The following is a 109,071-nucleotide window of genomic DNA, read 5'->3' on the forward strand; positions in this document are numbered from 1 at the left end:
CCGCAATGAAATTAGAGCAAGAACGCGTTGCTGCTGAAAAGGCGCAGCGTGAAGCTGAGCAAGCTGCTGCAGAAAAGGCAGAGGCTGAACGTTTAGAACAAGAGCGCATTGCAGCAGAAAAGGCAGAAGCAGAGCGTTTAGCTCAAGAGCAGCAAGCGGCAGAGCAAGAGCGCCGTGAACAACAAGCTCGTCTTGCTGAGCAAGAAGCCGCAATGAAATTAGAGCAAGAACGCGTTGCTGCTGAAAAGGCGCAGCGTGAAGCAGAGCAGGCAGAAGCAGAGCGTTTAGAACAAGAACGTATTGCGGCAGAAAAGGCAGAGGCTGAGCGTTTAGAGCAAGAGCGTATTGCTGCAGAAAAGGCAGAAGCTGAGCGTCTAGAACAAGAGCGCATTGCTGCAGAAAAGGCTGAAGCTGAACGTTTAGATCAAGAACGGATCGCAGCTGATGAGGCTGAGCGTGTAGAGCAAGAGAAAGCTGCACAAGCCGCAGCTGAAAAACCAAAGAAAGAAGGTTTCTTCGCACGCCTTAAAAAAGGTCTATTAAAAACTCGCGTTAATATTGGCTCTGGCTTTGCCTCTATTTTTAGCGGTAAGAAAATAGACGATGAGTTATTCGAAGAACTAGAAACACAGCTATTAACAGCAGATTTAGGTGTTGATACAACAATGAAGTTGATTGATAACCTAACTGATGCAGCGGATCGTAAGCAGTTAAAAGATGGTGATGCTCTTTATGAGTTAATGAAGCAAGAAATGGCTGATATGCTTAAAACTGCTGAGCAACCGTTGGTTGTATCAGGTGATAAAAAGCCATTTGTGATCTTAATGGTGGGTGTCAATGGCGTTGGTAAAACAACGACTATCGGTAAACTTGCGAAGCAATTCCAAAATGAAGGTAAGTCGGTCATGTTAGCCGCAGGTGATACCTTCCGTGCTGCTGCTGTTGAGCAGCTACAAGTATGGGGTGAGCGTAACAGCATTCCGGTCATTGCTCAGCACACTGGCGCAGACAGTGCCTCAGTTGTATTTGATGCTTTTCAAGCGGCAAAAGCACGTAATGTAGATGTGTTAATCGCTGATACAGCAGGGCGTTTGCAAAATAAAGATAACCTTATGCAAGAGCTTGAAAAAATAGCCCGCGTAATGAAAAAAATAGACCCTGATGCACCGCATGAAGTAATGTTAACAATTGATGCGGGTACGGGTCAGAATGCGATTAGCCAAGTAAAACTTTTTAATGAATGCGTTGGTTTAACCGGTATCACATTATCTAAGTTAGATGGTACGGCAAAAGGTGGAGTCATCTTTGCTGTAGCAGATAAGTTTAATATTCCAATTCGTTACATAGGTGTTGGTGAAGGAATTGACGACCTTCGCACCTTTAACAGTAATGACTTCATTGATGCGCTGTTTAGCCAAGATGAGGATGATGCATAACTAATTAAAAAGGGAGTTAACTCCCTTTTTAGCTGTAAGATGATTGATAAATTAAAATGATAAATTTTCAGCAAGTCAGTAAAACCTATCCGGGGGGCCATCGTGCCCTTGAAAAAGTCAGCTTTCATATTAAGCCCGGCGAGCTTGCTTTTTTAACAGGCCATAGTGGTGCTGGTAAAAGTACTTTGTTAAAGCTCATTAGCCTCATGGAGCGCCCATCAGCAGGGCAGGTACTAATAAATGGTGTGGATTTAAATGCCGTTAAATCACGCCAGGTCCCGTATATTCGTCGTGATATTGGTATTATTTTTCAGAACCATCGCCTTTTAGAGCGTTATTCTGTATTTGATAACGTTGCCTTACCGCTTGTGATTGAAGGAACGCACCACAAGCAAATTGCTAAACGTGTTCATGGTGCACTGGATAAGGTTGGCTTGCTCGATAAGGCTAAATGTAGTCCTGCTACTTTATCTGGTGGTGAGCAACAGCGTGTAGGGATCGCCAGAGCGATTGTTAATTCGCCACCAATTTTATTAGCTGATGAACCAACAGGTAATTTAGATCCTGAGCTTTCAATGGATATCCTGCGCTTATTCGAGGATTTTAACCACCATGGTACAACGGTATTAATTGCAACTCATGATATTGGCTTGATTGCGCGTATGCGCTACCGCAGCCTCACGTTAAAGGATGGTCGAATGATTCAAGATCCGTTAGCGGAGGAAACACTATGAGTTTATTATTCAAAAGTCGCTCAAGCCAAACAGAGGGACAACAAAAATCATTTTTTGCTTCGCCTTACTTTTTTATAATGAACCTTATTCGACAAGGTGTGCATAGTTTAGGTGAAATGTGGCGAACACCTCTTGCATCACTGATGACGATTGCTGTTTTAGGCTTGAGTTTAACTTTACCTGCCACTTTGTATTTAGTGGTTAAAAATGTATCTCAAGTGAGTAGTGGCTTTGAAGAAGCGGCAGAAATTTCGTTGTTTGTTAAAGAAAGTATGACTCAGCAACAAACGCAGACCCTAGTGAAACGTTTAGCTCTTTATCCTGAGATCGATAAAGTGGAGTTTATTTCAAAAGGGGATGCACTTACTGAGTTTAAACAGGTATCTGGTTTTGGCCAAGCACTGGAATACCTTGATGCAAATCCACTGCCTGATGTTGTTATCGTTACGCCTACCATTCGTCACCGTCAACCCAATGCAGCAGAGCAATTACTTAAAAAACTAGAGGCTGAGCGTGAGGTTGATTTTGGTAAGCTTGATATCGCGTGGCTCGAGCGTTTGAATGCGCTATTAAGTTTATTAAAAGAGAGTGTAATCACTATTGCCCTACTATTATTAACCTCTGTTACTTTAATCATTGGTAATACTATCCGCTTATCAATAATGGACAAAAAAGAAGAAATTCAAGTGATGAAGCTAGTCGGTGCGACAAATACCTTTATTCATGCGCCATTTTTATGGACAGGGGTTTGGTACGGTATTATTGGTGGTTTGTTCTCTTTTATTTGTGTTGCTTTAATGATGTGGTGGCTAGGCAGTGCGGTTAGTGAAGTGGCGGGCGTCTATGAAACCAGCTTTGATTTAATCGGTCTGACAATGTCGGAATTCGGCGTTTTAGTTGCACTTGCAACAGCCCTCGGCTTTGTCGGGTCTTACTTATCAGTTAGCCGCTATATAAAAGAAATAGAACCCGATAAAGTATAACAATAAAGTGTAACAATTCGTTGTTACACTGCTCTAATAGCGCTAAATAAAAGCAGTAATAAATTTATCGCTCTTTCAATCAAAACTAGAATTCACCGCATATTCAGCGTGTTAGCGTAGACTAAAAATAGATAAAAAAACCACTTGATCTGAGGTTCAAAAAAGTTTTTAATTGAAATTAGCACTCTCGCTTAAAGAGTGCTAAGATGGTTTTAAAATGTTTATCACTGAGGTGAAAAATGAGTAAAGATTTATACGCAATGGCACTTACTGTAGGTCAACAAAGCGCAAGTATGGATGGCTATCTTCAAGCTGTTAGCACGATTCCTATGCTTGATGCTGAGAAAGAAAAACAGTTAGCGACACGTCTTCAGGAAGAAGGTGATCTTGATGCTGCAAAGCAACTCATTATGTCACATCTTCGCTTTGTTGCTCACATTGCAAAAAGCTATTCGGGCTATGGTCTACCGCAAGCTGATTTGATTCAAGAAGGTAATATCGGTCTGATGAAAGCGGTAAAACGCTTTGACCCAAGTGTCGGTGTTCGTTTGGTCTCATTCGCAGTACACTGGATCAAAGCAGAAATTCACGAATACGTATTAAAAAACTGGCGTATCGTGAAAGTTGCAACAACAAAAGCGCAACGCAAATTATTCTTCAATCTACGTAAAAACAAAAAACGTTTAGGTTGGTTCAACCAAGCTGAGGTTAGTACCGTTGCTAACGAGCTGGGTGTTAGTGAAAAAGAAGTACGTGAGATGGAATCACGTATGAGCGGCCAAGATATGGGCTTTGATTTAACGGGCGACGATAATGATGACGCACCGACAAGCACATATTCGCCAGTACAGTATTTAACAGATGGCAGTGCTGACCTTGCTGATGATATTGAAGAGCAGCAATGGCAAGAGCAATCTCATGCACGTTTATTCAGCGCATTAAAAACCCTTGATGAGCGCTCGCAAGATATCGTTAGTGCGCGCTGGTTAGCAGATGATAAAGCAACACTGCAAGAGCTTGCTGAAAAATACAATGTTTCAGCAGAGCGTGTTCGTCAGCTAGAGAAAACAGCGATGAAAAAATTGCAAATAGCAATGAGTTAATTTAAGAGTAAAACTGAACCATCTCTAGTAGACTACAGAGCCTCGCAAACGCGGGGCTTTTTGTTTTAAGGACGCGGTATGTCACAGATTGATTATCAACATGTATTAGATGAAATAACCAAAGAAGTTCAGCCATTACTGAACCAAGGTAAGGTTGCTGACTATATTCCTGCGCTAGCAGAGGTTGAGCCAAATCAGTTCGCTATAGCGATTCATACCGTAGACGGTCAAACTTACTGCGGTGGTGACTGTAGTGCGCGTTTTACTATTCAATCAGTTTCTAAAGTAATGACCCTGACTTTGGCGCTTCAGCGTTATGGGGATGAGCTGTGGCAGCGAGTAGGTAAAGAGCCTTCTGGTACAGCGTTTAACTCACTGACCCAACTTGAGTTTGAACACGGCATCCCACGTAACCCATTTATTAATGCTGGTGCCATTGTGACATGTGATGCGCTTTACAGTCGACTGTCTGCACCGATGCATTCTATGCTTGAATCATTTCGGCAGTTATCAGGGAATCCAAGCGTCATAATCGACAAAAAAGTGGCTAACTCTGAATATGAATTTCGTCATCGCAATGCGGCCATGGCACATTTAATGAAATCATTTGGTAATTTTAATAACGAAGTAGATGATGTCTTATGGGCCTATTTTAATTTCTGTGCCATCGAATTGAACTGCGTTGAATTAGCAAAAGCTTACAATTACCTCGCTAATCAGGGCAAAGATGCCAACGGTAATAAAGTACTGAGTGCAAGGCAAAATAAACAACTTAATTCGTTACTGTTTACCAGTGGTTTATACGATGCTGCGGGGGATTTCGGTTACCGTGTAGGTATGCCCGGAAAATCAGGGGTATCCGGAACAATCTTAGCAGTGCTACCTAATCAGTTTACGATTGCGGTATGGGCACCACGCTTAAATTCATATGGTAACTCAGTGGCTGGGATAGCGGCTCTTGAGCGCTTATCCCAGAAACTGGATATTTCGATTTTTTAGTCGCGGTTACTGATCCCAGTAAACTTGCTCTAAGCAATCTTCGCGTTCAGGTAAACCACGCGATAAACGTGGCGAGTGCTGAACAAGCACTTCATAGCTTGCACGGTTAGCGTATTTACTAATTTGTGCAAGCGATGAGTAAGTCATAGCAGGTTGCTGATGCTTTGCTGAGTTTGCCACATTAAGTTTGTGGTACACATTCGCTGATAAGTCATGAAGTACCGCAGCCAACGCGCAATCGCCTGCGCCGTTTGTGTTTTTGATGCTATCAGGACCACCCATAAATGGTGCGGTGTGACTATATGCACGAATAGGGTTTTGGCAGTCCTCTTTACGCATTGCGCGCGAAAACTCGTAACGATTAAAATCTGCGATTGCACCTGGTAGAAGTGGGTATTCTGTTTCACGCTTGAATGAATCATCGACATAACCGGCCATAAATAAACCTTTTTCGCCGGCTGTGCATATCACTAAGTCAGTCCAATCAAGGGCTTTATCTGCTGCAAGAAGCGGATCTTCAAAACCTGTAATGGCTAGACCTTCTTCCTCGTTCATCGCAAGAATATCAACATGTTCCTTAACAAATTCAGCCCACCAAGTAGGGTCTTGTTCAATTAAGAACTTAGTGCCGAGTGTTAATACCACGGGGACACCTGCATCATTGGCATACTTCACAGCCTGCATTGTTGCGTCAGTCATGGTTTCATCGCCTTGTGTACGCATTAAGTAGGCGCTGATCACCAATGCTGATGAGTTCTCTATGAGTTCTTTATCAATTGATTCAGGGCGAAGGTGGTTCATAAGACCTGCACTGATGGCAAAAGTACGCTCACCCGTTTCGTCAATCAAGGTAAAGCAGCGCCCAATAGGCCCATCAACAGGTTGTAAATAATCAAGATCTACGCGGCTAGAGGTATTACATAAAAAGCGGTATGCATAACTACCAATTTTGATATTCTCACTCATAACACCCAGCAATACTGAGCGGTCATCAGCAAGCGTCGAATAATTGTGCATTGTGTTGCCAATAGTGCCACCAGCAAACTCATAATCGACCATGTTATTGAGCTTTAAACGGTCGTATAAGGCATTGGTTATATCGTTATCAATGACTTGCGACATACCGCGGCGCAATTGAAATTCATCAAGGAAAGCTTGATCAACTTTAGCTTCAATGTCGACCACAATTTGGTCGATACCGGTTATGTAACTACGTTGTAGTCGTTCCGTTGAGTTGAGTTGATTAGTAAGTGGATCTTTAGCTTCCACTGGAAAATAATGTTTATGCCTGCGGCGTCCAGGAAATTTCATTTGCTACCCGTGTATTGATATCAATTGCAAATTGTAAATCAACAAATTTACCTAGTTGAATTGCTATTAGCGAAATAAAAAAAGCGCGAGATTATAGCGCAATATAGGTCCATTGAGCCATGGAAAAGCCACTAAAATTTGCGTTAATTTTTTAGTGTAGCAGTATTTATTGCCCTTTTTATTGACTAACTAGGTATAATTACTCACAGTTTTACAAGTTTTGTGTGATTTATGAGCGAACAATATAGTGATGAGTATTGGATGGAAAAAGCCCTCACTTTTGCAAGTAAAGCAGAAGCGATTGATGAAATTCCTGTTGGTGCAGTTCTGGTAAAGGATAATCAACTCATAGCTTCTGGTTATAACCGCTCAATTACTGATAATGACCCTTCAGCCCATGCTGAAATGATAGCTATACGTGAAGGGGGTAAAGTACTTAATAACTATCGTTTGGTTGATTGTACTTTATACGTGACCTTAGAACCTTGCTCTATGTGTGCAGGATTATTGGTGCATAGCCGTATCAAACGTTTAGTATTTGGTGCTAAAGATGCAAAAACAGGATCTGCAGGGTCAATTATGAACCTATTACAAGAACCAAGACTAAATCATCAAGTTGAAGTAACCAGTGATGTAATGGGTGAACAGTGTGGGGCGGTAATTTCAGCGTTTTTTAAACGCCGTAGAGAAGAGAAAAAAGCGGCAAAGCTTGCTGCTCGCAACGCCTAGTTAAACAACCGGCGTTGCTGGGGTTTCTTGTGCTTCCATTAATTGCATTGCAAATAAACGGCGGCGCCAAATAACTTTTTTGTGTGTATTACGTAGCATGATTCGACGGCGTGTTGCTGTAGAGTAAATCACATTACGCTTAAATTTATGTGTGGTACGTCTTCTTTTTAACATGTGAGCTCCTAAAGTGAGAGAAAGCATGGCATGAATTATGACATTGTCCTAGAAGATAATGATCATTTGATGACAAGTAAACTGATTTCTGCAGTATCGGTTAGTTATTGTTTAACTTGTTTTGTTCAGTATTAGCTGCTTGTTGCTCATTGTCAGGTTTACCCTGTTTGTTGTTATTATCTGGTAAGTTAGGGGCTTCTTGTTGCGTTATAGCTTCTTCATCACTCGGGTTTGAAATAGCGTCGTTTTCATCAAGCCAAACCAAAGCGTCATAGTAACGACGAATATTATCAACATATTTCACTGCAACATCGCCTCGTGCATAGCCATATTTAGTTTTACGGTAATAGCGTTTTTTAATTAAAAGCGGTAAACGTTTTTTCACATCAGCCCATTTATCAGGGCTGGCACCTTCTTGCTCGGTAATAATACGCGCATCATTTACATGCCCCCAACCTACATTATATGAAGCGAGTGCAAACCATGTACGGTCAGGTTGTGGAATTCGCTCAGGGATCCAAGAGATTAGTTGGGCTAAATATTCAGCGCCACCTTTGATATTTTGCTCAGGTGCTAAACGGTTGGTTACGCCAACTTGTTTGGCTGTAGCTTGAGTTAACATCATGATACCACGAACCCCAGTAGGCGATTTAGCCTTGGGATTCCACATTGATTCTTGATAGCTCAGTGCAGCAAGTAAGCGCCAGTCAATATTACCCGCGTATTGTTCAAACCAAGGCTGATATTTAGGTAATGTTTCTTTAATCGCTTCGATATAGGCAAGGGTATTTACATAGTTAAATTGGCGCACATGGCCAAAGTACTTTTCTTCAAGCACGTAAAGCTGGTTCGTTTGTTTTATATCGCCGAAAAAAGGCACCATTAAAGCATATAAAGAGTCATCACCATCTTTTCTTAAAACCCATGCAATTGGATCGTTTCGGGTGACCGAAAAGCCAATGCTTAAATTAGGATGGTAACGGCGAAACAATGACAATGTATGCGAGTCAGCGAGGGTGTAGTCAATCTCACCATCAATCACAGCTTGCAATAACTCTTCTTCATCCATGTCCTCTGTTTCATTCCAGCTCAAAGTCGGGTGAAGTTGTTTTAATTGCTGTAAAGCAAGTGAGTGACTGCTTTTTGCAAGCACGGTTAAGTTGCCAGTCAAATCGTCGAATTCGCGGGGGCGAACACGGCCTTGTTTGTAAACTAGTTTTTGACTAATGGTGCGATAAGTTGGACCGAAGCGATAATGCTTAGCGCGAATCGTATTGTACGTAAGTCCTGAAGCTATTACGTCTAAGTCGCCATTTTCTAGGCGGGAGAACATATCTGATAAGTTAAAAAAGGGTACCATTTCAAGCTCAACACCAACATAGTCAGCAAACTCTTGAGCAAGCTCATACTCGAAGCCTTGCACACCTTGTGGTGCTTGATAGTAGTTACTCGCGCCAGCTAAAGTGCCAACTCTGATTTTATTCTGCGTTTTAATATGAGCTAGTTGCGAAGGCGGTTGTTGCATATCGCATGCACATAACATGAGCACTAAACTAAAAATAGCGAGTAACTTTTGCATAGATTATAAATGCCCCTTAAACCATTACCTTACCGTTATAGCAAAACTTCAAAGCTGCGTCACTTGGCGAATAGTTTTATATATCTATTTTAAATTAATAAAGGCATCAAGGTTGCAAATAGATAAGTCATACAGAACAAGAACCTGCGAAAAAATAACGCGTATTAAGGTACTTGATTGTTGCAAACATAAAAGCGGTTATGAAGATTATTTAAATAAAAGCGCAATTTTGAGTTAAATCTAGGCGTTATTTGCACTATAATACGCGCCTAAAATATCGTTCAATCCCTAACCCCGGATGAAAATACCTATGTTGATCCTTCGTGGTGCACCAGCACTTTCCGATTTTAGAGTTCAGAAAATTTTAGCGCGTTGCCAACAGGCACAACTTCCAGTCACTGACGTTTATGCCGAGTTTATGCATTTTGCTGATCTTACTGCTGAGCTTTCAGCCGATGAGCAAACAAAGCTAGAAAAGCTGCTTACTTATGGTCCAACGATCGCCGAGCATACCCCTGCTGGCACGTTAATTCTTGTAACGCCGCGCCCAGGTACTATCTCGCCTTGGGCATCAAAAGCAACTGATATCGCACATAACTGTGGTTTAAGCCAAGTTCACCGTGTTGAGCGTGGTATTGCATACTACGTTGAAGGTCAGCTGTCAGCTGAGCAAACAGCTGAAGTTGCAGCGTTATTACATGACCGTATGACTGAAGCTACGCACGCGGATATGGCTGATGCAGCTAAATTATTCCGCCATGATGAGCCGCGTCCAATGTCATCAGTTGACATTTTAGGTGGTGGCCGTGAAGCACTTGCTAAAGCAAACGTTGAGCAAGGTTTTGCGCTTGCAGATGACGAAATTGATTACTTGGTAGAAAACTTCCAAAAGTTAGGGCGTAACCCGAACGACATCGAATTATTCATGTTTGCACAAGCAAACTCTGAGCATTGTCGTCACAAAATCTTTAACGCTGATTGGACAATTGATGGCATCGAACAGCCAAAATCATTGTTCAAAATGATCAAAAACACCTACGAGCAAAATCCTGAAAACGTGTTATCTGCCTATAAAGATAATGCAGCGGTAATGAAGGGTTCAGTAGCGGGTCGTTTCTTCCCAAACAATGAAGGCGAGTATGCATACCATCAAGAAAACATCGAAATCTTGATGAAAGTTGAAACGCACAACCACCCAACAGCGATTGCGCCATTCTCAGGTGCATCGACAGGTTCGGGTGGTGAGATTCGTGATGAAGGTGCTACAGGCCGTGGTTCTAAGCCTAAAGCGGGTTTAGTTGGCTTCACTGTATCTAACCTACGTATTCCAGGTTACGAGCAGCCATGGGAAACAGACTTCGGTAAACCTGGTCGTATCGTTAATGCACTGGATATCATGACTGAAGGTCCATTAGGTGGCGCGGCATTCAATAACGAATTTGGTCGTCCTAACTTACTTGGTTACTTCCGTACATACGAAGAGAAAGTATCAAGCCATAACGGTATCGAGGTACGTGGTTACCACAAGCCAATCATGCTTGCAGGTGGTTTAGGTAACATTCGTTCTGAGCATGTTCAAAAAGGTGAAATCCCTGTAGGTGCAAAACTTATCGCACTAGGTGGTCCGGCGATGAACATCGGTCTTGGTGGTGGTGCTGCGTCTAGTATGACTTCAGGTCAATCAAACGAAGATTTAGACTTTGCATCTGTGCAGCGTGAAAACCCAGAAATGGAACGTCGTTGTCAGGAAGTTATCGATAAATGTTGGCAGCTAGGTGATGCAAACCCAATCGCTTTCATCCACGATGTGGGTGCAGGTGGTCTTTCTAACGCATTCCCTGAGCTTGTAGACGACGGTGGTCGTGGTGGTAAATTCCAACTTCGTGACATTCCAAACGATGAGCCGGGTATGGCACCACACGAAATTTGGTGTAACGAATCTCAAGAGCGTTACGTATTAGCAGTTGCAGCAGAAGACTTCGCGCGCTTTGAAGCAATCTGTAAACGTGAGCGAGCAGAATACGCTGTTATTGGTGAAGCGACAGAAGAGCGTCACTTAACAGTTGAAGATAGCCACTTTGGTAACAACCCTGTTGATCTTCCGCTTGATGTTTTACTTGGTAAAGCACCAAAAATGCACCGCGAAGTTGAATCGAAAAAAGCGCAATCGCAACCATTAGACGTTGCTAACATTGATGCTGCAGACGCTGCACAGCGTTTATTACGCCTACCAACGATTGCTGAGAAAACATTCTTAATCACCATTGGTGACCGTACGGTAACGGGTTTAGTTGCGCGTGACCAAATGGTAGGTCCTTGGCAGGTGCCAGTAGCAAACTGTGCGGTAACAGCCGCTGCGTTTGATACTTACCACGGTGAAGCAATGTCACTAGGTGAACGTACACCAGCTGCACTTTTAAACTACGGTGCTTCTGCTCGTTTAGCTGTGGCTGAGTCACTAACGAACATCGCGTGTGCTAACATCGGTGGCCTTGAAAATATCAAGCTATCTGCAAACTGGATGGCTGCAGCAGGCCACCCAGGCGAAGATGCAGGTCTTTACGAAGCTGTAAAAGCGGTAGGTGAAGAGCTTTGTCCGGCACTTGGTTTAACAATCCCTGTTGGTAAAGACTCAATGTCGATGAAAACTCAATGGGATGAAAACGGTGAGCAAAAATCAGTTACTGCACCATTATCACTGATCATTACTGCTTTTGGTCGTGTTGAAGATGTGCGTAAAACAGTGACACCAGAACTTCGTACTGATAAAGGTGAGTCATCACTACTATTAGTTGATTTAGGTGCGGGTCAAAACCGTATGGGCGCATCAAGCCTTGCACAGGTTTATAAGCAACTAGGGGATGTAACGCCTGATGTTGATAACCCAGCACTATTAAAAGGCTTCTATGAAGCAATGCAAGCGCTTGTTGCTGATAACAAGTTACTTGCTTACCATGACCGTTCAGACGGTGGTTTATTCACGACTATCGCTGAAATGGCATTTGCTGGTCACACGGGTGTAACTGTTGACCTTGCTGGCTTAACAGGTTCAGACATCGAAGCGCTTTATAATGAAGAGCTAGGTGCGGTGATTCAAGTGGCAAACGCTGACTTAGACGCAGTGAAAGCAGTTCTTGCAGATCACGGCTTAGCAGCTATTAGCCATGAAATTGGTGCACTAAACGCTGATGACCGCGTGCTATTCACTCGTGGTGATGATGTGGTTCTTAACCATACGCGTACTGAGCTTCGTACTATTTGGGCAGAAACAACTTACCAAATGCAAGCACGTCGCGATAACCCTGAGTGTGCTAAGCAAGAGTTTGACGCTAAGTTTGACGCAAAAGACCCTGGTCTTAATGTAAAATTAAACTTTGACTTAAACGAAGATGTTGCAGCGCCTTACATTGCAACAGGTGCGAAGCCGAAAATGGCGATTCTACGTGAGCAAGGTGTTAACTCTCACTTAGAAATGGCGGCGGCATTTAACCGTGCAGGCTTTGCAGCGGTTGACGTGCACATGAGCGACATCCTTGAAGGTCGTTTAACACTTGAGCAATTTAAAGGCTTAGTGGCATGTGGTGGCTTCTCTTACGGTGACGTACTAGGTGCAGGTGAAGGCTGGGCTAAGTCAATCTTATTTAATGAGATGGCACGTGAGCAGTTCCAAAGCTTCTTCCATCGCGAAGATACATTCAGCTTAGGTGTGTGTAATGGCTGTCAAATGCTTTCAACATTGAAAGAATTGATCCCAGGCACTGAGCACTGGCCACGTTTCGTAACGAATAAGTCAGAGCGTTTTGAAGCTCGCTTTAGCCTTGTAGAAGTACAAGAAAACCCATCGGTATTCTTTAATGGTATGGCAGGTTCACGTATGCCTATCGCTGTTTCTCACGGTGAAGGCCATGCCGAGTTCGCAAACGCTGATGCGGTTAAAGCTGCGCTTGAGTCAGGTACTGTGGCAGTGAAGTTTGTTGATAACTACGGTAACCCAACAACGCAATACCCTGCTAACCCGAATGGCTCGCCAGAAGGTATCACAGGTATTACTTCTACTGATGGTCGTGCAACGGTTATGATGCCGCACCCAGAGCGTGTATTCCGTACTGTAGCTAACTCATGGCACCCAGATGAGTGGACAGAGGATAGCCCATGGATGCGTATGTTCCGCAACGCACGTAAAAACGTTGGCTAGAACGTAGCTATACAAGCTAGGTTCATACAAACCGTTTAAACTAAAAAGGCTGCACTATTAAGTGCAGCCTTTTTGTTTATAATAGTGCTAGTAAGTGTAAGTTCAAAGGCAAGGAGAGTTTTTTGAGTTTTAAGCGAGCATGTGTTGGTCTGCTAGGAGTCATGCTAAGCGTGGCGCTGTTGGCGTATCTGTTCAGGTTACCACTGACATCGTGGTACTTACCACCTTTGCTTGGTAAAAGTGGCGTTGAGCTTCACTGTATTGACTGGTCATTAACTCGCAAGCTTGATTTAAGTATCGAGAAATTATGTTTAACCTATCAAGGACAGCAAATTGAGTTAGCTGGCATTATTGCGAATAAGCAGCAGGTGACAATTTCCCGAGCTAATTTGACGGTCAGTAACTTGGCAGACAAACAAGCATCAAACTCAACGCAAACCGAATTTAAAAAGCTTGCTCTAACACTGCCTGTACAAAGACCGCTAATAAGCATTCAGCAGCTTGATGTCGTCTCACCGTTTACCGATAACCCCATTAGGTTGGCAATACATGAAAAACGCCTAAACCATTTTACAGTTTCACGTGACCTTAACGCAGACGTTGCAATAGCTAATTATGAAGTCAAAGCCAGTATTGCCCTTGATGATAAAATAGCTGAGCGATTCATTGAGTTACCAAAAGATAGCCATTTTACCAGCGAGTCACAGCTTAGGTTTGATGGCATTACGGTTGCGATTGAAAGCGTAATTAATGCAAATTATCAGCACGCTTTCGAGCAATGTGAGTTAAGTTTTACTACTCACGGACAAGCAAGTGCTAAGTACCAATTAAATCAACAGCATCTATACGCGGATTTATCCGCTTTACAAAATCAACTTAGTGCAAACCGAGACTGCTTAAACACCATCGCAGACCAACAACACCAATCATTTATTGAAGCGCAGTTTCCGCTTAATTGGCAGTTACAAATTGAACAGCCTGTAACTGTTGAAGGTGAGCGACTATCAGTCCCAATTGTAAAACTGCTAACAACTGAAGGGCAAAGTGAGGTGACAGTCAGTAATACGACCCTTTCTTTACAGGATCCGCTGGCATCACTTAATAGCCAAGTTAGCATTGATTTTATTAGTAGAGATATTGATGAATTTAAGCTCAATGCGCATTTGAATGAAAAAAACGTAACTGCAGATTTTCAGCTGTCATTGGGTTCACACCCTGCATTTTTAGATTTTCAGGCTGATGGTTTTCAGGTTAGTGGCAAGTTGAGTGTTAATGAATTGCTCTCTAAGCCTATAGTTGGAAAACTCACCGCAGATGTAAGAGCTAAAAATGCGCTTTTAGCAGACCTAAAAATAACTGAGTTTACTAGCCATATTGATACTCAACTAAGTGATGAGCAACACTTAAGTGCTAAAGTAAGTAGTCAAGCTAAGTCTATAAATTACAATGAGATTCAAGTTTTGAAAATCAATAATGAGCTCAGTGTAAATAGTGACTTAAGTGTGGGTGAATTATTTGCCGATATTGATGCAAAAACCACAGCAGCTAAATTAATAACTCCAAAAATTACCTTAAATAAGCTCTCAATAGTAACTAACGCTTTGCAAAGCAGAGCCTTACAAGCAACGCATCATGTGTTTGCAGATGGCTTGGAGGCGCTTGTCAGCCATCATATGTCCAAGGTTGCGCATCCATTTGAGTTAGTGATACCAGAACAAGCTATATCAAAGTTCAACCCTATCATTTCCCAATTCGAACCGCTCGTGACAATTACTGATGGTGTTGTTTCAGGGATTATAAAAGGCGATGTAAATTTACAGCAGGCAAAGGGTGATATTCGGATCGCAAAATTAGCAGCGCTATATAATGATTACCTTGCTAATGACTTTAATGTAGATATTGAAGGTGCGTTTAATTCAGGGCAGCTTAATATTGTGCCAACTAAATTTACACTCAATGAACTGCGAGCGGGTGCCGTTGTAAAAAAAGTACAAGGCCGATTAAATCTTGATAATAATAAGCCTTGTGTATCAAAGGTGACAGGGCATGTGTTAGGCGGAGCGTTTGTTGTCAATCAATTTTGTCCATTGCTTGATAGTCAAACTGTCACGGCTAAGTTTGAGAATATAGATGCTAGTAAGCTCGTCACCCTAGATGCAGAGTCAGGTATTAGTTTATCAGGACGACTGGCAGGGACACTGCCTATTACGATAAATAAGCAAGGTATTGCAGTAAAGCAAGGGCAGTTAGTGAACCAAGGAGAAGGTAAACTGCTGATCATTAATAACGCTGGCTTCGAAGCGGTAAAAGCGCAGCAACAAGAGTTGAGTACGACACTGAGTTTGTTAGAAAACTTAGCTATTAAACAGCTAAAAAGTAGCGTAGATTTAAAACCAGATGGTTGGTTGCACTTAGGTGTAAACTTACAAGGCTATAATGAACAACAGCAACAAGCGGTTAATTTTAATTATAACCATGAAGAGAACGTGTTCACCTTATTAAGGGCGTTGCGCTTAAGTGACGAAATTACTCAAAGAGTTGAAAAAGAGTATGCAAAAAAAGGAAGCGATAATGGCTAAATGGTTAGTAATGCTAACAGCTTTAGGGCTTTTAAGTGCCTGTACTCACCGTGTTGAGGTGGCAGCTAAAGAACCAATTACAATCAACTTAAACGTAAAAGTTGACCATGAGATCCGCGTTAAAGTGGATAAAGAACTTGATACCCTGTTCAGTGATGATAGTGAATTATTCTAAGGAGCAAACATGCGTAAATTACAACTTAAAAAATTGAATGTGATCACTTTAATTAGTGCTGTTTGTTTATCATTTTCTGCTTGGGCAATTAGCCTGGATGATGCAAAAAACCAAGGATTAGTAGGTGAAGATAGCTCGGGTTATTTAGGCTTAGTGGTAAATAATAGTGAAGCGAAAGCGCTCATTAACGATATAAATGCCAAGCGTAAAGAACAGTATTTAAAGCTTGCGAAAAAGAATAATTTGTCTTTGTCGCAAGTGGAAGCCCTTGCAGCAGCAAAAACCATCGAGAAAACAAAGTCTGGCCATTATATTGAAGTTAATGGTGAGTGGGTTAAAAAATAGTCTTTGAACTAACTAAAAAGCCAGCAATGCTGGCTTTATTTTTTATCGATGCAGTTTTGCAGCAGCTGCTGCCAAAAGTCGATGCCTTTGCGCCTTGCTAGTTTAATGTTGTGCTCTGGGATAGATTCGGGTTCATCGTAGCTGTCTAACGCTTCGCTCATACTGGCTTCGCGGATCAAATGCAGTGTTGGGTAAGGTGCACGATTCGTATAGTTTGCAGCATCGCTGTCATCGCTATCAGCAAACACATAGTCAGGATGAAAGTTGGCTATTTGATATTTACCTTCATACCCTTGCGCAGCTAAAAGTGCATTGGCTAAATCGACTAAATCTAAGAACTCTTCAAAATCCTTAAAGCCTTGCTCAAACATCAAAAGGGTTGTTTCGCGCTGTGCTTGCTGGTCTAGCTCGTTACACTCGTGAAGCATATCCATTACCGCATCATCAATCGTTACTGACTGACTGATTTGATAATGAATGCAATTGCTTTCAACTTCTTTACGGGCAAAGGGGCAAAAATTGTATTTTACAATTACGCTGGATACCCATTCGCGCATTTGTTTTTCTGGGCGATTCATAGTGTACTTTGAACTCACGTTATTTCTCTATTTATCTATTCTAACTTTCTAAGTAAAGCTCAATTAAATTGACAGTTTTACTGATGGCGCCTTGATTGTTAGCAACGCATTTCGCAGCTTGTTGACCGAGCTTAATCGTCTTTTGTACATCAGTACTCAAAGCGATAAGCGTATCAGCAAGGTGATTTTCATCGGTAACGGTTTTAGCTCCTAAAGCACTAATCAGCTCAGGATAAATATGGTCAAAGTTATAAGTATGAGGGCCTGCTAATACGCCAACAGAAAACGCAGCTGACTCTAATGGGTTATGGCCGCCTCGTTCTATTAAACTACCGCCAACATAGCTGATGTTTGCCACACCATATAAGCATTGTAACTCACCTAACGTGTCTGCTAGCACAACTTGTTGGTTGTTATAGTTATCTTCACTGCGACGACTAAAGCTCAAATTTGAACTTTTTAATATTTCCGCAACTTTATCAAACTGCTCTGGGTGTCGCGGAGCAATAATCAAAAGAGCGTTGGGTAACGTTTTTAACAGCTTCTCATGAGCAGTTAAAATTAGCTCATGCTCAACGGGGTGAGTAGAGCCTGCAACCCAAATAAATCGCTCGTTGTTATATTGACTTTTAAGTGCAGCGACTTTAATTAATTGTTCATTTGTTGGCGTGATATCAAACTTAATAGAGCCAAATACTTGCACCTTTTCAGGCTTTAAACCAAGCTCAATGAAACGGTTCGCATCTTCTTGGTTATGACTTGCAAGAGCGCTTATTGAATTCATAATCACTTTTGTTAGTGGCATCACCTTTTGATAACCCTGCTGTGATTTAACAGAAAGGCGCGCGTTTAAAATAAGCACTTTAATCCCACGTTTATTGCTTTGCGCCATTAAATTAGGCCACAGCTCTGTTTCCAAAATACACAGTACTTGAGGTTTAACTCGTTTTAAAAAGCGGTGAGTAGCGCCAGGAAAATCAATAGGTAAATAACAGCAATTAACAGAGTCTTGGAAGTTGTTTTTTATTTGCTCACGGCCCGTCGGGGTATTGCATGTTACTAAAATACTTAAATTGGGATTGTGTTGTTTGATAGCTTTTATGAGCGGCGTTGCTGCAAGCACCTCACCAACCGATGCGCAATGAATAACAATATCTTGCTTTTTAGTTGCTAAAAAACCAAAGCGCTCCGCAAAATGATGACGATAACCGCCATTTTTTTTACCTCTTAGCACGTATAGATAGAAGATAATAAGCGGGCTAAGTATATATAAAATTAAGGAGTATAAAATACGCGCCATCACTGTGCCTACAACATAGATAAAACGCTATGATAACGTGGAACATAGCTCAGCTGAATATAAAATGTTAAAAACAGTTATCTTTAAGAGTTTTAAGTGTGTCGACGCGTCGAATTTGGTAATATTTCAAATACTTTGTATAGGGACTATGTAGTTATGAAATTAAAAATGATAAAAGCCTCAATTGTAGGTGTGTTACTTAGTTGTTCCTCCCCACTATTTGCAACGCCCACAGCCTACTTACCTATAGGCATGGACGCACAGCTTGATCATCAATTAGATACACTATTTGCACTTACCTCTGGAACACCGATGGCTAAACCTTATCGGTTGGCTGAAGTCGAGACAGCACTCACTAAGCTAGAAAGCTCTGAGCCTGCATTGGTCGCAGCTATTCGCGCTAAGATTAAACCTTATCAAAGTGATGATGCTATAACTCGCGTAGGCGTGAAATTTCAGGTTGACTCTGATACCAGCAAACAAATAGCGAATCAGCGAGGTTTGAGTTCTGATGAGTGGGGGCAAGGCTTTTTTGAGGGCATATGGCGTGCTAACGATTACACATTAGTGCAAGTTGGTCTTGATTATCGTGCTAAAGCTAATAAGTTTGTAAATTACAACACATTCGTTAGTTTTGCTGGTGAAGATCTTCAATTAAATATTGGTTATAAAGAGCATTGGTTCTCACCATTTAAACACTCTGCACAAGTGATTTCTACAAACGCAAAAACAGCGCCATCGGTATCGATAGGCATGGTTCAGCCAGCACATAATTGGTGGAATTTCGACTTTGAGCTGTACTATTCAGAATTAGAGCATGTTGATAACGGCATCCTTTATCAAAATGAGCTTCATAGTGGTACACCTAAGCTTGCAGGTACGCATTTTAGTATTGAGCCAATCAATGGTTGGAAAATTGGCATCAACCGTATGATGCAATTTGGTGGTGGTCCTCGCAAGGTTGATGCAGGTGATGTGTTTGATGCATTTTTTGACCCTGCTGGAAACGACAACTCTGGCCTTACAGGGAGTAAAGATAACGAACTAGGCGATCAATACGCGACGATTACCAGTACCGTAAACTTTAATTGGGGCATGCCCATTGAACTTTATTTTGAGTATGGCGGTGAGGACACTAAAAACCATAAAAACTATCAATTTGGCAACACAGTAAGCAATGTCGGCTTTTTCTTACCGAAAATGACAGATGCCATGTCATTAAGGTATGAATATACCAATATGCATAGCCTATGGTATGTAAACGAAATTTATCCAGTTAACGGCAATACGGTGGGTGGATTTGTTACAGGTCACTATGCAGCTGATCAGCGTTATAGTGATTTTCATGCAGATGGCGTTGCGAAGGTTTATGCAGATGCGCCACCTACTCAAGTACATAGTATGGAACTTACTTACAATGAGAGCCTTAGTTCTTTATGGCGTGGTAAGTTAACCTTAATTGAAAACAAAAGTAATTATTTAAATGAATTTGGGCAAACAAGCGCAGACTATGAAAAAGCAATTGAACTTCAATTGAGTAATACACGTCAATGGAATGAACACACACTCGAGACAACACTGACCTATGGTGAAGATGTGTTTGGAGAGAACTATACTTGGTTATCCGTTGCATTATTTTGGTAAGCGAAGCCGTTATTTATTTTTGAGGAATATCTATGTCTAATCTTGATTCTGTAGCGGCAAGCTACCTAGAGAGTTTAAACCGTCATCAAATGTTGTTTGAAACGATGGAAACCTATCACCCAGAAGTGATGCAGCTTCTTGAAGCATGCCATAGTACATTACAAGCTGGCGGAAAAGTGATTTGGTTTGGTAATGGTGGTAGTGCAGCCGATGCACAACATCTTGCTGCAGAGTTTGTCGTTCGCTATAAATTAGAGCGAGGCCCACTTGCTTCTATTGCGCTTACAACAGACACCTCTATTCTGACAGCACACAGTAATGACTACCACTTTGACACGGTATTTGAACGCCAAGTTCAAGCGCTATGTAAGGCTGATGACTTAGTGATTGGCTTAACGACTTCAGGCACGAGCCCTAATATTAATCTTGCGCTGGCTGCTGCAAATGAAATTGGTGCGTATACTGTGGCTTTAACAGGCCGCGATGGCGGTAAAGTGAAAGATATCGCGAAGTTACCGATTATTATTAAAAATGACGAAACAGCACGTATTCAAGAAGCGCACATGTTTATTGGTCATTGGTTGTGTGAAGCCATCGATATGGTTGTAGCGGAGCAAAAGTAATGGATTTAGCGTTACTAAAAAACCTTTCTAAAGCACGTATTTTGGTTGTTGGTGATGTCATGCTAGATAGATACTGGCATGGCGATTCAGGGCGTATTTCCCCAGAAGCGCCGGTACCTATCGTTAAAGTAAGTAAGTTTGAAGACAAGGCGGGTGGCGCGGCAAATGTTGCAAAGAATATAGCCCGTTTAGATGGCAAAGTTGGGTTGCTAGGTCTAGTTGGCGAAGATGAAAGTGGGCAGATCCTTGAAACAATTTTAAGCTCGGAAAAAATAGATTCTCAGCTAGTCAGTGTTTGTGAGCTTCCTACAATTTCTAAAATGCGTGTCATAAGCCGACATCAACAAGTTGTTCGCCTTGATTTAGAAGAAACCTTTACTGAACAGCACAGCCAATTATTACTCAACCGCTTAGAGTTAGTGCTTGATGATTACGATTTCGTATTGTTTTCAGATTACAATAAAGGTTCACTTAGCTTGATTCAGGCGATGATTCAGGTTGCTAAAAAAGCCGGAAAAACAGTACTTATCGATCCAAAATCATCGGATCTTAATTTATATCGTGGTGCAGACTACATAACGCCTAATTTAAACGAGTTTAAACTTGCTGGTGGACAAACAGGTTCAGAGCAAAGCTTAACAGACAGCGCACGCATGCTTATTAGTGAAGCAGGTATTGCGGCTATGTTATTAACACGTTCAGAACAAGGCATGTCCTTGATAAGCGAAGCTGAAAAGTTTGATTTTGCAGCTCAAGAGCTTGAAGTGAGTGATGTAACAGGAGCGGGAGATACGGTTATCGCGACCTTAGCGGTCATGTTAGGCGCTGGAATGACGCCTAAGGATGCTGTTGAAATTGCCAACCTTGCGGCGGGGATTGCTGTTAGTAAACTTGGTGCCGCAACCGTGTCTCCTGAAGAGCTTAGCCGTAAACTTGGTCAATACTTAAAGCAAACAGGTGAGCACTATCAAACGCCATTTGACGATGTTTTACAACATATTGAGTTTGCAAAGCAAAATGGTGAGAGAATAGTCTTCACAAACGGTTGCTTTGATATCCTTCATGCAGGGCATGTGCGTTATTTAGCGCAAGCAAAGGCAAGAGGCGATCGCTTAGTTGTGGGCTTGAATAACGATGAGTCTATTTCACGATTAAAAGGCCCTGAACGGCCAATTAACCCATTACAAGAGCGTGCAATGGTATTAAGTGCACTTGCTTCTGTCGATTGGGTGATCCCATTTGGTAGCGTAGAAGAAAATGATACACCAGCCAAACTCATTGAAACGATCAGCCCTGATGTACTCGTCAAAGGAGGCGATTACACTGTTGAGCAAATTGCAGGTGCAGAGCATGTTTTGCGTCATGGTGGCAAAGTTGAAGTGCTTGAGTTTCTTGACGGGTGCTCAACCTCTAACGTGATTAGTAAAATTAAACAACCCTAACCCTAAAGTGGTGGGGTTTTCTCAATCCTTTACGAAGCAGCCAGCCTGTAGCTGATTTTTATAAAGGCTTTTACTTATTAATTAATAAGTAAAAGCCTGATTTAGATCAAGCAAGGGGTCAATTCAAGCCGAAAAATATGACTGCTATGATTAGTCTTTATAGTCATATTTTAATCTTATCTTTAAAGTAAGTTCTTACTTCCTAGTAAATTACAGCTAACTATAGAACTAAAGTTCTGTTTTTTGCTGCCTGTTTATCTTCATATTTAAAAGTCGCCTTTAACTTGCTGATATTGTGTTCTATTTATTTTTCCTTTATGAATTTTTTTAATTTTTGAAATTTAAAAATCAAAATTTTTATCGTTATTTTTTACTATTTATCTATTTTTAAAATTTTATACTCTGCTTTAGTTTCTAGTTGTTTATCATTATTTAATCAAGAAAATAAATTAATATAATCTATAAAAACGATTTTATTTAAACGTATTTTGCATCTAATGTATCTAAAAAAGGTCTGTCGTTGGTTAGGTTTTAGTACGTTGTTAATAATGAGGTTCTTTCATTTGTGCGACATAAAAACTCATGCACGGTATTGCATCGTGTAAGCAAATTTTGAGTTGCAGTAACTAACCACTTTCAGGGCTTTGCACAGCTTAAAACGTACCTACCACAAGTTACACATTAGCAGGTTAGAAGGGGTGGTAGGTCGTTTTATATCGTTTTTTCGATATGATGGAGGTTGGTTTTCATATTAGTTTATTTTTGTGAGTTTGAATTCTGTTGAGCTTAATTTCTCTAAATTTCTAATGTTTTAGTTTTAGATTATTTAGGTGTTTGGCTTGATTTTAAATAGGTAGTTTAAAAATTATATTAGTTTGAGGATTATGTTATGAATAACCGTATTGTTAGCAAGTACACCTTAATAGCCAGTGCGCTGGCTATTATTATTAATTTTGAGGGGATTGCGGCTGAAGCTCAAATGAGCAAGCCTAAAGGCGCTGTTGGTAGCGGCCATGTTGCTCAAAATCAGGCAAAATCAAACCTATTTTGGTGGCCAAATCAGGTTGACCTAGCTCCGCTGCGTGATCATGACTCTCGCTCTAACCCGCTAGGAGAAAACTTTGATTATAAAAAAGCATTTTCTAAGCTCGATATGAATGCATTGAAAAGCGATATTAATAAAACACTCACAGACTCTCAGGACTGGTGGCCCGCAGACTGGGGAAATTATGGTCCTTTCTTTATACGTATGACATGGCATGCCGCAGGAACTTATCGAACGCTTGATGGCAGAGGCGGAGCCGGTGGAGGCCAACAAAGATTTGATCCCCTAAATAGCTGGCCAGATAACGCAAGTTTAGACAAGGCGCGTCGACTACTTTGGCCAGTTAAACAAAAATACGGTGAACTTATTTCTTGGGGTGACCTTATAGTACTTGCAGGCAATGTGTCTCTTGAGAATATGGGCTTTAAAACATATGGTTTTGCCGCAGGCCGCCAAGACGATTGGGAGCCTGATATGGTTTATTGGGGCCCAGAAGTTGAAATGTTAGCAAGTGACCGACGCGAGGCTGATGGTAAATTAAAAAGACCACTTGCAGCTGTTCATATGGGGTTGATTTATGTGAACCCTGAAGGGCCAAATGGTGTTCCTGATCCTGTTGGTTCAGCGGCTAACATCAGAGAGTCTTTTGCCCGTATGGCGATGAATGACGAAGAAACGTTAGCACTTATTGCCGGTGGTCACACATTTGGAAAAATGCACGGTGCGCATAAAGCGGCAAAATGTATTGGCCCTGAGCCAGGTGCTGCCGGACTTGAAGAGCAAGGGTTAGGCTGGAAAAATAAGTGTGGTAAAGGCCACTCTGAAGACACTGTTACAAGTGGTCTTGAGGGAGCGTGGACGCAATCACCAACTCGCTGGACATCGCTTTACTTATCTAACCTTTTAAACTTTGAGTGGAAAAAAACAAAAAGTCCTGGTGGTGCGATTATTTGGGTACCGACGAATGAGTCTTTACATAAAGTGGTTCCAGATGCGCATATTAAAGGAAAGTTCAATCCGCCAGTTATGACAACAGCTGATTTGGCATTGAAGTTTGACCCTGCGTATCGAAAAATTGCGGAAAGATTCTTAGCCGAACCAGAAGAATACCGCTTAGCATTCGCAAAAGCGTGGTACAAACTGACTCACCGTGATATGGGGCCTCGAGATAACTATTTAGGTGATGCGTTTCCAAAAGAGAAGCTAATTTGGCAAGACCCAATAGACAAGCCAAGTTACAAACTGGTTAACGCAAAAGACATTAAAACTCTGAAAAGTAATATTTTAAATTCAGGTTTAACCGTTTCCGAGTTAGTCAGAGTTGCGTGGACATCGGCTGCTTCTTATCGAAATTCAGATATGCGAGGAGGCGCTAATGGAGCACGCATTGCGTTACAGCCTCAAAAAGACTGGGCTGTGAATGCACCAAAAGACACTGCAAAAGTGATTGCTAAGCTGAAAAAAGTGAAAGATGACTTTAACAAAAAGTCGCGAGGAGGCCGTAAGATTTCTCTCGCAGATACAATTGTACTTGCAGGAGCTACAGGCATTGAAAAAGCAGCTAAAGAGGCTGGATTTAAGGTAACAGTGCCATTTTCACCAGGTCGAGGTGATGCAACCCAAGCGCAAACAGATATCAACTCGTTTTCTTTGTTAGAGCCTAAAGCAGATGGATTTCAAAATTATTATCAAAAAGGCTATTACAAATCTCCTACTGAGGCACTTGTTGATAAAGCTGACCAACTAGCGTTAACGGTACCTGAGATGACAGTGTTAGTGGGTGGAATGCGTGTACTTGGTGCGAATAATTCCAGCAAGCATGGTGTCTTTACTGATAAACCTGGTGTACTAAGCAATGACTTTTTCGTTAACTTATTAGATATGTCTACCAAGTGGAAGCGAAATGGTGATATCTATGAAGGGGTAGATAGAAAAACTGATAAGCTTAAATACACAGCCACACCGGTTGATTTAATCTTTGGCTCATCAGCTGAGCTTAGAGCCGTTGCAGAGGTTTATGCTTTCGATACATCAAAAGAACGTTTTGTTAATGATTTTATCAAAGCATGGGTCAAAGTTATGCAGGCTGATCGTTTCGATCTCAAATAATTAAGTAATGCAACAAAGCGGTTTTATTTAAAGCCGCTTTTTTATTTAACTTGCAGCGATATGAATATTAACCAGTTGATTGTAGTCTTATTTAAGAAGCTAACACTTTTTATTGTGTTATCAGCTTCTTTAACTTTAAATACACTTGCAAAGCAAACCGATATAGAGGACAAAGCACTTCGTCAGAATGCATTATCTGTGTTTGGTGTTATTCCTGAAAAAATGCCACGCAGTGATGCAGACACGCCCGCATTAATTCAGTTAGGTAAAAAGCTTTATTTTGAAACACGTTTATCTAGCAACAATAGCCAATCCTGCAATTCATGTCACAACTTACTAAATGCAGGGCAAGGTCATGATGCTAAGGTTGTTTCAGTAGGTGCCTTAGGCATAAAAGGGCGCAGGAATGCCCCATCTACATGGAATGCTGGTTTTCAATTTGCCCAAAACTGGGATGCAAGGGCTGAAAATCTAGAGCAGCAAGCCAGCGAACCATTATTAAGTGAACATGAAATGGCGTTAGCTAGTAAGCAAGAGGCTGTTGATAAACTTAATGTTTTATACAGCAAAGAGTTTGAGCATGCCTTTGCTCGTTCAAGCCCTGCGCTCACTTTTGAAAATATAACCAAAGCGTTAGCAGCCTTTCAAAGAACATTGATCACAAAAGACCGATTTGACCGCTACCTGAATGGTGATAATGAGGCATTGACAGCGCAGGAGAAGCGAGGTCTTTTAAAGTTTCAACAGAATAGTTGTGCAAGTTGTCATAGTGGTCGTCTTTTAGGTGGGCAGTTTGCAATGAAAATGGGGATCGTAAATCCATACCCTAATCGAGATGATAGGGGAATGGGGGAGGTGACCAATAGAAAAGATCATGATTATTTATTTAAGGTACCAAGTTTGCGAAATGTGGCAAACACAGCACCGTATTTTCATGACGGAGCTGCAGCAACGTTACAAGAAGCTATTCGTTTAACTGGTTGGCACCAATTAGGTAAAAAGCTCACTGAAGAAGAGGTTGAAAATATTGCTGCTTTTTTAGAAACTTTAAACAATGAAAATACTGTGAGCTTCCCATAAAAAGTGCACATATTTAGTTAATGTTTTAGTTGTGCTTGGTACTCACAAATGAGTAACTGCCAATCGCTTTGCTGCCAATGCATAACTTCGTTACGGCCTTGTTCTTTTGCAAATGAACGTGCCAAGCGTTTCATATTTTCTTGTTGCCAACTTGCTTCTGGTTGCTTGATTTCACCACGGTCAAAGTCAATAATGAAGACGTTACCGCTATCGTCAAATAAGATGTTATTGATGTTTAAATCTGCGTGATATACCCCGTGGTTATGAAATTCACTGAGTGTTGTCGCTACTTTTTTTAATTCATCCTGATTCAGGGCTCGTGTAATAAGTATATCGAGTAAGCTTTGTGCGCCTTTCACTGCTTGGGTAATTATATCGCCACGATAAATCAAGCCATGAGTTGTGACTTTCGCTGCTATTGGAGTGGGTACATTTAAACCCAATTCAGATAAGCGCATCATTAGCGAAAATTCTTTATACACACGCGTCTTTTCTAAACCTAAGTAAAGATACTGATCAGTTAAAAGTTTACCAACAAGGCCACCACGCCAGTAGTGCCTTAACACAGCGGTTAATTGATCATGTTTAAAAAACCAGGCTGTTGCACGGCCTTTTTTAGTACCCACAATTTTATTTTGTTGTTGCCAAAAGTCAGCATCAAACCACTCGCGCGTTAGTAACTGTGTATAAGCGGGGTGACAAAGTAGCGTGGTATTTTCTTGATGCAGAGTCTCAAACATAACAACTTAACGTATTAACGATCAATGCTTATTATAGTACCGCATTTTTGGCATTTCGTATAAGTACTTGCAATAGCACAAAGTTAATTTAAGATCGCATTTTATTTGCTGTTGCTAAGGGCACGTGTGACTCATTCAACCTCGTATTTAGAAATATGTATATTAAGGCTTTCGGCTATTGGTGATGTTTGCCATGCAGTATCGGCTGTGCAAGCTATTCAAAAAGCGCATCCTAAGGCAAAAATTACTTGGGTGATTGGTAAAATCGAAGCGATGTTACTGGCTGACTTACCAGGTGTTGAATTTGTGGTGTTCGATAAAAAACAAGGTAAGCAAGCTTACAAACAGCTTAAACAGGTTTTTAAAGGTCGACAATTTGATGTGTTACTACATATGCAAGTAGCACTGAGAGCGAACCTTGCAGCACGTTGTATTCCTGCCAAAATAAAAGTTGGCTTTGATTGGGCGCGAGCAAAAGAGTTACATAGCTTGTTTATTAATAAGCGCATTGCACCACAAGCCGAGGCTCATGTGTTGGAAGGTTTTAAAGGGTTTGCGAGCGCCATTGGTGTGCCTGACTATCAACCAAGCTGGCAGATGCCAATTACTGAGCAGCACCAGCAAGCTGCTGATACGTTACTAGGTGAAGAGCGTTTAGCAGGGCGTATTTTTGTGATTTCACCTGCGGCAAGCAAAAAAGAGCGAAATTGGTTGCCTGAGCGTTATGCAGCACTTGCTGACTATGCTCACCATCAAGGTTTCTCGGTAGTGATTACGGGTGGCCCAACGCCGCTCGAAGAAACGCTTGCAGAGCAAATCATTAGTCACAGTAAGACGCCTATTTTGAATCTTGTCGGTAAAACTCAGCTTAAAGAGCTGTTATGTGTGTTAAAGCGCGCGTCTTTAGTGCTTGCTCCTGATACAGGACCTGCCCATATGGCGGTTACGGTTGGCACGCCTGTGATAGGGTTATACGCTCATTCAAACCCAAAACGAACAGGTCCTTATTTGTACCAAGATTACGTGGTTGAGGTTTATCATCAAAACCTTGTTAAGCAAACGGGTAAAACAGCTGAACAATTACCATGGGGGACGCGTGTTAAAGGGGCAGATCTAATGACACAGATTAGTGTAGAAGATGTCACTTTAATGTTTGACCTTGTCGTATTGAAAGAGCAACTGAAATGAAGAAAGTATTATTTTTAGACCGTGATGGTGTGGTCAATATTGATCACGGTTATGTGTATAAACCACAAGAGTTTGAATTTGTTGCCGGTGTGTTTGATGCCTGCAAAAAGTTTACTGATGATGGCTACGAGATTGTGGTGGTTACTAATCAATCGGGAATTGGTCGGGGCTACTATTCAGAGCAGGATTTTCATAATCTAACAGCTTGGATGAAAGACGAGTTTAAACGTCATGGCGTGCCTATTCTCGCGGTTTACTTTTGTCCACATCATCCAACAAAAGCACAAGCGAGTTATTTGCAAGAGTGTGACTGTCGTAAACCTGCGCCAGGAATGCTTTTACAGGCTATTACTGAGCATGATATTGACCCTAAAAAAAGTATCATGGTTGGTGATAAGCTGGGAGATTTAATTGCAGCTGAAAGGGCAAGTATTGCCACGCGTGTATTGGTGCGTTCAGGGCAAAGTTACGCAGAGTCAACAGAACAACATGCTGATATCGTTTGTGAGTCATTAGCCGACTTACCTGCTCTGGTTTTACACTCATAGCAGGTAAGACCAGTTTTATTTCGCAAATCCGCACCCATTCAAGGCGTGCGACGAACTACAAACAGTGCAATTGTTCGCCTAAGCTTTTACAATAGGCGCAAATTTCACAGTCACAGCTAATCGGCTCTGATTACTTAAAAGATTATTTGGAGATTTCAGATGAGAGCATCTGCGTTTTTTAATCAGCTTCAGCAACAAATAGACGAAGTAAAAGCTGAAGGTCTATACAAAAGCGAACGTGTTATTACCTCACAACAACAGGCTCAAATTGAAGTTGCATCGGGTGATAAAGTTATCAACTTTTGTGCAAATAACTACTTAGGTCTAGCAAATAGCCCAGAGCTAATTAAAGCTGCGCAACAAGGTCTTGATGATCACGGTTTTGGTGTTGCATCAGTCCGTTTTATTTGTGGTACGCAAGATATTCATAAAACATTAGAAGAAAAGATTTCTGCGTTTTTAGAAACAGAAGATACCATTCTTTACTCATCATGTTTTGATGCAAACGCAGGTTTATTCGAAACTATCCTAGGCCCAGATGATGCAATTATCTCTGACGCTTTAAACCATGCTTCGATCATTGATGGTGTACGTCTTTGTAAAGCTAAGCGTTTCCGCTATGCCAATAACGACATGAGCGACCTTGAAAAGCAACTTATTGCTGCTGATGAAGCGGGTGCTAAAACAAAACTCATCGCAACAGACGGCGTTTTCTCAATGGACGGCGTAATTTGTAATCTTGAAGCGGTGTGTGACCTAGCTGATAAATATGATGCGTTAGTGATGGTGGATGACTCTCACGCGGTTGGTTTTGTAGGTGAAAATGGTAAAGGCACACCTGAGTACTGTGGTGTACTTGACCGTGTTGATATCATCACAGGTACCTTGGGTAAAGCACTGGGCGGCGCATCAGGTGGTTACACATCAGGTAAGAAAGAAATCGTTGAATGGTTACGTCAACGCTCGCGCCCGTATCTTTTCTCAAACTCACTTGCGCCATCAATTGTTACAGCATCAATTAAAGTACTTGAAATGCTGAGCAACGGCGGCGAGTTACGCGCTAAGCTTTGGGACAACGCAAAATATTTCCGTGAACAAATGGAAGCGGCTGGCTTTACCTGTGCAGGTAAAGATCATGCGATCATTCCTGTGATGTTAGGCGATGCTAAAGTTGCCTCAGCCATGGCAGACAAATTACTTGCTGAGGGTATTTACGTAACGGGTTTCTCATTCCCTGTGGTACCTAAAGGTCAAGCACGTATTCGTACGCAAATTTCAGCGGCGCATACAAAAGAGCAATTAGACACTGCAATAGCTGCCTTTACCCGTATTGGTAAAGAAATGGGTGTTATCTAATTTTATTTCCTAAACCGAAGCCTTTGCTTCGGTTTTGTTTAATTGAGTGTGAATCATGAAAGCATTATCTAAATTAAAAGCAGAACCAGGAATTTGGATGACTGATGCGCCAAAGCCTGAAGTTGGTCATAACGATCTGCTTATTAAAATCCGCAAAACAGCAATTTGTGGAACAGATGTCCATATTTATAAATGGGATGAGTGGGCACAAAATACAATTCCTACGCCAATGGTCGTTGGCCACGAATATGTAGGTGAAGTGGTTGATATGGGCCAAGAAGTACGTGGTTTCCAAGTAGGTGACCGTGTATCGGGCGAAGGGCATATTACCTGTGGTCACTGCCGTAACTGTCGTGCTGGCCGTGTACATTTATGTCGTAACACCACAGGTGTTGGTGTTAATCGCGAAGGTGCATTTGCTGAATACCTTGTGATCCCAGCTTTCAACGCATTTAAAATTCCAGATAACATTCCTGATGAGTTAGCATCAATCTTTGACCCATTCGGTAATGCTGTACACACAGCGTTGTCGTTTGATTTAGTCGGTGAAGACGTGTTAATCACGGGGGCTGGCCCAATTGGTATCATGGCAGCAGCGGTTGCTAAACACGTTGGTGCACGTCATGTGGTTATTACTGACGTAAACGAATACCGCTTAGATTTAGCGCGTAAAATGGGCGCTACTCGTGCAGTAAACGTAGCAACTGAAAAGCTTGAAGATGTAATGAAAGAGCTTGGCATGACAGAAGGCTTTGATATTGGCCTTGAAATGTCGGGTGTGCCAGTTGCATTTAACAGCATGCTTAATAACATGAATCACGGTGGCAAAATCGCTATGCTAGGTATTCCACCTTCAGATATGGCGGTTGATTGGAACCAAGTTATTTTCAAAGGCTTAATTATCAAAGGTATTTATGGCCGTGAAATGTTTGAAACTTGGTATAAAATGGCCAGCTTAATTCAATCAGGCCTTGACCTGAAACCAATTATTACTCACCAGTTCTCTGTGGATGATTTCCAAGAGGGCTTTGATACCATGATTTCAGGCCAATCTGGTAAAGTAATCCTTAACTGGGATTAGTGCCGTTTATAGTGATAAGGCGGCAGATTGCCGCCTTTTTAGTTTAGAGAGTATTATGTCATATAAACATATTTCAGTAAGCGACACGTTTGCGCTTTTAGATAAAGAAGACGTTGTGATTGCCGATATTCGTGACCCAAACTCGTTTCAAACGGGTCACATTCCAGGCTCTGAGCATTTATCAAATGCTAATATTAGCGAATTTATGATGAACAAAGAGTTCGATCAGCCAATCATTATTGTTTGCTATCATGGTGTGAGTTCTCAAGGTGCTGCGAGCTACTTAGTTGAGCAGGGCTTTGAAGATGTTTACAGTATGGATGGAGGCTTTACAGCTTGGCAAACACAACTTCCGGAGCATATTGAACGATGATTGAACTGGGCAGCATAAATAATCCTCGCGCAGCGCAGGGGTTTATTGACTATATTAAAAGCAAAGGCTTACAAGGTGAGCTTCGCTCTGAAGACGGTGAAACTGTCATTATTTGTGTTGCTCCAGAGCATTTCCATCAAGCCCAACCATTATGGCAAGAGTTTGCTGCAAATCCACATGATGAAAAGTATCTGCAAGCCTCTTGGCAAGTAGGAAGCACACAATCATCACTTTCTTACCAAGGTCAGTCGCTCAACCTAAAAACGCGTTTTAAAGCATTAAGCTGGCTCAATCGCACAGTCACGTTAGTATCAATAGCGATTTTTGTGGCTTTTTTACTCGGTGGTTTTGATACCATTTATCGGATGCTACAGTTTAATCCTGCGCAACCGCTTAGTTGGTTTACACCAGCAATCGTGCATTTTAATGCTATCCATTTAATTTTTAATTTAATTTGGTGGATGACACTAGGTAATGACATTGAAAAGCGCAGTGGAAAGTTAACCTTAGTCGGCTTATTTTTAGTGACCGCATTTATCAGTAACTGGGCACAGTTTTTATTGGTTGGGCCTAATTTTGGTGGCTTGAGTGGCGTGGTCTACGGCTTGCTAGGCTTTTGTTGGATATACAGTGCAATGAGACCAACAGAGCCGCCTTTAGTCAGCAAGAGTATTGTTGGTTTTATGCTTGTTTGGCTAATTTTAGGCTTTGTTGAAATGTTACCTGTCAATATGGCTAACTGGGCGCATCTTGCGGGGCTTTTATCAGGTATGGCTTATGCAGTATCAGATAAGTTACTTTCGCGCCGTTAAAGTAATCTGTGACGGCGTTTGCCGTCACTTATTATGGCTAGTGATATAAGTATTTAGTGAACAATACTTCACGCACTATTTCTTGCCCAGTTTCTTGTTTTAAAAGTGTTTTTAACTTTTCAGTACAGCGCTTTCTTATTTCTTCTCGACCGGTAAGCGACTTGATGTTCTCTTCAGGCTCTTTAGAAAGAATTTCAACAATCGCATCACGCAGCAAAGGGGTATGATGTTCTACGACACGGATATCCGACATGTCATTGAGCATAAGATCGACCGTAATACGCACATAACCAAGCTTTTTGTTACCTTGGCCAATATAGTTGGTAATTATGTCTGGTTCAAAACCAAAATAACCGACTTTTGACTCGGCATGTGCCGAAAAACTAAGTGTTGCATTAACTGCTAATAGGCATATCAAATAAATTGATAATAACGATTTTTTCATAGTTAAAAATAGTCCACCCTTTCAATGGTTTTTAGTCTATACCCAAACTCACTAGAGATACAGGTTGTTGTAAGAATTTTAACTGTTGTTGAGATTAAATGATGGCTTTTGCCAAACGTTTTGCAGTGATATCATTTGCGCGGTTTCTTAAAATACTGAGTTGTTGTGACTAAATTCCCAATATCATTAGTTGCCGATTGGCAATCGGCATCAACCTACCCACATTTAACGCAGCAGCAACAAAGCTGGTTGCTAGAAGCGGGCTCATTGACCGCTAAGCTCAAAAGTCATTGCCAACGGTTTTCTGTTCATGTGCTCAATGAAACACCTTTTGACTTAACCTCAGAGCAGCAAGCACTATTAAATACATCTTTAAGTCACGCATTAAACCGCGAAGTATTATTGCTTTGTGATAATAAGCCTATGGTATATGCGCAAAGTTGGTTGCCAGCAGATGATACCCTAAAAAAGCAACAGTTGTTAAGTATGGGTACAAGGCCTTTAGGCGATGTTATTTTCCAAGATCCCAGTCTTTTACGCACCGAAATTGAAGTGGCTGAATTTTCAGAGCAACACCAACTAGGTTCTCTTATAAATGAGTTAGGTTTAGAACCGCAGATGTTATGGGGTAGACGCAGTGTGTTTTCGCTATCTCGTGCGCACTTTTTAGTTGCTGAAGTCTTCTTACCTGGAGCCTATATTTACTTATGAAATTAGCTGCATTACACATCGCACATATCCCTTACTATAAGCAATTGATGCGTACCGATAAACCAATAGGGACTTTGTTATTGCTTTGGCCAACATATTGGGCACTTTGGCTTGCGAATCAAGGCGCGCCTAGCGTGCTAAATTTTGTCGTATTTAGCCTAGGGGTCTTTGTAATGCGTAGTGCCGGTTGTGTGATTAATGATTACGCAGATCGTAAAATTGATGGCTCAGTAAAACGCACAGCACAGCGCCCATTGGCTGCGGGGGTAGTTTCAAGTGGTGAGGCTTTGAGTTTATTTGTGCTGCTTATTGCAGTGGCATTTGGCTTAGTGTTAATGCTCGGATGGTCAACGATATTGCTGTCGTTTGGCGCACTCGCGCTGGCATTTTGTTATCCGTTTATGAAGCGCTATACTCAGTTACCCCAAGTCGTGCTTGGGGCAGCATTTAGTTGGGCTATCCCAATGGCTTATATGGCCTCGATTGGTTCAGTACCTGTAGAAGCATGGCTTTTATTTATTGCTAACCTTGTTTGGACTGTGGCTTATGACACCATGTATGCCATGGTTGATAGAGATGATGATTTGAAAATAGGTGTTAAATCAACAGCTATTTTGTTTGCGAGTTATGATAGGCACATTATCTTTTTACTCAATGCCTTGTTTGTAGCGATTCTTGCTTATATAGGCCTTAGTAACCAACTCGGTCTTTATTATTGGCTTGGATTAGCTGCTGGAGTTGGCTTTTTACTTTATCAACAAAAACTCATTCATGGCCGCGAGCGGGATCCTTGTTTTAAAGCTTTTTTAAATAATCACTATGTGGGTTTAGTGATATTTATAGGTTTAGCAGCTTCCTTGCCATTGCCATTTTAACGGGGTCATTATCTCGGCGGGTCTATAATTCCGCTGATCGAGGCATTTTTTCTAAACCAGCCTGCAATCGAGTAGCGAACATCTTCTGCTGGTAATACTTCGTGCATGAAGCGTTCGCTTTCAAACATCACAAGTGTACCCGCTTGAGGTTTTACAATGACCTCAATATCTTTGCTTTTTGGCTTATATATGACCAGTTCACCACCTGAATCAGGTGTATTTAAATAACAGACAGTTGTAAAAATACGGTTTGAACGACCCTTGAAGGCATCATAGTGTTTTTTATAAAAGTCGCCTTGTTGATACTTTGCATAATGGCATTCATAGTCAAACAGCCCTAAGAAAAAACTGCGGTTTAACTGTGTCTTTATCGCTTCCATGGTCGCAAGATAAGTAATTTGTGCTTGGCTTGAACTATCAAACCAAAAGGTCTTATCTTTACGGATGGTTTTATCAATTTGTTGGTCGTTCAAACGACCAATTCCCGCAGTATGAAAATGCGGATTAATACGATAACAATCTGCAATTAAATCAGTTAGTAAGTTTTCATCAATTGCGTTTTCAACAATGGCATAGCCGGTTTGTTCTATTGCGTCTAAATAGGTGTTGGAAACAAGTTGCGCGGTCATTCATGTGCACAATCAAAAAAAGGTGCGTAAGTGTAGCTGAAAAAAAGAATCATGCACGCTTTTTATGCAATATCTTGATGATTAAGTGAAGAAGGGAGCTAGCCTTTGTTTGCAAGGCTAGCTTAAATGCACGCGTTAGTTGTGACTAGATAACGCTGTCTTTTCAATTAAATCTAATAAATGGCTAATATGCGAGTTTTCATTAACCTGCTCATTAGTTTGAATAACTAACTGTTCATGAGCGATCCCTTTATTTGTTTTCAATAAAAGTAGCTCAGAATCAGAAGAAACACTGTTAGCGTGCTCAATGCTTGCAATTGCAATATGATCTGACTTTTTAAGGCCATCCATCACTTGTTCAATACTACCAACTTTAATGCTTGATGATTTATTGAATGAGTCAACGGCTTCGTTAAGCATAGTTTGAACTTGCTTCGACTGTGCAAAACAACTGTACATTGGGTAGTCAGCCAGATCACGTTTACTAATATCGCTCTTGTTAGCAAGCGGGTGATCTTTAGAAACAAATAAGATAAGTTGGTCTGGTAAGTGGATGTCGCTGCCAATACTATTCATTGCCTGCGAGCACACGCTTATGTCTATTTCACCCAGTTGCAATTTACGAATAAGTTCGCTTTGCTCTTGTAGTTGCATTTCAATTTTTACGTGTGGGTACTGAGCTAAAAATTGCCCACAAGAAACAGGCACAACAGTACTTGCTTTAGTTGTGTAACCAATGACAAGCTTTTCGTTAACGCAGCCATTTAATGATTCAAATAAACGTTTTTTCGTTTCTTCTAAATTATTAAGGGTTTGTTTTGCGTATTCTAAGAAAAGTTCACCCTCTTTGGTTAGTTTTACCGAGCGGGTAGAGCGGGTGACAAGCTCATAACCAATTTCATCCTCGAGCGTTTGAATACTGCGAGTTAATGCTGAAGTACTAATTTGAGTTTTTTCTGCAGCTTGGCGAAAATGCCTGAGCACGCCTAGTGCAACGAATTGTTCAAGTTGTTCAAATCTCACTTTAAATAGTCCCTTGTTATAAGTAAGCCCTTACATCCAGGCAAAATAATTATACTTTACGATGGCATAGTAAATTATAGTACCTATTTTGGAAAGTGTTGTTTACCGAAAAGTTACACTAATCAGGGTATCGGTCTTTAATCTCTAGGAAAAGTGTTAAATTTTCAAGTAATATATCGACTAAAGTTGGATCAAAATGTTTCCCTCGTTGCTCTTTTATTAATGTTAATGCGTCTTCTAATGGCCATGCTTTTTTATAACAGCGGTCGCTACACAGTGCATCAAATACATCGGCAATAGCGGTAATACGGCCGACAATATGAATATTACTTCCTGATAAACCTTGAGGGTAACCTGTACCGTCCCACTTTTCATGATGTTGGTGAGAGATTGTTGCACCACAACTTAAAATCTCGTTACTTGAATTTTTTAGAATTTCATAGCCGATTTGAGCGTGGTTTTTCATTATTTCCCACTCGTGTTCATCTAATTTGCCTGGTTTATTTAAGATATTGTCAGGAATACTTATTTTTCCTATGTCGTGCAATGGGGAGGCAAGTTTAATAATTTCGCACTGGAATGGATCTAACAGGGAGAGTTTTGCTAGGAGTTCACTATAAAGTGCGACACGCTTTACGTGTGAGCCTGTTTCTTTTGAGCGTTTTTCAACAGCTTCCCCCAAAATATACGATAACTCTTTTTGTGAATCTTTAACCATCTCTCGTAGCTTTAGGTTGTCATAAGCCAGTGCTATATTGTTTGCATAAAACTCCAGTAGTTGATGATCTGTTGATTGAAGTTTTGTGCCTTTGTGCACGTATAACATGGTTTCAAGGCCAGCTTTAGTTGGAAAGTAACCTATATAGTCAGTACTTGTTTTTAGCGAAGACTTACGCTCATGAGCATCTATAAATAAGCTTTTTACTTCATTTGGGATAGTGCTTTGCTTTGGTGTTGGACCTACGCCAGATGCGGCGAGTAACTGAAAATCAGTGGCGGGGGATGATTGTAAGTTGACGGCGGCGGCGCAATATATTTGGGCATCATTTATACCCATCACGTTGGTGACATGGCTTAAAATTGTTGATGCAAACTCATGGACACTGTCGCATTTTAAAAAATTTGCCGATGCATTAATGATTTGCTCAAGACCGTGTTTATGACGGTCAATAATCTGAATATCGCGATGCGCTCTCAGTGCAGAATAAAGCAGTGTTTTGATTTTAATTGCTGTGAGTTCTGTTTTATTTTTATAGTCGTTTATGTCGTAATCACGAATAATAGATTCTTCAGGTGCTTCACCTGGTTGCCCTGTTCTTAATATTAGGCGAATATCGTGATTATCGATGTCATCACGTATATATTGAATTAAATCAAGACCTGCGTGATTGGTTTCCATAACAACATCAACCAAGGCCACTGAGAAGGGGATGTCTTTTTTTAAAAACTCTTTGGCTTCGGCTGCCGAATAGGCATCGTAAAAGCGCAACTCTTTACCTTCAAAGGTGAAACCTGCAAGCACAAGCTTAGTAACCTGATGGATATCTTCTTCGTCGTCAACAACAAGAATGTGCCAATATTCAGGCTCTTCAGTTTGTATATTACTCTCTTCTAATCGTTCATCAGAAAACAAAAAGTCATCCACGCACGCACCACTTATTGTCATTTCTCGTAACAATAAGTATAGAGGCAGAAATTTACTCTGCCTTATCTGAAAGTGGTTTTTTTTCGATATTCTGAAGTTCGATTTCGATTGCATCGCACGAAATGTGGATTTCATACAACGAGGTTAATAAGGATAAAGCGAGGCTAGCAAGGCTTATCCCAAATAGCACAATGCCTGTGGTATTAAATTCAATAAATAAAGCAAACATAGAAAGTGTGCACATAAAAAATGAAGCGACACCATATACTTGCATCACTCTTATTAATTTAATTCGTTTTCTAAGGTTTTCGATTTGTGCAACAACTAAAGGGCGAATACTGTCACCTTCACGTGCGTTAAGCTCACGAATTAACTGAGCAAGTACTAAAAAGCGATTCGTATACGCTAGCAACAAAAGAGAAATTGCAGGGAAGAGTAGTCCTGGGGTCGTAAGTGTCATTAAGCTGCCTTTAAATATGGGTTGCACAAAGGTCAATAGCTAGAGTAGCTTAGGTTTAAAGTCGTGCAAAGTAAAAGAGAATCAATTTGCAAAAAAATAATTTAAATCAAGATAATACTGGTGATTCATTTACCTGGGTGGGGATTTTTAGGGCTGAGAATGCCTTGCAAGCTAACATAATTAAAGGACTGTTAGAAAGCGCTGGAATTCAATGTGAGCTGCAAGGTGAAATGTTGCAAGGCGCTCTCGGCGAGATCCCATTTGAGCAAACGGGAGTCGAAGTACGAGTTTATGCGATAAAAGAGCGCCAGGCGCGCGAAATATTGATAAACTACCAGCAAGTGAAACAATCTGCTCCTGACTGGGTTTGCCCAACATGTAGCGAGCTTAATGGGTCAACGTTTGAAATATGTTGGTCTTGTGGGACTGTAAAGAATGACGAAAGCGAATAATTTTCAACGTATTAGAGAGTTAAACTATTTACAAAAAGCGGTTTTGGGTGGTGCATTGCTTGAGCGTATGTTGCCTAACTATGCCCTATTTAGCGAAGCCACAGGGTTTGGTGACGGAACCGTGTTTCGTAGTGCATTAAGTGTGTGTTGGGAGAAAATTTTACTACCCAAAAGTAAAATTAGTCTTGAGAAGCAAATTGAAAAAATTGAGCCTAATGTACCTGAATTAAATGATTTTGATATGTTTGGTGTATACCCTGCGATTGATACGGCAACGGCATTGCTTGGCATGCTGCATGGTTTAATGGCAAAAGATGAACAAGAATTTCTAAACATCAGTAAAATTTCTCAGGCCTCAGTCGCACGTTATATTGAGTATCAACTGACTGTTGATGGTGAGTTGGCTGATAACAAGGCCGTACGTGAGCACCCTTTAATGCAATATGAAATTGATGTGCTTGCTGAACTTATTGATTTTGTAGAGCAAATGGGCCGAATTACTTCCCAGAACGTAAAAGAGCTTAAGCAGCTTGCGGTATCTGACGGTCAAACCAACATTGGTATTGCAATTTAATGTTCAGTAATGCGTATTTTCGCTGTAAAATGCGCGTTTGTTTTTTATTGGCGGAGTAATTGATGCGAATTTTAGGTATTGAATCATCATGTGATGAAACAGGTATTGCCATTTATGATGATGAACAAGGCTTATTAGCACATCAACTATACAGCCAAGTTAAAGTACATGCAGACTACGGCGGTGTAGTGCCAGAACTTGCATCACGGGACCATGTACGCAAAACCTTACCGTTAATTGATGCGGCGTTTGCACAAGCGGGTTGTGGCCCTGAAGACTTAGATGGCATTGCTTATACGGCAGGCCCAGGCCTCGTGGGAGCTTTACTTGTGGGCACCTCGATTGGCCGTTCACTAGCCTATGGCTGGAACATCCCCGCTGTGGCTGTTCACCATATGGAGGGTCATTTACTTGCCCCTATGCTGGAAGAAGAACAGCCAGAATTTCCGTTTATTGCGCTGCTTGTCTCGGGCGGCCATACCATGATGGTTAAAGTGTCAGGTATTGGTGAGTACGAAGTATTAGGTGAGTCGGTGGATGATGCGGCGGGTGAAGCGTTTGATAAAACTGCTAAATTACTAGGTCTTGACTACCCCGGTGGCCCTCGCCTAGCAAAACTTGCGGAGCAAGGTACGCCAGAGCGATTTGTATTCCCACGCCCGATGACAGATAAACCAGGTTTAGACTTTAGCTTTAGTGGTTTGAAAACCGCAGCATCAATTGCGATTCGTGATAACGATGATGACGAGCAAACTAAAGCTGACATCGCACATGCATTCCAAACAGCCGTTATTGATACGCTTATCATTAAATGTAAACGTGCATTAAAACAAACAGGCATTAAACGTTTAGTGATTGCAGGTGGTGTAAGTGCCAATGTTCAATTACGTTCGCAGCTAGAACGTGTAATGCAAGGCATGAAAGGGCGCGTGTATTACCCGCGTACTGAGTTTTGCACAGATAATGGCGCAATGATCGCTTATGCTGGTATGCAGCGTTTAAAAGCAGGGCAATTTGCAAGTCTTGATATGAAAACTAAGCCGCGCTGGCCAATCGATTCTCTTGAGCCGTTATAAGCGCTATTCATTTTCTGGGGCTTTTTTCTTAGCCCCAACCTTTGGCTCATCGCCACACATCAAACGTGTCATATTCGCTCTATGGCGAAAAATAATTAATACCGTTAAAAATGTTACCGGCAAAGTATAAAGTGGCTTTATCCACCATGTGTAAAGCGGTGCAAGAGATACTGTCACTAATGCAGCGAGTGATGAATAACGTGTAATTGCAATAATTAGCAGCCAAGTTGTGATTAGCATCCCACCTAGAGATAAACCAATAGGTAGCAAGGTACCAAAAGCAGTGGCAACGGCTTTTCCGCCTTTAAAGCCAAAAAATAATGGATACATATGGCCTAGACATGCTGCAACACCGATAAGACCGAGCATCAGAGGCTCTATGTTTAAAAAGTAAGCGCCCCAAACAGGGATCGTTCCTTTTAATATGTCAAACACAAGCACTAATACAGCGGGTAACTTTCCACCGAGGCGGTAAACGTTGGTGGCTCCAGGGTTATTCGATCCATGACTGCGTGGGTCTGGTAGTCTAAATAGCCTCGAAACAAGGATAGCGGACGAAACCGATCCTAGTAAATAGGCTAAAACTAACATTAAAACTGCTAACACGCGCTTCCTTATTTTTTAATCGGCACTTTTGGGCTATCATTGGCGGCAAAACCGTTTGCCGCTATTTTTTCGATTAGATTGTTACAAAAAAATACTAACAATCTATCCGTTATTGTAGGGGTAATTTTAATATATTAAAACATTATGACAGCTTATAAAGCGTATTATTAAGATCAATAAGCGCATAAGGTTGTTTTACCTTACATATTTATGTCATTTGGAGTCTTAATGGACAAGGTATATATATCACAACTGCACGTAGACACCATCATCGGTGTATATGATTTTGAAAAAGAAAGTAAACAAAGCTTATATTTTGACATTGAAATGCTTTGTGATATCTCAGCCGCTGCAGCAACCGATGATATAAACCTTGCGCTTGATTATGCAAAAGTGAGTGAGCGTGTCATTGAACATACAACGGCGAAGCCTGTTGAGTTGCTTGAAACCTTAGTTGAGCAATTGGCTGCACTTATTCTTACTGAATTTGCTACCAACCAAGTGACCATTCGTGTCAGTAAACCAGCCGCTGTGCCACAAGCGCAAACGGTGGGCGTTGAGATAACCCGCCGTAAGGTAAGCTAATAATGGCGCAAATTTTTATTAGTCTAGGTTCTAATGTCAACAAAGAGCATTATCTTCACCAAGCGCTTATAGCCTTGAAATCTTACTTCCCCGATTTTGTACACTCATCAGTTTATGAGAGTGAAGCGGTTGGTTTTGCTGGAAATAATTTTTATAACTCAGTGGTTGCGGCCAAGACGGATATGCCTCTTGAGAAGTTGTGCAAATTATTGAAACAAATTGAGCTTGATAATGGTCGTACTCGTGCAGATAAAAAGTTTAGCCCGCGTACACTCGATTTAGACTTACTTTTTTATGATGATGTTATATGCGATTATCCCGCACAATTACCGCGAGATGAAATTACAAAAAATGCTTTTGTGCTTCAGCCTTTAGCAGAAATAGCTCCCGATTTTTTTCACCCCGTAGCGAAGCTAACCCTTGCTCAGCTATGGGATAATTATGATAACCCGCAACAAAAACTATGGAAGGTGGAGTTTACTAACCCATGAGTATTATTGAGATAATTGTTTTAGCTTTAATTCAAGGACTGACTGAATTTTTACCTATTTCTAGCTCAGCGCATTTAATTCTTCCGTCGCAGATTCTCGGGTGGCAAGACCAAGGTTTAGCATTTGATGTGGCTGTTCACGTTGGAACCTTAGGTGCAGTTGTTCTGTACTTTAGAAAAGAAGTGGTCGATATTCTTGGCGCTTGGTTTAAATCGTTTGGCTCACAAGGTGCAACTGATGATAGTAAGCTAGGCTGGTGGATCATAGTAGGCACGATACCTGCGGCTATTCTTGGGCTTATTTTTAAAGATTTAATAGAGCTTTACCTACGTAGTGCATGGGTGATCGCGGTAACGACTATTTTGTTTGGCTTATTACTTTGGTATGCCGATGCAAAAGGTAAGCAGACCAAAACGATTTACCAACTGAACTGGAAATCCGCACTTATGATTGGGATGGCACAGGCGATGGCTATGATCCCAGGCACATCACGGTCAGGTATTACTATGACCGCAGGTTTAATGCTGGGTATGAATAAGCAAAGTGCCGCACGCTTTTCATTTTTATTGGCCATTCCTGTTATTTTAATGATGGGACTATATTACACAATAGAGTTGGCTCTTGGCGATCATATCGTTGAGTGGAATACCTTGATGCTTGGCGCTGGCTTATCTTTTATATCTGCATATGCCTGTATTTTCTTTTTCTTAAAAGTGATTGAGCGTATGGGGATGATGCCATTTGTTATCTATCGCTTACTACTTGGTGTCGGTTTGTTTGCATTTTTAATGCTGTAAGTAGAGATTTAGCTTGATTAGAAAAGCACCTCAAATTGAGGTGTTTTTTTATGTTGGTTATTTGGCAAAAGTCTATTGCCGTGTAGTAATGGTAAGTAAAGCTTATATTTGGCATTATAACGGCTTATTTTATATATCATACATTTTGCTCAGGACAGTAGATGCATATTCATATTCTTGGAATTTGTGGCACCTTTATGGGTGGTATCGCCGCAATCGCTAAATCGTTAGGTCATACAGTGACAGGCTCTGATCAAAATGTGTACCCGCCGATGAGCACACAATTAGAAGAGCTGGGTATCACACTAACTCAAGGTTATGACGTTGCACAACTTGAGCCTGCCCCTGATATGGTGGTGATTGGTAATGCGATGAGTCGTGGCAATCCCTGTGTTGAATATGTGCTTGATAAGGGCCTACCTTATACCTCGGGCCCAGAATGGTTAAAACATAATTTATTGCAAAATTCGTGGGTTTTAGCTGTTGCGGGTACGCATGGCAAAACAACCACAGCCAGTATGCTGGCATGGTTATTAGAGTATGCCGGTATGAAACCTGGGTTCTTAATTGGTGGCATTGTGCAAAATTTTGGTGTGTCTGCACGTGTTGGCGAAACCCCGTTTTTTGTAATTGAAGCCGACGAATACGATACCGCTTTTTTTGATAAACGCAGTAAGTTTGTACATTACTTACCACGCACTTTAATCCTAAATAATCTTGAATTTGATCATGCGGATATTTTTGAAGATTTAAACGCCATAAAGAAACAATTTCACCACCTGATGCGTACACTACCTGGTAGTGGCAAAGTCATTTGGCCAAGCCAAGATGAAGCACTACAAGATGTGATTGAACGAGGCCTTTGGAGCGAGAGCGAAACACTGTCGGGAGACTGGGATTACCGCTTGCTTAAAGCTGATGGCAGTGAATTTGAAGTATTATTAGCAGGGGAAGTGCAGGGCGTTGTGTCGTGGCAAGCGATGGGCGAGCACAATGTCAAAAATGCCATTATGGCTATTGCAGCCGCTCGTCATGTCGGGATTGCTGTGTCAGTGAGTATTGCTGGTTTAGCAGAGTTTATTTCTCCTAAGCGCCGCATGGAGCTAAAAGCCGATGTGAATGGCATTAAAGTGTATGACGATTTTGCACATCACCCAACGGCAATTAAAACGACCTTAGCAGGGCTACGTGCAAAAGTGGGCGATGAGAAGATTATTGCCATTTTAGAGCCGCGTTCAAACACCATGAAAATGGGGGTGCATCAACAAACCTTGATTGATTCTCTAAGAGCTGCCGATGACGTGTATTTATTTGAACCTGAAAACTTAAGCTGGTCATTAAAAGAATACGCAGATAAAGCAGGTATGCATTGTATGCCAAGCACTGAGGAAATCATTGCAGCAGTTGCTGAAGGAAGTGCGCCGTCACAACATATTTTAATAATGAGTAATGGTGGCTTTGAAGGTATTCATCAGCGTTTAATCAGCACACTTGAACAAAACTAACCAGTATACGGAGCATAACTGTATGCAATTTAAAGATAAAATAACCTTAGCTTTTAGCGGTGCCTCAGGTGCCCCTTATGGCTTACGGTTACTAGAGGTATTACTTGAGCAGCAGTTTCAGGTGTATGTACTGATCTCAAGTGCGGCAAGAGTGGTGCTTGATACCGAATCGAATATAAAACTGTCGGGCAACGAAGATAAAGCAACTGAACAGCTCAGTACGCTCTTTAATGCCGCACCAGAGCAACTAAAAGTATTTGGTAAAGATAACTGGTTTAGTCCTGTTGCATCTGGCTCAGCCGCGCCGAAGAAAATGGTGGTTTGCCCATGTAGTGCGGGCTCAGTGTCTGCCATTGCTGTTGGGGCATCAGATAACTTACTTGAGCGCGCCGCTGACGTGGTTATAAAAGAACGTGGGCAGCTGATTTTAGTCCCGCGTGAGACCCCTTTTAGCGAAATTCATCTTGAAAACATGCTGAAACTAGCAAAGCTTGGCGTAACCATTATGCCTGCGGCACCCGGGTTTTATCACCAGCCTGAGCAGATTTCAGATCTGGTTGATTTTATGGTGGCGCGAATTTTAGATCATTTAAACATTGAACATACTTTGACGAAACGTTGGGGTTATGGAGAGGGCAAACAGTGAGCGAAAAAACGATCGCATTAAATATTGAAGGCCTAAAAAAGGTTTATAAAAATGGTGTTGAAGCTGTAAAAGGCATTGATTTACAAGTTCAGCAAGGCGATTTCTTTGCTTTGCTTGGCCCAAATGGGGCTGGTAAATCAACCACCATTGGTGTTATCTCATCGTTAGTGAACAAAAGCGCTGGTCGCGTAGAGGTATTTGGTCACGACATTGATACTCACCTTGAAGCCGCTAAATCTGAACTCGGTTTAGTGCCGCAAGAATTTAATTTCAGTCAGTTTGAAACGCTTAACCAAATTTTGGTTAACCAAGCGGGTTATTATGGTGTACCAAGAAAGCTGGCGCATGAACGCGCAGAAAAGTATTTAAAGCAGCTCGGTTTATTTGAGAAAAAAGATAAGCAAGCGCGCACTCTTTCAGGTGGTATGAAACGCCGTTTAATGATTGCTCGTGCGCTGATGCATGAACCTAAATTACTTATTTTAGATGAGCCAACTGCGGGTGTGGATATTGAGCTACGCCGCTCAATGTGGGACTTTCTTCGTGAGATAAATAAACAAGGTGTCACCATTATCTTGACTACTCACTACCTCGAAGAAGCTGAGCTGTTATGTAAAAACATCGCAATTATCGACAGCGGCGTGATTGTTGAAAACACCACTATTAAAGCGTTACTTGCCAAGCTTGATAAAGAAACCTTTGTACTTGATTTAAAGCAGCCTGTGCAGCCAATTAGCATTGAAGGCTACAACTACACACAGACTGATGATCATACTTTAGAAGTTGAAGTGGCAAAGTCTCAGGGCTTAAATCAGGTATTTAGTGCGCTAACCGAGCAAGGTAACACTGTGCTTAGTATGCGAAATAAAGCAAACCGTTTAGAAGAGCTGTTTGTTGGATTATTAGAACAGGGGCGAGGCGAATAATGTTTAAATATGGTGTAGCGCTAAAAAGTATTTGGATCAAAGAGTGTATTCGCTTTTTACGTATTTGGGTGCAAACATTAGTACCGCCTGCAATCACGATGAGCTTATATTTTGTGATTTTTGGTAATCTGATCGGTTCTCGTATCGGTGATATGGGTGGCTTTACTTATATGGAGTTTATTGTACCGGGCCTGATTATGATGTCGGTGATCACCAACTCTTACTCGAATGTTGCTTCGAGCTTTTATTCGACTAAATTTCAAAAAAGTATTGAAGAGCTCTTAGTAGCGCCAGTGCCAAATTACATCATTGTACTTGGCTACATGGGTGGTGGTATGACGCGCGGTATGTTAGTTGGTTTGATTGTTACCTGTGTCTCTTTGTTGTTTGTAGATATTCAAATTCACAATATTTTTGTGATCATGGCAACGGTTATTTTAACGTCGGCAGTGTTTGCGTTAGGCGGACTTATCAACGCAATTTATGCTAATAGCTTTGATGATATTAGTATTATCCCGACCTTTATTTTAACACCGCTGACTTATCTTGGTGGGGTGTTTTACTCTATCACTTTATTGCCAGAATTTTGGCAAGGCGTATCGCAAGTAAATCCAATTATTTATATGGTAAATGCATTTCGGTATGGGTTCTTAGGTGTGTCAGATGTCGACTTATCGGTGGCATTTGGTGTACTTGGTTTATTTATTGTGGGGTTATTTACGTTAGCATTAACCCTTATTAAACGTGGTGTGGGGCTTAGACACTAATGACGGATGCAAATTCGAGAAGTATTGTCTCGAATCAACCTAGCTTACATGAAAAGCTAGACGAAATTGTTTTAAAACACTTAAGTGCCGAATTTAAAAAGCCGATTGCAGAGCACACGCAAGCGGCTTTTGATCAGGTAAATGAAAAGGTGCAGGCGTTTGCTGGGCCACTTATTCTTGATTCATGCTGTGGTGTGGGTGAAAGTACCGCTAACTTAGCAAAGCATCACCCAGATGCGTTAGTGATTGGCATTGATAAATCATCTCATCGTTTAGATAAGCATGATATAGAGTACAAGCAAACCGATGCAGGCCAGTACATTTTAGTGCAAGCTGATTTAAACGACTTTTGGCGTTTAGCGGTGGCTGCTAACTGGCAGCCCACGCACCATTACTTGCTGTATCCAAACCCTTGGCCAAAAGCCAAACACCTACAAAGGCGCTGGCACGGTGCTGCTATATTTCCATTTATTATTAAATTAGGTGGGCGTTTAGAGCTTAGAAGCAACTGGGATATTTACGTAAAGGAATTTGCTCGCTCGCTTGAGCTTGCAGGGCATAAGTGCGATGTTGAGTTGTATGAAAGCGATACCGCTATTACACCATTTGAGCGTAAATATTGGGCTAGTGGCCAACAGAGTCATCGCTTAGTTATAAACCTATAACACGCACTGTGGCCTTGGTATTATGACTGAGGCACATAAGGCGTGGGTGGCGCGAAGTGGTTTCCTTGCATTAGTGTAATACCTGCTTTGGAAAGTGCTTCAGCCACTTGCTCGCTCTCGACTTGTTCGGCAACGACATCAAGGTTAAGTTGTTTGGCGTACTTCACTAAATGTTCAATAAACATATAGCTGTCATCATTGGTGTGTGCTTGGCTAACTAAGCCACGGTCTAGCTTTAGGCCATCAACTTCAAGCTTTAAGATATTTGAGAGGTTTGAATATCCTGCCCCAAATTCGTTAATCATAACCTGCGCACCTTTATTTTTAAGTAAGCTAATAAATGCCTTTACTTCACTAAAGTAGGCAATTGCTTCTGTTTCATGAAACTCAAAAATAATATTGTTGGGTTGTGGGTAGCGTCTTAACTGCTGTTCTAAAAACTCACTTAAGCTGGGATCCAGAATATCTTGCGCTGTAATATTAATGCTCCAGCTAATTGAAGTTTTTCGAAATTGCTCAATACAGCGAGTAAACATGGTACGTGTTAGTAATCCGTCCATTCGAGAGCGTTTCAAAACAGTTAGAAAGTAATCTGGTGTATAGATGCGCCCTTGTGCTGATGCCATTCTTGCTAAGCTTTCGTAATGAGTCACCTGTTGTGTTTGCGTATCATAAATGGGTTGGAAATAGGGGACGATACGATTGTTATCAAACGCTTCTTTTACTTTTTTAGCCAGCTTTACATTGTACCTAAACTGTTCTTCTACTTGTTTAAAGACATTCTCGTAACGAATAATACGTTGATTGTTTAATTTTGCTTGTTGAAGAGCAATATGTGCGTTTTCAATCAGCATTAGCTTATTACCTGAGGCAATGCCTGCATGCAAACTAACATAAATAAACGGCTCGTTAAGTACAGGGATTGATTGATTAAAGGCGTTAATAGTGTCATCAAAATCTTGCTCTGCACCGCGTGTATGTAACAGCGCTATTTTATTGGTAGCAAGACGAAATACCAGCGCTTCGTTGGGTAGGCGAGATTGAAAATAGCTCAATAAACTGGCCATTACCTTGTCGCTTACTTCTGTACCATAAAAGCTACTAATATCCTCGACTTCATTAATCGTAACAACTGCAAGCTCCATACGGTGTTTGGTGCTTTTTTTAATGTAATATTCCAGCGCTACGTGATTAGCAAAGCCTGTACGGGCATCCGTAGAAAGAGAACGCTTAAGTTGTAAAAAATAAAGCCCTGCAATTAAGGCTGCAATAAAAAAGAAGAAGCACCCAGTGATAGTCGCGCGTGTTACGCTTTGTTGTAACTGTTGGTTTAGATCAGTAATTGTAATGTCGGCGCCAGTAAGATAAGTATGGCCATTTTCATCGATGAAAGTAACAAAAATACTTTTAAAGTGCCCCCATTGATCTTTTGAAACTTCGAATACAGGCTCTGTAGAAAAAAAAGCGTCTTTATTTATCTTGGTTGCTTCGGTGTAGGGATCCATAAACTGCGTGATGCGGCCGCCGTTTTGATCTTTTTGGGTATAACTCGATGCGCTAAAAAAAACGGTATCGTCACGTAGTACCATAGAATAAACATACGCTAAGTCCATTTGCTTGGCGTATTCTGAGAGCGCTCTCATTTTTTGCTTATAAACAGCCGAAGAAATCGGTATGCCGGCGTTGACTTGATTGTGATAATCCTTGCCTAAAATATGGTTAACACTTACAGCCGCATTGAGAAGCTTTGAATCAATACCAGCCATTATTTCACTACGAGCGGTTTCATAGGTGTAGTAGATGTAACCAAATAAGCTGATAAAAAAAGTGGCAAATCCATAAAGCAGCCAACCGGTCTTTTGCATTCCTTTGGACATAATTATTCCTTTATCAGTGGTGTAATGATTATACTTAAAAAACAACTGGCTGATAGTAGAAAATTAGCGCAAATTTCATTGATACATCATTTTTTTGTCATCGAATCTGTGGCTTTTTAGCTTTAAACGAGACATTTTTGTGATATTCCAGTAAAGTTAGCCAATTTCGTAGCAACAGTGCCGCTAAAACTCAGACCTTGATGTTCCTGCATTGGGTTCATTTTAGCTGCTTATAATGGGTATTAAGATGGATCAAAAGCGTTGTGCCGTCGCCTCTAAAGAAAGTTTGATTCGTATTTTTACGGTGCCTGAAGCACCGGACTCAACGTTGAGTAGAATAGAATCAGAGATTTCAAGCAATCTTGCAGGATTCTTAAATGAGAATATTGCGGCAATTGAAAAGCCATTGCATGAGATAGAAAAAGATTTTCAGTCGGCAAATATCCCAGAAGAGCCCACTTTTGTCTCTGACTACGCGCAAGACATTATGGAGCAGTTAGTTGCACACTCAGTTCACACAGCTGCACCAAGCTTTATTGGTCACATGACATCCGCTTTGCCACATTTTGTGTTACCGCTATCAAAATTGATGGTGGGTCTAAACCAAAACCTAGTAAAGATAGAAACGTCAAAAGCATTTACGCCATTAGAACGACAAGTTTTAGGGATGATGCACCATTTAGCGTATGGTGAAGAGGATGCGTTTTATAATAAGTGGATGCATAGCGCAAAAACATCTCTAGGGGCGTTTTGTTCTGGGGGAACCGTTGCCAATATTACCGCCTTATGGATAGCCCGCAACCGTTTATTAAAAGCCGATGGCGACTATAAAGGCATTGCAGCACAAGGTTTAATTGCTGGCATGCTGCACTATGGCTACAAAGGACTTGCTGTACTCGTTTCAGAGCGAGGCCACTATTCGCTTGGTAAAACGGTTGATTTACTTGGCATTGGGCGCGATAACATTGTTGCTATTAAAACAGGTGAAAACAACAAGGTTGATGTTCAAGCCATGCGTGAAAAAGCCCATGAACTTGAAGCATCTGGCATTAAAGTTATGGCGCTAGTTGGGGTTGCTGGAACGACTGAAACCGGCAGTATAGACCCACTTAACGAAATGGCCGATTTAAGCGAAGAGCTTGGCTGTCATTTTCACGTTGATGCGGCATGGGGCGGGGCAACTTTATTATCTAAAAATTACCGTCATTTATTAAGTGGCATCGAACGCGCTGATTCAATCACCATTGATGCCCATAAGCAAATGTATGTGCCAATGGGCGCAGGCCTTGTGTTATTTAAAGACCCTGCTGCCACAGATGCAATAGAGCACCATGCGGAATATATTCTTCGTAAAGGCTCTAAAGATTTAGGCAGTCATACTTTAGAGGGCAGTCGCCCAGGTATGGCAATGTTAGTGCATGCTTGCTTACGTGTTATTGGCCGTAAAGGCTACGAAATGTTGATTGACCGTAGTATTGTCAAAGCTCGTACTTTCGCCGACATGATTAAGCAGGATGAAGATTTTGAATTAATCTCAGAGCCTGAGCTTTGCCTATTAACCTATCGCTACGTACCAAAAGAAATCCAAGCTAAGCTTAAAGATGCTGACGAAGAAACTAAATTAGATATTTACGCTTCGTTGAATCGTTTTACCGCAAGTATGCAAAAACGTCAGCGTGAAGCAGGACGTTCTTTTGTATCGCGTACACGTTTAACACCTGCAAAATATGACCATCAACCAACGGTTGTGTTTAGGGTTGTATTAGCTAATCCATTAACCTCTAAAACAATTCTCAAAGATATTTTAGCGGAGCAAAAAGCCCTAGCTAAAACCGATCCTGTTTTTAAAAAGTACTTAAGTAAATATATGGATTAGTGAGTGAATTAGAAAAGGGAGCATCAAGCTCCCTTTTTACTCATTACGAAAGCAACTTGCTTTAATCATTTTGCTGATGATTTCTTGTGAAGGTTTGATTTTTTCCATCGCTAAAAACTCATCGGGCTGGTGGGCTTGATTTATTGAGCCTGGCCCCATGACAATTGTTTCACAGCCAAGCTGTTGAATAAACGGTGCTTCAGTGCAGTAATTTACTGCAACGGCAGGTTGACCTGATACTTGTTCGGCAAGTTTAACAAGCGCAGTATCTGTACTGCCACTAAATGCTGGAATAGGCTCGTGTAAGTCAATAACACTCACCGCATTAGGGTAGTGGGCATTAATTTCTTCAGCAGCAGTTAGCAAAATCGCTTGCAGTTCTTGCACACTTAAACCTGGTAAAGGTCGCATATCTATGTGCATTTCACAGCAGCCGCAAATACGGTTTGCATTATCGCCACCATGAATATGGCCAAGGTTTAAAGTCGGGTACGGGATTTGAAAATGTTCAATTGAATATTTATTCTTTAATTCTTCTTTAATGATTAACAATTTTGCAATCATTTTATGCATTACTTCAATGGCGTTTAAACCACGTTCTGGATCTGAGCTATGACCTGAGCGACCAATCACACGAATCGCAGTGCTCATGTGGCCTTTGTGAGTGAACACTGGGGTCATATCTGTTGGCTCACCTATAATACAGCGTGCCGGTTTTAAATTAGGATGACGACAAATTTGTTGCGCACCTGCCATCGTGGTTTCTTCATCAGCGGTGGCAAGAATTAATAATGGCTCTGTTTGTTTGGATTCATCGAGTTCACTGATTGCTTGCAACACAAAGGCAAAAAAGCCTTTCATATCAATACTGCCTAAGCCATAAAGTTTGTTGTCATGCTCACTGAGTTGAAAGGGGTTATAGTTCCAGCGGCTATCATCAAAAGGCACCGTGTCGGTATGACCCGCAAGCATTAAACCGCCATCTCCCTCACCACGTTTCGCTAATAAGTTATAACGGCCTTTACCGTTTTCGAGCTCTGTTACTTCACATGTAAAACCAAGGCTTTCGCACCAAGTAGCGAGCAAGGTGATCACCTCTTTATTGCTCATGCACAGAGAGTCTTCAATCGAACTGATTGAGGGGGCAGCAATTAGCTGCTGATACATAGATAAAAAAGAGGGAAATGACATAAAAAATCCAAAAATAATTATTCAATCTAATTGCATAACAATATAAAAGTATTTATTATGAATATCAATTCACTTTTTAAGCATAAATATATTTTAAAGCGGCACTATGAACACAAAACGACGATAACCTGATTTCATTACTTTAGACAGTGTTTTTATTCGCAATTAGGCGAGTAATTTTAGGCGTATCGATAAATAGATTTAATAGGTAAAAGTAAGCAATGAAAGTAGTGATTATTGGCGCAAGTGGTTATAGCGGCGCAGAGCTAGCAAGTTTAGTTGCAAAGCATCCGAAACTGACTCTACAAGCGTGTTATGTGTCTGAAGGAAGCTTAGATAAAAATAAATTATTAAGCGATTTATACCCCGAGCACTTAGGCTTGTTAGCGTATCCGCTGCAACCGCTAACAGCTGAGGCTTTTCAGGAAATAAATAACACTGCTGATTATGTGTGTCTATGTACTGATCACAAAGTGAGTGTTGATCTTGCGCCACAATTTTTAGCCATGGGCAAAAAAGTTTTCGATTTATCGGGCGGCTTCCGTTTAGCTGGGAATGAGGATTACCTAACTTATTATGGTTTCGCGCATGAACATCCTGAGCTTTTAGAGCAAGCAGCTTATGGTTTAGCTGAATGGAATAGTGATGCGATTAGTAAAGCAAACCTTGTTGCTGTAGCAGGTTGTTATCCAACAGCTGCACTTAATTCTTTAAAGCCACTTAAAGAAGCAGGTTTATTAGCTGAGCAAACCATCATTGTTAATGCTGTCTCTGGCGTAACCGGTGCGGGTAGAAAGGCCAGTGTGAATACGCATTTTTGTGAAGTGTCACTTGCCCCTTATGGCTTATTTAACCACAGACACACGCCTGAAATTGAGCAGCACCTTGGTCACCCTGTGTTATTTACCCCGCATTTAGGTAATTTTCCTCGCGGAATTTTAGAAACTATTTATGTGCAATTAAAGCCTGGTGTGACAGCAGAGCAAGTGAGTGCGGCATATCAAGTGCTAGCGAATGAGCCCTTAATTCGTTTACTCGGAAATAAAATTCCAAGCATCAAAGGCGTGGCTAAACAACCATTTGTTGATATTGCATGGCAACAAAAAGGTGAGCAACTGATTGTTATGTCGGCCATTGATAACTTATTAAAAGGGGCCGCAGGGCAAGCATTGCAATGTATTAATTTAGCGATGGGACTTCCTCATCATACCGGATTAGTAGGAGCGTTATGATGAAAACATGGGTAATTAAAATAGGCGGTGCAGTATTAAATACAGCCGATGCCGCAAAAGCTTTATTTGACGTTCTTGTATCACAGCAACAGGCCAACTTTGTGATTGTTCATGGTGGTGGTGCATTAGTTGATGCATGGCTTAAAGACGCTGGGTTTGCTAGTGCGAAGCACCAAGGTTTACGTATCAGTCCAAAAGAACAAATGCCTTATATTGTTGGGGCACTGGCAGGCTGTGCGAATAAACAGCTAATGAGCCAAGCAATTGTTTCAGGGCACAAGCCTGTGGGGATGAGTCTCTATGAAGCGGGCGTTGTGGTTAAGCAAAAATTAAAAGCACTTGGCCAAGTTGGACAATGCGCTGATAGCACCGACAGTATTTTACCAAGTTTAATTGCGCAAGGCCGCTTACCCTTAGTGAGCTCTATTGGCTTTGGTGAAGATGGACTTTGGTACAACGTTAATGCCGATGAAGCAGCAGCAGCGATTGCAAAAGAACTTGATGCTGAACTTATTTTTATGACTGATGTAGAAGCGGTGCTTGATGCAAACAAACAACCCCTACATCAACTTAATACGCAGCAAATAGATGCATTAATTCTTGAAGGAGTTATTCAGGGCGGGATGGAGGTCAAAGTTAAGACCAGCCTTCTTGCTGCCCAACATTTACGACGTGGTGTGTATATCTCAAGCTGGCTAAAACCAGAAAACTTAGTCGCTTTATTACAAGGCGAGCACGTAGGAACGAAAATTACACCATAGGTATTACATGTTAACTAACTTTTTATCTGGTCTTGAGTTAGACCAAAAAGGCGCGCTTAAATTACTCGATTTAGCGCAAAAAATTAAAGCAAACCCAGTCGATTTTAGCCAAGCTTTAGCGGGTAAATCAGTGGTTACCTTATTCGAAAAACCAAGCTTACGTACCCGTTTATCATTTGATATTGGTATTAATAAATTGGGTGGTCATGCTGTTTATTTAGATTCACAAAATGGCGCAATGGGTGCGCGTGAGTCAGTAAAAGATTTTGCTTTAAATATTTCAACTTGGGCTGATGGTATTGTTGCTCGCGTATTTGCACATAAAACATTAACCACCCTTGCTGAGTTTTCGTCAGTCCCTGTGGTGAATAGTCTGTGCGATTTATACCACCCATGCCAAGCACTCGCTGACTTTTTAACGCTGCAAGAGGTGGATGGTGATGTCAGCAAACTAAAGCTTGCATACTTAGGTGAAGGTAACAATGTCACACACTCTCTAATGCTATTAGCAGCTACTTTAGGGACTGATTTTGTCGCTGTGTGCCCGAAAGGCAGCTCGCCAGATTCGCAAATTCTTAAGCAAGCAGAGCAAATTGCAGCGATGAATGGTGCGTCTGTCATGGTTAGCGACAGAATTGAAGCGGCAGTGGGTGCAAATGCAGTCTATGCTGATACGTGGGTATCGATGGGCGATAAAACACCGCTTGAGCAGGTGAAAGCTAAATATATGCCGTATCAGTTAAATCAAGCACTACTTGAGCAAACTGGCGCGCAAACTGTGTTGCATTGCCAGCCGGCTCATCGTGAGTTTGAAATTACCTCTGAGGTAATGGATGGCCCAGCATCAAAAATTATTCAACAAGCAGAGAACCGTATGCACGCGCAAAACGCACTGCTTGTCACATTATTAAATCCAAATTTTGTTTAAGGAACACCAATGAGTTCAATCAAAAAAGTCGTATTAGCCTATTCTGGTGGTCTAGATACATCGGCAATCGTGCCGTGGTTAAAAGAAAACTACGGCTGTGAAGTTATCGCATTCGTTGCTGATGTAGGTCAAGGCGCTGAAGAGCTTGAAGGCGTAGAAGAAAAAGCAATCGCTTCAGGCGCATCTGAATGTTATGTGGTTGACTTAAAAGACGAAATGGTCAGTGACTATATTTACCCAACCTTAAAAACGGGTTCTATTTACGAAGGCACTTATTTACTCGGTACGTCTATGGCGCGCCCAATTATTGCAAAAGCCCAAGTAGAGATTGCCCGTAAAGTAGGTGCTGATGCACTTTCGCATGGTTGTACTGGTAAAGGTAACGATCAGGTGCGTTTTGAGTCATGTTTCGCAGCCCTTGCACCAGATCTAAAAGTAATCGCACCGTGGCGTGAGTGGGATTTATCAAGCCGTGAATCACTACTTGATTACTTGGCTGAGCGTAATATTCCGTGTTCAGCGTCTGCTACAAAAATTTATAGCCGTGATGCTAACGCGTGGCACATTTCTCACGAAGGTGGTGAGCTTGAAGATCCATGGTGCCAACCAAGTGAGCAAGTGTGGACCTGGACTAACTCGCCAGAGCAAGCACCAAACGAACCTGAATACGTGACATTAAATGTTGTTGAAGGTGAAGTGGTTGCGGTAAATGGTGAGACGCTTAAACCTTATGACTGTTTAGTTAAATTAAATGACATTGCTGCGCCACACGGTGTGGGTCGTGTTGATATCGTCGAAAACCGTTTAGTTGGTATGAAGTCGCGTGGTTGTTACGAAACACCAGGGGGCACAGTGATCATGGCCGCATTACAAGCGGTTGATGAACTCGTGCTCGATAAATCAAGCCGTAAATGGAAAGAAGTACTGGGTGGTGAGTTTTCACACCTTGTCTATGACGGTCGTTGGTTTACACCATTGAAAGATTCGATTCTAGCAGGAGCTGAATCTCTGTCTAAACTCGCAACCGGTGAAGTGGTGCTTAAGCTTTATAAAGGCCAAGTCACTGCGGTACAGAAAAAATCACCGAATAGCTTATACAGTGAAGATTTCGCAACCTTCGGCGAAGATGATGTATATGACCAATCACATGCAGAAGGCTTCATTCGTTTATTCTCGCTATCTAGCAGAATCTCAGCACTAACGAAAAAGTAATTTAATTATTGCCCTGCAAAGCGGGGCAATCGCCGAGTTTGGAGGCAGTTCAATGGCATTATGGGGCGGACGTTTTTCTACGGGGCCAGATGAAGCGTTTAAGCAATTTAACGATTCTCTTCCTTTTGATTATCAACTTGCAGAGCAAGACATTATTGGTTCGGTTGCTTGGGCGGGAGCGCTTAAGCAGGTTAATGTGTTAAATCAGCAAGAGTATGATGACCTCGTTGCAGCACTGAATAAGCTGTTAGATGAAGTAAAAGCAAATCCACAAGCAGTGGCTGGAGCAGGGCATGAAGATATTCATTCTTATGTTGAGTCAGCACTGATTGATAAAGTGGGCGAGCTTGCTAAAAAGCTTCATACGGGTCGTAGTCGTAATGACCAAGTAGCGACAGATTTCCGTTTATGGTGTCGTGATACTGCCGAGCATATTCTTGAAGCAATTGCAGAGCTCAAAGGTGAGTTTATTGCCTTAGCTGAGCGTGAACTTGGTACTATTTTACCGGGTTACACACACTTACAGCGTGCACAACCCGTGTTATTTAGTCATTGGTGTATGGCCTATGTTGAAATGCTTGAGCGTGATGAAAGCCGTTTAACCGATGCCAAAAATCGTATGAATTATTGCCCACTCGGTAGCGGTGCTTTAGCGGGTACTGCGTACCCAATAGATAGGCAAACTCTTGCCGAAGGGTTAGGCTTTACCGCAGCAACACGTAATAGTTTAGATGCTGTATCTGACCGTGACTTTGTGGTTGAGCTATTAAGCTGCGCGTCAATTTCAATGATTCATTTGTCGCGTATGGCCGAAGATCTGATTTTTTATAACTCAGGCGAAGCAGGCTTTATAGAGCTGTCTGATGGGGTAACATCAGGCTCATCATTAATGCCGCAAAAGAAAAACCCAGATGCACTTGAGTTAATCCGTGGTAAAACGGGGCGTGTATTTGGTGCATTTAGCGCCATGATGATGACACTTAAAGCACTGCCGCTTGCTTACAATAAAGATATGCAAGAGGACAAAGAAGGCTTATTTGATGCGATGCCAACGTGGCTTGCGTGTATTCATATGGCGCAAGCGTGCATCAAAGGTATTAAAGTTAATGCAGATAAAACCCTTGCTGCTGCAAAAGGTGGTCACTCAAATGCGACTGAGCTTGCTGACTATTTAGTGGCTAAAGGTATCCCCTTTAGAGAAGGGCACCATATTGTTGGTACCTTAGTGAAAATGGCTATTTCTAAAGGTAATAACTTAGAAGATTTAAGTTTAGAACAATTTAAATCTGTGCATAGCATTTTCGAGTCAGATGTCTATCCTGTATTAGAAATAGACGCATGTATAAAAGCACGTCAGGCATTAGGTGGTACCTCTGTTGAGCAAGTCTCTAGTGCAATTAAATATGCAAAAAAAAACGGCAAATAAAAGTACGTGATGCAAATTTAAATGACGTTGAGAGCATTGCTCAGCTAATTCAATACTGGGCAATGAATGGTGAGAACTTACCTCGCGCTAAAAGTGACATGATTCATTCAATCAATGAATTTGCAGTCACGGAGGTTGCAGACAAGGTTGCAGGCTGCGCCTCATTGTATATTTACGATACAGGACTTGCAGAGATCCGATCTTTAGGGATTGATCCAAAGATGAGTATCAAAGGCCAAGGCAGGCAATTAGTTGAGCACTTATTAGTTAAAGCCAAAAAGTTGGCGCTTAGCCGTGTCATTGTATTAACGCGCGTGCCAGATTTTTTTAAAAAACAAGGCTTCAGCTGTTGCAGTAAAGATAGCTTACCGGAAAAAGTCATGAAAGATTGTGAGCTTTGCCTTCGCAAAGACAATTGCGATGAAGTCGCAATGGAATTTATTTTAAGGCCTCGTGATAATGCGGTGATCCCGTGTAAAAACGTAGCTTAATTTCCCTGGATAGTAAAAACGTACGGTTACCCCTGTGCGTTTTTTTATGCCTGAAGTTTACTGAGTTGATCAAAAAGATCTGTTTAAGCGAAAAGTTGGATCGTTAGTTGCTTAGTTTGATATGTAGCAGAAATGCTGCAAAAATGTACAAAAAGCGTCAATAAAACGAGAGCGCTGAGTACGTTTGTGATTCGTCACACGTTAACTACAATTTAAACTTAAAGGATTTAAATCATGCAAATTTCAAATAATAGTCAGCTGCAGATGCAAGCTTATAACCAAATGCAGCAAACTAAGCCTGCATTAGAACAAACTACTAGTAATAAAACCTTACAATCTGATACAGTAACTTTATCTAGTCAAGCACTGTCTTTATCTGGCAGCAATGAACTACAACGTGGTGGTGGTGGTCTTGTTTTCCCTGATAAGAAAGAGACATAAATTTTGGAAATAGTAAGTTAGATGTATTTTGATTTAAGCTCGCTCGGTTTACATTTCGACACAATTATAGTTTTAGGAATGCTAATGGCGTTCTTACTTAATTTGTTTTTTTATGTAAGCGAGCTTAACCGAAACAAATCATTAGTAGTTACTTCCTTTTTTATGGCTGTATCTTATTTTAGTAGTAACCACTTTATTAACCTAGAAAACTCCAACACTAACTTGTATATAGAGTGGTTTATTTACGACGTAGTCACACTCATACTTATTCTCTTTTCACATTACTTCTTAAAACACACATCTGTAGCTGCAAAATATATTTATGCTGGTTTAGTTATAAATAGCATCCTCTATGGATTGATACACATTGATCTGATTGTCCTCTGGAATCGGGAAGTTTGGTGGTTTTGGACATTTTATTCAATTGGTGTGAATGTTGTTGATTTCCTGATGATTGTTGCCTTGATCACCAATAAAGACTTCTTGTTTATTGGTAAGTGCAGAAAATATTTTTCTAAAAAGACAAAGAAAAATAAGCTTAGCTACCGATAAAATTCCTAGTACAGATAAAGCTTGTCTTCAAGTTCCTCTAAAATTAATAATAACGGTTGTAGTCAATTTAACTTATGAACTTTAGTAATTTAATATTAAATTTTCAGCAAACATTTGGTTCATACTTAGCAACTTTTATTATGTGGGGCTTTTTGATGACTTTTTTATTTAACATGGTAAGCAAGTCATCAATAGTATGCAGAGATAAAACATTAATGTGGATCTCTCTGACAATATTTTTATCATATTTGCTCACTGATCCTTTAATTACAATAGCATTTGAAATTGAATCTTTACGGTATGCCTCAGTATTTATGTTGTGGTTTTGTCTAGATTTAGCCTGTCTAGCAATAATTTGGTTAATCACTAGAAATAGCTCAATTAGTGATTTTCCAGCAAAGCTATATGTTACGGTAGGATTATTAACAAATAGCTTTTTATTTTTATGCCTTTATGTTGATGTTAGTGTTAACGGAAATGAAGAAAGGTGGTGGTTATGGGACCTTTACACTGTTACTGTTAACTTAATGGACATTATGATGTTAGTAGCATTACTAACTAACAAAGATTTCTTAAAGCTTGGAGCACTTGTTAGTCATATTAAAGCCAAACTCTGCTAGAGGTTTATTGTATGCTTGAATATCTCCAAGAATACTTAGGTGTGTATCTCGCCACTTTTATCATGTGGGGCTTTTTGATGGCCTTTTTGTACAACATGGTAAAAAAGTCTTCATCGGTAGGGGGTGGAGATAAAACAGTGATTTGGATAGCATTGGCAATGTTTTTATCTTATATGGTAAGTGATCCACTCCTTAACGTTACTTTAGGCTATAACATCCTCAATACGACACGTGCATATTTAATTTGGGCTGCGTCAGACTTAATTATGTTGTCTTTCATTTGGTTTGTTACCCGCAAAAAAAGCCTAAATGAGGTCCCTGCAAAGTTATATATTTTTACAGGACTCTCGGTGAATATTTTATTGTTTCTGGCAATGTATTACGACACCAACTATGCCCACTTTACTGGTCATTGGTGGTTTTGGGATGTGTACACCGTGACAGTTAATACGATGGATATAATGATGATAATTGCGCTGTTATGTAACAAAGACTTTCTGGGGTTTGTAAAGTTGTATAGATGGGGTCGGGGTCAAGCAAAGCTTACTTGACCCGTGATAGCGATTTAAAAACGAAATTCCCAGCTTGTTCTTAAGCCAGTATTTGTGTCAGAGTCATTGCCTATTTCATCCCTTGATACAAGTCCGGTTACTTTCCAAAGACCACTAAATAAAGATTGTTGATAACCAAGTTCTAATTGTAACTGCGTCATATCTGCACGTGTTTCTTCAACTTCCGCTTCACTGTCAATCCAACGTAGCTTTGCATGACCTCCATAACCATCTAGAGTATGGTAATAAGCACCTAACACAGCCGATTTACTTTGCTTAGGCACAGAGCTGCCAATAAGTCTTTGTTTTTGTGTGTAGCTACCCGAGCCGTATACACAATCAGCTGTAAGGCTACATTGTTGCTCTGTATTTGAGTATTCAAAATAGGTTTTCAGTAAACTGTCATTTGAACCAAAATAGCTTTCAATACCCACAGTATAAAAAGGATCACTCGGTGCAAGGCCACTTTCATTACGCCCCATTACATCTGCATAAAATGCAACAGGTTGCTGTGCTATGGATGTTGAGTATTTAACATCAATACTTGTTAGGCGATGGGTCGATGTTTGGCTTTCGAGTGTAACTGAATCGATATATTCATCAGTAAGATAATCAGAACTTGCCGTATTTACTGCAATTTCAAGCCCTTTTAATGGTGTACTTGCAAACCTTAAAGCCCAATAATCGCCTTCTTCACTGCTATTTAAAAATGGTTTTTGTTTAGCGTAAATACCTGTTAACTGCCAATTACCAATAAATGATAACCAACTAGGGCCAACATATTGACTGTTTGCACGTGAAAAGCGCAGGCCTTTCATCGGAGCAGCGTTATTCGATAGTAACAAGGCGTTGTCGTTACTCGGGCCCCACCAATGACTTACTTGCTCTGCACTGAGTGACCAGTTACCCATTAACACGGCTAGATAACTACCATGATAATTTGTGTATTTTCCATCGAGTGACTCGTCAGCATAGTTCACGCTTACTTTGGCACTTACTCGCTTACCGGTTATTGAACCATAGCTGTTAATACCACTTTTTTGCTGATCGCGTGTCGTAAAGCCTTGTTGTGTCTCGGGTTCACTATTGTAATTAAAGCGCACCCCAGAACTGTTTTTTCGTTTGGCATTATTAAGAGCGTGTTTAACGTGCTGATACGCGAAAAAACTACGTTCCTGTAAATTGTTAGGGTCGATAGCTGCTAAATCACCTGCAATACCTTGCCACATAAGCGGGTAACTATTGATAGGTTGTTTTATAATTCCTTGGTTGAAGAGCATCTCTATAGAAGCCCTTAACAAAGGGTCATCGCTTTCTATCCATGGCTCAGCAAGGCTTGGTGCAGAGATCATTAGTAAAGCACTTAAGCTAATGAACTTTTTTAGTTTCATCCGTGTATTTTTTCCTGTAATGCGGTGGCGACAATAGGGTTAACAAATTCGCTCACATCACCATGATGACGGGCAACTTCTTTAACGAGCGTCGAGGAAATAAACGAGTTTTTTTCAGCGGGTGTTAAAAACACACTTTCTAAATCAGGGTTTAGGCGTCGGTTCATATTTGCTAGCTGAAACTCATAGTCGAAGTCAGATACAGCACGAATACCACGAATGAGTACTTCAGCCTTATGCTCACGGGCAAGGTCAGCTAATAAACCAGAAAAGCCGATCACGCTTACATTTTTAAGGTGGGCTAAAATTGTATTTGCTAACTCTACGCGTTCTTCTAGTGTAAAACAGGGTTGTTTACTTGGGTTATGAGCAATAGCCACAATGACTTTGTCGAACATTTTAGCTGCTCGATGGATGAGGTCTGTGTGCCCATTCGTTAGCGGGTCAAAGGTACCTGGGTAGATTGCAGTAACGTTCATATCTATCAGCTAGTTAAAAATTTGCTTGCTATAGTAACAGTGTTTTCACTCGTATGCAGCTTTGAAGTAAGAGCATCCTATTAGATTTTTTGGTTTTATATAAGGTACTAAGCCGATTGAAGTTAGAATTTTTCAAGGTAGTATTTTATTGCCACGCATTTGTTTATACTGCTTGGCTGAAAATGAACTTCAGATCGTAATAAATATAAAAATAGAGTAAGCAGCATATGAGCACAAAGGATAAAATCATACATACCAGCATTGAGCTATTTAATCTCCATGGAGAGCGTGCTATTACGACCAATCACATTGCTGCGCACATGGGTATTAGCCCAGGCAATCTGTATTATCACTTTAAAAATAAAGAAGACATCATTCGTCACATTTTTGCTTTATACAGTGAACACCTCCATACGCACTTTAAACCACTAAAACCTGAAGACAATGCGCTTGAAAACTTAGCAGGGTACTTAGATTCTTTGTTTGAACTGATGTGGCGATTTCAATTTTTTTACGATAATTTGGGTGATATTTTATCCCGTGATGAAGTATTAAAAAAAGACTATATTGAGTTTCAAGCTGCGCTGTTAGAGCAGGTAAAAGAGGTGTTATTTGCATTACGTTCAGGTGGCATTATTACTATTGATGACGCCGATGTAACAGAGCTTGCCCATATGCTTAAAATGACAGTGAGCTTTTGGACACCTTACATTAAAGCCCGCCGCTTGAGTGGTGAGCTTGCCAGAGAAGATATTTATAACGGTATTTTAAAAGTACTATTGCTATTAAAAGCTCATTGTACAGAGCAACATTTGGAACAAGTAAACAAATTAAGAGCAAAGTACTTAGCACTTGCTGACACTGAGCAAAGCGAACAATAATCCTACAAAGCAGTTTATTTCCTAGACGCTATAATTTTTGTTATAATCGCGCGCCCTTGAGGTTGGTATGCCTCGGGCCGTGTGAATCCCACTGTCTAAGAGTGAACTATGCTTAAATTTATCGTCAAATTACATCCTGAAATCGCTATTAAGAGTAAGTCTGTTCGTAAGCGTTTCACCAAGTTATTAGAAAATAACATTAAGATCGTTTTACGTCGCGTTGACGAAAAAGTGCAGGTTAGAAATAACTGGGACAATATCTCAGTGGTAAGCCTCCTAGACTCTGAGCAAGTTCGCTTAGATATTATTGATGGCTTAAAACGCATTCCAGGTATCGTACAGTTTATTGAAGTAACAGAAACAGACTTCGACTCAATCGACGATATTTACCAAAAAGCACTTGAACTAATTGGCCACACTATAGCAGGCAAAACATTCTGCGTGCGTTGTAAGCGTTCAGGTAAGCATGACTTCACATCGAGCGATGTAGAGCGCTACGTAGGTGGTGGTTTAAACCAGCATGTTGAAGGGGCGCGCGTTAAATTATCTCACCCTGAAGTTACAGTACGTTTAGAAGTACGTGATGATAAAGCCTATATCGTTACCCAAACTCACTTAGGTATAGCGGGCTTCCCGCTACCAACACAAGAAGATGTACTGTCGCTTATGTCGGGCGGTTTTGACTCTGGTGTTGCCAGTTATCAAATGATTCGTAAGGGCGCGCGTACTCACTTCTTGTTCTTTAACTTAGGCGGTGCTGCACACGAAATCGGTGTTAAGCAAGCAAGCTATTATATCTGGAAACAGTTCAGCTCTACTCATAAAGTTAAGTTTGTGACTGTTGATTTTGAACCTGTTGTTGCTGAAATCCTTGAAAACGTAGAAAACAGCCAAATGGGTGTGGTTCTTAAACGTATGATGATGCGTGCCGGTAGCCAAGTTGCAGAAAAACTAGGTGTACAAGCCCTTGTAACGGGTGAAAGTATTGGTCAAGTTTCAAGTCAAACACTTGCGAATTTGAGTGTGATTGACCGTGTGACTGAAACTTTAATCATTCGTCCGTTAATCCAACACGACAAGCAAGATATTATTAATATTGCGCGTCAAATTGGTACGGCTGAAATGGCAGAAAGCATGCCTGAATACTGTGGTGTGATCTCTAAAAAGCCAACAGTTAAAGCTAAAATCAAAACGATTCTTGCCGAAGAAGCTAAGTTTGATTTCGACGTGCTAAATACGGTAGTTGAAAATGCGCGTGTGATGGATATCCGTGATATCGACACCGAAGCAAAAGAAGAAGTGAAAGAGGCCGAATCTGTATCTGACTTACCAGAGGGGGCGGTTGTTGTAGATATTCGTTCACCTGAGGAAGAAGATGCCAATCCACTGGAGCTGGAAGGTATTGACGTTGTGCATTTACCTTTCTTCCGTTTAGCCACTAAATTTGGCGACTTACCAAAAGATAAAGAATATTACCTATATTGTGCGAAAGGGGTAATGAGCCAGCTGCAAGCGCTGATCCTGCACGAAGAAGGCTACAGTAATGTAAAAGTGTATCGCCCATAAAGGATACTGATAAAAGCGCGACACGTTCGCGCTTTTTTAATGGCTGGTGGAATTACTTATTTGGCGCTCATGCCTACGCGCCGTTTACTTTTTCCCTTGAAGCGTGCTTACTTTTTATGAAAACTCAGCTGTTTTGGTTTTTATCAAACTGAGCATTGCTTGATTATGAGGGGTTTTTACACCCAGCTTTGCACCTTGCTCACATACATAACCACAAATAGCATCAATTTCAGACTCTCTATTATGGCTGATGTCTTGCTGCATAGATGAAAAGTTTTCAGCGGTTGCAGTCATCACACAATAGGCCTGATCCAGTGCCTCGTTGAGCTTTACTTTGATACCTTGTTTATTGGCCACAAGGCAAGCTTCGCTGAGCAAATTAATGATACGGGTACTAAATTGCGGTGCACGTAACTGACCATTTTTAACGTTATGAATGGCTGTTAATGGATTAATAGCAATATTCACTAACAGTTTTTGCCAGCGCAATGCGTGAATATCATCGCTTATAGAAAAGTGCGGTAGGCTGCTAAATAGGTGTTTAAGTTCGTTGAGCTTTTCACTTGCCGCTATATTACATGCACCCAGCACGCTTTCACCGTTTCCAGTATGGTTTACACTATAAGGTGTTACTTTAAACCCAGCTAAACGCGTTGTTAAAAACGCTAATCCCTGAGTAGGTAACAGCTGAGCATTGAGTTCATCGACATTACCCATACCATTATGGGAGATAACGATCTGGCACTCTTTACTAAGGTAAGGTGTTATTTGCTTAAAAGCCGCTTGCACCTGAAATGCTTTAACAGTGATCACCACCAAGTCAAAGGGGGCAGACCCTGCAAGCTCTTGATGATTAATAAGACGAGCTTTAATAGGGTGTGATTTACCATTACTCGTTTGATAGAAGCGGGTGGTCAGGGTTGGTTTTCGGGTAAGTAATGTGATGTCATGCTGCGTGGATAAAAAATAGCTAAATAATAAGCCAATTGCGCCATCACCAACAATGAGAGTCTTAGCCATTGCGTTGCTTATTACCTAAGTGAAAACCAAGCTTTATAACAAAGTAGCTTACAGCACCAATAAAGTCAGCAACAAAATCACCAACAGAAGCTTGTCGGTAAGGCAGCATATCTTGCATAAATTCAATAGCAGCACCATAGCCTGCAAGTAGCAGAATTTGAACTACAAGAGGGAGTTTAAATGCTTTATCCATTACCATTGCGAGCACGAAGAAAATGCCAAAATGTGCGACTTTATCTATATGTGGAAAAAGGCTACCCACGCCTTTAATTTCTTTGGCGAATAAGAAAGTGAAGCCGATAATGCTTATTAAAAAAAGAACTTGGTAAACGCGCCTTGTCACGAAAAAATCCTAAAAGTCGTTTAAAAATGAACCCGCAGTATATCAAACATAATTATTATCGCACCTGAACGGCGTGCAGAAATATGTAAAGATTTATAAAATTGACGTTATAATCCTTGCCATATTAATTTTGAAAATTTGTTAGGAGAACCCCATGCCTTCATTTGATATTGTTTCTGAAGTAGAAATGAACGAAGCGCAAAATGCAGTAGACAACGCTAAGCGTGAGCTTGAGACGCGTTTTGATTTTCGTGGTGTTGATGCATCAATCGAATTAAGTGACAAAGTAATCAAGCTAAAAGCTGAAGCACCACAACAAGTTATGCAGCTTTTTGATATTCTCGCTGCGAAAATTTCAAAGCGTGGTTTAGATGTATCTAGCCTTGAGCTTAAAGATGAGTCGCGCAGTGGTAAGTACGTTATGCGTGATGTTGCACTTAAGCAAGGTATTGAGAAAGACGTAGCGAAGAAAATCGTTAAGTTAATCAAAGATTCAAAAATCAAAGTGCAAGCAGCAATTCAAGGTGAAGAATTACGTGTTACGGGTAAAAAGCGTGACGATTTACAAGAAGCGATGCAAGTTGTGCGTACTGCTGATTTAGGTCAGCCATTCCAATTTAAGAACTTCCGCGATTAATTCGCTGTTTGCACTATATACGTAATCTAGTGCATGAAAAATGAATTAAATGTCACTAAAGAGCCAAGCGGTCTATTTGTTTGGCTTTTTTGTTGATAAAAAAGCCTTTAGCAGTATAGCCGTCCATTGACTTTTATCCCTAAAATCATCACAATAGCGGCCTATTTTCAAGGTGCTTGCTGTACCTTCTAAGGTACCTATACTTCAAAGGTTGAAGTAGCAGCAAGATAATCGGGAAGCTGGTGCGTTTTCATGGAGAAAACAATGCCAACACTGCCCCCGCAACGGTAATGTGTGTGCCCTGCATACGCAAAGTCCGGAGACCGGCCTTGGAGTAACTTACTATTTGCGTGTGCGGTGGGCACAGGCTAGGGGATATCATGCTAAATAAATCTACCTTAGGCGTAGCGGTTGCTGCTGCGTTGTCTTTTTCTGTGTCTGCGGATGAGCAGTCAATCGAGCATATTACAGTCACGGCGAATAAATTCGAACAATCAATTAATGATGTATTGGCCAGCGTAACTGTCATTAACCGCACAGATATTGAAGCTAGCTATGCGCGAGACCTACCAAGTTTACTTGCCACCCGCGCAGGCTTTCAAATCAATGCCAATGGTGGCTTTGGTCAAAACGCAGGTGTTTCGCTGCGTGGTTCAGGCACACGTCATACACTTATCTTAATTGATGGTGTGCGCACAGGGTCTGCAACGCTTGGCTATAAAGGCATTAGCAATATTCCTTTAAACAGTATTGAACGTGTTGAGGTTATTAAAGGTTCTCGCGCTGCTGTGTATGGCTCTGATGCATTAGCGGGTGTGATTAATATTATTACTCGCAAAGCACAAAACACGACCTTAGATGTTACATTTGGTTCTGATTCTTACCAAGAGTACCAAGTGGCAACTGGTGGTCAGTTTGCTGGTGTTGATATTGCTGTTAATGCTGGTTATGAAAAAACAGATGGCTTTGATGTATTGCAAGGCGTAGCACCCGATGAAGATGGCTATGAAAATAAAAACCTTGGTTTTAACCTAGGCTATCAAAATGAGCAACTAGGGGAGCTTTTATTACAAGGTCAGTACTCAGAAGGTGAAGCGCAGTACGATAGTTCTTTTAGTCCTGCGGATAGCAGGGTAGAAAAAGGCGAATTTGAAAACTACCAGGCTTCATTAGGTTGGAAAAAGGCCTTTGAAAAACACAGCCATGCGATTGATATTGCAATCTCAAGCGACAGTTCAGACGATTCACGTATCGACTATACAGGTGCTGCTGTGGTTGATAAGTTTGAAACTGAACGTAAGCAAATCGATTACAACGGTCAATACTTTTTCAATCAAGCGCTGACACTAAGCGGTGGTTTAAATTGGTATAAAGATCATATAGAAACAACGAACGCTTATTTAAAAGATAGCCGTGAAGTGTTTGCAGCATTTATTGGTGCTTATTATGATGATGAACAAGTACTTGCTAATTTAACGCTACGTCAAGATGACGATCAACAGTTTGGCGACGAAACAACCTATACTGCTGCTGTGGGTTATCACTTAAACGACATCGCAACATTTCGTGTAAGTCAAAGTACCGGTTTTAAATCGCCTACATTTAATGATCTTTACTACCCAGGTTCAGGTAATCCAGAACTTAACCCTGAAACATCTGATAACCAAGAGTTAGGCTTATCATTAAATGTGAATGACATTAGCTTGGATATTGCGATTTTCCGTAATGAAATAGATAACAAAATTGCATGGGCACCAAATGCGTCTGGTGCTTGGCAGCCAACAAATATCAATGAAGCTCGCCACGAAGGGATAGAGTTTAGTTTCGAAAACCAAGTATTTGGTTTTGATCATAGCGTTAACTTTACTTACCTATCAGCAGAAGATACTGAAACAGGTGAAGCGCTGACTTATGTATCAAAACAAAGCGTGAACTGGTCACTACATAAAGCATGGGGCGACTTTGATGCGGGTATTGATATGCAGTACCGAGGAGACCGCGATGGTAAACTCACGCACTTGCCTTCATATACTCTGTGGAATTTTGTCGGTCACTACCAAGCAACTGATAATTTAACCTTATCACTTCGCGTAGAAAATTTGTTCGATAAACAGTACAACGCCGTTGATGCCTATGGCACTGACTTAGATGGTGACTTCATCAACGACGAGCTTTATTACTACAACACGGCTGATCGTCGCTTGTTTGTAGGTGCCCGTTATCAGTTCTAATAAAGAAAATTATTAGTTCTGCGTCTAAAAGCTCGCTACCTACTTAGCGGGCTTTTTTTATTTTAGTTTATCTGCGTAATGCTGAGCGAATTTTTCAAGTTTAGGTGCAATAAGAATACTGCAATAGCCTTGGTTAGGGTTTTCGGTATAGTAGTCTTGATGGTATTGCTCCGCAGGGTAAAAGTTAGTGAGTGGGCTTATTTCAGTGACTATTGGTTCGCGAATTTGCTTTTGTAAGTTAGCAATCATTGTCTCAGCCGCCACTTTTTGTTGTTCATCGTGGTAATAAATAACACTGCGATACTGGGTGCCAACATCATTACCTTGACGGTTTAGTTGCGTGGCATCGTGCAAAGTAAAAAACATTTCAAGTAAGCTATGGTAACTAATAATACTGCTGTCAAAATCAAGCTGAACGACTTCGGCGTGACCGGTTAAGCCAGTACAAATTTGCTGATAACTCGGGTTTTCAATGTCACCACCAGCATAACCAGAGCTGACGTTTAGCACACCTTTAACACGTCTAAATGCGGCATCAATACACCAGAAGCAACCACCGCCAAAAGTGGCTATTTGTATGTTGTTTTCCATTTTAATTTCCTCACCTTTTTGCTGACTATAGCTGAAAAAACAAAACGCCGTAAAGACGGCGTTTTATTATCGCTAAAGACTCGTTAAATGTCTTCCAGCGGTTTGTCTTTCGCTTGCTGTTCAAGTTTACCTTGTAAGTATTCGGGTGACTGAGTATTACGGGCAAGCGCTGTGTACGCTGCGGGAACTACATATAATGTTAGTAACGTAGCTACAATAACACCGGTAAATACCACAACACCAATAACCATTCGGCTTTCTGCACCTGGGCCACTTGCAAGTACAAGCGGAACAGAGCTCATCACAGTGGTGAGTGACGTCATGATGATAGGGCGTAAGCGTTGTGTTGCCGCCTGGGTAATGGCTTCGTTAAATTCAACGCCTTTGTCACGTAGTTGGTTAGCAAATTCAACAATTAAGATGCCGTTCTTGGCGCTCAAACCAATCAACATCACGATACCTATTTGGCTGTAAATATTTAACGTCAGATCTGTAAACCATAAACCAAAGAGCGCGCCAGCTAGGCCTAGTGGCACGGTTAGCATGATCACAAATGGATGTACAAAGCTTTCAAACTGGGCTGCAAGTACTAAGAAGGTCACTGTGAGCGCAAGAATGAAGACATAGGTCATCGCTGATGCACCTTCGTAAAACAACTGCGATTCACCTTTATAATCAATGGCTCCATCAATATCATTTTCTTCAGCAGCTACTTGGTTTAAGAAATTAAGTGCTTCTTCTAGTGTGTAGCCATCAGCTAAGTTTGCACTTAACGTGATTGCACGCATACGGTTGTAACGGTTTAATCGTGATGCGGTTGCTTCTTCTTTTAAGGTAATAAGGCTGTCCAGTGGAACGAGTTCACCACTGCGCGATTTCAAGTAGATATTTGAGATATCTGTTGGGTTAGCAAAGTCTTCTTTGGTCCCTTTGAGAATTACGTCATACTCTTCACCACGATCGATAAAGGTTGTGACACGTCGTTGCCCTAACATGGTCTCTAAAGTGCGGCCTACATCGGAAACGGATACGCCTAAATCTGCGGCTTTATTCTTGTTTATATTGATTAAAAACTGTGGAAACGTTTCTTTATAATCATGGTCAATACGCACAAGACCAGGATTTTTCTCTGCACGCTCTATGATGCGGTCACGCCACTTGGCGAGTTGATCATAATCGTTACCTTGTAATACAAACTCAATTGGACGCGATGAGCCACCGCCACCAATACCGCGGCGCATAATTGCAAATGCTCTAATATCTGTCACTTCGGTCATTTTACCGCTAATTTCGTCCATCACTTCCCATGTTGAACGCTTACGTTTATCCCAATCGGCCATACCAACGATTGCTACACCACCTTGGCCGCCCCAGCCAGGCACACGAATAAGTACGCGGCTTAGTTCTCCTGATTCAGAGTAAGGCATTAAACGCTCTTCAATTTTGGCCATGTTTGCTGCGTTATTCTCATAACTTGCGCCTTCAGGGCCGCTCATCATGATAAAGAAAGTGCCGCGGTCTTCTTTTGGAGTGAGCTCTGATGGTACCTGCTTAAATAGCATAAAGCTGACAACACCCATTAAGATCATGGTAAATAATAGACCCCATTTACGGCTCATGTTCGATTGCAGTGAATTGCGATAGCCATTCTCTATTTTGCTAAACGAGCGATCCATCCATTGGCTAAATTTACTTTCTTTCTCTGAGGCTTTAAGTACTTTTGAGCATAAAGCGGGAGACAGTGTTAGTGCTGTGATACTTGAAAAGAACACTGCAGCACTCACCGCCATAGCAAACTCGGTAAATAACGCGCCAATTCGGCCATCCATAAATACCAACGGCACGAATACAGAAATGAGCACAAGTGTGGTGGCAATAATGGCAAACCCTACTTCACGGGCACCACGAAATGCTGCAAGTAAAGGCGGCTCGCCAAGCTCAATTCGGCGGTGGATATTTTCAAGCATAACAATGGCGTCATCTACCACTAGGCCGATAGCTAACACTAAAGCGAGCAGGGTAAGTAAGTTGATTGAGTAGCCCATTGCAAGTAAGAACATAAAGCTACCAACAAGTGCCACAGGTACTGTTACAGCCGGCACTAAGGTTGCGCGAATATTGCCAAGGAATAAGTAAATAACTAATACAACGAGTGCCATTGAAATTGCAAGGGTACGATACACCTCATCAATCGACTCTTTGATGAAAACAGACGAGTCATAACTGTCTTCAATGGTGGTACCTTCAGGTAAGTTGCGTTTGATTTTTTCAAGCTCAGCGCGAGCGTTATCAACCACAGTTAAGGTATTCGCTTTGGCTTGCTTTACGATACCCAAACCAATCATATTTCGACCATTACCACGAAATAGGCTTTCGTCGTCGGCTGCTTCTAAGTGAACATCTGCAACTTCGTCAAGGCGAACTAAGTAGCCGTCATCACCACGCTTAATAACAAGGTTTCTAAAATCACGTTGGTCTTTATAGCTGCGGGCAGTACGAACGGTAAAGTCACGGTCAATCGATTCAATTTCACCTGCAGGAAGTTCTACGTTTTCTGTACGAAGGGTATTTTCGATGTCACTGCTGGTGATACCTCGAGCAGCCATGGCTTTGCGGTTTAGCCAAATTTTCATTGCGTATTTACGCTCACCACCTACACGAACGTTTGAAACACCGTCAACAACGGCTAAACGGTCGACAATAAAACGCTGTGCGTAGTCAGAGAGCTGTAATGAGTCCATCGTTGTACTGTTTAGTACGAACCAAGCAATCGGACTTTCATCACTATTTGATTTTGATACTTCGGGTGGGCGAACTTGCTCAGGTAGGCTATCAAGTGCTCTCGCTACACGCTCACGAACATCATTTGATGCAGCATCAATATCACGACTGATATTAAATTCAATGGTGATGTTAGAGCGGCCATTGCGGCTTGACGAGTTAATACTTTTGATACCTTCAATACCCGATATGCGGTTTTCGAGTACTTGGGTTATTTTGGTTTCGATTATCTCTGCGCTGGCTCCTGTATACTCAGTGCTTACACTCACAATTGGCGTTTCAATATCAGGGTATTCACGCAGTGGTAGCATTGAAAATGCAACGAGACCAAAGGTAAGCAGCAATAAGTTTATTACGATCGCAAAGACCGGACGTTTAACGCTAGTATCTGTAATTTTCATGCTTTAGCCCTTGATACTAACTTTACTGCCGGTACGGATTTTAATGATCCCTTCGGTGACAACTTGTTGGCCATTCTCAAGGCCTTTATCAATAGCAACCCAACCATTGTGACGGCCAGCAACGTGCACTTCAACCTTGTTCACTACACCGTCTTCAATTTGGAAAACATAGTGTTTATCTTGCTGAGGAATAACTGCTTTTTCTGGCACCATAAGCGCTTGGTTTGAACTAAGCTGTAAGGCGGTATTTAATAACATACCAGGGCGTAGTAAACGGCTACTATTTACAAAGCTGGCTGTTACTTCAACACTGCGTGTTACAGAATCAATGCGTGAACTAATGTGGGTCACTTTGCCATTAAAGGTTTTTTCTGGGTAGGCATCGTTTTGAGTCATAACTTTCATACCTAGCTGTAATTGTGCTAGGTATTTTTCAGGCACTTTAAAATCAACTTTAATAATGCTGATGTCATCAAGGGTGGTAATATTTGTGGCGCTACTTACATAGGTACCAATAGATATCTCACGTTTACCTAACAATCCCGAGAATGGCGCTGTAATTGTCATTTCGGCTAATTTTGTTTTTGCACTTTCAAGCTGAGCTTCGGTTGCATCTACACGTGATAATTGCTCTTCAAGTAATGATTTAGCTGTTGCTTGTGAGCGTGAAAGCTCAGTTAAGCGCTCTAGTTGGCGTTTCTCTTCTCTGAGGTTAATACTGAGTTCTTTAACGGTCAGTTGTTCTTCTTGTGACTGTAGTTGTACGAGTTTTTGACCTTTACTGACCAAGTCGCCATCATTAAAGTAGATATCAGTCACATAATCACTTTGGGCACTACGAATATAAATGGCTTGGTTAGCGCGAGCACTACCTATTGCTTCGATAAGTACCGCATTTTCTTCTGAGGTAACGGTGTGCGCGCTGACCTGAGTTGCAGTATCACCAAAGCCAGTTTGCTCACCTTGGCTTGAAGGTAAGTACAAATAAACACATAACCCTAATAACAGGGTAATAATAAAAGGAAAAAGCGCTTTGCCAGATTGTGTAGAATACATCATTGTGTTACCAGAGAATTAGTTGAGTGTAGTGTACAAAATTAGTACGTGTCGAGTATGTCAGGTATCCCGTAAATTTGTGCATTTGGCGTAAAAGTAAAAAAATGGCTGAGTTTGTTCCTGAAATGTAACTAAAAGTGAGTATTTGCTATGAGTAAAGAGTCAAAATGTAACTACTGCCTGATGTTACGAAAAGTCGTGTTAGTGGGGATCGTTATGTTCGTATTTTATTTTTCTGTGTACGGTTAATATGTCTGATATTTTGAATATTCGTGCTCACGCATCCCGTCATGGTATCGAATTTTTGCTTGTGGGTGGGATTGGGCTAACATTTATTATGTTATTTAATTTGCTAAGGCCTGGCGAAATTAGCATTATCGAGATTTTTCTTGCAAGTAGCTGCATTGCAGCAATATTCATTGGTTATTTAAAAACGCAGGAACCCTACTTTAGTTTCACTTTCTGCGAAGATGCGCTCATTTATCGTCATAAAGTCGGATATTGGCAGTTAAATAGAGAGAATTTTCATCATAGTGGTATACCAAAAGTGGAACAAGGCTTAGAATACCTTGAGTTAAACGCAGTTGGTATTAAACTCAATAACATAGATGAGTTTTTGATGCAGATCCAACCAAGAATCGCAGGGCGATTATTGATTGAACAGCGTCACCTATTTATGCAAGTAGTTCAAAAACATTGCAAAAATGGGGATTGCCCATCAGAATGGTTAATTGAGGATACGCAATACACGGCTCCAAGCGGGCAGCGTTACAAAGGATTGATAGCTATGTTTGCCAATCGAACGCAGCATCTTGGTCAATTGACAGGGTATGATCTACTGTTACCTGCCAATGTACTCGATACTGATATTTGGCAATTTAGTGCATATTTAAATCGTTGGAAATTAAACCCTAATGAGTTTATAAATACTCAATTACACAAAAATGTGAATCGTTAGGTGGTAGTAAGCAGGATAAGGCTATGAGTCAAGAACGTTCTTTTATTAAAAGTGGTCGAAACACGATAATTCATAAAGATAGAAAGCTCGATCTCGTTATCGTGAATGGCGAAAACCACCCACGAATTAAGGTGACCCAAAACGGGCTTGAACCCTTTAAAGAAGAACTGCCAAAAAATCGTCGTGAAGCGAAAGAGCGCTACCTTGAAATGGTTTATATTACTAGTGCAGATGTTTTCGCAGAAGAAAAGCGTTTGCTCTTTATTCAATCTTTAGATGGACGCGAGTATAAGGTGGATTACAGTAAAGTAGGCACTAAGCTATTTGTGCGTATTCATCAGGATAGCTATCTCTAAGCCCTTCTTTAATTTGGCACTTTACTTGCTTGGTATTCACTAATTTGACGGCTGGAAATGAGTCTGGCTTTGTTTTCTAAGGTGATAAACATGAGACGAGTGCCCCTTCTTGCTATTGTTATTACAACACTAACAGCATGTGGCGGCGGTGGTGGTAGTGATAGCGACAATACCTCTACTGCTGCGACAGTTAACGCAGGCGCAGATCAACAAATAATAGAAAAAAGTGAATTTACTGTCGTTGCAAAAGGCTCGCCAGCAGATGGTACCTTTACTTGGCAGCGTGTGAGTGGCCCCGCTATAGAAGGGTTTCCTGCTGACGGTGCTGAGCAATCTTTAACTGCTCCTGATATTAAACTCGATTCAGAACTTGTACTTCGTGTGGATTACCAAACAACCGATGGGCAGTTAGTGAGCGATGAAGTGAGCATTTTTATCAGCTCTAACAATCAGCTTCCACAACCTGTTATCACACAGGTCGCCCCTGAAGAACTCCCTTCTCAGTATAATGATGAAATTATTTTAAGTGGTGAAGAATCGTTCGATCTTGACGAAAATGGTTCAATAAACGGTTATCTTTGGTCACAACTGTCAGGCCCAGATCTCGTTATCAATAGCTATACAGATAAAACAATCAGCTTTAATCACCCTCTGCTTGAAGCGAATACACAAATGACATGGCAGTTGACTGTCACTGATGACGAAGGGGGCTCTGCAAGTATCGAACAAACGTTCACGTTAAATAAAACGAACGAGATCATCGTTGCAAATGCAGGACAAGATCAGCAAGTTATTGAGTTTGATACCGTAACACTTGATGCGACTAATAGTGAGGTTGTCACCACTACCAAACAATGTTTTTGGCAGCAGTTAACGGGCGACGTTGTGACTCTTGCAAATCAAAATCAATGTATTACTTCATTCACAGCCCCAGATGTTGATACAGATACAGCACTCAGTTTTGAAGTCACTGTAACGGATAGTAAGTCACGCAGTGATACAGATACAGTGGCTATTGATATTAGGCCTAAACCACTTGGTTACATAAACGATACGGGCATGAATGATTGTTATAACAATTCGCAAAAAATTAATTGCAACAGTGACGATTTCCCAAATCAAGATGCTGATTTAGGCAGAGACAGTGTTGCTAATCAGCTTGATAAGGTAGGACAAGGCGACTTGGCATTTGATTTCACAAAATTAAACCAATTTGCAGATGAGTTGCCCGATGACGCCACAAACTTTAGCTGCGTTCGAGATAATGTTACGGGGCTGATTTGGGAAGTAAAAGCGGCAAGTTCAGTACTGCCGCCGGCAACGACTGTCCGTGCCTCAACAAATCACTACACTTGGTATTTAGATGAGGGAAATGGAGCACAAACAGGAAGTGTGCAAGGTGCGCCAAACTCAACATGTCCAAGTAATACCGCCTGTGGTTTACAAACTTATGTAGAAGAAGTTAATGCCACTGATTTTTGCGGGGGCACAAACTGGCGAGTGCCTACTTATACTGAGTTGCAAGGCTTGCTCGATTACTCTAAACAAGGTGAAGCAAGCTTACTGAGTAGTGAGTTTTTCCCAAATCAACCTGATGCGACCCAGTTAAGCAGTAATAGTGACGCATTTATGCCGTACTGGACATCACAAACTGCTGCTGATGGTACGAGTTTATCGCAGGCCTATATTATTGATATGAGTAGCGCGAACGATTTAGCGTATCCAAAAAACAATACAGCGTTTGTTCGCTTAGTCAGAACACCAGGAGAGTAAAATGCGTCAATTATCTTTGCTAGTATCGGTTGGATTATTTGCAGCATCAGTTGGTGTTGCTCAAGCGCAAGTGTGTTATGACGGTGTCGCAGAAACGACGCCAACAACGCGGTTTGTTATTAATGACGATGGCACGGTAAGTGATAGCAAAACAGGGTTAATGTGGCAACGCTGTAGCTTTGGTCAAAGCTATAATACAGAAACATTAAACTGTGAAGGAACTAGCCAACAATTATCATGGGGTGAGGCATTACGCGGCGCAACGATGAGTGATTATGCTCAGTATAACGACTGGCATGTACCAAACATAAAAGAATTGGCGAGTATTTTAGAGCATCAATGTGTTCAACCGAGCATTAATGAACAAGTTTTCTATGCCACCAAGTTACAAAACTACTGGAGCAGTACCTCAGGTAAAGAGCGAACTGATCTTGCTTGGGTTTATCAATTTGATAAAGGCGTAAATAGCTTACATGCGAAAACGTCGGATCTGTATTTACGCCTAGTTCGTTACGAAAAGTAACGTTGAATTATTTCTAGCCGCGCTTTTTCAAGCGCGGTTTTTATATCAGCCCCTTTTATTCCCTGAGCAATAAACTGCTGAGGATTTACAGCGCGTGCCTGCTTGGCAGCCTGTTTAAGTTCATTAGCAAAGGTAAGTGGTTTTTGTTTACTGATCTCAAGCGCTTCTAAAACTTGCTCGAAACGCTCTGGGCGTCGCCACAAATCAAGCTGATTAAAGCAGCTCAAAACTGCATCGCTATCTAATTGACTAGCACACAGTGTTTGCCTGTGTGCTTGCGTGTTTAATGCTAAATCTCGTACTTCATTGGGTAAACGAATTTTCAGAGCGAGCGTTTTAATTGCCTCTTCACTGAGCGAAAGTGTTACTTGGCTAAACAGTAATGCAGTATTGGTAATTCCACGTTGTTGCGCATAATTAAAACGAGCTTGTAAGGTTCGATATAAGGCACTGTCCCACTGCTTTTCAAGTGAAGGGCTTATTACGTGTAAGCCTTTAATGTCGAATAATACATTCAAAAATTCAGCAAAGGCTCCATCACTTAATGACTTTTCGCATTCTAGCCAAATACGTTCTGCGGTGAGTGTTTCAAGCTCGCCATTGGCCACCATGGACACAAGCAAGCGGTTAGTTTCAGGTGCAATGGTAAAGCCTAAGTAATGATAACGGGCTGCAAAGCGAGCAACACGTAGAATGCGTAAAGGATCTTCACTAAAAGCATCAGACACATGGCGTAAAACACGGTTTTTAATATCGTTTTGGCCGTTGAAGGGATCGAACAATGTGCCGTCTTTCGCTTGAGCAATCGCATTAACGGTCAGATCACGGCGTATTAAATCTTCTTCTAAGGTGACATCAGGGGTAAAGTCACAGATAAAGCCAGTATAACCTTCTCCTTGTTTTCGCTCTGTGCGAGCGAGTGCATACTCTTCTTTTGTTTTTGGATGTAAAAAAACAGGAAAATCTTTACCAACTTGTTGATAGCCTTGCTTAAGTAGTTCTTCTGGTGTCGCACCAACCACAACGTAATCACGCTCTTTTATCTGACGACCAAGTAGGGCATCCCTGACTGCGCCACCCACTAAATAAACCTGCATAGTTCACCTGCTATTTTGCCTTTTTGGTATTTTACGTTATTTATCCATTAAAATGCGAACAAGGTTTTAAGTGGCGTTTTTTTTTGCCATTATAGGCCGTGATTTTAAACGCAAGGAATATCACGGTGTATTTAAGCTATTTTGGCTTGTCAGAAAAACCTTTTTCGATTGCTCCGAACCCTGAATATTTATTTCTCAGTGAGCGCCATAAAGAAGCGTTAGCGCATCTAACTTACGGCCTAGGAGAAGCGGGAGGGTTTGTATTGCTGACAGGTGAGGTTGGTACAGGGAAAACAACATTAACAAGAAGCCTGCAAGAACAGCTTCCAGAAAATACACAAGTTGCACAAATTCATAATCCTGCCTTATCGCAACTTGAATTGTTGGCCAGTATTTGTGATGAATTAAATATTACTTACGACAGCAATAATGCGACGTTGAAAACATTAACCGATGTGATCAAAAAGCATTTGGAGTCAAATAATAGTGCTGGTGGCCACACTATTTTAATTATTGATGAAGCGCAATTACTTGCTCCTGATGTACTTGAGCAATTGCGTTTATTGACCAATATAGAAACGGATCATAAAAAGCTATTACAAATCGTTTTAGTGGGACAACCAGAGCTACAAGCATTACTTAAACGCACAGAACTTAGGCAATTGGCACAGCGTATAACAGCACGCTATCACCTATTACCGCTAACAGAAGGGCAAGTATTTGCGTATGTTAAACATCGTTTGTCTAAAGCAGGAACCGAACAAGCGTTGTTCTCAAGGGATGCTCTAAAGGCTATCTACCAAGTGACGCAGGGCGTTCCTAGGTTGATTAACTTATTGTGTGAACGCTGTTTAGTGGGTGCTTTTTCTCAACAAAAGTTGAGCATAGATAGTGAACTGGTGATGCGTTCTGCTGAGGAAGCTTTGCCACCAAGTAGCACCGTCATTACAGCAACCGCCAATACACAATCCAATTATGTTTGGCTTTACCCTGTTTCATTTTTAGTCGTATTAGGTGTGGGTATTGGTTTATCCTACCTAATATAAAGAGTGCTCATTTATGTCATTACTTTTAGATGCAATTAAACAATCTGGTCAGCATGAGCAAACCGCCGCTGAGCATGACCAAGCTGCATTACAATTAAAACAGCAGCAGGAATTAACTCGTTACAGACGCCTTGCCCTGTCATTTGGGCTTTTATTAGCTGCAATTTTGACGCTAATGGCAGGGTTTTCGATTGGCAAATGGCTACAAAACAGTAAGTCATTGGATAGTGCAGTTGTTACAAGCACGCAGCAAACGATTGATAAAAACGAGGTAGTGGAGAATACGGAACAAGCTGCCACTGATGCTGCGCAAACGACTGCTCAGCCACACGCAATAAATGCGGCTGTAACGTCAACACAACCCCCGCAACCTTCAATGCAACAAATGCCAGTGCAAGGGCAACAATATCAATGGGTTCAGGTGCCTGTAAATTCAGTTCCTGTGTATGTTAACCAGGGGCAGCCTGTTTATCAGCAGCCAATTTATCAAGGCCAACCGGTTTATCAAACACAGCCACAGTTTTCACAGCCTGTGCAAATGATGCAAAATAATAGCTCGCAAAAGGTAAGCGACCAAGGTATTGATTTAAGTAAATATAAGGTATTGGGTAAGCCGCTAAATAGCGAGCCATCAGCCCCCCCTCAGCAAACCCCCGATAATGACGAGCTTAAAGATGTGCCCGATACGTTGAAAGATGCATTTGCTAAAGCGGTGCAGGATGTTGATAGCCAGCATTTTTCAGAAGTCACTCACAGTACGAAAAACTCATCGTATGCCGAGCCCATAGAGCTATTACCTGTATCGCTACAAAATCAGTTACCTACGATTAAGTATCAGGCACATATTTATGCGTCAGAAACATCAAAACGTTGGATTAAGCTAAATGGCCGTGAATTATATGAAGGTGACAGTATAGGTGTGCTGTCAGTGGTCGAGATTACGCCAGAGCAAAGTTTGCTCAGTTACGATGGTTACGAGTTTACTTTGAAAGCACTACAAGATTGGCCTGAATAGGTTTTACTAAAACTGATAGCTTAGGGCGACTTTTATATTACGACCAAATATAGGTCGCCCATAAAATAGGGGATCTTGGTGGTTTAAATCATCTCTGGGATTGCCTTCTGTTAAACCAAGCGTGTTGGTGAGGTTTTTAATTTCTAGCTGTAAGCTTAACTGCTCATTCATTGTGAACTCACTGAAAAAATCCCATGTTTGATAAGCTGGCAAGGCGAATTGATTGGCGGTATCTGAGTATCGCTCGCCGATGTAAGCCCATGTGATCGCAGCTTGAAAATTGTCTGACTTATACTCAGGTGTCAGTCGAAACTGTAGCTCGGGTGTACGGGTTATTTGGTTACCATTAAACTCGCTCTGAGGAAGGGATGATGGGATCCCGTAGAACCCTGCATCTTGCCATACCCCAACGCCTTTGAATTGCCAAGATGCGTTGTATTGGTAGCTGAATTCAAACTCTAACCCTTGCGTTTGTGTGTTAATTAAAATTGCCTTTTGTGGCCCCGTTGCACCTCTATAAACAGTAAAAGGGAGTGGGTCAAAATTAGTATCAAATAAAGCCCCACTAAATTGCCATTGTGATGTTTGCAGTCGTAAACCAATTTCACCCAAGGTTAAACGTATTGGCTTGCCAAAGTTTTGCTGGTCTCGCTCAATATTGTTGGAAGCCCAACCACGCGCATTACCAAAATTAATTAATCGAGGCATTTCAAAAGCGTCTGAGTAGCGAGCAAATACCGCAAGGTGTTGCTGTATCTGATAATTAGCGCCAACACTAAACGCTGTTTGGTTAAATGTGTCATGTAATGAACTTGGGGCAAGGTAATGCGAGTAATAAGGCCTTAGCGAATCGGTTGGTGATATTGCGCCTTCAAATAGGGTGCTGTCTAAGTTGAGGTGTTCATTACGAAGCGCAAGGTCAAACCTAAGGCTGTCTGTGATTTGCCAATCAAAATTAGCATAAAAAGAATGGGATTCAGATAAACCTACTCCTTTTAAATACACAGGACCTGCATACGATAAAAAGCCTTGTTCATTGAAGTTACCAACAACTTCTCCTTGATTATTTGTCAGTACAATTTCTAAACGATCAGGTTGATGCTTTACATCAGTGAGTAATTCACCAAGCCATTGGTCAAGGGGTAATGAGCTAAAGTCGCTGCGCGCATAAATATGCCCTAAGCTGAGTGACCAGTGATCATCAAGGTAATTGATTCGAAAATGGTTAATCAACTGTTGTTGTTTGTAGTGTGAGTGCAGTGGGAAACTGGAGGTGACTAAGCCATTTTCATTGAGGCGGCTAGGGTCATCGATTAATTTGTGGTCGCTGACCCGTCGGTACAGCGCGGTTAAGTTTGTATCTTCCAAAGAGTGTTTAAAGTCGGTTATATCTTGTTGTTGTAAACGGCTTTGGGCATCAACAATAGTTTGGTTGCCTAAGTTCATGAGCGTGTAAAGTTCATTGTTTAGCTTGGCGTAACGAGTGCGGTTAGTGATATTTACTTTGTCACTCAGTGGCGCTTTAAATACTAACGTGTAACTATTCATTTGTGTGTGCTGAGCATCACCCAGATCATGAACAAGCGTACCTTCAGGAGTGCGAAACGCTAATAATTTTAAATCGTCACTTAATAGCGTGCCATCGTCATAGGCAAGACTATCGAGTTGTTGAATTTTTTGTTTATTTTCTAAAATTAGCGGAGCATAAAAGCTGGTTTTATCATTTAGGTGTTTGTAGCTAAAGTCAAACTCAAAACTGTCAGTTAACCAACTGATTTTTGTACTTAATTGGCCTCCTTTATCCGCTTTATAGCCAGGTTCACGAATACCATCTGAGGTACGGTAAAATCCACCGATTGTATAAAACAGTTCATCAGTTAAAGGGCCCGTAAAGACACCATCAAAGCGTGTGTAATCATAGCTGATGCCATGACTTAATTTGATTAGGTTAAATGGTATTGCAGAGCCTTGCCTTGTTATATAGTTCACCATAGCCGCAGGGCCATTAAGGGTAAAAATACCGCTGCTACCACCACGTACAGCTTCGATGGTTTGGTGGGTCAGATCGGGTCGTAAGAAAAAATCCCCCCATATTCCATCGTACGTAATGGGTAAGCCATCCTCCATCAAACTAATAAAACGAAACCCTTCACCGCCTCTTAAGCCTCTTGGTGAGACATTATTGTTTGTTTCGCCGCCTGAGTCTTCAACCCAAAAACCGGTGACATTTTTAAGCACCTCAGCGCTTGAATAAGGTGTTTGTTGCTCAAGCTTAGAGCTGGATAGTTGTGTAATAGAAATGGAAGAATTTAAGATATTACGACTTTTACCACTGACGCCTGTCACGATGATGCGTTCAAAATCATCAGTGGGCGTTTGCTTTGATAGCGTGACAAAGATGCGCTGCTCAGTTAAAGCGAGTGTGAACTGATAGCGAGAGCCTTGCAGGACGTCAGTGAGTACTTCACTCAACGTGAAGTCCCCTTGTAAAGGTGGAAGCACGCTATGCTCAGTGATTGAGGCAGCATTGAGCTGCCAGCCACTTTGCGCTGCAATATCAAGCAAGCGCTGTTGCAAGGTTGCTTCAGCTAAATCGAATGCATAGTCAGTGGTAGCATGTGCTTTGCTAGTAAATAATATTAACCATATTAGTGTTGTGGCTAATAGTCTTAACAACATAGTTTAATTAGATATTTTTATTATTGTTTAAACTTTGTACCACTTTTAACTTATTTTCGCTATGACACTTTTAGCTAATCTGCTGTCAATGTAAAAACACGGCCTTTTTGAGTGACTGTAATAGGGTAAATTTTTTCTAAACTACTTAACCAACCTTCAATCTCGGTTGTTAAGAATGTGCCGTTGTAGGTGAGTTCTGTTAGTTTTTTATCGCTTAAGTTAACCTGAACTTCACTGTACCTTGCAACATCATTAAGCACATCACCCAAGCGCGCGTTTTGGTAGACTAAATAGCCTTTTTGCCAGCTCATAGTCAGCGAGTCACCTTGTGCTTTAGTGTGTGTGACTTTACCCGCCTTTGTCATTTCGACAGCTTGTCCTTGAGTGAGTGTGACAGCGTCTTGTTGAGCTACAGAGACACTGCCTTCTAGTACATCAACACGAATAGAGGCTGGATTTGCTCGTACATTAAATACAGTGCCTAACGCTGTTACTTCACTGTTTTGATAACGCACAACAAAGGGTCTTTGTTTATCTTTACTGACGTTAAATAGTGCTTCGCCTTGGTATAAAATTAGTTCGCGAGATGCGCTGCTATAACGAACGGCAAGTTGAGTATTCGCACCTAAATCTATTTGACTGCCATCGTCTAAAGTTAAAGAGCGATGTTCATTAATTGTGGTATGAAAAAATTCATTTGATACTTTGTCATTTGCACTTGCTTGGGGGCTCACAGTGCTCATTGTTTTTAAAGGCGACTCTTGATTTACTAAAAAAATAAAACCAAATAGCAAGCAGCTTGCTGCTATGGCTAAATAGCTTGTGATAGAGCGATATTTAGAATTTGTTTTGTTAGAGGTAACAGCATCAAGCTCAGCTAATTGTTGTGTCACAAACTCATCACTTAATGTGGTTGATGCCGTCCAAAGCGACTGCATTTTTTCAAACACTTCACGATGGACTGTGCTTTGAGCTAGCCAATCGTTAAGCTCGTCAGGGTAGCGGTTTGTTTCGCTTTCAGTAAACTTTTCATCTAATACAAGTAACCACTCAGCAGCTTGCTCTTCGATATTTGCTAAGTCGTTCGGTGATGGGTTCATGCTAAGATCCTTAAAACTCATGACTAAAGCTCATGTTGCAATTGCTGGTAGCAATGACGAACTGCACGTAAAACATATTTTCTTACCATACTGGGTGAAATCTGTAAGGTTAAAGCTATTTCTTCGTAGCTTTGTCCTCGTATTTTATATAACAAGAATGCCAGTCTGCATTTATCAGGCAAACTAATGAGAGATTTTTCCATTTCTTTTAGCAACTCATTATTATGATGTGTCTTCTCTGGGTTTATAGAGCTGACAGGTTGCGTGCTGTTATCTGTATCAGAGATAAACTCATCAAATGGGCTGCGTGCTTTACGTCTCAATTTATCTATTGCTAAATTTGTTGCTATTTTATACAGGTAAGCAGCGATGTAATTGCTTATTTTTTCTTGCTCTAAACCTAGCAGCTTAACAAAGGCTTCTTGCGCAACATCTTCTGCTTCACGTTTGTCTAGTCCTTTACTCATGATATGACGTATCAGTTTTTGCTGTTGCTTTAAAAACAACTGCTCAACTTGCTGGCGGCGACTACGCTGACAGTCTGATTCGGTATCGACTGAATCAATGGATTTGCGTCTAAAAGATAATAACGGTGGCATGAATCCGCATCCTACTCTTCCATTTGTATTGCATGTAGCGAGCCGACCATAGTCGGCTCGTCAGTGTTGGCTATTAATTCAAGGTGGCCACTCGGCTCACTTTGCCTGAATCACTCACTGTTCTTAGTTGAACAGCAGCTGATGTTGTTAATGTTACGGGTCCTGTATAGTCATGCCATGTCATTCCATTGTCTAATGAGTACTGGGTCTGCATGCCAACAAATCGTGTATTAACGATTAACTGGCCATTATCTATCGTCGCCCCAGGAAGTGGGATGCGATAATTTACTCCAACCTGTTTAGGCATTTGAGCATTAATATCGACAACTTGGTAGTAGTCCAATAGTGGTAAGGCATGTTGCCCTAATGTGTTTGTGAATGTATGCCATGCTTGTTCAGTGGCTAAACCTTCGGCTGGCATATCTTGCACCCAAGCTCGCTCTGCTGCGCCGAGTAACTTAGGAAATGTCATGTAGTCTAGTATTTCGGGTGATTTTTGGTTTTCACCAAATAGCTGTGCCTGAATACCTTGCACGTTTTGTTTACCCGTTTCACTGAGTAAAACCCACTTAGGATCCCATGGCACAGGGTTGCCAAGTTTGTCTTTCACCGCGTTGGCATAAATATTAAATGGGCGGTACTCAAATGTCTTTTTCGTGTCTGTATAGCCTGCCCAATGATAACCAATTTCATCAGGGTGCTTGTTGTAAGCTAAATCAAGATACAAGTTAGTTGCATGAGCAAGTACTACTTTTTTACCTTGGTTTGCGAACTTATAAGCTTGATGTTCATTTCCCCAGCCCCAGACATTATTCCAAAACACAGGGTAGATATCGCCGTAGTCAACATTGCCTGTGCCGTTGTGAGATAACACGTCTCCCCAACTTGCCATATCGAAGCCGTGTTGATTAATTATTTGCTTCCAACGAAGAAAAAAGTAATCAAAAATTTCAGCATCTGTTTTTCCTGCTGTAGCAGGGTTTTGTTGAACTGCAGGAGATTGTGCCCACCATTCATTTGGACCTAAGTGAGGCAATTCATCGCCCCCGCCGTGCAGGCGTGTGATGGTTGCATCAGGTACTGCATCATAAATTGCACGTGTTTGCTCAATAACATGATTTAAGAAAGTAAACGTGCTCTCTAGGGATGGATTGATAAAGTTGTCAGTGTAAAACTGTGGTGTGTAATATTGAGACTGGTCGAGTGGGTCAATTAATCTATATTTAGACGCTTCGATTGGGTCTGTATTTTTGTACTTATTGTAGCGATATTCCATCGCTTTAATTGCTGCGCGGGCATGAGCAGGAAAATCATATTCAATAATAACATCAATATGACGGTCGGCTGCGTATTGCAAAATTTCTTTAAAGTCTTCAACAGTGTAAAAACCCCAGCCCTTACCTAGGTAGTTTTGCTGCGCGATTTCGAACCCTTGAAAACTGGGCGGGGTACCTAAATTCGCAGCTGTTTTATCACTTGGTTTATTGTCAATGCCATCACCTTGAGCAAATTCATTGGCTGCGCCCATAAATGTATGCAGCATAGATGTTTCATTGAGGTCATAGCCACGCTTAGCACCAAATTCAGTTAACTCAGGAATACCAGGAATTTCTAATCGCCAGCCTTCGTCGTTGGCGACATTAATCTCAAACTTATTTAGTTTGTAAAAAGCCATTAAATCTAACAGCTTAAACACAGTTTCCTTAGACTGAAAGTTACGAGAAACATCAAGCATCATGCCGCGGTACTCAAATCGAGGAGCGTCTAAAATCGTCGTGGCAGGTAGAATGGTGTTGTCGGATAAGGTGCTTGAGTTTTTTGCGTTTTTATACACCGATGTGGGGATCATCTGGCGTAGTGTTTGTATTGCGTAAAATACACCTTGCTCATCGCTGCCTGTAATTGTAATACCTGTAAATGGATCTACTTCTAGTTTGTAGGCACTTTTATCAGCTTGATTATCTTGATTAGTATCTAAATGTGGATCAAGTTGTAACTTGATATGATTTGGGCCATTTTGAGTTGTTATATTGAGTGCAAATGTGCCACTTAATATGTCGCTTAAAGCAGTTTGTAAAAAAGCCGCTTCTTTATTGAGTGATGCTGGTGCAGAAATCGTTGTAAGTTGACTCATCAATGTTAAAAACTCATTGTCGATTGTAACGACTGAATGAGGTTGTGGAACCAGCTGGTTTTTTAATGGCAATGAGAGAATCGATGCATTATTTTCAGCATATCTTAATGCGGTGGTTTGCACGGGCATCACATCATTTGTGGCCTGTGTCGTTTGTTTAGGATCACTAGGGTCCATAAACACATCAACAAGTACAGCTTGAGGTGTTTGTTCGTTATAGCTGATATGAAAGCCAGAAGGAGAGTCATTTTTCAGCATTTGCCAGTATTGAGCAATGATCTCAATTTCACGCGACTCACCTGGTTGAATAGGCGTAAAACCTGCAATAGGTTTTAAAACAAAGTAATCACCGCTTTTGGCGGCATCTGCATTTTCTAGACTTAGTTTTTGTGCGGCAATATGTTGACGCGCATATTGTCCGTTTGGGTCAGAGTCAGGTAGAACACTGGCTGGTGGTCTTACTGAGCTAAAAAATAACGACCAGCCTGATTCACCTAATGGTTCTAAGCCATTGTTAGTGATTGTTAAACTACCAAGAAAAATATTTTCACCAATCCCGTGATCAATAACTTGCCAACTTAAAGCAAGGTTATCAGGGTGAGGTTGTGCAATGCTAAATTGGCTTGCTGTGAGTAGTGCTAAGCTCGATAGTGTTGTTGTAATTGTGTGCTTCTTTGCAAACATGGTGGCTCCTAAGACATTGTTATTGTATAGATAGAGCTGGTACCGCAAGTTGACTCTAATTTTATAAACGTCTTAAGAAGAAGATTTGGGAATTAAAATTTAAAAAAAGCCCTAAATACTGCTTTTGTATTAGGGCTAAGCACGTTAATGAACTGCAATTTCATCAATATATAAAGGAAGTTTAGGGATCTGAATGTCCTGAGATTTCTTGCTGTTGATAGCGATCACTTTTAAAAAACGTAATGTTGTCGGCTGAAAAGATAACACCGACATAGGGCCCTGTGGTGAGGTTACTTTTGCCAGTGTTGTCCATTGCTGCTTATCATCAGAGCCGAGAATGACTATTTCTGTTGGCGGATGCAATTGACGGTGACGACCACTGTTATAGCCTAATTGCACTTGTTTAACTAAAGTCGGTAATTCAAAATCAATAATGGCCTCAAGATCGGTGTCATAAAAAATAGCGTAATCTTCGACACTATAAAACTGATCAAATGCAAACTGACCATCTTGCAATTTATGCGCTGATTGCTCAGCTGCAGGGTAAGTTAGGGTGATGCTTTTACCCAGTGCTAGGTGAGGGCCAAGTGTAAGGCGTGCATCGCCAATAAGTTGCCCTTGCGATTTCACATAGCTACGAGCACGGACTTGGGTGTTTGATTGAATCGTGATAGGTGCTTGATATTTATTAGAGGCTAAAGTGGGTTCGCTGCCATCAAGCGTATAATAAATAGCGGTACCTTCGATATCAGTGGTTATAGTGACAAGTAGTTTATTGTTTTGCACAGTGCTGCTAATAATCGGTTTATAGCTACTTTTAGCGGTATTAATATGCATTTTTTGATAGCGCTTTAATAAGCGAGGTAAGCGGTTTTGACTATAATCATGCCATGATTTACTTTCTTTGTTTGACCACAAGGTTTCACTCAGCGCACTGAGTCTAGGGAATAGCATGTATTCAGCATGACGCGGTGTTTTTATATACTCAGTCCAGAGTGCGCCTTGAGCACCTATAATGTATTCGCGCTGCTGTGAGGTTAAATGGCTAGGCTCAGGATCGTATTGGTACACATTTTTTAAACTCGATAGTCCATGAATTGCTTTGGGTTCATCAAGGTTACGAGATTGATAGGCATCAAAATAGATATACTGGTATGGGCTCATAATGACTTGATGTCCCATTTTTGCTGCTTGCACGCCTCCTTCGGTTCCTCGCCAAGACATGATGACAGCATCATTTGCAACTCCACCTTCTAAGATTTCATCCCAGCCGATGACTGTTTTATCAAGATCTTGCACTATTTTAGCAACTCGCTTAATAAAGTAGCTTTGTACTTGCTCTGGCGTAGTGAGGTCATGTTGCTGCATTAATTTTTTCACAACGGGGCTTTCTAACCATTGTTTTTTTATTACTTCGTCACCCCCTATGTGGATGTATTTACTAGGGAAAAGTGCAGCTACTTCTTTGTAAACGACAGATAAGAACTCAAACACATCCTCGCGAGGGCATAACACGTCTTCAAAAATACCAAATTGTGCTTGTACGTCGACAGCCTGCTGGTGGCAAGACAGCTCAGGATAAGCAGCCAGTAATGCCGTGCTGTGCCCTGGAATATCTATCTCAGGGATCACCTCGATGTGACGTGCTTTAGCATACTCTATGACTTCTTTGATTTGTGCTTTTGTATAGAAACCTGAAACGCTTTGATTATCAAACAAAGGTTTGTAATCATAAGTATGACCAACAACAGTATGAGGGCGTGTAGCGCCTATTTCTGTAAGCTTAGGGTATGCATCTATGGCTATACGCCAGCCTTGATCATCGGTTAGATGCCATTGAAAAACATTAAACTTATGCATTGCGAGCCAATCAATGTATTGTTTTACAAAGCTCACATCAAAGAAATGGCGGCTGACATCTAAATGCATACCACGATAAGTAAAGCGAGGTTCGTCGAGTATTTCTGCATTGGTAATTAGCCAGCTTCGTTGGTTTATTGGCATACGCGATTCTATTTCAATGGGGAGCAGTTGCCTGAGTGATTGCATTGCCCAAAATAACCCCTTTGTTGTGCTGGCTTTTATTTCAATAAAACCACTTCTTACTATTAATTGATAACCTTCCTCAGCCACTACTGAGTCGGTAATGTTAAAAGCGATGGTGTTTTTCATCGTATTTTTTGCGTGTGATACAGGTAATTCATAGCCAGTTGGTGGGCGTAGAAACTCAGCAAGTTGCAGAGCCACTTGTTTTGCATCTTGGTGGTTATAGCTAATCTGTGTGTTGTGCATTAAGTGAAAGTGATCTTCACCGTATTGACTGCTTGTTGGCTTTGGTGTGATGTTAGCGCTGACATAATAAGGAGCTAATAGCAGAATGAATAACACAAAGCTGCTTTGCAAGTATTGGTAAAAAGCATTTTTAATCATTGTTATTTCCTAAGAAAAGCCCGCATTTGCGGGCTTGGATAAACTAATCAGCACTGGGCAAAGTGCAAATTAGCAAGGGGTAGGTTAAAAATTAAGGGTTAACGAAGCACTAATAGTTCGGCCTAAAATAGGGCGCGCGTAGTAATAGTCGAAACCCGCTTGAACATCGTTAATGGCACGCGGATTACCTTCAGTTAAGCCTAACTCGTCAGTTAAGTTAGTTGCTTTTAAATGAACGGCAGCGCTGTCATTAAAGCGATAATTAACGCCCATATCGACGGTTGTGTAAGCAGGGAGTTCAAACTTATTCTCGCCATCTGAATAACGTTCACCTAAGTGGTGTACGGTTAAATAAACATCACCATCATCAAAATAATAGGTGGGAGTTAAACGTAGCTGAATTTTTGGTGTACGTTTGACTTGCTTGCCTTCCCAATGTTTAAAAGCACCGGTGAAGCCCTCCATTTTAGGATCTTGCAACACACCCGTTAAATCCAGTTGGATGTTTTCGTGTGCTTGCCAAACGGCTTCAAATTCAATACCGTCGGTGACGGTATCGATAGTTTGATTAGCCACTTCACCATTACTACCGGTAAAGTTACGCTCTACTAGGTCATTGAACTTTGTTCTAAATAAAGTTACAGACGCGCCGAGTGTGTCGCCAGAATAACGCCCACCAAACTCACTGAAGGTAAGGTTTACACTGTCATTAAAGTCTGCATCAATTCCGGCATGTATATTTTGTCCGTAGCTCATTAAGCGTGGCATCTCAAACGCATCTGCATAGCGGCCAAACATTGAGACACTATCAGAAAATTTATAGTTGAAGCCAATCGTCCATGCCGTTTCAGTTTCATCGCGGGTTTTTGATAAGTAGTTGTTCGAGGGGGTATCAACATAGTTATTGGCAAGGTTGTTATCAACGTCATTGCCATTGGCATCGAAAGCACCATCCACTGGCACGGCAAACTGGGTTGCTGATGCGGTACTATCCAATTCTAACCACTCAATACGAATGCCCCCGTCAATACGAAGACTATCTGTGGCTTGAAATTGCTCATTGATAAACAGTGAGTGTGATGTGCTTGTACCAAATGCAGTGGCTTGGCCCCAACCAGGTGCATAGCCTGTTGAACCATTGTCGGTTAACTGACCGACCACTTGTTGGTTGTCATCCAAAGCAACAATATCAAGAAGTCGTGCATTATCTTTCACTTCAGTTAAGAACTGTGACTCCCATTTATCAACGGGTAGCGAGTTTGCATCAACGTATGCGAATAGCCAGCCCATAGTGAGCGTGTGGCGATCACCTTCGTAAGTAAAATTGAGTTTATTGACGAATTGCTCGGCATCATATCGTGAATAAAGTGGATAGCTTGTGGTCACTAAACCATTGCCGTTTAAGTTTGTTACATCGTTGAGTATTTCGCCTGTATCAACATATTGATATTTAGCTGCAACAGCGCCGTCAGCTGCAAATTGGTCGAGCATGGAGAGTACATCTTGTTGACCAAGTCTATCGTTGGCATTTACTAAAGTGGAGTTATCGAAATTAAGTAGAATATACATGTCGTTTTCGAAGCTTGAATAACGGCCTGCTGTATTTAACAGCCAACGATCATTTAGTTCCCAATCAAGGTTATAGCCCAAAGTGGTAAACTTAGTATGCTGCCCATCTTTAAGATCTCGCGTTTTGTAGCTACCATCTTCTTGCAGGTAATTTAAAAGGCGTTGGCCATTTCCGATTAAGGTTCCGTGCTGTGGATCCACACCTGCGATCCCTTCTGGATTTTTTTGATCTTGTAGAGGAATAGGTACAAAAAACGTGGTGTGATCATTTAAATGCTTGGCAGAGAGTGTAAGTTGGCCTTTATCAAACTCGCGCACAAGGTTTAATCTCAGTTGTCCGCCGTGATCTGCCGTAAATTCTGTATCCCTTACGCCATCAGAGCGACGATAAAAACCACCGACAGACATTTTCCAGTTTTCACTAATGGGTGTGCCATAGAAAAACTCACTGCGGTATAGGCCATAATCCGCCGTAGTTAGACGAATGGTTGCTTCTTCGACACTATCAGGTTTTCGTGTAATAAAGTTAACCAAGGCTGCAGGTCCATTGGTTGTTAATAGGCCTGATGTACCACCGCGCACAGCTTCCATGTGTTCAATCGTGATGTCTTGGCGTTGATAAAAGTCGACCCACACACCGTCATAAACAACCGGTAAGCCGTCTTCTTCAACACCAATATAACGAAAGCCTTCGCCGCCACGTAAGCCCCTTGGAGCCACATTGTTGTTGGTTTCACCGCCAGAATCTTCGACCCAAAACCCTGGTACAGTTTCGAGCAAATCGGCGGTACCTAGCGGGGCCTCTCTAGCAAGTTGCTCGGCATCGAGTGTGGTAATTGATACGGATGATTCGAGTTTGGTTTGGCCACGGCCACCACTACCGGTCACGACAATTCGCTCAAGATCGAGAAGTTTTTTCTTTTCTGATGCAGGTTTAGTTTCTTGTTCAGAATTTTGAGCTGCTTGTAGGTTTAAGCTCAAGCAGGCACTTCCGATTGCCAATGCTAGTAAATGCTTTTTATAGCGAGGTGTGTGTTTTTTCATTTTATTCCCTTCATTGTTGTTTTTTATAAAGCAGCAAATGGCTGCTTTAAATCTATTAACGAATGAAGGGATATTTTTGGGAATAACTTCTAAGGTAAAATTGAATGTTTAAAAAACTTAATTAAATCAATATTAAAATCAGTTGGTTTTATGGCTGCCTCAAGGTTCTCATGGCAACGACTGTTCGCAAGGTCTATATCATGTACTTCTGTATAGCGAGAATGTTTTGCATTGTAGAACACTTTAACTTGCGGCTTTAATGGGCTTGTCGGGTTACTATGTGTAACCACAGCTAATTTTTGGCTTTCCAATTTAACTAAAGTACCGACAGGATGAATGCCAATACATTGGATAAATTTAGTCACTAAATCACCATCAAAGCTATCAGGGCATCCATCTTTGAGTATTTTGAATGCTTTAATCGGCTCCATACCTGCTTTGTAAACCCGTTCGGCGGTGAGGGCATCATATACATCGACGATTGAAGCCATACGCACATATAAGCTCAATTCATCGGCATGTTTACCAAAAGGATAGCCGCTGCCGTCTAAGCGTTCATGATGGAAAGCTGCAATTTCAACCGCTATTCCGCTTAGCCCAGACTCCTCGAGGATCTCTTTACTAAAACGGGCATGGTTTTGGATCACTTGGTATTCTTCATCTGTTAATTTTCCAGGCTTATTAAGAATGTTATCTGGAATATTAATTTTGCCAATATCATGCAGCAGGGCACCTGTTGCTATCTCTTGAATGATGTCTCTATCAATACCTAAGTGTTTAGCAAAAATACTAATTAAAATAGACACATTGATTGAATGCTCTAGTAGGTAGGCGTCTTTTTCACGCATACGCGTAATGCAGGCTAGGGCATCTTGGTTACGAAACACTGAGTCTATAAAGCCACTTGCTAGTTCCTGAAATGGCGCAACATCAATTTTATTGCCCGCTCGAATATCATCGAAAGCTTTGCTCTGCAATGACTTGGCTTCAGTGTATAAACTGTTGGCTTTTGTCATTTCCGCACTAACACTGTGTGTCGTGTGCCACGGGTTATGTTGCTCAACTTTTTCAGTTGCAGGTGGGGGGCTGGCTTTTTTCTGCACCACTTTGTTTTCTTCGTTTAAAGTGAGTGTTTTGTCAGGATCAATTTCAACTTCTAGAATGCCAGCTTTTATTAGCTTATCTATACTTCCTTGCGTTTTTACCCAGCCTTGGTTTTTGATGCGGATCTTGCCTGTTTGTTTTGTCACGCTTTGCACAAACATGCCGAGTTTAAGTTGATTGATAGGAAGTGTTTTCAAGGACATTACTTCAAGTTGAATACATTAATATAAAATTAGCAGATATTTCGTATCTGAGTAAATAATAATAAAGGTGAGTTTTTAGGTAATAAGTATGTTTTTTGAACTGAAAGCAGAAAATTTTCAACGGTTTAATGTGGTTTAATAAAAAAGCCCCTACAAAAATTGTAGAGGCTTATAAAATTTAACTAAGAAAGTGTTCTTAAAGTTTACTCGTCATCTTCTACAAGCGTCATAAGTGATGTGTTACCACCTGATGCTGTTGTATCGATACTGATTGTTTTCTCAGTAAGTAAACGTTTGATCAGCGTATCATAGTACTCTGAGCTAATAACCGGCAGTATTGCACCTTTGCGTTGTGCTAGCTGCTGGCTGAAGTAGCCTAAACGTGATGAACGAGCTGCAACAACCGCACCTGCAAGGTGAGGGTGCGCTAAGATAGCTTGCAACTGATTAGGCTTAGCAACTTGGAAAACACCTTCAGCAATACCCGTTGAGATAAACTTATCTCTAAACGCAACAGCTTCCTCATAGAACAACTCAGAGGCTACAGTGATTACCGTATTACCCGCAGCAAGTGCTGTGATAATAGAAATTGCCCAGAAGTTAAATGATGTACTCTTATCGGCATAACAAACCACACAACCACGTGGCTCAAGGTGAAGCGTATTAGATTCACCTGTAGGTCCAGGTAATACAGTGTGCTTACGCATGTGCTTTTCAAGGCGGTTAAGCTGCGCACGTGCATCAGCCAATGTTAATGCTAAGTCATCAGCAAGCTCGTCGATGATCTCAACCGTTGCAACTTTTGCTAGTAATTGACGAACAGCAGAAACACGGTCATTTAGTGGTGTCGCACGCCAGATTTTTTCATCGCGTAATGAGTTTTCCATTAACTTAGCAACTTGCTCAGCCGCACCTGAATAGTGGTGAGTGTCTAGCTCATCAGGTGATAGGTTCGTCATTTGTACGTTGTCTGGTGATGCTTTCTCTTTCACAAGACGTTGCAAGTAGTTAGGGCCACCTGCTTTAGGGCCAGTACCTGAAAGGCCACGACCACCAAAAGGTTGAACACCTACGATTGCACCGATCATGTTACGGTTGATGTATACGTTACCTGCACGAGACATTTTTGCTAAGTACTCACAACGCTCTTCAATGCGTGAGTGAACACCCATTGTCAGGCCATAGCCTGTGCCATTGATTTGATCGATAACGCTATCAAGTTCAGTGCCTTTGAAACGAATGATGTGAACACATGGACCAAATACTTCACGTTTAAGCACAGATAAGTCTTTGATTTCGTATAAACGAGGAGCAAAGAAATAAGCGCCATTCTCGTTGTTATCAGGAATAGCACACTCGTAATGAAGTGTTGCATTGCCTTTAAGATACTCAACGTGTTCATTTAAGTTCTTTAACGCTTTTTCATCGATAACAGGACCGATATCGGTTGAAAGTAGCGAAGGGTCACCAACATGAAGCTCTTTTAACGCACCTTTGATCATCTCAATAATGCCATCAGCAACGTCTTCTTGAATAAACAATACACGTAGCGCAGAACAACGTTGGCCAGCACTTTGGAAACCTGAACTGATCACATCATCAACCACTTGCTCAGGAAGCGCTGTTGAGTCAACGATCATACAGTTTTGACCACCTGTTTCTGCAATTAACGGTACTTGGATATCGTTACGTGCAGCCAGTGTTTGTGAGATTAATGTGCCTGTTTCAGTTGAACCTGTAAACATAACCGCTTGAATACGCTCGTCAGGTACAATTGTTTTACCTACTTCGCTACCACGGGCAATAACAGGTTGCACTACGTGCTCAGGTAAGCCGACAGAAAGCATCAGTTCAATCGTACGAAGAGCGATTAAACTTGTTTGCTCAGCTGGTTTTGCAATAACCGTGTTACCAGTCACGATAGCAGCAGCAACTTGACCTAAGAAGATAGCCAGTGGGAAGTTCCATGGGCTGATACATAAGATCACACCACGGGCTTCAAAGCGCTCGTCTTGTGATAATTCTTCTGCACGTGCAGCGTAGTAACGACAGAAGTCAACGGCTTCGCGTACTTCATCAATACCATCTTGTGCAACTTTACCCGCTTCTTTAATACAAATAGCAACTAGCTCATCGTGGTGACGCTCTAAAATGTCAGCAACACGGCGAAGCAGGTTTGCACGTTCTTTTACAGGTGTTTGTGACCATGACTCAAATGCTTTTTCTGCATTTTCTAGAAGTGATGTCATATCTTCTGATGTTTGAAGTTTCACATGACCAATAACTTCTTTGTGGTTTGCCGGGTTTTTCACTGGCAATGAACCTTCAGGTACATCGCTTAATTCAATTCGGTGTTCTTCAAACCATGCATCTAAGTTCTTTTTGAATGGAGTAATAACATTAATATCAGTTAAATCCATCCCTTTTGAGTTTGCACGTTCGTCACCGTACAAATCAATTGGCATATTAATTTGTGTATTGAACTTGTTGCGTAAACCTTGCAAAGTTTCAACTGGATCTGGCAGTAATGACTCAACCGGCTTAGAGGTATCAACAATTGCGTTAACGAATGATGAGTTAGCACCGTTTTCTAATAAACGACGCACTAAGTACGCAAGTAAGTCTTCGTGTTGGCCTACCGGTGCGTATACACGACACTGAATTTTTTCTTGTTCAACAATTTGGTCAAACAAAGACTCACCCATGCCATGCAGACGCTGGAATTCAAATCCATCGTGGTCACCTTTAGCAACTTCTAAAATCGTTGCCGCAGTGTAAGCATTGTGTGTTGCAAATTGCGGGTAAAGTACATCGCGGGCTTCTAGTAGTTTGATAGCACATGCTTTGTAAGATACGTCTGTTGTTGCTTTACGTGTGAACACAGGGAAGTGGTCTAAACCATCTTGCTGAGTGGTTTTGATTTCGGTATCCCAATAAGCACCTTTTACGAGGCGAACCATTAACTTACGGCCCACGCGGCGCGCAAGGTCAGCAACCCATTCAACTACAAAAATAGCGCGCTTTTGGTATGCTTGCACAGCTAAACCAAAGCCATTCCAGTTACCTAGTTCATCATCGCTGAATACGGCTTCGATAATATCTAATGAAATATCTAAACGGTCAGCTTCTTCAGCATCAACAGTGAAGCCGATGTCGTAGCTTTTCGCAGCAAGTGCAAGTTCTTTTAGCTTAGGTACGATTTCTGCCATCACACGTTCGCGATGAGTGAACTCATAACGTGGGTGTATTGCAGAAATTTTCACAGAGATACCTGGGCTTTTGATAGGGCCACGGCCATTTGCTGCTTTACCAATTGCGTGGATAGCAGTCATGTAGCTTTGGAAGTAACGCTCTGCATCTTTCATAGTGCGTGCGCCTTCACCTAGCATATCGTACGAATATACGTAGCCTTTTTGTTCTTTATCAGCAGCTCGCTCAATCGCTTCGTCAATGGTACGACCCATTACGAACTGCTTACCCATGATCTTCATCGCGAAGTTCACAGATTTACGAATAACGGGTTCACCTAGACGGCCAATGGTTTTCTTAAGTACACCAAATTGCTGTTCTTTCGATTTGTCGCTGTAGTTAACCATTTTACCGGTTACTAGTAGGCCCCAAGATGATGCGTTCACAAATAAAGAATCGCTGCTACCTAAATGCGAGCTCCAATCACCTTTTGCTAGTTTGTCACGAATAAGTGAGTCTTGAGTCGCTTTGTCTGGTACACGTAAAAGTGCTTCAGCTAAACACATTAGAACCACACCTTCTTCTGTCGAAAGTGAGAATTCGTTTAACAGTGCGTCAACACCGCTTTGACCATCTTGATCGCGACGGATATTTAAAACCATTTGACGGGCACGTTCCCATGCACGGCTTCGTGCTTTTACGCCTACTTCAGCCAGCGGTAAGATATGATCAATAACCGCATTTTCGTCAATACGGTAGAAATCACGGATTTTTTGTCTTATTGGACACTCAGTTGTCAAATCGCCATTAAATAGCATATGTAACCCTCTGGTATGTGGAGTCTAGAAACGCCAAAAAAGCATTTCTTACCATTGATATAATTCGTGCATTCTAATTAAATTCCAGCAGAATATGCTGGTTAAATTTTTCAATTTACGATAATTTACAGGGCATACCTTGAACTTAGCCGCATAAAATTCTGTTATGACCAGCCCGAATCGATTACGCATGTTAGATCGCATTGATTTAGCAATTTTAGACGCTCTGCAAAAAAATGGCAGAATCTCAAACGTAAACCTCGCAAAACAGGTTAATTTGAGCCCGAGCCCGTGTCTTGATCGTGTTAAACGATTAGAACAAGAGGGCTATATTGAAGGCTACTATGCCAAGCTTAACGAAGCTAAGCTTAATCAAAGCTTATTAGCGCATGTGCAGGTGTCTTTGGTTACTTCTAACACCTCTGTTTTTAAAGTTTTCAGAGAGTATATTTTAAATATTCCTCAGGTCGTTGAATGTGACATGGTTGCAGGAGGATATGACTATCTATTGAAAGTGCGTGTCTCTGATATGGACGAATATCGCCAAGTCTTAGGGGATTTAGTCGATATACCTGGGGTTGGCACACATCATACTTATATGGTGATTGAAAAAATTAAACAGGACACAGGGCTTCGATTCGATATTTAATGTAAGGAAACCTACGTGGTTTCCTTTTTTGTATTTTAAAAAGAGACTTCAGTATAAGAGTAAACAGCGAATGTTGGAGTCTCATAAGCCTTCCCATTACCAGCCTAATTGATATTAATTTTAGCGAGTTTTCTTTTCAGAGTCGCAAGCATTGAATCGACAGAACTATCAGCATGACTGAGTCCTTCCATCAGCGTCATAAAGTAAAGGTCAATAATGATATCTGCATCTGTAGGGGTAGCGTCATTATCATTTATCAAGCGTTTCTTAAAAGCATTTAGTTGTGGTTCAAGTTCATTTTGTTGCCACATAATTTCTTTGAACAACTCTCGACTAAATTCTTTTTTCGCCAAGTAAAAAGCATAGAGAAAGCGAGCGTAGTGGTACATTCTATCTGTGGCTGTTGTACTGGTATCTAAGCTCTCAGCGGCGCTTAGAATGTCTGTCAGTTCATTTTCAAAGCTGTACTTGAGTATCGCAACCTTAGTCGCAAAGTGACTAAATACGGTGCCATTGGCAACATTGGCTGCCTTTGCAATATCTCGCGTACTCGTTTGATGATAACCCTGCTCTGAAAACAACTGCCATGAGGCTGTTAGTATCTGCTGTTTTGTTTGCTCTTTCTTAGTCACTGCACACTCCAATTTTTATGCTATTTAACCAGAAATTTAAAAAATCTCAATCAAGGCTATTGTAAATTGAGCGCGCTCAAGTTTAAAATGAGCGCGCTCAATTGATAAAAGGTTAGCACCATGGACATATTAAAACGCTTTATTGGCTATGTATTATTTTTACCAGGTATTTTCTTTTATAGCTTTATTTTAGGCCCCTTACTTATTGCCGTACTAGTACCAGGGGGGCTGATGTTATTGTTACTTATTTTAGGTTATAAAGGGGGCTTTTTAGTGCTTAAGCGAGAAGTGCTTAATACACTTAAGCAAAAATCTCCCTAAAGCAATGTTGGTAGTAAAAGTGGTTAAGTCTAAAAAAAGAAACCCTGCTAAGCAGGGTTTCTTTTTAATCTAAAATGGGAAGTTTAGAACTAAGCCCAGCCGTCATAGCGTTTACGGCGAGACAACATAATCGTTAAAATAATACCCAACAATAAGCCGATAAATGCAATTGCGCCGCCATATGTAAGTAATTGGCGCTTTTCTTTAGCACTGGCTGCTTGTTTAGCATTACGCTCAGACTCGATAGTATTTTTAAGCTTATCGATTTGTGCTGTCAGGGCTTGGTTTTGTTCGTTAAGAGAGCGGTTTTGCTCTTGTAGCTGTGGTAATTCTATTTCGGCTTGACGTAACTGCTCTTGCATTAATGTCATGTCGTTATTCAGTGCTTGAAACTGTTGATGAATACCAGCGTTTTCAGTGATGAACTTTGCTTCTACCCAACCTTCACGCTCTTTATCATCACGAATTTTAAAGTAGCCATTATCTTCACCTGATAATAATTCTACTTGTGTACCTGCATCCACAGAGCCCAAAATACGGTAGTTTTTGCTTGGACCTGAATGCATAAAGGTGTACAGGTTATCGACTATGTAGGCGGTGTTTTCGTTGTTGCTGCTTGGCGCTTCTTCTGCGTAGCTAATAAAAGAGGTGGCCGCAAGGAGCAACCCAAAAATACACTGTTTTAACATCAATCTACCTTGTTAATGTGATCTTGCCGAGAAGTGGCTAAATTTATAATTTCTTTATGTATAGAGATAGTAGGGATTTCAACTATTAATAGCAAGGCTGATATTGTAATCCGTGTATGAGCTTAATCGTAAAAATCAGGAAAAAATTTGCATTAAGTAGCTGCTTTGTTTATTTTGACCACTTATTTATTTTAAATGTACTCCGCAAAGCGAATGGATACTGAGATAGAACTGAAGTTTTTGGTGTCAGATGCCGTTGTTCCACTGATCCCCGCATTAATTACCCAATTTGCAAAAACCGTTACCAACAAACCGTCACGCAGCCTACAAAATGCCTATTACGACACGCCGAGTCGTGAGTTACGTGCACTTGATATAGGCTTACGTACACGCTGCAGCGATACAGACTGTGAGCAAACTATTAAGTTAGCCGGTGAAGTGGTGGGGGGGTTGCATCAACGCCCTGAATATAACTTGCCTCTTGAGGGTAATCGTCCTGATTTATTGGCCTTTGATGCGTCAATCTGGCCTCACGCAATGCAAGTTAATGCGATAGCCGATAACCTTTACCCTATTTTTAGCACTAACTTTATTCGTCGCACGTGGTTAATTGAAACCGATAGCGGCGCTAAAATCGAAGTGGTGTTAGATAAAGGGGAAATAGCGGCCTCTGGTCAGGTTGAGCTTATTTCTGAGCTTGAAATTGAGTTATTAGAAGGTAGCCGCCAAGAGTTATTTGCTTTAGCTGATAAACTGGTCAGTGAAAGTCATGTGCGCTTAGGACTTTATTCAAAGGCTGCGCGTGGTTACCGCCTTGCTGATAACACGCCTTTGAAAGCGAGTAAATCGATTGGCTTTGTACCGCTAAACAGTGGCGCGACACAAGAACAAGCATTAGTGGCAAGCATTAACTATGCTATTCGTTTTGTACAAAAACATGAAGCGTGTTACTTCATTAAACCAAGCTTAAAAACCTTAAAGCGAGTCACGGATGGTATTCGACTTATCCGTCATGCATTTTGGTTATTTGATGATATTGTCAGTAAAGATGATACGGACTCATTACGAGTAGAGCTAAAATGGCTTTTAAGTGAGCTTGCTTGGGTTGAAAATGCTATACAGCTAAAAACCTATACCTCGAAGCGACATGCCTATTACAAAAAGATTAATAGCGCCCCTGAGCTGACTCAAGTCATCAACGATTTAAAAGAATTACAGCCAAGTATTGAAGATGTACAAGAACTGTTTCACAGCAAGCGATACAATCGTTTGTTGTTGCAACTTACAACATGGCTAATTGAAAAACAGTGGCGTAAATCATGGGGCCAAGCGGAGTTTCAAGCCGCAGAAAAACCGGTTGCTGAAATCGCTAAGCGTTTATTTGCCAAAGACTGGCACGATATGCACGAGCTTATTCCTGAGCAGCAAGTGTTTACAGATAAAGACTATTTATCACTTAGAACTCGCCTTGAAAATTCACTATTAAGTGGTAACTGCTTGGGTGCGCTATTTAATACTGATGATAGAAATGAGTTTCGAATTCCATGGTTAGATATCTCCCACGGTATTTATGAGCTTAGTACACTTGATTATTTAAAACAGCTATGCGCAGGTCAGGATGATCAAGAGCTTGCTAAAATTCAGGCTTGGTTAGATCAGAAATCTGACTTTTTGGTCAGTGCAATGGAGCAAAGCCGTCACGCGTCTTTCAATACTGATCCATATTGGTTGTAAGCCTGTGCCTGTTTGCTTATGGATAGGGTTAGCGATGTTGAGTATATCGGCATTTGCTAACTCAACCGAATGGCAAACTTACAAACAGCAAGATGGCATAAGCGTCACTTACAAAACGCATCAAAACGGTATTATAGAAATAAGCGCCTCGGTGCTGGTAAAAAATGCGAAAGCCCATGACTTTATGGCGTTATTGAGCGATACCGACGATGCGCCTAATTGGCTCGAAAATGTGAAAAGTGTCACCTTAATGGAGCGTTTAAGCCCTTCTGAAACGCTTGTGTACACACACTTTAATTCGCCTTGGCCTGTTTCAGATCGCGATTTGGTTAGCTATTCGTGTTACCACCGTCTGAGTGAGCACAAAACTGAGCTTAAAATTATTAGTCAGCCCCATGCAAAACCGGCAGTAAATGGTGTAGTGCGTATTAAAGATTTAACCGCTTTTTGGCGCTTAACACATCAGCAAAATGACTTACTGGTTAGTCATCAAGCTTATGCAGACCCTGCGGGTTCTATTCCACATTGGTTGAGTAACAAGGTATCATTAAAAAGTGTGTTTAAGACCTTACAGTCACTACGTAAGGAGCTCAGCTATAATAGGTTTACGCGCCTAAACACACCAAGCGTGCCTGGGAAGTGTGCTTCTTGAAGGCATAAATACCTGTTATTAGTCTATTTAGTCGTAGGAAGAAAATGAAAGAGCCAAAAATTCCCTTGGTAAACAAACCAAATGGTATTGGGGTGGGGCGTGTTTTAAAAGCCACCAAATGCTCAATCAAAGGCTTTAAAGCTGCATTTAAAGAAGAATCTGCATTTCGCACTGAAACCTATTTAGGTCTGGTATTATTTCCGTTATCAGTGTTGCTTGCCCAATCATTAAGCCATTGGCTGATGTTATTTATTCCTTACTTATTATTGTTGATAGTTGAGCTACTCAACTCAGCAATAGAGGCGCTGACTGATAGAGTCGGTATTGAGTACCATGTATTGTCGGGGCGAGCTAAAGATATGGCCTCAGCGGCAGTGACGTTGGCATTGATTATTTTGCTACTGGTTTGGGCTGTGGCAATTTATGAAAAGATAATGATGCAGTTTTAAACAAAAAAAGCGCCAGAAGGCGCTTTTTCATCTTATATAACCTATTACAGGCCAGCAGCTGCGCGAAGTGCATCTGCTTTGTCTGTGCGCTCCCAAGGGAACTCTTCACGACCGAAGTGACCGTAAGCCGCTGTCGGTTGATAAATAGGACGCTCAAGGTCAAGCATTTGGATTAAGCCATATGGGCGAAGGTCGAAGTGCTCACGTACTAATTCGATTAGACGCGCTTCTTCTAATTTACCTGTGCCAAATGTCTCGATGCTGATAGATGTTGGCTCTGCAACACCGATAGCGTAAGAAACTTGTAGCTCACACTTGTCAGCAAGGCCAGCAGCAACCACGTTTTTAGCAACGTAACGTGCAGCGTATGCAGCTGAGCGGTCAACTTTTGATGGATCTTTACCAGAGAAAGCACCACCACCGTGACGAGCCATACCACCGTATGTATCAACGATGATTTTACGACCTGTCAGACCACAGTCACCCATTGGGCCACCGATTACGAAACGGCCAGTTGGGTTGATGAAAAACTTAGTCGCGCTTGAGATAAGCTCAGCAGGAAGAACTGGCTTGATGATCGTTTCCATTACCGCTTCAACTAAGTCGTTTTGTGAGATTGAATCACAGTGTTGAGTTGAAAGAACAACAGCATCAATACCAACAGGCTTGCCATTTTCGTATGCAAACGTTACTTGAGATTTTGCATCAGGGCGTAACCAGTTAAGCTCACCGCTTTTACGAACTTCAGCCTGGCGCTGAACTAAACGGTGTGAATACGTGATAGGTGCAGGCATTAACACGTCAGTTTCGTTACATGCATAACCAAACATTAAACCTTGGTCACCAGCACCTTGCTCTTCAGGGCGAGCACGGTCAACACCTTGGTTGATATCTGGAGATTGTTTACCGATTGTGTTTAGGATTGCACACGAGTCAGCATCGAATCCCATGTCTGAGTGTGTGTAACCGATTTCACGTACTGTTTTACGTGTGATTTCTTCGATATCAACCCAAGCGCTAGTAGTGATTTCACCACCCACCATCACCATACCGGTTTTAACGTAAGTCTCACATGCAACACGGGCATGAGAATCTTGCTCTAAAATAGCATCTAGAACCGCGTCAGAGATTTGGTCCGCGATTTTATCCGGATGACCTTCAGAAACTGATTCAGAAGTAAATAAATGTTTTGCCATTGTATTTCTGCTCACAAATATTGCGCTTCACATACGTCGGTAATAGCGCTAAAAAATTAAGGGGCGTATTTTATCTAAAACAAATATGTTTGCATAGTAATTTTACGCCTAGACGTCTATTTAAAATTACTAATAACATTTCGTTCTTAATAAACAGTAATAATAGGTGCATTTAATACGGATTTTTAATTGCACTGTACCCTTACATTAAGTAAGAATGGTGTCTTACACACAACCAGCGCAAATACATAAAGGTAGGAGAATTCATGCCATCACGCAAAGAACTTGCAAATGCTATTCGCGTCTTATCAATGGACGCAGTACAACAGGCCAAATCTGGTCACCCTGGCGCCCCTATGGGCATGGCAGATATCGCAGAAGTACTATGGCGCGATTATCTAAAGCACAACCCAACGAATCCAGAGTGGGCAGACCGCGATCGATTTATTCTTTCAAATGGTCACGGTTCAATGCTGATCTATTCTCTTCTACATTTAAGTGGTTATGATCTGCCGTTAGAAGAAATTAAAAACTTCCGTCAAATGCACTCAAAAACACCAGGCCACCCAGAGTATGGGTATGCACCAGGTATTGAGACCACTACGGGCCCATTAGGTCAAGGGATCACAAATGCGGTTGGTATGGCGATTGCCGAAAAAGCACTTGCTGCACAGTTTAACCGTGAAGGTCACGATATTGTTGACCACTTCACTTATGCGTTTATGGGCGACGGCTGTTTAATGGAAGGTATTTCACACGAAGCTTGTTCATTAGCGGGTACATTAGGCCTAGGTAAACTTGTTGCGTTTTGGGATGACAACGGCATCTCAATTGATGGTGAAGTAGAAGGTTGGTTCAGCGATGACACACCAGCGCGCTTCAAAGCATACGGCTGGCACGTAGTTAGCGATGTAGATGGGCACAATCCTGATGCAATTCGCGCCGCTATCGAAGAAGCGCGTAGCATCACCGATAAACCATCACTTATTTGTTGTAAAACAGTGATTGGCTACGGCTCACCGAATAAATCAGGTAGCCATGACTGCCATGGTGCACCACTCGGTGAAGATGAAATTAAAGCATCTCGTGAGTTCTTAGGTTGGACTGGCGAGGCATTTGAAATCCCTGCTGATATTTACAGCGAGTGGGATGGCAAAGAAAAAGGTAAGCAACTAGAAGCAAGCTGGGACGAAAAGTTTGCCGCTTACGCAAGTGCACACCCTGAACTTGCTGCTGAGTTTAAACGTCGTACCAACGGTGAGCTACCAGCTGATTGGGCTGAAAAGTCACAAGCTTATATCGAAGAGTTACAAGCAAACCCAGCAAACCCAGCAACACGTAAAGCATCACAAAATGCATTAAACGCATTTGGCCCATTATTACCAGAATTCATGGGCGGCTCTGCTGACCTTGCGGGTTCTAACTTAACACTTTGGGATGGCTCAAAAGGCTTAGAAGCAAACGATGCAAGTGGTAACTACATTTTCTACGGTGTACGTGAATTTGGTATGTCGGCAATTATGAACGGTATTGCACTGCACAAAGGCTTTATTCCTTACGGTGCTACATTCTTAATGTTTATGGAATATGCACGTAACGCAGTTCGTATGGCCGCATTGATGAAGCAGCCAAGCATCTTCGTTTATACGCACGATTCAATCGGTCTAGGTGAAGATGGTCCGACGCACCAACCGGTAGAGCAAATTGCTAGCATGCGTTTAACGCCAAACCTAGTTAACTGGCGCCCATGTGACCAAGTTGAGTCTGCGATTGCATGGCAACAAGCGATTGAGCGTAAAGACGGCCCAACATCACTGATTTTCACTCGCCAAGGCCTTGAGCAACAAACGCGTACTGCACAGCAGTTAAGCGACGTGAAAAAAGGTGGTTACGTACTTAGCTGTGACGGTGAGCCAGAGCTTATCCTTATCGCAACTGGTTCTGAAGTACAGCTTGCACAAGATGCTGCAACAGAGCTACGTTCACAAGGTAAGAAAGTACGCGTGGTCTCTATGCCTTCAACTGATTTATTTGATGAGCAAGATGCTGCATATAAAGAAAGCGTACTACCAGCAAGCGTAACACGCCGCGTAGCAATTGAAGCGGGTATTGCAGACTACTGGTACAAATACGTAGGCTTAAATGGCGCAGTAGTTGGTATGACGACATTCGGTGAGTCTGCACCTGCAGGCGAGTTATTCAAGCACTTTGGTTTCACTGTTGAAAACATCGTAAACAAAGCAAACGCTTTGTTCTAAGCTTTAGCCGCTAAATTTAAAAGCCCGCGCTGTAAAACCACAGCGCGGGCTTTTTTATGGCTTTTTACTTGGCCGTAGGCGTGAAATTTATTTCGCGCGAAAAAGCTAGAACTCTTGTTGCGCTCTAATTAATCAAGGGTTAAGTTTATAGAGTTGTTTAATTTTAAACAAATTGAAACTGCGTTTAGAGATTCAAGGTTGAAAGGTGTTATACGCATTTTAATTATTAAGCTTTTATGTTTTTCGTGAGGTATGAGTGGAATCTAAGCTGTTAAAAATCAAGTTGAATCCCAATTCTCGAAGTGATTTAGATACTTTAATCACTTATATGCGTGAAAACATCGAGTTTCCAAAAAGTGAAATGGAGCAAAAAGGCTACTTTTGGGATTCCGTATTTTATGAGAAAAGTGACGAATTTGAATATATCTATATTGTTATCAAATCGAAAGATTTTTCTAAAATAATGATGGATGAAAGTGAATTAATCATATCTCCCTTCAGAGATGTTTATGAAAAGTTTAGAAGCACTTGTTGGGCTCCTGAACCTTATATAGATCTAGAACCAGTATTTTGTTTTAATTCATCATTAACTTTTTCAGGCTAAAAGCCTTTTGTATCAAAATATAACAAGCAATTTAATAGAGTTAAAAGCGTTGGGCTATTGCTTCGCCCTTTTTAGCTCATTAATTGTGAATTGCACTAAGGTCTCTGATGAAACAGTATTCAATTGTTAGAATTAAAAAGTTGAATCGAGAGTTCACATTTAATGAAAGTCACATGGGTAGACGCTCTCCCAGCGTTGGTGATGTTGCTACTATTGTGGATGTTTATGATGGAGCTTTTGACCTTGAGTGTTGCGACAGTGATGGCTGTACAATTTGGTTGGAAATTTTTGATTCAAAAGACGCTGAATTTGAAATTTTAGATGACTTACCTTCCATTAAATTACCCCAAAATGATTTCATAGAGTTATTTGAATTCATGGAAAAGGCTAACGAGTTATTTCATCAATCAACAAAGTATTCTGATCCTGATAAAGTAAAAGAATTTGCTCAGGCTAATTATCCTCTAATTAGAAAGTTTTACTACGAAATTCTGTGGGATAAATTACCAGAAGCAGAAAAAGAACGAAGACTTAATGAGTAGCGTGCATATAGCAAGTTGCTTAATTTTGTATACTTAATTGGCAAAATTAACAGCTGGCTTGGCACTTAGCGCTAGTATAACCTATAGTTGTATTTACTAAATCTACTTTTGGAGAGAAGCCAAAGAAATATATATGATCTTCCCCTAACACTGTAGACATCTTTTATTTAGAAAATGAAGTATGATGAGAGATGTTATGAGTAATAATAAATATCCCCAAGAATTTAAAGATGAAGCTGTTCGCCAAGTGGTTGATAAAGGCTATTCAGTACCTGATGTTGCCAAACGTTTGGGCATTTCCGATAAGTCCCTGTATTACTGGGTCAAGAAAACTAAAGTACCAGCCAAGAAGTCAGCAGAGCAGGAAGAGATCCGCAAGCTAAGAGCTGAGTTAAAACGCGTGACTGAAGAGCGGAATATATTAAAGGAAGCCGCCGCGTTCTTTGCAAGCGAGTCAAGGAAAGATACGCGTTCATAAAATCACGACTCGAAGTTTACCGCGTCAAAGCAATGTGTCAGGCATTAAATGTTCACCGTAGTGGCTTCTATGCTTGGCTCAAACAACCACTATCTAAACGTGAGCAAGATAACCGGAGGCTGCTTGAGCGTATCAAGGCTGGCTATGTTGAGAGTGGTGGTGTTTATGGCAGTCCACGCATTACTCATGAGCTACGCAGGCAAGGTGAAACATGTGGAGAGAATCGTGTTGCCCGTCTAATGAAGCAAGCCAAGCTAAAAGCTAATATCGGTTATAAAAGGCGGTACTTTAAGTCAACCGTGCCCGCATTAATTGCGGATAATCACCTTCAACAACAGTTTGTTGTTAGTGAACCAGATACGGCTTGGGTAGCAGACATTACCTATATCAAAACCTATGAAGGCTGGCTGTACCTTGCCGTCGTACTTGATTTATTCTCGCGAAAAATCATTGGTTGGTCGATGCAACCGAACATGAGTAAAGATATCGTGATCAAAGCACTATTAATGGCTGTTTGGCGCAGAAATCCAAAACATGAAGTAATAGTTCACAGCGACCAAGGCAGCCAATACGCGAGCTGTGATTACCGTGAATTCTTAACCGCAAACAACTTAGTACCGAGTATGAGTCGCCGAGGACATTGCTTAGATAATGCGGTAGCAGAAAGCTTTTTTCACTCACTAAAAACAGAACGCGTGAAGCGAAAAGTGTACGAGACTCGTAATGATGCTAGAGCAGATTTGTTTGATTACATTGAAATGTTCTACAATCGTAAACGATTACATAGCCACCTTGGCCATGTGTCTCCCGAAGAGTATGAAAAACAGTATTTAACTGGAAGCTAGAAGTCTACAAAATTGGGGGAAGATCAA

At 41.3% G+C, this 109,071-nt stretch carries 95 protein-coding genes, 1 pseudogene and 1 riboswitch; of the genes and pseudogenes, 63 read left to right on the forward strand and 33 right to left on the reverse strand.

Annotated elements, in window-relative coordinates; translation table 11 throughout:
- From ftsY to glsB, 5 genes are all read left to right on the forward strand, one after another.
- Positions 1-1,436: signal recognition particle-docking protein FtsY (gene ftsY / locus NYF15_RS20070; protein ID WP_371354475.1), on the forward strand; the 1,436-nt coding region annotated here is incomplete at its 5' end.
- 56 nt (positions 1,437-1,492) lie between these two features.
- Positions 1,493-2,170 (forward strand): cell division ATP-binding protein FtsE, encoded by a 678-nt coding sequence (gene ftsE / locus NYF15_RS20075; RefSeq protein ID WP_062568697.1) that lies wholly within the window; start codon positions 1,493-1,495, stop codon positions 2,168-2,170.
- The gene (ftsX, locus tag NYF15_RS20080; RefSeq protein ID WP_237119963.1) at positions 2,167-3,153 is read left to right on the forward strand and encodes a permease-like cell division protein FtsX; all 987 of its coding nucleotides are present in this window, start codon (positions 2,167-2,169) and stop codon (positions 3,151-3,153) included. Before ftsE ends, ftsX begins: the two co-directional genes overlap by 4 nt.
- A 239-nt stretch (positions 3,154-3,392) precedes the next feature.
- Positions 3,393-4,256: an RNA polymerase sigma factor RpoH gene (gene rpoH, locus NYF15_RS20085; protein ID WP_371354476.1), complete on the forward strand. Its 864-nt coding sequence runs from the start codon at positions 3,393-3,395 to the stop codon at positions 4,254-4,256.
- Between the two features lie 78 nt (positions 4,257-4,334).
- The gene (gene glsB / locus NYF15_RS20090) at positions 4,335-5,255 is read left to right on the forward strand and encodes a glutaminase B (RefSeq protein ID WP_237119962.1); all 921 of its coding nucleotides are present in this window, start codon (positions 4,335-4,337) and stop codon (positions 5,253-5,255) included.
- A 6-nt stretch (positions 5,256-5,261) separates the two neighbouring features.
- Here the strand turns inward: glsB and NYF15_RS20095 are convergent, their stop codons facing one another.
- A complete protein-coding gene (locus NYF15_RS20095; RefSeq protein WP_130149463.1) occupies positions 5,262-6,566 on the reverse strand; it encodes an inosine/guanosine kinase in 1,305 nt (434 codons plus the stop codon).
- A gap of 231 nt (positions 6,567-6,797) precedes the next feature.
- Between NYF15_RS20095 and tadA the strand changes: the two genes are divergently transcribed.
- A complete protein-coding gene (gene tadA / locus NYF15_RS20100; protein WP_341803254.1) occupies positions 6,798-7,295 on the forward strand; it encodes a tRNA adenosine(34) deaminase TadA in 498 nt (165 codons plus the stop codon).
- On the opposite strand, the gene NYF15_RS20105 is transcribed toward tadA, so the two are convergent.
- Complete coding sequence (locus tag NYF15_RS20105; RefSeq protein WP_162898022.1) at positions 7,296-7,469, reverse strand: hypothetical protein; 174 nt, start codon at positions 7,467-7,469, stop codon at positions 7,296-7,298. It lies immediately after the preceding gene.
- Positions 7,470-7,569: 100 nt separating this feature from the next.
- Complete coding sequence (gene mltF / locus NYF15_RS20110) at positions 7,570-9,048, reverse strand: membrane-bound lytic murein transglycosylase MltF (protein ID WP_371354477.1); 1,479 nt, start codon at positions 9,046-9,048, stop codon at positions 7,570-7,572.
- A 310-nt stretch (positions 9,049-9,358) separates the two neighbouring features.
- On the opposite strand from mltF, the gene purL reads away from it, so the two are divergent.
- The 4 genes from purL to NYF15_RS20130 all read left to right on the forward strand — a co-directional run bounded on the left by purL (position 9,359) and on the right by NYF15_RS20130 (position 16,342).
- A complete protein-coding gene (gene purL / locus NYF15_RS20115) occupies positions 9,359-13,243 on the forward strand; it encodes a phosphoribosylformylglycinamidine synthase (protein ID WP_371354478.1) in 3,885 nt (1,294 codons plus the stop codon).
- Between the two features lie 122 nt (positions 13,244-13,365).
- Complete coding sequence (locus NYF15_RS20120; RefSeq protein WP_371354479.1) at positions 13,366-15,822, forward strand: YdbH domain-containing protein; 2,457 nt, start codon at positions 13,366-13,368, stop codon at positions 15,820-15,822.
- Positions 15,815-15,997: a YnbE family lipoprotein gene (locus NYF15_RS20125; protein ID WP_062568706.1), complete on the forward strand. Its 183-nt coding sequence runs from the start codon at positions 15,815-15,817 to the stop codon at positions 15,995-15,997. The genes NYF15_RS20120 and NYF15_RS20125 overlap by 8 nt, the downstream gene beginning before the upstream one ends.
- Positions 15,998-16,006: 9 nt before the next feature.
- Positions 16,007-16,342, forward strand: a complete 336-nt coding sequence (locus NYF15_RS20130; RefSeq protein WP_130149468.1) for a YdbL family protein — start codon at positions 16,007-16,009, stop codon at positions 16,340-16,342.
- A gap of 35 nt (positions 16,343-16,377) precedes the next feature.
- Here the strand turns inward: NYF15_RS20130 and NYF15_RS20135 are convergent, their stop codons facing one another.
- Both NYF15_RS20135 and waaA read right to left on the reverse strand, forming a co-directional pair.
- Positions 16,378-16,920, reverse strand: coding sequence for a DUF1415 domain-containing protein (locus NYF15_RS20135; protein WP_371354520.1), 543 nt, complete (start codon positions 16,918-16,920; stop codon positions 16,378-16,380).
- Positions 16,921-16,960: 40 nt separating this feature from the next.
- The gene (waaA, locus tag NYF15_RS20140; RefSeq protein WP_371354480.1) at positions 16,961-18,220 is read right to left on the reverse strand and encodes a lipid IV(A) 3-deoxy-D-manno-octulosonic acid transferase; all 1,260 of its coding nucleotides are present in this window, start codon (positions 18,218-18,220) and stop codon (positions 16,961-16,963) included.
- A gap of 156 nt (positions 18,221-18,376) precedes the next feature.
- On the opposite strand from waaA, the gene NYF15_RS20145 reads away from it, so the two are divergent.
- From NYF15_RS20145 to NYF15_RS20165, 5 genes are all read left to right on the forward strand, one after another.
- Positions 18,377-19,864, forward strand: coding sequence for a capsule assembly Wzi family protein (locus NYF15_RS20145; protein WP_371354481.1), 1,488 nt, complete (start codon positions 18,377-18,379; stop codon positions 19,862-19,864).
- Positions 19,865-19,896: 32 nt separating this feature from the next.
- Positions 19,897-20,487, forward strand: coding sequence for an SIS domain-containing protein (locus NYF15_RS20150; protein WP_130149471.1), 591 nt, complete (start codon positions 19,897-19,899; stop codon positions 20,485-20,487).
- On the forward strand, positions 20,487-21,929 hold the full coding sequence (gene hldE, locus NYF15_RS20155; protein WP_371354482.1) for a bifunctional D-glycero-beta-D-manno-heptose-7-phosphate kinase/D-glycero-beta-D-manno-heptose 1-phosphate adenylyltransferase HldE: 1,443 nt from the start codon (positions 20,487-20,489) through the stop codon (positions 21,927-21,929). The genes NYF15_RS20150 and hldE overlap by 1 nt, the downstream gene beginning before the upstream one ends.
- Positions 21,930-22,818: 889 nt before the next feature.
- Positions 22,819-25,083, forward strand: a complete 2,265-nt coding sequence (gene katG / locus NYF15_RS20160) for a catalase/peroxidase HPI (RefSeq protein ID WP_371354483.1) — start codon at positions 22,819-22,821, stop codon at positions 25,081-25,083.
- A gap of 60 nt (positions 25,084-25,143) precedes the next feature.
- Entirely contained in the window at positions 25,144-26,163 is a 1,020-nt protein-coding gene (locus NYF15_RS20165; RefSeq protein ID WP_371354484.1) for a cytochrome-c peroxidase, read from the forward strand.
- 17 nt (positions 26,164-26,180) lie between these two features.
- Here the strand turns inward: NYF15_RS20165 and NYF15_RS20170 are convergent, their stop codons facing one another.
- Complete coding sequence (locus NYF15_RS20170) at positions 26,181-26,903, reverse strand: 3-deoxy-D-manno-octulosonic acid kinase (protein ID WP_371354485.1); 723 nt, start codon at positions 26,901-26,903, stop codon at positions 26,181-26,183.
- Between the two features lie 126 nt (positions 26,904-27,029).
- On the opposite strand from NYF15_RS20170, the gene NYF15_RS20175 reads away from it, so the two are divergent.
- From NYF15_RS20175 to glpG, 6 genes are all read left to right on the forward strand, one after another.
- Positions 27,030-28,091, forward strand: a complete 1,062-nt coding sequence (locus tag NYF15_RS20175) for a glycosyltransferase family 9 protein (RefSeq protein ID WP_371354486.1) — start codon at positions 27,030-27,032, stop codon at positions 28,089-28,091.
- Positions 28,088-28,639 (forward strand): D-glycero-beta-D-manno-heptose 1,7-bisphosphate 7-phosphatase, encoded by a 552-nt coding sequence (gene gmhB / locus NYF15_RS20180; RefSeq protein ID WP_237119951.1) that lies wholly within the window; start codon positions 28,088-28,090, stop codon positions 28,637-28,639. The genes NYF15_RS20175 and gmhB overlap by 4 nt, the downstream gene beginning before the upstream one ends.
- Positions 28,640-28,798: 159 nt before the next feature.
- Positions 28,799-29,995 carry a glycine C-acetyltransferase gene (locus NYF15_RS20185; RefSeq protein WP_062568717.1) on the forward strand — a complete coding sequence of 399 codons (1,197 nt, stop codon included), beginning with the start codon at positions 28,799-28,801 and terminating at the stop codon, positions 29,993-29,995.
- 55 nt (positions 29,996-30,050) lie between these two features.
- Positions 30,051-31,076 carry an L-threonine 3-dehydrogenase gene (gene tdh / locus NYF15_RS20190; protein ID WP_062568718.1) on the forward strand — a complete coding sequence of 342 codons (1,026 nt, stop codon included), beginning with the start codon at positions 30,051-30,053 and terminating at the stop codon, positions 31,074-31,076.
- Between the two features lie 55 nt (positions 31,077-31,131).
- Positions 31,132-31,449: a thiosulfate sulfurtransferase GlpE gene (gene glpE / locus NYF15_RS20195; RefSeq protein WP_130149478.1), complete on the forward strand. Its 318-nt coding sequence runs from the start codon at positions 31,132-31,134 to the stop codon at positions 31,447-31,449.
- Complete coding sequence (gene glpG / locus NYF15_RS20200) at positions 31,446-32,261, forward strand: rhomboid family intramembrane serine protease GlpG (protein ID WP_371354487.1); 816 nt, start codon at positions 31,446-31,448, stop codon at positions 32,259-32,261. The genes glpE and glpG overlap by 4 nt, the downstream gene beginning before the upstream one ends.
- Positions 32,262-32,298: 37 nt before the next feature.
- On the opposite strand, the gene NYF15_RS20205 is transcribed toward glpG, so the two are convergent.
- Positions 32,299-32,706: a flagellar basal body-associated protein FliL gene (locus NYF15_RS20205; protein ID WP_341803243.1), complete on the reverse strand. Its 408-nt coding sequence runs from the start codon at positions 32,704-32,706 to the stop codon at positions 32,299-32,301.
- A 165-nt stretch (positions 32,707-32,871) separates the two neighbouring features.
- On the opposite strand from NYF15_RS20205, the gene NYF15_RS20210 reads away from it, so the two are divergent.
- Both NYF15_RS20210 and ubiA read left to right on the forward strand, forming a co-directional pair.
- The gene (locus NYF15_RS20210) at positions 32,872-33,417 is read left to right on the forward strand and encodes a chorismate lyase (protein ID WP_371354488.1); all 546 of its coding nucleotides are present in this window, start codon (positions 32,872-32,874) and stop codon (positions 33,415-33,417) included.
- Complete coding sequence (gene ubiA / locus NYF15_RS20215; protein WP_371354489.1) at positions 33,414-34,292, forward strand: 4-hydroxybenzoate octaprenyltransferase; 879 nt, start codon at positions 33,414-33,416, stop codon at positions 34,290-34,292. Before NYF15_RS20210 ends, ubiA begins: the two co-directional genes overlap by 4 nt.
- 8 nt (positions 34,293-34,300) lie before the next feature.
- Here the strand turns inward: ubiA and NYF15_RS20220 are convergent, their stop codons facing one another.
- The 4 genes from NYF15_RS20220 to NYF15_RS20235 form a co-directional block, all read right to left on the reverse strand.
- Positions 34,301-34,921 (reverse strand): 2OG-Fe(II) oxygenase, encoded by a 621-nt coding sequence (locus NYF15_RS20220; protein ID WP_130149483.1) that lies wholly within the window; start codon positions 34,919-34,921, stop codon positions 34,301-34,303.
- Positions 34,922-35,056: 135 nt separating this feature from the next.
- Positions 35,057-35,944 carry a LysR family transcriptional regulator gene (locus tag NYF15_RS20225; RefSeq protein WP_371354490.1) on the reverse strand — a complete coding sequence of 296 codons (888 nt, stop codon included), beginning with the start codon at positions 35,942-35,944 and terminating at the stop codon, positions 35,057-35,059.
- Between the two features lie 118 nt (positions 35,945-36,062).
- Positions 36,063-37,589, reverse strand: a complete 1,527-nt coding sequence (locus NYF15_RS20230; protein WP_371354491.1) for a DUF3369 domain-containing protein — start codon at positions 37,587-37,589, stop codon at positions 36,063-36,065.
- A 52-nt stretch (positions 37,590-37,641) separates the two neighbouring features.
- On the reverse strand, positions 37,642-38,049 hold the full coding sequence (locus NYF15_RS20235) for a DUF2721 domain-containing protein (protein WP_062568727.1): 408 nt from the start codon (positions 38,047-38,049) through the stop codon (positions 37,642-37,644).
- A gap of 86 nt (positions 38,050-38,135) precedes the next feature.
- Here NYF15_RS20235 and NYF15_RS20240 point away from each other — a divergent pair, with 86 nt between their 5' ends.
- From NYF15_RS20240 to tsaD, 3 genes are all read left to right on the forward strand, one after another.
- The gene (locus NYF15_RS20240) at positions 38,136-38,501 is read left to right on the forward strand and encodes a DUF2007 domain-containing protein (protein ID WP_062568728.1); all 366 of its coding nucleotides are present in this window, start codon (positions 38,136-38,138) and stop codon (positions 38,499-38,501) included.
- Positions 38,485-39,075, forward strand: coding sequence for a YjaG family protein (locus NYF15_RS20245; RefSeq protein ID WP_237119945.1), 591 nt, complete (start codon positions 38,485-38,487; stop codon positions 39,073-39,075). The genes NYF15_RS20240 and NYF15_RS20245 overlap by 17 nt, the downstream gene beginning before the upstream one ends.
- Before the next feature lie 62 nt (positions 39,076-39,137).
- Positions 39,138-40,151 (forward strand): tRNA (adenosine(37)-N6)-threonylcarbamoyltransferase complex transferase subunit TsaD, encoded by a 1,014-nt coding sequence (gene tsaD, locus NYF15_RS20250; protein ID WP_062568730.1) that lies wholly within the window; start codon positions 39,138-39,140, stop codon positions 40,149-40,151.
- A gap of 3 nt (positions 40,152-40,154) precedes the next feature.
- Here tsaD and plsY read toward each other — a convergent pair whose 3' ends face one another.
- Positions 40,155-40,757: a glycerol-3-phosphate 1-O-acyltransferase PlsY gene (plsY, locus tag NYF15_RS20255; protein ID WP_130149489.1), complete on the reverse strand. Its 603-nt coding sequence runs from the start codon at positions 40,755-40,757 to the stop codon at positions 40,155-40,157.
- Between the two features lie 228 nt (positions 40,758-40,985).
- Here plsY and folB point away from each other — a divergent pair, with 228 nt between their 5' ends.
- The 8 genes from folB (at position 40,986) to NYF15_RS20295 (ending at position 47,139) form a co-directional block, all read left to right on the forward strand.
- Positions 40,986-41,342 (forward strand): dihydroneopterin aldolase, encoded by a 357-nt coding sequence (gene folB / locus NYF15_RS20260; RefSeq protein WP_062568732.1) that lies wholly within the window; start codon positions 40,986-40,988, stop codon positions 41,340-41,342.
- A gap of 2 nt (positions 41,343-41,344) precedes the next feature.
- Positions 41,345-41,833, forward strand: coding sequence for a 2-amino-4-hydroxy-6-hydroxymethyldihydropteridine diphosphokinase (gene folK, locus NYF15_RS20265; RefSeq protein ID WP_130149490.1), 489 nt, complete (start codon positions 41,345-41,347; stop codon positions 41,831-41,833).
- Positions 41,830-42,630 (forward strand): undecaprenyl-diphosphate phosphatase, encoded by an 801-nt coding sequence (locus tag NYF15_RS20270; RefSeq protein ID WP_062568734.1) that lies wholly within the window; start codon positions 41,830-41,832, stop codon positions 42,628-42,630. Before folK ends, NYF15_RS20270 begins: the two co-directional genes overlap by 4 nt.
- A 161-nt stretch (positions 42,631-42,791) precedes the next feature.
- Positions 42,792-44,135 carry a UDP-N-acetylmuramate:L-alanyl-gamma-D-glutamyl-meso-diaminopimelate ligase gene (mpl, locus tag NYF15_RS20275; protein ID WP_371354492.1) on the forward strand — a complete coding sequence of 448 codons (1,344 nt, stop codon included), beginning with the start codon at positions 42,792-42,794 and terminating at the stop codon, positions 44,133-44,135.
- A gap of 22 nt (positions 44,136-44,157) precedes the next feature.
- On the forward strand, positions 44,158-44,781 hold the full coding sequence (locus NYF15_RS20280; protein WP_062568736.1) for a flavin prenyltransferase UbiX: 624 nt from the start codon (positions 44,158-44,160) through the stop codon (positions 44,779-44,781).
- The gene (locus NYF15_RS20285) at positions 44,778-45,707 is read left to right on the forward strand and encodes an ABC transporter ATP-binding protein (protein ID WP_130149492.1); all 930 of its coding nucleotides are present in this window, start codon (positions 44,778-44,780) and stop codon (positions 45,705-45,707) included. Before NYF15_RS20280 ends, NYF15_RS20285 begins: the two co-directional genes overlap by 4 nt.
- The gene (locus tag NYF15_RS20290) at positions 45,707-46,474 is read left to right on the forward strand and encodes an ABC transporter permease (RefSeq protein WP_054551083.1); all 768 of its coding nucleotides are present in this window, start codon (positions 45,707-45,709) and stop codon (positions 46,472-46,474) included. The genes NYF15_RS20285 and NYF15_RS20290 overlap by 1 nt, the downstream gene beginning before the upstream one ends.
- Complete coding sequence (locus NYF15_RS20295; RefSeq protein ID WP_237119941.1) at positions 46,474-47,139, forward strand: tRNA (guanine-N(7)-)-methyltransferase; 666 nt, start codon at positions 46,474-46,476, stop codon at positions 47,137-47,139. Before NYF15_RS20290 ends, NYF15_RS20295 begins: the two co-directional genes overlap by 1 nt.
- Before the next feature lie 20 nt (positions 47,140-47,159).
- On the opposite strand, the gene NYF15_RS20300 is transcribed toward NYF15_RS20295, so the two are convergent.
- Positions 47,160-49,016: a GGDEF domain-containing protein gene (locus tag NYF15_RS20300; RefSeq protein WP_237119940.1), complete on the reverse strand. Its 1,857-nt coding sequence runs from the start codon at positions 49,014-49,016 to the stop codon at positions 47,160-47,162.
- A gap of 247 nt (positions 49,017-49,263) precedes the next feature.
- Between NYF15_RS20300 and panP the strand changes: the two genes are divergently transcribed.
- Positions 49,264-50,892 carry a pyridoxal-dependent aspartate 1-decarboxylase PanP gene (gene panP, locus NYF15_RS20305; RefSeq protein ID WP_130149495.1) on the forward strand — a complete coding sequence of 543 codons (1,629 nt, stop codon included), beginning with the start codon at positions 49,264-49,266 and terminating at the stop codon, positions 50,890-50,892.
- Positions 50,893-50,928: 36 nt separating this feature from the next.
- Here the strand turns inward: panP and argE are convergent, their stop codons facing one another.
- Positions 50,929-52,083, reverse strand: coding sequence for an acetylornithine deacetylase (argE, locus tag NYF15_RS20310; RefSeq protein ID WP_371354493.1), 1,155 nt, complete (start codon positions 52,081-52,083; stop codon positions 50,929-50,931).
- A gap of 221 nt (positions 52,084-52,304) precedes the next feature.
- Between argE and argC the strand changes: the two genes are divergently transcribed.
- The 9 genes and pseudogenes from argC (at position 52,305) to NYF15_RS20355 (ending at position 60,297) form a co-directional block, all read left to right on the forward strand.
- Positions 52,305-53,315 (forward strand): N-acetyl-gamma-glutamyl-phosphate reductase, encoded by a 1,011-nt coding sequence (gene argC, locus NYF15_RS20315; protein WP_130149497.1) that lies wholly within the window; start codon positions 52,305-52,307, stop codon positions 53,313-53,315.
- Positions 53,315-54,076, forward strand: a complete 762-nt coding sequence (argB, locus tag NYF15_RS20320) for an acetylglutamate kinase (RefSeq protein ID WP_237120079.1) — start codon at positions 53,315-53,317, stop codon at positions 54,074-54,076. Before argC ends, argB begins: the two co-directional genes overlap by 1 nt.
- Positions 54,077-54,083: 7 nt before the next feature.
- The gene (locus NYF15_RS20325; protein WP_371354494.1) at positions 54,084-55,004 is read left to right on the forward strand and encodes an ornithine carbamoyltransferase; all 921 of its coding nucleotides are present in this window, start codon (positions 54,084-54,086) and stop codon (positions 55,002-55,004) included.
- Between the two features lie 9 nt (positions 55,005-55,013).
- The gene (locus NYF15_RS20330) at positions 55,014-56,216 is read left to right on the forward strand and encodes an argininosuccinate synthase (protein ID WP_062568744.1); all 1,203 of its coding nucleotides are present in this window, start codon (positions 55,014-55,016) and stop codon (positions 56,214-56,216) included.
- 52 nt (positions 56,217-56,268) lie between these two features.
- Positions 56,269-58,133 (forward strand): annotated as a pseudogene (gene argH, locus NYF15_RS20335) (argininosuccinate lyase).
- A gap of 234 nt (positions 58,134-58,367) precedes the next feature.
- A complete protein-coding gene (locus NYF15_RS20340) occupies positions 58,368-58,574 on the forward strand; it encodes a hypothetical protein (RefSeq protein ID WP_371354495.1) in 207 nt (68 codons plus the stop codon).
- 84 nt (positions 58,575-58,658) lie between these two features.
- Positions 58,659-59,126 carry a hypothetical protein gene (locus NYF15_RS20345; RefSeq protein ID WP_371354496.1) on the forward strand — a complete coding sequence of 156 codons (468 nt, stop codon included), beginning with the start codon at positions 58,659-58,661 and terminating at the stop codon, positions 59,124-59,126.
- 74 nt (positions 59,127-59,200) lie between these two features.
- A complete protein-coding gene (locus tag NYF15_RS20350; RefSeq protein WP_371354497.1) occupies positions 59,201-59,746 on the forward strand; it encodes a hypothetical protein in 546 nt (181 codons plus the stop codon).
- 11 nt (positions 59,747-59,757) lie between these two features.
- Positions 59,758-60,297: a hypothetical protein gene (locus NYF15_RS20355; protein ID WP_371354498.1), complete on the forward strand. Its 540-nt coding sequence runs from the start codon at positions 59,758-59,760 to the stop codon at positions 60,295-60,297.
- A 14-nt stretch (positions 60,298-60,311) separates the two neighbouring features.
- On the opposite strand, the gene NYF15_RS20360 is transcribed toward NYF15_RS20355, so the two are convergent.
- Both NYF15_RS20360 and coaD read right to left on the reverse strand, forming a co-directional pair.
- Positions 60,312-61,688, reverse strand: a complete 1,377-nt coding sequence (locus tag NYF15_RS20360) for a capsule assembly Wzi family protein (protein ID WP_371354499.1) — start codon at positions 61,686-61,688, stop codon at positions 60,312-60,314.
- A complete protein-coding gene (gene coaD, locus NYF15_RS20365; RefSeq protein WP_062568751.1) occupies positions 61,685-62,167 on the reverse strand; it encodes a pantetheine-phosphate adenylyltransferase in 483 nt (160 codons plus the stop codon). Before coaD ends, NYF15_RS20360 begins: the two co-directional genes overlap by 4 nt.
- 227 nt (positions 62,168-62,394) lie before the next feature.
- Between coaD and NYF15_RS20370 the strand changes: the two genes are divergently transcribed.
- Together NYF15_RS20370 and thiI are read left to right on the forward strand one after the other, a co-directional pair.
- Positions 62,395-63,048, forward strand: a complete 654-nt coding sequence (locus NYF15_RS20370; protein WP_130149504.1) for a TetR/AcrR family transcriptional regulator — start codon at positions 62,395-62,397, stop codon at positions 63,046-63,048.
- Positions 63,049-63,156: 108 nt separating this feature from the next.
- Positions 63,157-64,614: a tRNA uracil 4-sulfurtransferase ThiI gene (gene thiI / locus NYF15_RS20375; protein WP_130149505.1), complete on the forward strand. Its 1,458-nt coding sequence runs from the start codon at positions 63,157-63,159 to the stop codon at positions 64,612-64,614.
- A 114-nt stretch (positions 64,615-64,728) separates the two neighbouring features.
- Here thiI and NYF15_RS20380 read toward each other — a convergent pair whose 3' ends face one another.
- Positions 64,729-65,634, reverse strand: a complete 906-nt coding sequence (locus NYF15_RS20380) for a ketopantoate reductase family protein (protein ID WP_371354500.1) — start codon at positions 65,632-65,634, stop codon at positions 64,729-64,731.
- Positions 65,627-65,977, reverse strand: a complete 351-nt coding sequence (locus NYF15_RS20385) for a VanZ family protein (protein ID WP_130149507.1) — start codon at positions 65,975-65,977, stop codon at positions 65,627-65,629. The genes NYF15_RS20380 and NYF15_RS20385 overlap by 8 nt, the downstream gene beginning before the upstream one ends.
- Before the next feature lie 154 nt (positions 65,978-66,131).
- On the opposite strand from NYF15_RS20385, the gene NYF15_RS20390 reads away from it, so the two are divergent.
- On the forward strand, positions 66,132-66,614 hold the full coding sequence (locus NYF15_RS20390; RefSeq protein WP_054551104.1) for a YajQ family cyclic di-GMP-binding protein: 483 nt from the start codon (positions 66,132-66,134) through the stop codon (positions 66,612-66,614).
- Between the two features lie 174 nt (positions 66,615-66,788).
- Positions 66,789-66,961: riboswitch (cobalamin riboswitch) on the forward strand.
- Between the two features lie 33 nt (positions 66,962-66,994).
- The gene (locus NYF15_RS20395) at positions 66,995-68,845 is read left to right on the forward strand and encodes a TonB-dependent receptor domain-containing protein (RefSeq protein ID WP_371354501.1); all 1,851 of its coding nucleotides are present in this window, start codon (positions 66,995-66,997) and stop codon (positions 68,843-68,845) included.
- A gap of 57 nt (positions 68,846-68,902) precedes the next feature.
- Here the strand turns inward: NYF15_RS20395 and msrA are convergent, their stop codons facing one another.
- The 3 genes from msrA to NYF15_RS20410 all read right to left on the reverse strand — a co-directional run bounded on the left by msrA (position 68,903) and on the right by NYF15_RS20410 (position 73,674).
- Positions 68,903-69,436, reverse strand: coding sequence for a peptide-methionine (S)-S-oxide reductase MsrA (msrA, locus tag NYF15_RS20400; protein ID WP_130149509.1), 534 nt, complete (start codon positions 69,434-69,436; stop codon positions 68,903-68,905).
- Between the two features lie 83 nt (positions 69,437-69,519).
- A complete protein-coding gene (locus NYF15_RS20405) occupies positions 69,520-72,618 on the reverse strand; it encodes an efflux RND transporter permease subunit (protein WP_371354502.1) in 3,099 nt (1,032 codons plus the stop codon).
- Positions 72,619-72,621: 3 nt separating this feature from the next.
- Complete coding sequence (locus tag NYF15_RS20410) at positions 72,622-73,674, reverse strand: efflux RND transporter periplasmic adaptor subunit (RefSeq protein ID WP_130149643.1); 1,053 nt, start codon at positions 73,672-73,674, stop codon at positions 72,622-72,624.
- Between the two features lie 250 nt (positions 73,675-73,924).
- On the opposite strand from NYF15_RS20410, the gene NYF15_RS20415 reads away from it, so the two are divergent.
- The 4 genes from NYF15_RS20415 to NYF15_RS20430 all read left to right on the forward strand — a co-directional run bounded on the left by NYF15_RS20415 (position 73,925) and on the right by NYF15_RS20430 (position 77,284).
- Positions 73,925-74,632, forward strand: coding sequence for a DUF2982 domain-containing protein (locus NYF15_RS20415; protein WP_371354503.1), 708 nt, complete (start codon positions 73,925-73,927; stop codon positions 74,630-74,632).
- Positions 74,633-74,655: 23 nt separating this feature from the next.
- Complete coding sequence (locus tag NYF15_RS20420; RefSeq protein ID WP_237119930.1) at positions 74,656-74,988, forward strand: hypothetical protein; 333 nt, start codon at positions 74,656-74,658, stop codon at positions 74,986-74,988.
- Between the two features lie 90 nt (positions 74,989-75,078).
- Entirely contained in the window at positions 75,079-76,761 is a 1,683-nt protein-coding gene (locus tag NYF15_RS20425; RefSeq protein ID WP_371354504.1) for a DUF1566 domain-containing protein, read from the forward strand.
- 1 nt (position 76,762) lies between these two features.
- Positions 76,763-77,284, forward strand: coding sequence for a DUF1566 domain-containing protein (locus NYF15_RS20430; protein WP_371354505.1), 522 nt, complete (start codon positions 76,763-76,765; stop codon positions 77,282-77,284).
- On the opposite strand, the gene NYF15_RS20435 is transcribed toward NYF15_RS20430, so the two are convergent.
- On the reverse strand, positions 77,272-78,381 hold the full coding sequence (locus NYF15_RS20435) for a tRNA nucleotidyltransferase (RefSeq protein ID WP_371354506.1): 1,110 nt from the start codon (positions 78,379-78,381) through the stop codon (positions 77,272-77,274). The two genes, NYF15_RS20430 and NYF15_RS20435, sit on opposite strands and share 13 nt — an antisense overlap.
- A 125-nt stretch (positions 78,382-78,506) precedes the next feature.
- On the opposite strand from NYF15_RS20435, the gene NYF15_RS20440 reads away from it, so the two are divergent.
- Together NYF15_RS20440 and NYF15_RS20445 are read left to right on the forward strand one after the other, a co-directional pair.
- Positions 78,507-79,427, forward strand: a complete 921-nt coding sequence (locus NYF15_RS20440) for an ExeA family protein (protein WP_062568764.1) — start codon at positions 78,507-78,509, stop codon at positions 79,425-79,427.
- Between the two features lie 13 nt (positions 79,428-79,440).
- Positions 79,441-80,442 carry a general secretion pathway protein GspB gene (locus tag NYF15_RS20445; protein ID WP_371354507.1) on the forward strand — a complete coding sequence of 334 codons (1,002 nt, stop codon included), beginning with the start codon at positions 79,441-79,443 and terminating at the stop codon, positions 80,440-80,442.
- A gap of 6 nt (positions 80,443-80,448) precedes the next feature.
- On the opposite strand, the gene NYF15_RS20450 is transcribed toward NYF15_RS20445, so the two are convergent.
- The 8 genes from NYF15_RS20450 to putA form a co-directional block, all read right to left on the reverse strand.
- The gene (locus tag NYF15_RS20450; RefSeq protein ID WP_371354508.1) at positions 80,449-83,121 is read right to left on the reverse strand and encodes a TonB-dependent receptor; all 2,673 of its coding nucleotides are present in this window, start codon (positions 83,119-83,121) and stop codon (positions 80,449-80,451) included.
- 74 nt (positions 83,122-83,195) lie between these two features.
- On the reverse strand, positions 83,196-84,221 hold the full coding sequence (locus NYF15_RS20455; RefSeq protein WP_371354509.1) for a FecR domain-containing protein: 1,026 nt from the start codon (positions 84,219-84,221) through the stop codon (positions 83,196-83,198).
- A gap of 23 nt (positions 84,222-84,244) precedes the next feature.
- Complete coding sequence (locus tag NYF15_RS20460; RefSeq protein WP_062568768.1) at positions 84,245-84,820, reverse strand: RNA polymerase sigma factor; 576 nt, start codon at positions 84,818-84,820, stop codon at positions 84,245-84,247.
- Positions 84,821-84,893: 73 nt separating this feature from the next.
- A complete protein-coding gene (locus NYF15_RS20465; protein WP_371354510.1) occupies positions 84,894-87,638 on the reverse strand; it encodes a family 20 glycosylhydrolase in 2,745 nt (914 codons plus the stop codon).
- Between the two features lie 144 nt (positions 87,639-87,782).
- Positions 87,783-90,068: a family 20 glycosylhydrolase gene (locus NYF15_RS20470; protein ID WP_371354511.1), complete on the reverse strand. Its 2,286-nt coding sequence runs from the start codon at positions 90,066-90,068 to the stop codon at positions 87,783-87,785.
- An 84-nt stretch (positions 90,069-90,152) separates the two neighbouring features.
- Entirely contained in the window at positions 90,153-92,681 is a 2,529-nt protein-coding gene (locus tag NYF15_RS20475; protein ID WP_371354512.1) for a TonB-dependent receptor, read from the reverse strand.
- Positions 92,682-92,770: 89 nt separating this feature from the next.
- Entirely contained in the window at positions 92,771-93,982 is a 1,212-nt protein-coding gene (locus NYF15_RS20480; RefSeq protein ID WP_371354513.1) for an HD-GYP domain-containing protein, read from the reverse strand.
- A 209-nt stretch (positions 93,983-94,191) separates the two neighbouring features.
- The gene (gene putA / locus NYF15_RS20485; protein WP_371354514.1) at positions 94,192-97,995 is read right to left on the reverse strand and encodes a bifunctional proline dehydrogenase/L-glutamate gamma-semialdehyde dehydrogenase PutA; all 3,804 of its coding nucleotides are present in this window, start codon (positions 97,993-97,995) and stop codon (positions 94,192-94,194) included.
- 166 nt (positions 97,996-98,161) lie between these two features.
- On the opposite strand from putA, the gene NYF15_RS20490 reads away from it, so the two are divergent.
- A complete protein-coding gene (locus tag NYF15_RS20490) occupies positions 98,162-98,644 on the forward strand; it encodes a winged helix-turn-helix transcriptional regulator (RefSeq protein ID WP_062568774.1) in 483 nt (160 codons plus the stop codon).
- Between the two features lie 104 nt (positions 98,645-98,748).
- Here the strand turns inward: NYF15_RS20490 and NYF15_RS20495 are convergent, their stop codons facing one another.
- Complete coding sequence (locus NYF15_RS20495; RefSeq protein WP_237119918.1) at positions 98,749-99,276, reverse strand: TetR/AcrR family transcriptional regulator; 528 nt, start codon at positions 99,274-99,276, stop codon at positions 98,749-98,751.
- Between the two features lie 120 nt (positions 99,277-99,396).
- Here NYF15_RS20495 and NYF15_RS20500 point away from each other — a divergent pair, with 120 nt between their 5' ends.
- On the forward strand, positions 99,397-99,597 hold the full coding sequence (locus NYF15_RS20500) for a hypothetical protein (RefSeq protein ID WP_062568776.1): 201 nt from the start codon (positions 99,397-99,399) through the stop codon (positions 99,595-99,597).
- Between the two features lie 89 nt (positions 99,598-99,686).
- Here the strand turns inward: NYF15_RS20500 and NYF15_RS20505 are convergent, their stop codons facing one another.
- Positions 99,687-100,286, reverse strand: a complete 600-nt coding sequence (locus tag NYF15_RS20505) for a TIGR04211 family SH3 domain-containing protein (protein WP_062568777.1) — start codon at positions 100,284-100,286, stop codon at positions 99,687-99,689.
- Positions 100,287-100,499: 213 nt separating this feature from the next.
- Between NYF15_RS20505 and NYF15_RS20510 the strand changes: the two genes are divergently transcribed.
- The 3 genes from NYF15_RS20510 to NYF15_RS20520 are packed head-to-tail and all read left to right on the forward strand — an operon-like array spanning position 100,500 to position 103,121.
- Entirely contained in the window at positions 100,500-102,020 is a 1,521-nt protein-coding gene (locus NYF15_RS20510) for a CYTH and CHAD domain-containing protein (protein ID WP_130149525.1), read from the forward strand.
- Positions 102,021-102,054: 34 nt separating this feature from the next.
- Positions 102,055-102,672 carry an START domain-containing protein gene (locus NYF15_RS20515; RefSeq protein WP_371354515.1) on the forward strand — a complete coding sequence of 206 codons (618 nt, stop codon included), beginning with the start codon at positions 102,055-102,057 and terminating at the stop codon, positions 102,670-102,672.
- Positions 102,673-102,716: 44 nt separating this feature from the next.
- Positions 102,717-103,121 (forward strand): diacylglycerol kinase, encoded by a 405-nt coding sequence (locus NYF15_RS20520; protein WP_130149527.1) that lies wholly within the window; start codon positions 102,717-102,719, stop codon positions 103,119-103,121.
- A 44-nt stretch (positions 103,122-103,165) separates the two neighbouring features.
- Here NYF15_RS20520 and metK read toward each other — a convergent pair whose 3' ends face one another.
- Positions 103,166-104,317: a methionine adenosyltransferase gene (metK, locus tag NYF15_RS20525; RefSeq protein ID WP_062568781.1), complete on the reverse strand. Its 1,152-nt coding sequence runs from the start codon at positions 104,315-104,317 to the stop codon at positions 103,166-103,168.
- A 266-nt stretch (positions 104,318-104,583) separates the two neighbouring features.
- Between metK and tkt the strand changes: the two genes are divergently transcribed.
- The 4 genes from tkt to NYF15_RS20545 all read left to right on the forward strand — a co-directional run bounded on the left by tkt (position 104,584) and on the right by NYF15_RS20545 (position 109,044).
- Complete coding sequence (gene tkt / locus NYF15_RS20530; protein WP_130149528.1) at positions 104,584-106,575, forward strand: transketolase; 1,992 nt, start codon at positions 104,584-104,586, stop codon at positions 106,573-106,575.
- A gap of 256 nt (positions 106,576-106,831) precedes the next feature.
- Entirely contained in the window at positions 106,832-107,179 is a 348-nt protein-coding gene (locus NYF15_RS20535) for a DUF6176 family protein (RefSeq protein ID WP_341803211.1), read from the forward strand.
- A 107-nt stretch (positions 107,180-107,286) separates the two neighbouring features.
- Positions 107,287-107,721: a hypothetical protein gene (locus NYF15_RS20540; RefSeq protein WP_371354516.1), complete on the forward strand. Its 435-nt coding sequence runs from the start codon at positions 107,287-107,289 to the stop codon at positions 107,719-107,721.
- Positions 107,722-107,917: 196 nt separating this feature from the next.
- Positions 107,918-109,044, forward strand: a protein-coding gene (locus NYF15_RS20545; protein ID WP_371352430.1) for an IS3 family transposase whose coding sequence is annotated in 2 segments (ribosomal slippage) — positions 107,918-108,143 and positions 108,143-109,044 — 1,128 coding nt in all. Because the reading frame shifts where the segments join, the coding sequence is not laid out codon by codon here.
- Positions 109,045-109,071: the final 27 nt, after the last annotated feature.

The organism is Pseudoalteromonas sp. 68 DY56-GL68, assembly GCF_041414825.1.
Lineage (GTDB): Bacteria > Pseudomonadota > Gammaproteobacteria > Enterobacterales > Alteromonadaceae > Pseudoalteromonas.

Coding starts and splice junctions, on each gene's coding strand:
- ftsE (WP_062568697.1), top strand. CDS start 1,493: ATGATAAATTTTCAGCAAGTCAGTAAAACCTATCCGGGGGGCCATCGT.
- ftsX (WP_237119963.1), top strand. CDS start 2,167: ATGAGTTTATTATTCAAAAGTCGCTCAAGCCAAACAGAGGGACAACAA.
- rpoH (WP_371354476.1), top strand. CDS start 3,393: ATGAGTAAAGATTTATACGCAATGGCACTTACTGTAGGTCAACAAAGC.
- glsB (WP_237119962.1), top strand. CDS start 4,335: ATGTCACAGATTGATTATCAACATGTATTAGATGAAATAACCAAAGAA.
- NYF15_RS20095 (WP_130149463.1), bottom strand. CDS start 6,566: ATGAAATTTCCTGGACGCCGCAGGCATAAACATTATTTTCCAGTGGAA.
- tadA (WP_341803254.1), top strand. CDS start 6,798: ATGAGCGAACAATATAGTGATGAGTATTGGATGGAAAAAGCCCTCACT.
- NYF15_RS20105 (WP_162898022.1), bottom strand. CDS start 7,469: ATGTTAAAAAGAAGACGTACCACACATAAATTTAAGCGTAATGTGATT.
- mltF (WP_371354477.1), bottom strand. CDS start 9,048: ATGCAAAAGTTACTCGCTATTTTTAGTTTAGTGCTCATGTTATGTGCA.
- purL (WP_371354478.1), top strand. CDS start 9,359: ATGTTGATCCTTCGTGGTGCACCAGCACTTTCCGATTTTAGAGTTCAG.
- NYF15_RS20125 (WP_062568706.1), top strand. CDS start 15,815: ATGGCTAAATGGTTAGTAATGCTAACAGCTTTAGGGCTTTTAAGTGCC.
- NYF15_RS20130 (WP_130149468.1), top strand. CDS start 16,007: ATGCGTAAATTACAACTTAAAAAATTGAATGTGATCACTTTAATTAGT.
- NYF15_RS20135 (WP_371354520.1), bottom strand. CDS start 16,920: ATGAATCGCCCAGAAAAACAAATGCGCGAATGGGTATCCAGCGTAATT.
- waaA (WP_371354480.1), bottom strand. CDS start 18,220: ATGGCGCGTATTTTATACTCCTTAATTTTATATATACTTAGCCCGCTT.
- NYF15_RS20145 (WP_371354481.1), top strand. CDS start 18,377: ATGAAATTAAAAATGATAAAAGCCTCAATTGTAGGTGTGTTACTTAGT.
- NYF15_RS20150 (WP_130149471.1), top strand. CDS start 19,897: ATGTCTAATCTTGATTCTGTAGCGGCAAGCTACCTAGAGAGTTTAAAC.
- hldE (WP_371354482.1), top strand. CDS start 20,487: ATGGATTTAGCGTTACTAAAAAACCTTTCTAAAGCACGTATTTTGGTT.
- katG (WP_371354483.1), top strand. CDS start 22,819: ATGAATAACCGTATTGTTAGCAAGTACACCTTAATAGCCAGTGCGCTG.
- NYF15_RS20165 (WP_371354484.1), top strand. CDS start 25,144: ATGAATATTAACCAGTTGATTGTAGTCTTATTTAAGAAGCTAACACTT.
- NYF15_RS20170 (WP_371354485.1), bottom strand. CDS start 26,903: ATGTTTGAGACTCTGCATCAAGAAAATACCACGCTACTTTGTCACCCC.
- gmhB (WP_237119951.1), top strand. CDS start 28,088: ATGAAGAAAGTATTATTTTTAGACCGTGATGGTGTGGTCAATATTGAT.
- NYF15_RS20185 (WP_062568717.1), top strand. CDS start 28,799: ATGAGAGCATCTGCGTTTTTTAATCAGCTTCAGCAACAAATAGACGAA.
- tdh (WP_062568718.1), top strand. CDS start 30,051: ATGAAAGCATTATCTAAATTAAAAGCAGAACCAGGAATTTGGATGACT.
- glpE (WP_130149478.1), top strand. CDS start 31,132: ATGTCATATAAACATATTTCAGTAAGCGACACGTTTGCGCTTTTAGAT.
- glpG (WP_371354487.1), top strand. CDS start 31,446: ATGATTGAACTGGGCAGCATAAATAATCCTCGCGCAGCGCAGGGGTTT.
- NYF15_RS20205 (WP_341803243.1), bottom strand. CDS start 32,706: ATGAAAAAATCGTTATTATCAATTTATTTGATATGCCTATTAGCAGTT.
- ubiA (WP_371354489.1), top strand. CDS start 33,414: ATGAAATTAGCTGCATTACACATCGCACATATCCCTTACTATAAGCAA.
- NYF15_RS20220 (WP_130149483.1), bottom strand. CDS start 34,921: ATGACCGCGCAACTTGTTTCCAACACCTATTTAGACGCAATAGAACAA.
- NYF15_RS20235 (WP_062568727.1), bottom strand. CDS start 38,049: ATGACACTTACGACCCCAGGACTACTCTTCCCTGCAATTTCTCTTTTG.
- NYF15_RS20245 (WP_237119945.1), top strand. CDS start 38,485: ATGACGAAAGCGAATAATTTTCAACGTATTAGAGAGTTAAACTATTTA.
- tsaD (WP_062568730.1), top strand. CDS start 39,138: ATGCGAATTTTAGGTATTGAATCATCATGTGATGAAACAGGTATTGCC.
- folB (WP_062568732.1), top strand. CDS start 40,986: ATGGACAAGGTATATATATCACAACTGCACGTAGACACCATCATCGGT.
- folK (WP_130149490.1), top strand. CDS start 41,345: ATGGCGCAAATTTTTATTAGTCTAGGTTCTAATGTCAACAAAGAGCAT.
- NYF15_RS20270 (WP_062568734.1), top strand. CDS start 41,830: ATGAGTATTATTGAGATAATTGTTTTAGCTTTAATTCAAGGACTGACT.
- mpl (WP_371354492.1), top strand. CDS start 42,792: ATGCATATTCATATTCTTGGAATTTGTGGCACCTTTATGGGTGGTATC.
- NYF15_RS20280 (WP_062568736.1), top strand. CDS start 44,158: ATGCAATTTAAAGATAAAATAACCTTAGCTTTTAGCGGTGCCTCAGGT.
- NYF15_RS20290 (WP_054551083.1), top strand. CDS start 45,707: ATGTTTAAATATGGTGTAGCGCTAAAAAGTATTTGGATCAAAGAGTGT.
- NYF15_RS20295 (WP_237119941.1), top strand. CDS start 46,474: ATGACGGATGCAAATTCGAGAAGTATTGTCTCGAATCAACCTAGCTTA.
- NYF15_RS20300 (WP_237119940.1), bottom strand. CDS start 49,016: ATGTCCAAAGGAATGCAAAAGACCGGTTGGCTGCTTTATGGATTTGCC.
- panP (WP_130149495.1), top strand. CDS start 49,264: ATGGATCAAAAGCGTTGTGCCGTCGCCTCTAAAGAAAGTTTGATTCGT.
- argE (WP_371354493.1), bottom strand. CDS start 52,083: ATGTCATTTCCCTCTTTTTTATCTATGTATCAGCAGCTAATTGCTGCC.
- argC (WP_130149497.1), top strand. CDS start 52,305: ATGAAAGTAGTGATTATTGGCGCAAGTGGTTATAGCGGCGCAGAGCTA.
- argB (WP_237120079.1), top strand. CDS start 53,315: ATGAAAACATGGGTAATTAAAATAGGCGGTGCAGTATTAAATACAGCC.
- NYF15_RS20325 (WP_371354494.1), top strand. CDS start 54,084: ATGTTAACTAACTTTTTATCTGGTCTTGAGTTAGACCAAAAAGGCGCG.
- NYF15_RS20330 (WP_062568744.1), top strand. CDS start 55,014: ATGAGTTCAATCAAAAAAGTCGTATTAGCCTATTCTGGTGGTCTAGAT.
- NYF15_RS20340 (WP_371354495.1), top strand. CDS start 58,368: ATGCAAATTTCAAATAATAGTCAGCTGCAGATGCAAGCTTATAACCAA.
- NYF15_RS20345 (WP_371354496.1), top strand. CDS start 58,659: ATGGCGTTCTTACTTAATTTGTTTTTTTATGTAAGCGAGCTTAACCGA.
- NYF15_RS20350 (WP_371354497.1), top strand. CDS start 59,201: ATGAACTTTAGTAATTTAATATTAAATTTTCAGCAAACATTTGGTTCA.
- NYF15_RS20355 (WP_371354498.1), top strand. CDS start 59,758: ATGCTTGAATATCTCCAAGAATACTTAGGTGTGTATCTCGCCACTTTT.
- NYF15_RS20360 (WP_371354499.1), bottom strand. CDS start 61,688: ATGAAACTAAAAAAGTTCATTAGCTTAAGTGCTTTACTAATGATCTCT.
- coaD (WP_062568751.1), bottom strand. CDS start 62,167: ATGAACGTTACTGCAATCTACCCAGGTACCTTTGACCCGCTAACGAAT.
- NYF15_RS20370 (WP_130149504.1), top strand. CDS start 62,395: ATGAGCACAAAGGATAAAATCATACATACCAGCATTGAGCTATTTAAT.
- thiI (WP_130149505.1), top strand. CDS start 63,157: ATGCTTAAATTTATCGTCAAATTACATCCTGAAATCGCTATTAAGAGT.
- NYF15_RS20380 (WP_371354500.1), bottom strand. CDS start 65,634: ATGGCTAAGACTCTCATTGTTGGTGATGGCGCAATTGGCTTATTATTT.
- NYF15_RS20390 (WP_054551104.1), top strand. CDS start 66,132: ATGCCTTCATTTGATATTGTTTCTGAAGTAGAAATGAACGAAGCGCAA.
- NYF15_RS20395 (WP_371354501.1), top strand. CDS start 66,995: ATGCTAAATAAATCTACCTTAGGCGTAGCGGTTGCTGCTGCGTTGTCT.
- msrA (WP_130149509.1), bottom strand. CDS start 69,436: ATGGAAAACAACATACAAATAGCCACTTTTGGCGGTGGTTGCTTCTGG.
- NYF15_RS20405 (WP_371354502.1), bottom strand. CDS start 72,618: ATGAAAATTACAGATACTAGCGTTAAACGTCCGGTCTTTGCGATCGTA.
- NYF15_RS20410 (WP_130149643.1), bottom strand. CDS start 73,674: ATGTATTCTACACAATCTGGCAAAGCGCTTTTTCCTTTTATTATTACC.
- NYF15_RS20415 (WP_371354503.1), top strand. CDS start 73,925: ATGTCTGATATTTTGAATATTCGTGCTCACGCATCCCGTCATGGTATC.
- NYF15_RS20420 (WP_237119930.1), top strand. CDS start 74,656: ATGAGTCAAGAACGTTCTTTTATTAAAAGTGGTCGAAACACGATAATT.
- NYF15_RS20425 (WP_371354504.1), top strand. CDS start 75,079: ATGAGACGAGTGCCCCTTCTTGCTATTGTTATTACAACACTAACAGCA.
- NYF15_RS20430 (WP_371354505.1), top strand. CDS start 76,763: ATGCGTCAATTATCTTTGCTAGTATCGGTTGGATTATTTGCAGCATCA.
- NYF15_RS20435 (WP_371354506.1), bottom strand. CDS start 78,381: ATGCAGGTTTATTTAGTGGGTGGCGCAGTCAGGGATGCCCTACTTGGT.
- NYF15_RS20445 (WP_371354507.1), top strand. CDS start 79,441: ATGTCATTACTTTTAGATGCAATTAAACAATCTGGTCAGCATGAGCAA.
- NYF15_RS20450 (WP_371354508.1), bottom strand. CDS start 83,121: ATGTTGTTAAGACTATTAGCCACAACACTAATATGGTTAATATTATTT.
- NYF15_RS20455 (WP_371354509.1), bottom strand. CDS start 84,221: ATGAACCCATCACCGAACGACTTAGCAAATATCGAAGAGCAAGCTGCT.
- NYF15_RS20460 (WP_062568768.1), bottom strand. CDS start 84,820: ATGCCACCGTTATTATCTTTTAGACGCAAATCCATTGATTCAGTCGAT.
- NYF15_RS20465 (WP_371354510.1), bottom strand. CDS start 87,638: ATGTTTGCAAAGAAGCACACAATTACAACAACACTATCGAGCTTAGCA.
- NYF15_RS20470 (WP_371354511.1), bottom strand. CDS start 90,068: ATGATTAAAAATGCTTTTTACCAATACTTGCAAAGCAGCTTTGTGTTA.
- NYF15_RS20475 (WP_371354512.1), bottom strand. CDS start 92,681: ATGAAAAAACACACACCTCGCTATAAAAAGCATTTACTAGCATTGGCA.
- putA (WP_371354514.1), bottom strand. CDS start 97,995: ATGCTATTTAATGGCGATTTGACAACTGAGTGTCCAATAAGACAAAAA.
- NYF15_RS20490 (WP_062568774.1), top strand. CDS start 98,162: ATGACCAGCCCGAATCGATTACGCATGTTAGATCGCATTGATTTAGCA.
- NYF15_RS20500 (WP_062568776.1), top strand. CDS start 99,397: ATGGACATATTAAAACGCTTTATTGGCTATGTATTATTTTTACCAGGT.
- NYF15_RS20505 (WP_062568777.1), bottom strand. CDS start 100,286: ATGTTAAAACAGTGTATTTTTGGGTTGCTCCTTGCGGCCACCTCTTTT.
- NYF15_RS20510 (WP_130149525.1), top strand. CDS start 100,500: ATGGATACTGAGATAGAACTGAAGTTTTTGGTGTCAGATGCCGTTGTT.
- NYF15_RS20515 (WP_371354515.1), top strand. CDS start 102,055: ATGTTGAGTATATCGGCATTTGCTAACTCAACCGAATGGCAAACTTAC.
- NYF15_RS20520 (WP_130149527.1), top strand. CDS start 102,717: ATGAAAGAGCCAAAAATTCCCTTGGTAAACAAACCAAATGGTATTGGG.
- metK (WP_062568781.1), bottom strand. CDS start 104,317: ATGGCAAAACATTTATTTACTTCTGAATCAGTTTCTGAAGGTCATCCG.
- tkt (WP_130149528.1), top strand. CDS start 104,584: ATGCCATCACGCAAAGAACTTGCAAATGCTATTCGCGTCTTATCAATG.
- NYF15_RS20540 (WP_371354516.1), top strand. CDS start 107,287: ATGAAACAGTATTCAATTGTTAGAATTAAAAAGTTGAATCGAGAGTTC.